The organism is Streptomyces sp. NPDC040405, assembly GCF_055595765.1.
On the sequence record NZ_JBVIVI010000016.1, the window covers coordinates 1 to 115,343 of the forward strand.

Here is a 115,343-nt window from a genome sequence, read left to right on the forward strand (position 1 = left end):
GGGTATCAACATATCTGGCGTTGACTTTTAGCACGCTGTTGAGTTCTCAAGGAACGGACGCTTCCTTTGAAACCGTATCACCGGTCTCTCCGGGCGCTTCCCTTCGGTGTTTCACACGCTATCAGACCCTTTTCCGCTTTCCGAATCCGCATCTTTCACATGGCATGCAAAAGCGAGTCCGAGATTTGGATCAAGTGACTGAAGGTGCCGCCCTCACCTGGACGAGGCCGCAGCTGACTGCGATGCTTCATCCGGATGGGCAGGAGTACGACAGTACAGCGCCCCATGTGGCCATGGCAAATCGATTCGGGGCCCCGTGGGGGGTCTCCAGCCTGCGCCGCTTGTGCGGAATCCCAAGTTCCTATGACTTACGCTTCTGGGCAGTGCGCTGATCCGGGACAGGCGGTGACGGCGCGAGATGGATCTTCACCCGGGAGGCTTCCCATGACCACCGTGACGTCTCCGCTCGCCGGGCGCGCGATCGGACTGACAGCGGTTCCCGATCCTGTGTTCTCGGGCGCGATGGTCGGTCCGGGTACGGCGATCGACCCGGTGCTCGAGACCTGTGTGGCAGTGGCCCCGGTCGACGGCATCGTCGTCTCGTTGCACCCGCACGCGTTCGTGGTCGTGGACGAGGAAGGGCACGGGGTGCTCACCCACCTGGGGATCGACACCGTGCAGCTGAACGGTGACGGCTTCGAGGTACTCATCAATAAGGGGGACACCGTCAAGCGCGGCGACGCGATCGTGCGCTGGGACCCCGCGGTGGCCGTGGCCGCCGGAAAGTCGCCGATCTGTCCGATCGTGGCCCTGGAGGCCACCGCCGACTCCCTCTCCACGGTCCGGGAGGACGGCGAGATGAAGCCGGGCGACGCACTCTTCAACTGGACGTGACCCCGACGTCGTCCGGAACCGGTCCGGGCGACGTCGACGGCGAGTACGACATCCACCACGGCGGAGTTCCGCCGAATCAACCGGGGACAGGTGACATGGAGACAACGCTGCGAGGCGTCGGCGTGAGCCACGGGGTGGCCATCGGCGAGGTGCGCCACATGGGCACGGCGGTGCTGGAGCCGCCCGCGAAGCAGATTCCGGCCGACGAGGCGCCGCGTGAGCAGGGGCGGGCGCGCCAGGCGGTGGAGGCCGTGTCGGCGGACCTGATCGCGCGCGGCAATCTCGCGGGCGGCGAGGCCCAGGCCGTACTCGAGGCACAGGCCATGATGGCGCAGGACCCGGAGCTGATCGCCGACGTGGAGCGGCGTATCGCGGTGGGCAGCACCGCCGAGCGCGCGGTGTACGACGCCTTCGCCGCGTACCGGGCGCTGCTGGCCGGGGCCGGTGAGTACCTGGCCGGGCGGGTGGCCGACCTCGATGACGTACGGAACCGGATCGTGGCGCGGCTGCTGGGTGTGCCGATGCCGGGCGTGCCCGACAGCGACGAGCCGTATGTGCTGATCGCCCGCGATCTCGCCCCGGCCGACACGGCGCTCCTCGACCCGACCCTGGTGCTCGGCTTCGTGACCGAGGAGGGCGGGCCGACGAGCCACAGCGCGATTCTGGCGCGCGCCCTGGGCGTCCCGGCCGTGGTCGCGCTGCCCGGTGCCGGGGAGCTGATCGAGGGCACCATGATCGCCGTGGACGGCAGCACGGGCGAGATCTTCGTGTCGCCGAGCGAGGACAAGCGCGCGGAGCTGACCCGGGCCGCCGAGGAGCGGCGGGCGGCGCTGGCCGCCTCGTCCGGTCCGGGCGCGACCTCCGACGGGCACAAGGTGCCGCTGCTGGCGAACGTCGGCGGTCCGGCGGACGTACCGGCGGCCGTCGAGGCGGGCGCCGAGGGCGTGGGGCTGTTCCGGACGGAGTTCCTCTTCCTCGACGACAGCACGAAGGCGCCGTCGGAGGAGAAGCAGGCCGAGGCCTACCGGCAGGTGCTGGAGGCGTTCCCCGAGGGCCGGGTGGTGGTACGGGTCCTGGACGCGGGCGCGGACAAGCCGCTGGACTTCCTCACCCCGTCCGATGAGCCCAACCCGGCGCTGGGCGTACGCGGGCTGCGCACGCTGCTGGACCACCCCGACGTATTGCGGACGCAATTGACGGCGCTGGCCAAGGCCGTGGAGGGGCTGCCGGTCTACCTCGAGGTCATGGCTCCGATGGTGGCCGACCGGCTGGACGCCAAGGCGTTCGCGGATGCGTGCCGGGAGGCCGGGCTGCAGGCCAAGTTCGGCGCGATGGTCGAGATTCCGTCGGCCGCGCTGCGGGCCCGCTCGATCCTTCAGGAAGTCGAGTTCCTGTCGCTGGGCACCAACGACCTGGCCCAGTACACCTTCGCCGCGGACCGGCAGGTGGGTGCGGTGTCGCGGCTGCAGGACCCGTGGCAGCCCGCGCTGCTCGACCTGGTCGCGGCGTCGGCCGAGGCCGCGCAGGCCGAGGGCAAGAGCTGCGGGGTGTGCGGCGAGGCCGCGTCCGACCCGCTGCTGGCGTGTGTGCTGACCGGTCTGGGCGTCACCAGCCTCTCCATGGGTGCCGCGTCGATTCCGTATGTCCGCGCCACGCTGGCCAAGCACACGCTCGCCCAGTGCGAGCGGGCCGCTTCGGCGGCGCGCGCGGCGGACACCGCCGAGGATGCCCGCCGGGCCGCGCAGGCGGTGCTGTCCGGCGAGTGAGCCGATGAGCTGAAGCAGGGCCGAAGGGGCCCGTCCCGCCGCGGTGACCGCGGGGGGACGGGCCCTTCGCCGTGGTCACCCCTTCTGCCGTCTCACTCCTCCTCGGGCCGGGGCAGCGGGAGGCCCGCCCGGTACTCGACGCCGTGCTCCGGCGGGATGGGCTCTCCGGTCCGCGCGTCGGTGCAGTACGCGGTGAAGACCTCGGCCTCGCTCAGCGGACGCGGCCAGCCGTCGCGCAGCGCCCAGCCGCGGACCGTGTCCGGTGCTCCGGGCAGGCTCGTCCGCAGGACGATGCCGCCGGGGCTTTTGGTGGCGATGCCGCAGGCCAGCACGGTGCGGAAGACGAGCGCCCCGGGCTCGGCGAGCCGCGGCGGCCGGCCTTCCCGCGCGGTGGCGTGGACCACGGCGGCCAGCGGGGTGCCGTCCACCGGGACGCTGCACACCAGGTGGTGCAGGCCCGGCCCCACCGCGTCGAGCACCGCGAACAGCGCGGCCGCGGCGCGGTCGAACGCCGCGCGGCCGGTGCCGTCCCCGCAGCCGTCGCCACCGCGGCAGCCGCCCGCCCGGGCGAGCACCGCCGCGGCGTACTCCCAGGTGGCGTGCTCCTCGGCCGCGGTGATCAGGCGCGGCAGCAGCTGGTCGAGGGGCTGGCCCTCGTAGACGACGGTGGCGCCCGTGGACGCCACCTCCGCCGTGAAGCGGCTGCGGCTGGTGGGGGTGTCCGGGTCGAGCCGGGTGTGCGCGCAGTACTCCTGGTACGCGACCGGGTCGAAGAGGGCGACGGTGGTGTGCACGCCCTGTGACGAGAGCGCCCGCAGCAGCGCCTCCATCCGCCGCAGGTACGAGGCGTGGTCGCCGAAGCCGAACGATGCGTACCGCCGCATGGCGGCGAAGTCCTCCTCGGCCGCCAGCAGCGCCACCACGCTGGGGACTTCCCTGCGTAAGGCCCGGATCGCGGTGGGCTTCCCGCAGTGCGTGCCGCCCTTGTCGGTATGCGCCATGACTCCCCCTCAGCGCAGACGTTCGATACTCACTCACCGTAACCGGGGGCACTGACAACGCCCGTCGGACGCGTCGTCGGGGCGTCAGCCGCGGAGCCGGTCGAGGCGGAACGGTGTGAGGGCGGCGGGGCGGCGGCCGGTGACGACGTACGAGGCGAGTTCGCTGCCGGTGACCGGCCCGAGCGTCACGCCCAGCATGCCGTGGCCGGTGGCGGTGAAGGCGTTCCCGGGGCCGGGCACGCGGTCGATGACCGGCAGTCCGTCGGGCAGGAACGGCCGCCCGCCGACCCAGGGGTCGCGGATCAGCGCCACCAGGTCGTCCGGATCGTCGAACCACTGCCCGAGGTAGTGGCGGCTGGCCCGGGCGACGGCGACGATCCTGCGCCAGTCGAGCCGGTTGTTGTTGCCGCTCAGCTCCATCGTGCCCGCGATGCGGGTGGTGCCGCCGATCGGGGAGGCCACCGCCCGGTGCTCGCCGAAGTACAGCGTGTGCGTCGGCGCGGGGTCGAGGTCCACGGAGAAGCTGTAGCCCTTGCCCGCCTGGAGCGGCAGGTGGTGTCCCAGCTCGCGCAGCAGGTCAGCGGAGCGCACTCCGGCCGCGATGACGACGGCCGAGCACGGGATCTCGCCGGTGTCGGTGACCACCGCGGTGACCCGGTCCCCGGCCGGTCCGCGCCGGAAGCCGGTCGCCGCCACGTTCTCGTGGACCTTCACCCCCGTTGCCGCCAGCCGTTCTTCGAGGGCCGCGGCGAAGGCCACCGGGTCCAGGACGCCTTCGCCGGGTACGAGGTAGGCGGCCTGGACCCCCGGCGCCAGCGAGGGGTCCAGGGCCATCGCCTCGGGGCCGGTGCTGACGTCGTCCGGGAGCGGGTAGCGGCCGTCCGCCATCTGCCGCTGGAGCTGGAGGTGGTGCCGTGCCTCGCCCGGCGACAGAAACGCGTGCACCATGCCCGGACGGCTCAGGGTGGTCTCGACTCCCGCCTCGCGCAGCCCGTCGAACAGGGCGAAGGTGTGGCGGTTCAGCTCGGCGATCGCCGCGTAGCCGCGCCGGAACGCCGCGGGAGTGCTGCTGCGCCAGAAGCGCCACAGCCACCGTACGAACGCGGGGTCCGGCAGCGGGCGCAGATAGAGCGGGGAGTCCGGCCGCCCGAGGGAGCGCGCCGCGTACCGCAGGACGCCCGGGGCGGGGACGGGGGTGGAGTGGCTGAGGCAGACCCATCCCGCGTTGCCGCGGGAGACGCCGGAGCCCACCCCGCGCCGTTCCACGATCTCGACCGGCAGCCCGCGCTCGGCCAGGTAGTACGCGGTGCACAGGCCGACCACCCCGCCGCCGACGACCACCACGGGGCCACTGCCGTGCAGTGTGTCCATGACGTGTCCCCTAGGCCGCGGACTCGTAGGTGGTCAGGAACGCCCGGGTGCGCGCCTGTCGGGGCCGTCCGAGCACCTCGGCGGGCGGGCCCGCCTCGATGATCCGGCCGCCGTCGACGAAGGCGACCCAGTCGGACACCTCGCGGGCGAAGGGCAGTTCGTGGGTGACGAGCATCATCGTCATCCCCTCCTCGGCCAGTTCGCGCATGACCCGCAGCACTTCGCGCGTGGCCTCCGGGTCGAGGGACGAGGTGGGCTCGTCGAAGAGCAGCACCTCGGGCTTGAGCGCGAGCGCTCGCGCGATGGCGACCCGCTGCTGCTCACCGCCGGACATCTGGTCGGGGTGGGCGAGGCCGCGGTGGGCGAGGCCGACCCGGCGCAGCAGCACGACGGCCCGCTCCAGGGCCTGCTGTTCCGGGACGCCCGCCTTGACCTGCGCCAGCATGACGTTCTCGACGGCGGTCAGGTGCGGGAAGAGGTGGAACCGCTGGAAGACCATGCCGACCGTGCGGCGCAGCCGGGCGAGGTCGCGGCAGACCGTCCGCCCGTCGCTGTGCACCACCTCGCCCGCCACCTCGATGGTGCCGCTGTCCGGCCGCTCCAGCAGGTTGACGCAGCGCAGCAGCGTCGTCTTCCCGCCGCCGCTCTGCCCGATGACGCTGACGATCCGTCCGCGGGGTACGTCGAGTGAGACGTCGTCGAGGACGCGGCGCCCGTCGAAGGACTTGCCGAGGCTGTTGATCCGTACGACGGCGTCGGTGCGCCGGGGGGCGGTGGCGGCCGCGGTGACGGGCTCGGTCATGCCGTCGCCTCCTTCGGGTTCGGTGGGTCGGCCAGGGCGGGCGCCTCGGCGAGCAGGGCGCGGGCGGTCCGCAGTCGGCGCCGCCGCCGCGGGGTCAGCGGCTTTCCGGCCCGGATGGCGCGCTCCAGCGCGAGCAGCAGCTGGGACAGGGGATAGCAGAGGGCGAAGTACACGGCCGAGATGACGAGGTAGACCTCCAGCGCCCGGAAGGTGGAGGAGGTGATGAGCCGTGCCTCGGACATCAGCTCGGCGGCGGAGATCGTGACCAGCAGGGAGGTGCCCTTGAGCAGGTCGACCAGCATGGTGTTGGTGCCGGGCAGCGCCAGGCGTAGCGCCTGGGGGAAGATCACGTGCCCGAAGACGCTCAGCCGGCCCAGCCCGAGCGCCTCGCCCGCCTCCGTCTGGCCGTCGTGGATCCCGCTGATCGCCGCGCGGAAGATCTCGGACAGATAGGCGGAGTAGAAGACGATGAGGCTCAAGGCTCCGGCGGTGAAGACGTCGAGCCGGATGTCGACGGACCCCAGGCCGAAGTAAGTCAGGAAGATGATGGCGAGCAGGGGGATGTTCTTGAACAGCTCCGTGTACACGGCGGCGAGCGCGCGCAGCGGCCATGCGCGGCTGAGCCGCAGCAGCGCCACGATCAGGCCGAGGAGGGCCGCGCCCGCGAAGCTCACGGCGGTGTACGACAGGGTCTTCAGCAGGGCGTCCAGCAGATCGGAGCGGTAGTCGGACCAGGGGACCTGGAACAGGCCGGCGGCGGTCGTCACGGCGGTGGTCTCCTCACTGCCCGGCGGAGTCGATGGAGGGGGCGTTCCAGTCGGCGGGCCGGTCGACTCCGCGCCGTGCGGGGGCGACGTCGGAGGCGGGCTTCAGGAACTGCGCCGGGTCGCCGCCCCACTTCTTGATCAGCTTCGTCAGCTCGCCGTTCTTGTACATGGCGTCGATCTGGGCGGAGATGGCCTTCTCCAGCTTGGTGGCCTTCTTGGGGAGGTAGAAGCCGGTCTGGTACGGGCGGAAGTACTCGTAGGCGGGCTTGGCTTTGACCTGGGCGGCGGTCGGCGGCGTCAGGTATTCGGTCTTGATCTGCTCGGACCGCTCCTTTTCGGCGGCGATGATGATGAGCGGGTCGAGGAAGCCGACGTCGATGCGGCCCGCGGCGAGGTCGTCGAAGACGCCGTTGGCGTCGGGGTAGGCGCGCAGGGTCGCGCCGGGGACCGCCTTGATGGACTTGACCCAGACATAGCCCTCGACGGTGCCGAGGCGCAGCCCCTTCAGGTCGTCGACGGTCTTGTACGTCTTGCCCGAGCCGACCGCCATCGCCGGGGGCGAGTAGTAGGGCGGATCCGTGAACAGCCCCTGCTTCTGGCGGTCCTTGGTCCAGGCGACGCCGCCGATCGTGATGTCCATCCGCCGGGACTGGACTCCGGCGAGCATGCCCGCGAAGTCCGTCGTCTCGGGCTGGACGGTGAGGCCGAGCTTCTTGGCGGCGTAACCGAGGATGTCGCCGTCGAGGCCGACGATCTTTCCGTCCTTGACGGTGGTGTAGGGCGCGTAGGGCTGGACCGCCACTTTCAGGACACCGGGGTCGATCGTCCCGAGCGCCGCCGTCTTGGCGGAGACCTTCTTGGGGGCCGCGGCGTCACTGTCCGATCCGCAGGCGGTCAGGGCGAGGAGCGGCATGACGGACAGGGCTGTGAGGAGGATGCGTACACGGGTCATCGCCGTTCGGCCTTCCGTGTCAGGGCTGGGCAGGGCCCGCCGTTCACCGCGTCTTCCGCCGCGGCGGCGGTGTGAATTGCCCCATACGCTACGAGTGCACCGAGCTTCGGTCACTGGTTGCTTCGTACGAATATATGGCCAGAAACGTTCGCCTCGCTGTATGGTGCGTCCCACTTCGCGCCGCCTCCCGCGCCGCTTCCCGCGCACCTCTCGACGGGGGTCCACGCATGCTCAGCCCGTCACTCGCCCAGGAGATCGCCGGGGACACCTCGGCGGTCATCGGATTCAACGTCCTCATCACCGACAGTGAGGGCACTGTCATCGGCAGCGGCGACCGCAGCCGCATCGGCACCTTCCACGAGGCGTCCGTCGAGGTGTTGCGCACCCAGGAGCCCGCCACCCACACCACCGCGCAGGCCCAGTCGCTGCGGGGCGTGCGCCCCGGTGTCACGCTTCCGCTGGTCCGGGACGGACACGCGGTCGGCACGGTCGGGATCACCGGCACGCCCGCCCAGGTGGGCCGCTTCGGGCTGCTGGTGAAGCGGCAGACGGAGATCCTGATGCGGGAGTCCGTGCTGCTGCGCTCGCGGGTGCTGAGGGAGCGGGTGCTGGAGGATCTGATCGTCGACGTCGCCTCGTACGACGCGCAGGTGGTCGAGCCCGACTTCATCGTCTTCCGCGCCGCGGAGCTGGGCTTCGACCTCCGCCTCGCACGGGTCGCCATCGCGATGGAGGTGACGGTGCCGGACGCGGAGCGCAAGGGTGGCGGACGCGGCCACGGGACCGGATACGCCCGTGCGCACCGGACCCGGGACACCGCGCTGGTCCGCCCGGAGCTGCTGCGCACGGTCCGCGAGGCGTTCCCCGATCCGCAGGACATCGTCGCGAGCGCCGCCCCCGGGTGGATCGGGGTGCTGCACCGGGTGCGCGGCGAAGCCCTCGACCCCGCGGTGGCGGCCGTCTGCGAGCGGCTGACGGAGGCCGCCGACGCGCGGTACGGCCTGGTACTGCGCGCCGGGATCGGCGAACCGGCCTCCTCCGTGGGCGGGCTGCACGACTCGTACCAGGACGCGTGCGACGCGCTACGGCTCGGCGCCCGCGTCGCCGCCGACGCCCCCGTCCACCGCATCGGCGATCTGCGCGGCCATCAGCTGCTGGCCGCCGTCGGGCAGCACACCCGGACCCGGCTCATCGCCCTGACCACCGTGGACCTGCGCGCGCAGGCGGACTGGCCGGTACTGCGGGAGACGGTGGTGGCGTGGTGCGAGAACGGCTTCAACCTGGTGCGGGCGTCGGCGGCGCTGCACATCCACCGCAACACTCTCGTCTACCGCATCAACAAGATCGAGCAGATCAGCGGCCGCTCACTGCGCGACCGTGGCGCCCTCTCCCTCTATCTGGCCTGCCTGGCCGACCAGTTGGACACGGCGCACGACTAGTCGGGCGAGACGCCCTTCGTCCGGGCCAGGCGCTCGTAGTACCGCAGCAGATCGATGTCGTCCACCGACCCCGGGTTGACCGCCTTGTCCAGGGACGTGCCCTGGAGGAGGCGCTTGACCGGGACTTCGATGCGCTTGCCGGTGAGGGTGTGCGGGACGCCCGGGACCTCGATGACCTCGTCGGGGACGTGGCGCGGGGAGAGCTCCGCGCGGATGGTGCTCTTGATGCGGGCGAGCAGGTCGTCGTCGAGGGTGGCGCCCGGCGCGAGGTGGACGAAGAGCGGCATCCAGTAGCCGCCGTCGGGCTGCTCGACGCCGATGACGAGGGATTCGCGGATCTCGGGGAGGCGTTCGACCGCCTCGTAGATGTCGGCGGAACCCATCCGTACGCCCTGCCGGTTGAGCGTGGAGTCGGAGCGGCCGTGGATGACGACGGTGCCGCGCGAGGTGAGGGTGATCCAGTCGCCGTGGCGCCAGACGCCGGGGAACATGTCGAAGTAGCTGTCGCGGTAGCGGCTGCCGTCGGGGTCGTTCCAGAAGCGGACCGGCATGGACGGCATGGGGCGGGCGACGATCAGCTCGCCGACCTCGTCGGTCACCGGCCTGCCCTGCGGGTCCCACGCCTGGAGGTCGGTGCCGAGGCCGGGAGCCTGCAGCTCGCCGATGTGGACGGGGAGGGTCGGCACGGCGCCCGCGAAGCAGCTGCACACATCGGTGCCGCCGCTGACGGAGGCGATCCACATGTCCTCGGCCACCTCGTCGTGGATCCAGCGGAAGCCGTCCGGCGGCAGCGGCGAACCGGTGGTGGCGACGCACTTCACCCGGGACAGGTCGAAGTCGCGCCCCGGGTGGACACCGGCCTTGCGGCAGGCCATGACGTACGCGGCGGAGGTGCCGTACAGCGTGGTGCCGGTGCGCTCGGCGACGCGCCACTGGGCGGCGGTGTCCGGGTGGCCGGGGCTGCCGTCGTACAGCACCACGGTGGCGCCGGACAGCAGCCCGGACACCAGGAAGTTCCACATCATCCAGCCGGTGGAGGTGTACCAGAAGAAGCGGTCCCCGGGGCCGAGGTCGCAGTGCAGGCCCAGCTGCTTGAGGTGTTCCAGCAGGATGCCGCCCTGGGACTGCACGATCGCCTTGGGCAGCCCGGTGGTGCCGGAGGAGTAGAGCACCCACAGGGGGTGGTCGAAGGGCACCTGCTCGAAGACCGGGGCCGTCTCCTCGCGGACGATGCCGTCCCAGTCGAGCGCCCCCTCGGGGGCGGGGGTGCCCAGCAGCGGGATGTGGACGACGGCGCGCACGGTGGGCAGTTCGCGGCGCAGCTCGGCGACGGTCTCGGTGCGGTCGTGGGTCTTGCCGCCGTACACATAGCCGTCGACGGTGAACAGGACCACCGGCTCGACCTGCTGGAAGCGGTCCAGGACGCCGCGCGCGCCGAAGTCGGGGGCGCAGGAGGTCCACACCCCGCCGACGGCGGCGGTGGCGAGGAAGGCGATGGCGGCCTGCGGGATGTTGGGGAGGTAGCCGCTGACCCGGTCGCCGGGGCGGATGCCGAGCCGGCGCAGCTCGGCGGCGACCGCGCCGACCCGGGCGCGCAGCTCGGCCCAGGTGACGGGGCTCGGCTCATGGGTCTCGTCGACGTGCAGCAGCGCGGGCTCGTCGGCGCGGGCGGGGTCCTCACCGGCGCGCAGCGCGTGCTCGGCGTAGTTGAGGGTGGCGCCGGGGAACCAGCGGGCGCCGGGCATCGCGGGGTCGGCAAGCACGGTGTCGTACGGGGTGCCGAAGCGCACCTCGAACCACTCGGCGATCGCCTGCCAGAAGGTCTCCAGCTCCTCCACCGACCAGCGGTGCAGCGCGGCGTAGCTCGCGGCCGGGTCCCCGGGGAGGGCGGCGGGCGCGCCGTGCCGCTCGGCCGCCCAGGCGTGGAAGCGGGTCAGCTGGGCGCGGGCGATCCGGTCCGCGCCGGGCTGCCACAGGGGGCCGGGCAGGTGGTCGGGGTGGGCTGCGGTGTTCATCTGTGTCGGCTCCCGGGAAGTCCGCTTCGGTCCGCTGCGTCTGGGTCCGTGCAGGACGATGCCATGTGATCGACTTCGGCACCAGAGGCGCCACGACACATCCGCGGTGGGTGGCATGTGGGACGACCACGGGTGAACGGCAGTTGAACTATGGTCGCGTCGTGCCTCGTCAATGGCACAGTGATCAGTATGAATGCGCGTGACCTGGTGCGGTCGGTGAAGGTGGTCGGTACGGCGCGGGGGCTGCGCTCCCTGCGTTCGGCGTGGCGGCGCCGCCGTCTCGACGCGACCGGGCTGCCGCGGCGGGGCGCGGAGCTGGCTCGGGTGCCGGGTGTGGTGGAGGGCGCGGATCCGCAGCCGGGCGGTGGCGTGGTGCGGTTCGCGCGGTCCTCGCTGCGGGTGCGGGTGGCGGCGGGCGGGGCGGTGTTCTGCGGCTGGGACGGGGCCGGGCCGGAGCCGTCGTACGCGCTGGACGGCGCCTGCCCGGAGGCGGACGACCGGGCCCAGCTGGAGCCGGACACGGACGGCGGCTGGCGGGTGGTGTCGGAGCGGGTCACGGTCGCGGTGTCGCGCATGGGCTCGGTGGAGGTGCGCACCCCGGGCGGGGTGGTGCTGCGGCGGGATCTGCCGCCGCGCTGGTGGGAACCGGCCGAGGCGGTGATCGACCGCGGCGGCGAGGACGGGTCCGCGGGGGTCGCGGGCGCGCGCTGGCACCAGCGGTCGGAGGTGGCGGCGGACGCGCGGTTCTTCGGGCTCGGCGGACGGGCGGGCGGGCCGCGCTTGCGGGACGGCTCGTACCGGCTGTGGAACACCGACCCCGGCGGCGGCTTCGGGCCGGGCGACGATCCGCTGTATCTGACCATGCCGGTGCAGCTGGTGGTGGCCGACGCGGGCACCCATCTGGTGTTCCACGACAACTCGTGGGACGGCACGGTCACTCTGCGGGAGGGCGAGGAGGGCGCGGGCTCGGGGCACGACCGGCCGGGCGGCGTCCGGATGCGCATGGAGGGCGGGCCGCTGCGCTACTGGGTGTTCGTCGGCACCCCGGCCCGGGTGCTGCACGGCTGGGCGGCGCTGACCGGCTCCCCCGCGGTGCCGCCGGGCTGGGCGCTGGGCCACCACCACGCGCGCCGGGGGTTCGGCGACGCGAACGAGGTGCGGCGGGTGGTGGCGGGCTACCGGGAGCGGAACCTGCCGCTGTCCGCGCTGCATCTGGACATCGACCACCTGGCCGGGCACCGGACCTTCACGGTGGACGCGGCGCGCTTCCCCGATCTGCCCGGGCTCGCCGCCGAGCTGCGCGGGGACGGGGTGCGGCTGGTGTCGATCGTGGACCCCGCGGTGAAGGCGGAGCCGGGCAACGCGGTGTACGACAGCGGGGTGGCGGCGGAGGGGTTCGTGACCGACGCCCGCGGCCGGGAGGTGCGCGGGGTGGTGTGGGCGGGCGAGTCGGCGTTCCCGGACTTCACCGATCCGCGGGTGCGCAAGTGGTGGGGCGGGCTGTACGCGGAGCGGCTGGAGCAGGGCTTCTCCGGGGTGTGGCACGACAGATGCGAGCCGGTGTCGTTCGCCCCCTTCGGCGAGCCCACGCTGCCGCGCTCGGCCCGGCACGCGCTGGAGGGCCGGGGCGGCGACCACCGGGAGGCGCACAACGTGTACGGGCTGGCCATGGCCCGGGCCGGGTACGAGGGGCTGGGCGAGCTGCGCCCCGACGAGCGGCCGTTCCTGTTCTCCCGCTCCGGCTGGGCGGGGCTCCAGCGGTACGGGGGCAGCTGGTCCGGGGATGTGACGACGGGCTGGCCGGGGCTGCGCGCCTCGCTGGCGCTGGTGCTCGGGCTCGGCCTCTCGGGGGTTCCGTACTCCGGCCCGGACATCGGCGGCTTCACCGGCTCCCCGTCGCCGGAGCTGTATCTGCGCTGGTTCCAGCTGGGCGCGTATCTGCCGCTGTTCCGTACGCATTCGGCGATCACGGCCGGGCGGCGGGAGCCGTGGGAGTTCGGGGCCGGGGTGCTGACGCACGCGGCGGAGGTCCTGCGCGAGCGGCAGCGGCTGCTGCCGTACTTCATGACGCTGGCGCGGCTGGCGGAGCGTACCGGCGCGCCCTATGTGCGGCCCGTGTGGTGGCGGCAGCCCAAGGACCGCGCCTTGCGCGACTGCGAGGACGCCTTCCTGCTGGGCGACGCGCTGCTGGTGGCGCCGGTGCTGGAGGAGGGCGCGGTGCGGCGGGCGGTGCGGCTGCCGCGCGGCCGCTGGTACGACACGGCGACCGGCCGCGCCTACGAGGGCCCCGGGCAGGTGGTGGTCGACGCCCCGCTGTCCCGGATCCCGGTGCTGGCCCGGGCGGGCGCGGTGATACCCGTCGCGTCGCCGGACGGCGGCGTGGAGCTGGAGGTGTGGCCGCCGTGCGAGGGGCGCAAGGGCGGCGGGTCGCTGACGGTGGACGCGGGCGACGGCTGGGACACGGCGGAGCTGGTGCGGTTCGTCTCCCGGCTGCGCGGGGACGAGGTGCGGGTCGAGCGGGAGGGCGGGGTCGAGGCGGGGTATCCGGTGCGGGTGCGGGGTGGTTCGCGGTCCGGCGCGACGGGGTAGTTGGGTGTTCATGCCAAGACTCACCGCCGCGCTGCGCGCGCTCGCCCTGCCCGTCGCCGCCCTGATGGCCCTCGCCTCGCCCACTCCGGCGCAGGCGAAGGCCGAACCCAAGGCGCCCAAGGAGTTCGTGGCGCTGAGCGACGTGGATCCGACGATCCGCCAGGAGATCCGGTACTTCACCCCGCACAACTTCACCGGCGGCCCCGTCGACGGCTATCGCAGGCCGCTGTGTCTGCTGACCCGCCCGGCGGCCAGGGCGCTGCACCGGGCGCAGCGCCAGCTGCTGCGCCGGGGCTACACCCTGAAGGTGTACGACTGCTACCGGCCGCAGCGCGCGGTGGACACCTTCGTCGACTGGGCGAAGGACCTCGGCGACGAGCGTATGAAGCGGGAGTTCTATCCGGACGTCGACAAGTCCCGGCTGTTCGAGGACGGTTATATCGCCGAGAAGTCGGGGCACAGCCGGGGCAGCACGATGGACCTGACGATCGTCAGGCTGCCCGCGCTGCCGACCCGTCCGTACCTCCCCGGCGAGAAGCTGGTGCCGTGCTACGCGCCGAAGAAGGAGCGGTTCCCCGACAACTCGGTGGACATGGGCACCGGTTACGACTGCTTCGACACGCTCTCGCACACCCTCGACCCGCGGATCAAGGGCACGCAGCGGGCGAACCGGCTGCTGCTCAAGGGCGCGATGGAGGCCCAGGGCTTCGTGAATCTGGCCGAGGAGTGGTGGCACTACACCTTCCAGCCGGAGCCGTTCCCGGACACCTACTTCGACTTCCCGGTCTCGCGCGGGTCGCTGACCAGGCACTGACCGGGACCGCGGGTCTCACAGCCGCCCGCCCGCGGTGTCCGAGGACAGCCGCTGCGCGATGGCCACGGGCACCACGGACAGGGCGACGAGAGCCGCGGCGACGACGTTGACGACGGGGGCCTGGTGCGGCCGGGCCAGGTTCTCGTAGATCCAGATGGGCAGGGTGCGGGTGCCGGGACCGGCGGTGAAGGTCGTCACCACGATCTCGTCGAAGGAGAGCGCGAAGGCGAGCAGCGCGCCCGCGAAGAGCGCCGAGCGCAGGGCCGGGAAGGTGACGTGGCGGAACGTCTGCCAGGGGCGCGCCCCGAGGTCCGCGGACGCCTCGGCCATCGAGGGGGCGGTACGGCGCAGCCGGGCCGCCACGTTGTTGAAGACGACCACGACGCAGAAGGTGGCGTGCCCGACGACCACCGTGAACAGGCCGAAGCCGATGCCGAGCGGGCCCAGGACGGTACGGAACGCGGCGTTGAGGGCGATGCCGCTGACGATGCCGGGCAGCGCGATCGGCAGCACCAGCAGGAAGGACACGGTCCGTCGGCCGAAGAAGCGGTGCCGGTGGACGGCGTACGCGGCCATGGTGCCCAGGGCCAGGGCGATCCCGGTGGCGGCGAGCCCGGCCTTGAGCGAGGTGAGCAGGGCGTCGCGGGCGCCGGGGTTGTGCAGGGCGGCGCGCCACCACTCCCCCGTGAGGCCGCTGGGCGGCCAGCCGAAGGAGCGGTCGGCGTTGAAGGAGTTGAGCAGGACGAGCAGCAGGGGTGCGTAGACGAGGGCGAGTCCGGCGGCGGTGACGCAGCCGAGGACGATCCGGGCGGTGCGCGACAGCCTCATTCCGGCGCCTCCTGGAGCGAGCTAGAGCGAGTCGAGGGCGCCTGCGCGGCGTACGGCGGCCAGGTAGCAGACGATGAGGACGACGGGGACGGCGGAGAGCGCGGCGGCCATCGGCAGGTCGAGGGTGACCTGGGAGGCGATGGCGTTGCCGAGGAGCTGGGTCTTGCCGCCGACGATCTGCACGGCGATGTAGTCGCCGAGGCTGAGCGAGAAGGTGAAGACGGATCCGGCGAGCAGGGCGGGGCGCACGGCGGGCAGGACGACCGAGCGCAGGGTGCGCCAGGTGCCCGCGCCGAGGTCGGCGGAGGCTTCCAGGGTGCGTTCGGGGAGCCGGTCCAGGGCCGCGTACACCGGGAGGATCATGTACGGGAGCCAGAGGTAGGCGAGCACCAGGACGACGGCGGTGGTGCCGTAGCCGGGCCCGCGCAGCCCGAGCGGGGCGAGCACGGAGTTGACCACCCCGTCCTCGCCGAGCATCACCCGCCAGGCGTACGCCTTGACCAGGTAGCTCGCCCACAGCGGGGTGAGCACGGCCACCAGCAGCGGCCGCCGCCACCGCGGGCCCGCGACGCGCGCCATGCAGAAGGCCATGGGCAGGGCGAGGAGGGCGTCGAGGACGGTGACGGCGGCGGCAATGGTCAGGGTGCGCAGCGCGATGGTGCGGTAGACGGGGGTGGTCAGCAGCTCGTGGAGGTTGTCGGTGTTCCAAGTGCGGACGACGTCGGAGGTGAAGGAGTCGGTGGTCCAGAAGGCGGAGAGGAGGAGGACGGCGAGCGAGCCGAGGTAGGCCAGGGTCAGCCACAGCAGGGGCGGTCCGAGGAGCGCGGCCAGGCGCAGCCGCGCTCCCCCGGGTCCGTTGTGGCGCATCAGCGCGTCCCCCAGGGGGTGTCCGCAAAGTCGCGTTGGATCAGCCCGCGGCGTCTGGTGCGTGCGATCGCAAGGCGGAGGGTCGTCCTCGTAGTGGGCCTGCTCGGACGCGCCCGACAACGCAGCGAGCGTGCGTGCCAGGCGTCGCGGGCCCGACGGGACTTTGCGGACACCCCCTAGCCCTTGACCTCGGTCCAGGCGCGGGTCCATTGGGCGTAGTCAGTGCAGGTGGTGTTCTCGCGGCCGTCGAGGCACTGTTTCAGGGGCGTGGTCCAGAAGTGGACGCGCTGGAAGTACTTCTCGTCGTCGGCGTGGAAGATGGCGCAGTGGTTCGGGTCGGCGGTCTCGACGCACGCCTCGCGGTTGGCGGGGGCCTCGCCGAAGTACTCGGCGACCTGGGCGTTGACCTTCGGCGAGACGATCCAGTCGAGCCACTTGTAGGCGCAGTTGGGGTGTTCGGCCTTCGCGGAGACCATCCAGGTGTCGGACCAGCCGGTGGCGCCCTCCTTGGGGAGCACGGCCTTGACGGGCGCCTTCTCGGCCCGGGTGAGGTTCGCGATGACCTGCCAGGTGGTGCCGATGACGCTGTCGCCGCCCTTGAAGGCGGTGATCTCCTTCTGGTAGTCGCTCCAGTACTCGCCGACCGCCCGGTGCTGCTTCTTGAGCAGGGTGACGGCGGCGTCGAGCTGCTTCTTGTCGAGCGCGTACGGGTTCTTGATGCCGAGCGACGGCTTGGCGTGCATGAGGTAGAGCGCGGCGTCGGCGATGTAGATGGGCGAGTCGTACGCCGTGACATGGCCGTTGTGCGTGGCGGCGTCGTCGAAGACGGCGCGCCAGGAGTCGGGGGCGGGCTTGACCTTGTCGGTGCGGTACATGAGGAGGTTGGCACCGCGGCCGTGCGGGATGCCGTACATCCGGCCGTCCTTGGAGTTGAACGGCTGCTGTTTGAGGGCCGGGAAGATGTCCTTGTAGTTCGGCACCAGCTTGGTGTTGACGGGGGCGGCGTCGCCGGAGGCGATGAGGCGCAGGGTGGCGTCGCCGGAGGCGGAGACCGTGTCGTACTGGCCGGTCTTCATGAGGGACACCATCTCGTCGGAGGTGCCCGCGGTCTTGGTGTTGACCTGGCAGCCGGTCTTCTTCTCGAAGGGGTGCACCCAGTCGGCGTCGGGGTCGTTCGAGCCGTCCTCGGCGTAGCCCGCCCAGGCGATGATGTTGACCTTGCCCTCGCCCTTGCCGAGCTTGTCGGGGGCGTGGGCGGCCTTGCCGTCGTCGTCGGATCCGCAGCCAGCGGCGGTCAGCAGCAGCGCGCACACGGCCGCCGCGGACCTCCACGCGGATGTCGTCCGTTTCCGCATCCGGTCCTCCTCGTCCCATTTGGCGCTCGAGGCCCCGTCAGTATCCGCGCGGCTCAGGGGACGGCGCCAGGGTGCCTCCGGCGACGGACGGGTCGACCGGGGGTCGACCGGGGGTCAACCGGGCACCGGGAAGGCGTCCTTCTCGTCCCAGACCAGCCTGATCTCGGCCTCGGGGCGGGCGGCGGGCGGGAGTTCGGAGAAACTCTGCCGGTGCACGGTGAGCCGGTCGCCGTGCGGAAGCGCGACGGTGAAGCGGGTGTGCGCCCCAGCGTGCACGATGTCGGCCACGCGCCCCGTGACCGTGCGCTCGCCGTCGAGGGCTGCGTCGGCGGGGTCGGCGAGCCGGATGCGCTCGGGCCGGATGCTGTACGCGCCGGGGCGGCCGATGACCCGGACCGCGGCCTCGCCGCGCAGCAGGTTGGTGGTGCCGACGAAGCCCGCGACGAAGGCGGTGGCGGGGCGTTCGTACACCTCCACGGGCGGCCCGGTCTGTTCGATCCGGCCGTCGGCGACGACGGCCACGCGGTCGCTCATGGTCAGCGCCTCCTCCTGGTCGTGGGTGACCAGGAGGAAGGTGATGCCGGTGGTGCGCTGGAGTTCCTTCAGCTCGGTCTGCATCTCCCGGCGGAGCGTCAGGTCGAGGGCGCCGAGCGGTTCGTCGAGGAGCAGCACGGCGGGCCGGTCGACGAGGGCCCGGGCGAGGGCGACGCGCTGGCGCTGGCCGCCGGAGAGCGCGTCGGGACGGCGGGACGCGAAGCCGTCGAGGCGGACGGTGGCGAGGGCCTCGCGGGCGCGGGCGGCGCGCTCCGGCTTGCGGACGCCTCGTACGGTGAGCGCGTACGCCACGTTCTGCTCGACGGTCATGTGCGGGAAGAGCGCGTAGTCCTGGAAGACGGTGTGCACGTCGCGGCGGTGCGGGGGCAGCGCGGTGACATCGCGCCCGGCGAGTTCGATACGGCCGCCGGTGGGCCGTTCGAACCCGGCGATCAGGCGCAGCAGGGTGGTCTTGCCGGAGCCGGAGGGGCCGAGGAGCGAGAAGAACTCACCCGCCCGGAGGGCGAGATCGACGGCGTCCAGCGCCCGGACAATGCCGCCGCCGAACTCCTTGGTGCCGAACTCCTTGGTGACCGCCGTGCAGCGGACCGCCTCTTCCGTCTCCGCCACACCTGGCTCCCCTCGCCGGTCACTGGCATCGGTCTCGCACGTGGGTTACCCGTCGGGCGGCCCCTGTGCAACACTTCTGACGTTCCGTCAGTTATCGGCTTGTCCATCGGGGAGAGACCGTGGCATCTGCGCGTACGCCCGTGGTCGCCGGATGGTTCACCTCCGGCGACGGGGAGTTCCGGCTGCTGGGCACCCGCTGCCGGGGCTGTGGCACGGTGCACTTCCCGCGCGAGGACGCCTTCTGCCGGGCGCCCGGGTGCGCCGGTGAGGAGCTGGACGAGGTGCCGCTGTCGCGGCGCGGCCGGGTGTGGTCGTACACCGACGGCCGCTACCGCCCGCCCGCCCCGTACCCGTCCGATCCCGCGCGCGACTGGGAGCCGTACACGCTGATCGCCGTGGAGCTGGCCGCCGAGCGGATGGTGGTGCTCGGACAGGGCGCGCCCGGGGTGACGGTGGCGGATCTGGCCGTCGGGATGGCGGTCGAGGTGGTGCCGGGGGTTCTGGCCGGGGAGGGCGGGCAGAGCTGGACGACCTGGCACTGGCGGCCCGTCCCCGAGGAGGGCGGGTCATGACCGGCGAAGTGGCGGTGGTCGGCGCCGGGATGCACCCGTGGGGCAAATGGGGCCGGAGCTTCGTGGAGTACGGGACGAAGGCGGCGCGGGCGGCGCTCGCGGACGCCGGGCTCGACTGGCCGGACATCGAATCGGTGGTCGGTGCGAACACCGTGCGCTGCGGCTATCCGGGCCAGGTGGCGGGGGCGACCTTCGCCCGGGCACTGGGCTGGCAGGGGGCGCGCGTCACCAGCGTGTACGCCGCCTGCGCGTCCGGCGCGCGGGCCATCGACACCGCCCGCGCCCAGATCCTGTCCGGAATGGCGGAGACCGTGCTCGTGGTGGGCGCGGACGCGGCGCCCAAGGGGTTCTTCGCGCCGTCCGGCGGCGACCGGCCCGACGACCCGGACTGGCTGCGCTTCCGGGTGCTGGGTGCCACCAACCCGGCGTACTTCGCGCTGTGGGCGCGCCGCCGGATGGCGGTGTACGGGGACACGCCCGAGGACTTCGCGGCGGTCAAGGTGAAGAACGCGGCCGCGGGGGCGGCCAACCCTCACGCCCGCTACCGCTCCCCCGTGACCGCCGAGGAGGTGGCCGCGTCGCCGGTGGTGGCCGATCCGCTGCGGCTGCTGGACATCTGCGCGACCTCGGACGGGGCCGCGGCGCTCGTGCTGAGCAGCGTGGACTTCGCGCGGCGGCACGGGGTGGCGGAGCCGGTCCGGATCCGGGCCGTCTCGTCCGTATCACCCCGTCATCCGCGGACCGCGCTCGATCTGCCGGACATCGCCACCGACTCCGCCGCCGGGCCGGGTCCGGTGCCGGATCCGTTCCGTCCGTCGATCGCGCGGGCGGCGTACGAGGAGGCGGGGATCGGGCCGGAGGACCTGTCGCTCGCCGAGGTGTACGACCTGTCCACGGCACTGGAGCTGGAGTGGTACGAGGACCTGGGGCTGTGCGGCGCCGGGGAGGGCGCGAAGCTGCTCCGGGAGGGCGCGACGGCGCTCGGCGGCCGGATCCCGGTCAACCCGAGCGGTGGTCTCGCCTCCTTCGGGGAGGCGGTTCCGGCGCAGGCCATCGCCCAGGTGTGCGAGCTGGCCCAGCAGTTGCGGGGGCGGGCAGGCGCCCGCCAGGTGGCGGGGGCGCGGGTGGGGATCACCGCGAACCAGGGCCTGTTCGGCCATGGTTCGTCGGTGATCGCGGTCCGCTGACGGCCGCCCCCGCCGGCCTGCCGGGTCAGCCGGTGGCGGCGGTGGCGAGCAGGGCGTGCTCCACCACCGATATCAGCACATGCTTGACGGACTCGCGCTCGCGCGCGTCGCACATCACCACCGGGGTGCCGGGGTCGAGGTCCAGCGCCTCGCGCACCGACTGTTCCGGGTAGCTGTCGGCGCCCTCGAAGCAGTTGACGGCCACCGTGAAGGCGATGTCACGCCGCTCGAAGTAGTCAACGGCGGCGAAGCAGTCCTCCAGCCGACGGGTGTCGGCCAGCACCACCGCGCCCAGCGCGCCGGTCGCCAGCTCGTCCCACAGGAACCAGAAACGGTCCTGTCCCGGGGTGCCGAAGAGATACAGCACCAGGTCCTCGCGGAGCGTGATGCGCCCGAAGTCCATCGCGACGGTGGTGGTCTTCTTGCCCTCCACCCCCGCGATGTTGTCGACCGGTCGGCCCGCCTCGGTGAGGAGTTCCTCCGTGCGCAGCGGCTTGATCTCGCTGACTGCGCCCACCAGCGTCGTCTTTCCCGCACCGAACCCGCCCGCCACCAAAATCTTGAGCGTCACGGGTTCGATGATGTGGGGGCGGCCCGGGTCAGAGTGCCCGTAGACCATTGATCACCTCGCGCAGAATCCTCTCGTCCGGCAGTTCCGCCGGAGGTACGGGCCGGGACACTCGGACGAGTGCCGCGTGGAGCAGGTCACCGATGAGTACGCGGACCACGCCGACCGGAAGGTCCAGCTCGGCCGCCAGCTCGGCGACGGACTGTGGGGTGTCGCGGCTGAGTTCGACGATGTCGATGTGCTCAGGTGACAACGTCTGGTCGGCAACGGTCCCCGGTCTCATACGGTCGGCGACGACGACGGCGATCAGGTCGAGCTTGTCCTCGGCGGCGCTGCGCGTGCGGCCCCGCGTCATGGCATAGGGCCGGACCACCGGTCCGGCCGCGTCGTCGAACCAGCGGTCGTCGGTCGCACCGTCTCCGGTCATCTCCCCCCGCCTCCGTCACCCACCGGATCGCGGAACGGAGCCCAGATGCGCGCCCACCCGCTTGACCAGCAGCGTCATCTCATAGGCTACCTGTCCGACGTCCGAGTCGGCATCGGCGAGCACGGCGAGGCAGCTGCCGTCGCCCGCGGAGGTGACGAACAGGAAGGCGTCGTCGAGTTCGACGACGGTCTGCCGGACACGGCCGACGTCGAAGTGGCGGCCGACCCCCTTGGCAAGGCTGTGGAATCCCGAGGCCACGGCCGCCAGATGCTCGCCGTCCTCCCGGGACAGATCGCGTGAACCGCCCTTGGGCAGTCCGTCGCCGGAGAGCACCAGCGCCTTGCGGATGCTGCCGACCCGGCCGACGAGTTCGTCGAGCAGCCAGTTCAACTCGCCCGACGGTGCCGATCCGTTGCGTGCTGCGGCGTTCGATGCGGTCATCGCCCGTCCCCCTCATCTCTCGTTCCTGGTGCCGTGTCCGACCCGCCGGGACCGGTGGCCGTCTGCCGCCGACCGCGCTGCCATCCCCGTTGCAGCGAGGCCATGGTGGCCCTCGCCTGTTCGGCGTCGCGTTCGGGATCGGTGTCGGCTGCGTACGGTTCCGTCTCCCCCGGTGGTTCGGGGTCGTTCTTCAACTGCGGGGCGAGGTTCGCCTGCCGTACCCGCTTGGGGAGCCCGGAGGCGGCGCCGCCCGGCGGCGCCGGGGCCGGCGCCTGGTCCTGGCGCCGGTCCTCGCCGTCGTTCTCGTGGTTCAGGGCCTGGTGCGCTCCCTCGTCCGGGCGCTGCTCCCGGCGCTCGGCCCAGGAGGGCCGGGTGTGCCGTCCGGCCGCGCCGCCGTCGACCGGGTGGCCGTGGTCGGAGACCAGGACCGGCGGCACGCGGCGGGGCAGTGGTGCGGGGCCGCCGTCGCGGGCGCCGGACCGGCTGTCGGGCACCTGCTGGTGCTGTTCGGCGGCGGGCGCGCTCACCACGGACGGGGACGGGCCGCCGGGCCTGCGCTGCTTCGGCAGGGCGGCGCCGCGCTCGCGCCGCTCGTGACGGCCGGTGCCGGCGTCCTCGCCCGGGCCGTCCCCGCCCGCGCCGTCCGCGCCGGGGCCGGATTCGGTGAGCAGGGCGGCCGGGATCAGCACGACGGCGGTGGTGCCGCCGTACGCGGAGGGCTGGAGCGAGACCCGTACGCCCTGCCGCTGGGCGAGCCGGCTGACCACGAACAGGCCGAGCCGGTCGGTGTCGGACAGCTCGAACTCGGGGGTCTCGGCGAGCCGGAGGTTGGCCTCCGTGAGGGCGTCGGACGTCATGCCGAGCCCCCGGTCGTGGATCTCCAGCGTGAAGCCCTTGGCGACTCGCTCCCCGTGCACCTGGACGGCGGTGTGCGGCGGGGAGAAGACGGTGGCGTTCTCCAGGAGTTCGGCGATGAGGTGGGTGAGGTCGCCGACGGCGGGGCCGCTCACCGCGATCCTGGGCAGCCTGCGGATCTCGATCCGCTCGTAGTCCTCGACCTCGGCGACGGCGCCGCGCACGACGTCCATCAGCTGGATGGGTTTGCGCCACTGCCGGGAGGGGGCCGCGCCGGAGAGGATGACCAGGCCCTCGGCATGCCGCCGCATGCGGGTGGTCATGTGGTCCAGCCGGAAGAGGTCGGCGAGTTCGTCGGTGTCCTCGGTACGCCGCTCCATCGCGTCCAGCAGGGTCAGCTGGCGGTGCAGCAGCACCTGGCTGCGGCGGGCGAGGTTGACGAAGACGTCGGAGACGCCCTGGCGCAGTTCGGCCTGTTTGACGGCGGCCTCGACGGCGGCCCGCTGGAGGGTGTTGAGGGCCTGGCCCACCTGGCCCATCTCGTCGGGGCCGTGCCGCAGACGGGGCGCCTCCCGCTCGACGTCGACCTGCTCGCCCGCGCCGAGGCGGCGCATCACGCTGGGCAGCCGGACGCTGGACGCCTCCTGGGCGTCGCTGCGCAGCCGGGACAGGTCGCGGACCAGGCCGCGACCGATCCGGACGGAGACGAAGACCGAGACGACGAACGCGAGAAGGCCGAGGATCGCGGCGGCGCCCGCCTTGTACAGGACGCTGTTGGCCACCGGGTCGATGCGCTTCTGGAGGCGGTCGGTGGCCTCGTCGCCCAGCCGGTCGTAGTCGTCGAGGACGGGCCCGGCCGCGTTCTCCCAGTGCTCCCGGTCCAGCGCGGCGATCGCCTGGCGCGGCTCCATGGTGGCCAGGACCTTGCCCTCGGCGATGCGCAGCGCCGCGGGGGCGGCGTTGGTGCGCCGGTAGTCGGCGAAGACCTTCTGCTCGGAGGCGGGCAGGATCGGCAGGTTGGTGTTGTAGAGCAGGGTGCGCTCGGCGATGAGGTCGGACATCGACTTGAGGTCGTTCAGCGTCAGCTTCCGGGCCGTCAGCGCGGAGACGTACAGGGCGTCCTCCCGGGACAGGGCCTCCCGGGCGCGGATCATGGCGACCAGCGCGCGGCCCTGCTTGTCCAGGTCGGTGTCGGGTACGGCGTGCAGCGAACTGCGGAAGGCGTAACAGAGGTCGACGAGTTTGTTGTAATACTCAAAGGCAGCGGTCCGCGAGGTACCGTTGTCCTCGACCTTCCGGCGCAGACCGTCGAGACCTTCGGATGCCTTGAGGACGTCGTCGAGCAGGCCCTCGGACTCGCTGTTCATCCGGTCGTGCACGGTGCTGTCCGACTCGGCGTCGCGCAACTGCCGGATGGCCTCGTCCGTTTTGCGCTGCTGGGTGTGGAGCAGCGGCAGCGCGTCGGACTGGCGCGGGTCCGCGAGCAGGATCAGGGTCTGCCTGCGCTCCCGCTGGACGGCATGCACGGCGTCCTCGGCGGGCTGGCCCGCCTTGTCGATGATGGCGGAGGCATCGAGGAGTTGCAGTGCCTCCCGACCGGTGATCACTGTCGCGAAGGCCCAGATCGCCGTCAGCGAGACAAGCGGCACCAGCAACAGCGCCACGATCTTCCTGCGGATGGACTTCCCGCGAAAGCGCATGGCCTCCCCAACGTCGTCCCCGAGGGCCGGGGCGGTGACTGATGTTCTGCGACAACGAGCGGCGTGAGCCTACTACTGAGGCTTGGTCATCCCGAAGGCTTGTCCGAGGCTTACGGGAACTCTCCACATTCGATGATCACCAGTTGTCGGATGATTATCGGACTTAAACCCCGTGACAGCGCACACCGACGGTCGGTCACCGTGCGCGCAGGGCTGGACACCGTTGGCCGGTTTTCCCCTCCCCACGGGAACCACCGATCGCTGCCATTCGTGATCCAACAAGGCACACTAGGGGTGCATACGACCCAAGTCCCGCCATGTGTGACCGACCGGACCGGGGCAGCGCCGAAAGGGGTGGGAACGTCATGGACGCCATGGACAAGGATCGCGACATCCCGGCACAAGATGCCCGGCAGCTCTGGGCCGAGGAGCCCGCCCGCAGGCGGCGGCTGCCCGATCCGGTGCGTACGTCGGCGGTGCGGGCGGTCATCATCGTGGCCGTGACGCTGGTGCTGGCGATGGTGGCGGTGCTGTGCACGTTCGCCGGTTCGTGGTTCGCCTTCCCCGCCGTGCTCACCGCGGTGGCGAGCACGGTGGTGGCGACCTGGGGGGTGCTGGACGTCTGGGTGACCCGCCAGGTGTGGAACCAGCGTTACGGGGTGGTGTCCCGGCCCAGCAGCAGCGCGCGGGAGATGCGCCGGCAGCGTCGGCGCGCCCGTAAGGAGGCGGTCAGCGCGCGGCGGCGAGGCGGGGAGCGCGGGCGAGCTCGCGGCGCAGCCGCGTGAAGGGCTTGGGGCGGTTGACGGCAAGGACGGCGGTGGGGATCTCCTCGCGTTCGTAGACGGCGAGGAAGCCGCCGGGGGCCTCCTCGGGGTCGCCCTCGGCGATCCGGACGGTGTCGCCCGGCTCGCGCCGCCCGGCGAACTGGATGCGCCCGCCGTACTGGTCGGACCAGAAGTAGGGCAGCGCCTCGAAGGGCTGGACCGTGGCCCCGGCGAGCAGGTTGCGGGCGGCGACGGCGCCCTGTTCCGCGGCGCTGGTCCAGTGCTCGGCCCGTACGGTGCGTCCCGTCCCCGGCAGGGCCAGGCGGGCCACGTCGCCGACGGCGACGACGCCCGGCAGCGCGGTGGCGCAGCCCTCGTCGCACAGCACCCCGTCGTCCAGGGCCAGCCCGGAGTCTTCCAGCCATCCGGTGACCGGGCGCACCCCGACTCCGACGACCACCACATCGGCGGGCAGCACCCGGCCGTCGGCGAGTTCGACGCCGGTGACGCGATCGGTGCCGCGCAGGGCGGCGACGCCCGTGCCGCACAGCAGGGTCACGCCGTGCGCGGCGTGCAGAGCGGCGCACGCCTGCGCCATGCGCTCCCCCAGTTGGGGGACGAGCGGCAGCGGCGCGGCCTCCACCACGGTGACATCGAGACCGAGGGCGGCGCAGGAGGAGGCGACCTCGGCGCCGATGAATCCGGCCCCGATGACGACCACCCGGGCCGCCCCCGCCCGCAGCTCGGCGCGGAGGCGGCGGGCGTCGTCGAGGGTGCGCAGGGTGTGCACCCCCGGCGGGGCGGCGGCGCGCAGCGTCCGGGGCGCGGCCCCGGTGGCGATGACGACGCCGTCGGTGCGCAGGGTGCGGCCGTCGGCCAGTCCGACCGCGCCCGCCGCGGGGTCCAGCCGGTCGGCCCGGACGCCGAGCATCCACTCGGCGTCGAGTTCGGCCTCGTCCTCGGGGTCGGTGAGGGCGAGCGCGCCGAGCCCGCCGTCCGGCTCGCCCTCGCCGGTCAGAAAGGCCTTGGAGAGCGGTGGGCGGTCGTACGGGCGGTGGCGCTCCTCGCCGACGATCACCAGCCGCCCGTCGTAGCCCTGGTCCCGCAGGCCCCGCGCCGCGTGCAGTCCCGCGAGCGAGGCCCCGACGACGGTGACCGTCCGCATCACGCGACGGCTTCTTCCTGGACAGCGGGCACCAAGGGGTGGACATAGAGCATTCCGTCCACCACCGTGACCGCATGCGTCCGTACCGGTTTGCGGGCGGGCAGACAGGTGGGCATGCCGGAGCGCAGGTCGAACAGGGCGGCGTGCAGCGGGCATTCGACGTAGCAGCCTTCGAGCCAGCCTTCGGAGAGGGAGGCGTCCTGGTGGCTGCAGGTGTCGTCGATGGCGTAGAACGCGCCCTCGGAGTGGAACACCGCGATGGCCGCGTGGCTGTCGCCGGCCTCGATGCGAACCGACTCGCCTTCCGGCAGATCTTCGATACGGCAGACGGGAATCATTGGCCCCCCTCACATTGATCGGTACCATGCGTTGTTGATGGCGCATCGAAATGCGCGATGCGCAACAGAATCCAGATGAGGAGGGCAGCCGTCAAGAGTTGCCCGTCGAGAGGCCCCACTCGGAGCCGCCGGATGGTGAGATCAGACCCATGACGAACACGACCGAGGACCGGGCCGAGGACAAGCGGGGGGCCTCCGGGGCAGTGCAATCGGTGGACAGGGCAGTCAGCGTCCTGGAGATCCTCGCCAAACTCGGCGAGGCCGGGGTGACCGAGATCGCCGATGCACTGGGAGTCCACAAGTCGACCGCCTTCCGGCTGCTGGGTGTGCTGGAGAACCGCGGCCTGGTCGACCAGGAGCGCGAGCGCGGGAAGTACTACCTGGGCGCCGGGGTGCTCAGACTGGCCGGGGCGGCCGCCATCCGGCTCGACATCTCGCAGGAGGGCGCTCCGGTGTGCCGGGCGCTGGCCGACGAGACCGGCGAGACGGCCAACATCGCGGTGCTCGACGGCGACGCGGCGGTCAACATCATGCAGGCCCGCGGGGCCGCCGCGGTGACGGCCTACAACTGGCTGGGGCGGCGCACCGCGCTGCACGCCACGGCCAGCGGCAAGATGCTGCTGGCCCACCTGACCGGCGAGCGCCGGGAGCGGCTGGTGACGCGCAAGCTGCCGCGGTTCACCGAGCACACGATCACCACCTCGGCGGAGCTGCGGCAACAGCTGGAGACCGCCACCGAGCGCGGTTTCGCCTACTCGTGCGAGGAACTGGAGATCGGGCTGAATGCCGTCGCCGCCCCGGTGCACGGCCACGACGGCGCGGTGATCGGGGCGATCGGCGTCTCGGGGCCGGTGTACCGGATGGCCCAGAGCCAGTTGCTGGATCTCGCCGAGCACGCCATGAAGACCGCCGAGGAGCTGTCCCGCCGCATGGGATTCCCCGGCTGACCAGCCACGACCCACCACCCATCACCCACCCGAAGGGGCCGGATCCGATCCGGCCCCTTCGTCGTGCGCGGGACGGGAACCCGCGGTCAGCGCAGCTTTACGGACGGTTTGCGCGCACCTCTTGACGCACCGAGGACACGGCTTTCAGGATGTCCCTCATCGCGCAACACGCCGCGTCATACGCAACTGGGGGGTAACCAGCGGCCGTTGAACCGGCTGGCTTCCCCACCTCTTTCAAGTGCCTCATGCCAGCTCCCACGCACCGGTCCCTGCCAGCGCAGGAGAACAGAGGAGTGAGCCATGCCGCAAGAAGTCCGCGCCGTCGCCGCGCTGAAAAAGGGCGCACCCGTGGAGGTGCTGCCGGTCCTCGTGCCCGATCCCGGACCCGGCGAGGTGCTGGTGGGGGTTCAGGCGTGTGGGGTGTGCCACACCGATCTGCACTACCGGGACGGCGTGATCGGCGACGAGTACCCGTATCTGCTCGGGCATGAGGCGGCCGGAATCGTCGAGGCCGTGGGCCCGGGAGTCACGGGGCTGGCCCCCGGCGACTATGTGGTGCTGGCCTGGCGCGCGCCCTGCGGCGGCTGCCGCTCGTGCCGCCGCGGCCGCCCCTGGTACTGCTTCGAGAGCCGCAATGCCGCCCAGCCCATGACCCTTACCGACGGCACCGCGCTGACCCCGGCGCTCGGCATCGGTGCGTTCGCCGAGAAGACGCTGGTCGCGGCGGGGCAGGCGGTGAAGATCGACCCGTCCGCCCGGCCCGAGGCGGCGGGGCTGATCGGCTGCGGGGTGATGGCCGGGTACGGCGCGGCCGTGCACACCGGCGGGGTGTCCAACGGCGACACCGTCGCGGTGATCGGCTGCGGCGGGGTCGGCAACGCGGCCATCGCCGCGTCCGCGCTGGCCGGGGCGCGCCGGGTGATCGCCGTGGACATCGACGACGCCAAGCTGGACGCGGCCACCCGCTTCGGCGCCACCGACACCGTCAACTCCCGGGGTACGGACCCGGTCGAGGCGGTCCGCGAGCTGACCGGGGGGCTGGGCGCCGACATCGTCATCGACGCGGTGGGCCGTCCCGAGACCTACCGCCAGGGCTTCTATATGCGCGATCTGGCCGGAACGCTGGTGCAGGTCGGGGTGCCGGACCCGGAGATGCGGATCGACCTGCCGCTGATCGACGTGTTCGGGCGGGGCGGCGCGCTCAAGGCGTCCTGGTACGGCGACTGTCTGCCCAGCCGGGACTTCCCGGTCCTGGTCGACCTCCACCTCAGCCGCAAGCTCGATCTGGACGCGTTCGTCAGCGAGACGATCACGCTGGACGAGGTCGAGCCCGCGTTCGCCAAGATGCAGCGCGGCGAGGTGCTGCGCTCGGTGGTCGTGCTGTGATGGCCGGGGAGCGGCACCAGCGCGTCGTCATCGTCGGCGCCGGGATCGTCGGCTGCTCGCTCGCCGACGAGCTGACCGCCCGCGGCTGGACCGGGGTCACGGTCCTGGAGCAGGGCCCGCTGCACGCCCCCGGCGGCTCGACCTCGCACGCGCCCGGGCTGGTGTTCCGGACCAGCCCCTCCAAGACCCTCACCGAGTTCGCCGTCTACACGGTGGAGAAGTTCTCCGCGCTGGAGGCCGACGGGCTGCCCTGCTTCAACCCGGTCGGCGGTCTGGAGATCGCCACCAGCGAGGAGCGCTGGGCCGATCTGCACCGCAAGGCGGGGCTCGCCGCGTCCTGGGGCATCAGGGGCGAACTGCTCACCCCGGCCCGGTGCGCCGAGCTGTGGCCGCTGCTCGACCCGGAGAAGGTCCTCGGCGGCTTCCACACCCCGGACGACGGGCTGGCCCGCGCGCTGCTCGCCTGCCGCGCCCAGACGGAGCGGGCCACCGCGCGCGGCGCCCGCTTCCTGGACCGGCACACCGTCACCGGGATCGAGCAGGAGGGCGGCCGGGTCACCGGGGTCGTCACCGACCGGGGCACCTTCCCCGCCGACATCGTCGTCTCGGCGGCCGGGTTCTGGGGTCCGCTGATCGGTGCGATGGCGGGCGTCCGCGTACCCCTGCTGCCGCTCGCCCACCAGTACGCGAAGACGGCGCCGCTGCCCGAGCTGGCCGGGGTGAACGACCCGCGGACCGAGGCGAGCGGCCCGCTGCTGCGCTTCCAGGACCGCGATCTGTACTTCCGCGAGCACACCGACCGCATCGGCATCGGCAGTTACGCGCACCGCCCGATGCCGGTCGACCCGGCCGCGGTGCCCGCGTTCGACGACGCGCCGGTGATGCCGTCCTCGCTGCCGTTCACCGAGGAGGACTTCGCGCCCAGCTGGGAGGAGAGCGTGGGCCTCATCCCGGCGCTCGGCGGCAGCCGCGTCGAGGAGGGGTTCAACGGGGTCTTCTCCTTCACCCCCGACGGGATGCCGGTCGTCGGCGAGTCCCGTGAGGTGCGCGGCTTCTGGCTGGCCGAGGCGGTGTGGGTGACCCACTCCGCGGGCGTCGCCAGGGCCGTCGCCGAGTGGATGACCGGCGGACGGCCGTCCCTCGACGTCCACGAATGCGATCCGTACCGCTTCGAGGACGCCCAGACCTCCCCCGCCTACATCGCCGAGCGCGGCGCGCAGAGCTTCACCGAGGTCTACGACGTCATCCATCCGCTCCAGCCCGTGGAGCGGCCGCGCCCACTGCGGGTCAGCCCCTTCCACGCACGCCAGCGGGAGCTGGGGGCGTACTTCCTGGAGGGCGCGGGATGGGAACGGCCGCACTGGTACGAGGCCAACGCCCCGCTCGCCGAGGGGCTCGAACTGCCCGCGCGGGACGCCTGGTCGGCCCGCTACTGGTCGCCGATCGCCGCCGCCGAGGCCAGGGCGACCCGGGAGCGGGTCGCGCTGTACGACATGACCCCGCTCAAGCGGCTGGAGGTCACCGGCCCCGGCTCCCTGGACTTCCTGCAGCGCATGACCACCAATCAGCTCGCGAAGAAGCCGGGCGCGGTCACCTACACCCTGCTGCTGGACGAGGCCGGGGGCGTACGCAGCGATCTGACCGTCGCCCGGCTCGGCGAGCAGCACTGGCAGGTGGGCGCGAACAGCGGCCTCGACCTGGACTGGCTGCTGCGCCACGCGCCCGACGACGTGCACATCGCCGACATCACGCCCGGCACCTGCTGCGTCGGGGTGTGGGGACCGCTCGCCCGGGAGCTGGTCCAGCCACTGACCCCGGACGACTTCTCGCACCGGGCGTTCGGCTACTTCAAGGCCAGGCGGACGTATCTCGGCCATGTGCCGGTGACCGCGATGCGGCTGAGCTACGTCGGCGAGCTGGGCTGGGAGCTGTACACCACCGCCGACCTGGGCCTGCGGCTGTGGGACACGCTGTGGGAGGCCGGGCAGCGGCACGGGGTGATCGCCGCCGGCCGCTCCGCCTTCAACAGCCTGCGGCTGGAGAAGGGCTACCGGGCCTGGGGCCATGACATGACCACCGAGCACGATCCGTACGAGGCGGGCGTCGGCTTCGCCGTCCGGATGAACAAGGGCGACTTCCTGGGGCGCGCGGCCCTGGAGGGCCGCGGCGAGGAGACGGCGCGGCGCAGGCTGGCCTGTCTCACCCTGGACGACCCGGCCGCGGTTGTCATGGGCAAGGAGCCGGTGTACGCCGTCGGCGAGGCCGGGCTCCCCGCGGGCTATGTGACCAGCGCCGCGTACGGCTACACCATCGGCCGCAGCGTCGCCTACGCCTGGCTGCCCGCCGAGGTGGCCGTCCCCGGAACCGCCGTCCACATCGAGTACTTCGGCGAGAAAATCCCCGCGACCGTCGCCACCGAACCCCTCTTCGACCCGGGTATGGAACGCATCCGCCGCTGATCCCCACAGTCGTACGCGCAACGAACTCGTCGACCCCGGCCGTGCCGACCGCCGCCGCGTCCTTTTACGGAGAACCCCATGACCGTGGCTCCCGAATCCCCCGCCGCCACGTCCCCCAGCCTGATCACCACTCTCCCCGGCCCCTGGTACACCTCCCCTTCGGTCTTCCGGCAGGAGCAGGAGCACCTGTTCGAGGCGATGTGGTTCTGCGCGGTGCGCAGCGCCGATCTGGACCGGCCGGGCGCGTTCCGCACCGTGCAGGTGGGCCGGGAGAGCGTGCTGATCACCCGCAACCGCGCCGGTGAGCTGCGCGCGTTCCTCAACATCTGCCGCCATCGCGGCGCCCGGCTGTGCACCGAGGAGTCGGGCACGGTGCGGCGCTCGCTCCAGTGCCCGTACCACGCCTGGACGTACGACCTGGACGGGCGGCTCACCGCCGCCCCGAATCTCCAGCGGATGCCCGATGTGGACCGCACCGAGCGCGGGCTGGTGCCGGTGCGGCTGCGCGAGTGGCTGGGCTACGCCTGGGTGTGCCTGGCCGATGAGCCGCCGTCGTTCGAGGAGACCGTCGTCGGGGCGGTCGCCGAGCGGCTCGGCGACACCGAGGCCGTGGAGCGGTACGGCGTGGCGGGGCTGTCCCTCGGCCGCCGGATCGAGTACGACATCCGGGCCAACTGGAAACTGATCATCGAGAACTTCATGGAGTGCTACCACTGCGCCACGATCCATCCCGAACTCACCGAGGTGCTGCCGGAGTTCGCCGACGGCCTGGCGGCGCAGTACTTCGTGGGGCACGGCGCCGAGTTCGCCGAGGAGGCCCAGGGGTTCACGGTGGACGGCAGCGAGGGCTTCGACCGGTTCAGCGGCATCGCCGAGGAGCAGGACCGCCGCTACTACGCGATCACCGTGCGACCGCAGGTCTTCGTCAACCTGGTCCCCGACCATGTGATCGTCCACCGGATGTTCCCGCTCGCCGCCGACCGCACGCTGGTCACCTGCGACTGGCTGTACGCGCCGGAGGTGGTGGCCTCGGAGCGGGACCTGTCGAAGTCGGTCGAGCTGTTCCACCGGGTCAACACCCAGGACTTCGACGCCTGTGAGCGCACCCAGCCCGCCATGGCCTCGCGCGCCTACCGCCGCGGCGGGGTGCTCGTGCCCAGCGAACACCACATCGGCGCGTTCCACCGATGGGTGACCGACCATGTCCCGCCCCCGGAAACGGAGGAATGCCCATGAGTGATCTCTTCATAGGTGGCCGGTGGACCGAGGCGATCGACGAAATCACCCGGGAGATCCGGTGCCCGGCCGACGGCTCGCTGGTGGCGGTCGTGGACGAGGGCGGCGGCAAGGACGCGGCCGAGGCGGTGGCCGCCGCCCGGCAGGCGTTCGACCACGGCCCGTGGCCGCGCACCCCGGTCGCCGACCGCGCCGATCTGCTGCTGCGGGTGGCCGGTCTGCTGGCCCGCGACAAGGCGGAGCTGGCCCGCGCGGAATCACTGGACACCGGGAAGCGGCTGGTGGAGAGCGAGCGGGACGTCGACGACGTGGTCGCGTGCTTCCGCTACTACGGGCAGCTGGTGCGCGCCGAGGCGGACCGGATCGTGGACACCGGCACCGAGGACGCCGTCAGCCGTGTCGTCCACGAGCCGGTCGGGGTCTGCGCGCTGATCACCCCGTGGAACTATCCCCTGCTGCAGTCCGCGTGGAAGGTGGCGCCCGCGCTCGCCGCGGGCAACACCTTCGTCCTCAAACCCAGCGAGCTGACCCCGTCCACGGCCATCGCGCTGATGCGGCTGCTGGACGAGGCGGGGCTCCCTGAGGGGGTGGCCAATCTGGTGCTGGGGCCGGGCGCCTGGGTGGGCGCCCCGCTCACCGACAGCCCCGATGTGGATCTGGTGTCGTTCACCGGGGGTCTGCGGACCGGGCGCCGCGTCATGGCCGCGGCCTCCGGCACGGTCAAGCGGACCTTTCTGGAACTGGGCGGCAAGAACCCCAACATCGTGTTCACGGACGCGGACTTCGAAACGGCCGTCGACTACGCGCTCGTCGCCGTCTTCCATCACTCCGGGCAGGTCTGCTCGGCCGGTGCCCGGCTGCTGGTGCAGGACCCGGTGCACGACGCGTTCGTGGAGGAGGTGGTGCGCCGCACCCGGGGGATACGGCTGGGCGGGCCGTTCGACGAGCGGGCCCAGACCGGTCCGCTGATCTCGGCCGCGCACCGGGCCAAGGTCGAGGCGTACGTGGCCACCGGGCTCGCGGAGGGCGCCCGGCTGCGCTGCGGCGGCGCCCGGCCGAAGGATCCGGCGCTGGCGGACGGCTTCTACTATCTGCCGACGGTCCTCGACTCGTGCCGCAGCGGGATGTCGGTCCTGGCGGACGAGTCCTTCGGTCCGGTGCTCACCGTGGAGCGTTTCTCCGATGAGGACGAGGCGGTGCGGCTGGCCAACGACACGGTGTACGGGCTCGCGGGGGCGGTGTGGTCCGGCGACGAGGAGCGGGCGCGGCGGGTCGCCTCCCGGCTGCGGCTGGGCACCGTATGGATCAACGACTACCACCATCCGTCGCTGCCGCAGGCGGAGTGGGGCGGGTTCAAGCAGTCCGGGACGGGGCGGGAACTGGGGCCGAGCGGGCTCGCCGAGTATCGCCAGGCGAAGCACATCTGGCGCAACACCCGCCCCAGGCCGCAGGGTTGGTTCGGCTGACCCGCGCTGGGCGGGCTCGCCCGACATTGGAGTCACCGTGTCCGCTGCACAGGATGACGCCGAACTCACCGAGTTCGGCTACCGCCCCGAGCTGAAGAGAACCCTCGGCAGCTTCCATACCTTCGCCGCCGGGATCAGCTACATCTCCATCCTCACCGGCACCTTCCAGCTCTTCTACTTCGGCTTCGCCCAGGGCGGACCCGCCTACTGGTGGTCCTGGCCCATGGTCTTCGCCGGACAGCTCATGGTGGCGCTGTGCTTCGCCGAGCTGGCCGCCCGCCATCCGGTCGCCGGATCCGTCTACAACTGGTCGAAGCGGCTGGGCAACGCGCATGTGGGCTGGCTGGCCGGGTGGATGATGCTGGTCGCCTCCATCGTGTCGCTGGCCGCCGTCGCCCTCGCCTATCAGCTCACGCTGCCGCAGATATCCTCGGCGTTCCAGTTCGTCGGGGACGGCTCCGGTACGTACGACACGGCGACCAACGCGGTGCTGCTGGCCGCGGTGCTCATCCTCTTCACCACGCTGGTCAACGCCTTCGGGGTCAAGCTGATGGCCCGGATCAACACGGCCGGGGTCTTCCTCGAACTCGTCGCCACGGTCGTGCTCATCGTCCTGCTCGCCGTCCATGTGGTGCGCGGTCCGGGCGTCGTCACGGACACCGCGCACACCGGTTCCGGGCAGAACCTCGGCTATCTGGGCGCGTTCCTCACCGCCTCGCTGGCGTCCGCGTACGTCATGTACGGCTTCGACACGGCGGCGTCCCTCGGCGAGGAGTCCCTCGACCCCTCGCGCAACGCGCCCCGGGCGATCCTGCGCGCCCTCATCGCCTCTTTCGTGCTGGGCGGGCTGATCCTGCTGCTGGCGCTGATGAGCGTCGGCAGCCTGACCGGCAAGGGGCTGTCCACGGACGGTCTGCAGTACGTGGTGCTGGACGTGCTCGGGCCGACGGGCGGCAAGGCGATGCTGTGGTGCGTACTGATCGCGGTGACGGTGTGCGCGCTGGCGGTGCACACGGCGGCCGTGCGGCTGGCGTTCGCGATGTCCCGGGACAACAATCTGCCCGCCGCGTCGCTGATGGCCCGGGTGAGCCCGCGCTTCCAGACCCCGGTGCTGCCCGCGGTGATCGTCGGCCTGCTCGCCCTGGCCGTGCTGGCCGTCAACATCCGTCAGCCGCAGATCTTCTCGGTGGTGACGAGCATCGGGATCATCATGATCTACGTGGCGTATCTGCTGGTCACCCTGCCGATGCTGGTGGCCAGGGTGCGGGGCCGGTGGACTCCGGCGGGTGAGGGGCGGTTCTCGCTCGGGCGGTTCGGGCTGCCGGTCAATGTGCTCGCGGTGCTGTGGGGCGCGGGCATGACCCTCAATCTCGCCTGGCCGCGCGACGCGGTCTACAACGCGGCTCCCCCGCACCACTGGTATCTGCGCTGGGGCGCGTTCCTCTTCGTGGGGACGGTCGCGCTCGGCGGCTTCGCCTACTACTGGTTCGTCCAGCGCCACCGTACGGGCGTGCTGGCCGAGCACGCGGCGGTGGGTGGCGCGGACGCCGACAGCGGCGCCTCGGCGGCCGCCAAGGTCTGAACGAGCCTCTGAGCGCTCCGCCGTTCGGGTGATGCGGTGTGCGCGGCGTTGCCTTGCGCCTCACCGGAATGGGTTACTGAGTCCGTCAGTTTCCGGCGGGCCGCCCATCCTTTCCGGAGGAGTGGAAGGCGCGCCGTCATGCTGATTCCGCATCGCCCGGATGGGCTCATCGTCCTCACCGACCGCCACGGCAACCGTGTCGCGGTCATCGACCCGGCCTCCCGCACCGTCGTCCATCTGGCCGGGAGGACCGCCCCGCTCCTCGCATCGGGCCTCTCCGGCCGTCTGACGGTCCCCACGGGTGTGCTCTCGGCCGTGTCCTTCGGCGAGTTCGACCTGGTCAACCCGTTCTCGGGAGTCTTCCCCGACCAGGGCCCCTACTCCGGCGGCACCGTGGTGACCCTCATCGGCCACCACTTCACCGGTGCCACGGACGTGCGCTTCGGTCCCCGCCCGGCGGCGAGCTTCACCGTCCTCGACGACGCCACCATCATGGCCGTGGCCCCCGCCGGAAACGGGGCGGTTCCCGTCACCGTCACCACGCCCGGGGGCACCGCCCGCATCGGCTACTTCTTCTATCTCCGCTGGCCCACCCTGCAAGGCATCGTGCCCGCCGCCGGTCCGATCGGCGGGGGCAACATCGTCGACATCAACGGCGACGACCTCTACACCGCGCTGCTGGTGAACTTCGGCAGCGCCACCGCACACCCCACCACCGTCTCCGACGAGCAGCTCCTCGTGGCCGCTCCCCCGGCCGCGGGGCCGGGGACCGTCCCGGTCTACGTCACCACGACCGGCGGGGTCAGCAACCGGCTGCTCTACACCTATGTGTCCGTGCCCACGGTCACCGGTCTCTCCCCCGGGACCGGCACGATCGCGGGCGGCACCACCGTCCTGGTGACCGGCACGGCGCTCACCCGCACCACCGCCGTCACGGTCGGCGGCGTCCCCGCGGCGTCCTTCCGCGCGTTCTCCGACACCCTGCTCGTCGTGGTGACGCCGCCGGGCACGGCCGGGCCCGCCGACCTCACGGTCACCACGCCCGGGGGCAGCGTGACGGTCCCGGGGGCCTTCGGTTACCAGGCGCCCACGGAGACGACGGTCACCTCGGCGCCCGACCCCTCCGTGGTCGGCGAAGAGGTCACCTTCACCGCCACCGTGGTGGGGGACCCGCCCACGGTGGGCACCCCGACCGGCACGGTCACCTTCGACTTCGGCGACGGCACCCCGGTGGTGGTGGCCCAGCTGGAGAACGGCACCGCCACGGTGACCCACGCCTACGCCGACCCGTCGGTCACCCCGTACGCCGTCACCGCGTCGTACGGCGGCGACACCCTCTTCATGCCCTCCGGCGGGACGGACACCCAGACCGTGGGCCAGGCGGCGACCACCACGGCGGTGACCGCCTCGCCCGACCCGTCCCAGCCCGGGCAGCCGGTCACCATCGTCGCCCAGGTCGCGCCCGTGGCGCCGGGGGCCGGTACGCCGACCGGCACGGTGACGTTCGACTTCGGCGACGGCATTCCCCCGGTGACCCTGCCGCTGTCGAGCGGCACCGCGAGCGTGGCCCACACGTACACGGACGTCGTGGGAAGCCCGTACACGGTCACCGCCACGTACAGCGGCGACACCGACTTCACCGGGTCCGTCGGCACCGACACCCAGACCGTCGAGCAGGCCGCGACCACCACCTCCGTGGACCTCACGCCGAACCCGTCGGTCGTCGGGCAGCAGACGACCGCCACGGCGACGGTCTCGGTCGTGCAGCCCGGCGCGGGCAGCCCGACCGGCACCGTCACCTTCGACTTCGGCGACGGGTCCGCGACCGTCACGGTCCCCCTCACCGGCGGCACCGCCGCCGCCACGCACACGTACACCGGCGCCGCGGGCAGCCCGTACCCGGTCACCGCGGCCTACAGCGGGGACGCGAACTTCGCGTCCTCCTCGGAGACGGACAGCCAGTCGGTGGGCCAAGCCCCGACGACGACCGCCGTGGTCTCCGCGCCCGACCCGTCCACGGTGGGCCAGGAGGTCACCCTCACCGCCACCGTCGCCGCCGTGCCGCCCGGCGCAGGCACCCCCACCGGCACCGTCACCTTCGACTTCGGCGACGGGTCCGCGACCACCACGGTCCCGCTCACCGGCGGCACGGCGGACACCACGCACACGTACACCGCCGCCGACGACTACCCCGTCACGGTCACCTACCACGGCGATGCCTCCTACATCACGTCTGTCGGCACCGACACCCAGACCGTCCAGCCCGCCGACACCACCACCTCCGTCACCACCGCGCCCGACCCGTCCACGGTGGGCCAGGAGGTCACCTTCACCGCCACCGTCGCCGCCGTGCCGCCCGGCGCGGGCACCCCCACCGGCACCGTCACCTTCGACTTCGGCGACACCACCCCGCCCGTCACCGCGCCGCTCACCGGGGGCAGCGCGAGCACCACCCACGCCTACTCGGACGCCGACGGCTACACCGTCACCGCGACCTACAACGACGATGCCTCCTACACCGCGTCCTCCGGCACCGACACCCAGACCGTCACCTCCGCCGACACCACCACCTCCGTCACCGCCACGCCCGACCCCACCACCGTGGGGCAGTCGACGACGCTGGTGGCGCAGGTGGTTCCCGTGGCCCCGGCGGCCGGTGCGGCGACGGGCACCGTGACGTTCGCGTTCAGCGACGGCAGCCCGGACATCACGGCTCCCGTCGTGGGCGGTACGGCGATGACCCACCACACCAGCCCGGGCGTGGCGGAGAGCCCGCTCACCATCACCGCCACCTACAACGGGGACGGGAACTTCAACCCCTCGACCGGCACCGGCTCCGGCACGATCGTCCCGGCCGTGTCGGCGACGACGGTGACGTCCTCACCGTCGCCCTCGGTGACCGGCCAGACCGTCACGTTCACGGCGACCGTCGACGCGGTGCCGCCCGCCGCGGGCACCCCCACCGGCACGGTCACCTTCGACTTCGGCGACGGCACCGCGACCGTCACCCAGCCGCTGTCCGGCGGCACCGCCGGCGTCGACCACGCCTACGTCCACGCGTCGCTGACCCCGTACCCGGTCACCGCCACCTACAGCGGCGACACAGACTTCCTGGCGTCCACCGGCACCGCCATCCAGAGCGTCGAGCAGGCCACGACCACGACCACGGTCACCGCCGTGCCCGAGCCGTCCGTGACCGGCGCGACGGTGACGGTCACCGTGACTCCGGAGGCGTCCGCGTCCGGCGTGCCGACCGGGTCGGCCACCATCGACTTCGGCGACGGCACCCCGGTCGTCACCGTCCAGCTCGTGGGGGGCACGGCGACGGTCACCCACGCCTACACCAGCGCGGCAGGCAGCCCGTACACCATCACCGCCGCGTACAGCGGCGACGCGGACTTCGCGCCCTCCGAGGACACCATCAGCCACACGGTCGCCCCGGCCTCGACCGTCACCCGGGTGACGCCGTCGGCGAATCCGTCGGCGGTGGGCCAGACCGTGACGATGTTCGCGCGGGTGTCGCCGGTCGCCCCCGGCGCGGGTGACCCGACCGGCACGGTCACGTTCGACTTCGGCGACGGGTCCGCGACCGTCACCGCGCCGGTCTCCGGCGGCCGGGCCCAGGCCACGCACGCCTACACCAGTACGGCGGGCAGCCCGTACACGGTCACCGCCACCTACGGCGGTGACGGCGACTTCACCACCTCCACCGGGACCACCGCCCAGGAAGTCGACGCGAGCGTCTCGACCACGGCGACGACGGTGACCTCCACACCGGACCCGTCGGTCGTGGGCGAGGCGGTCACGCTCTCCGCGACCGTCGTGGCCGTCCCGCCCGCCTCGGGCACCCCGACCGGCACGGTGACGTTCAGGTTCGGGGACGGCACCGCCACCGCCACCGTTCCGCTCACGGGCGGCTCGGCATCGGTCGGCCACACCTATACGGCCGCCAGCGCCGGTTACCCGATCACCGCGATCTACAACGGCGACGCCAACTTCGCGGGCTCCGCCGGAATCGACACCCAGACGGTCACCCTGGCCCCGTCGGCGACGACGGTCAGCACTGGCCCGGACCCCTCCATGACGGGGGAACCGGTCACCGTCACCACGACCGTCGCCCCGGCGCCGGGCGGCACCGGCACCCCGACCGGCACCGTCACCCTCGACTTCGGCGACGGCACCGACCCGATCCAGGCGCCCCTCGCCGGGGGAGTCGCGACCGCCGTCCACGCCTACCTCCACACCGCGGGCAGCCCGTACACCCTGATCGCGACCTACAACGGGGACGGGAGCTTCAGCGGCTCCACCGACACCGACACCCAGACCGTGAACCCGGCGGACACCACCACCACGGTCTCCTCGTCGCCGGACCCCTCCACCGTCGGCCAGCCGGTGACCGTCTCGGCCGCGGTATCGACCGCTCTCCCGGCGACGGGCACTCCCATCGGCACCGTCACCTTCGACTTCGGCGACGGCACCCCGACCGTCACCGTCGACACCGTGGGCGGTCTGGCGACGGTCACGCACGCGTACAACGGCACGAGCGGCAGCCCGTACCCGATCTCGGCCGCGTTCAGCGGTGACGCCGACTTCACCGCGTCCGACGCCACGGACGCCCAGACCGTGCTCCCCAGCGGCACCACCATGACGCTGACCGGCTCGCCGGACCCCTCGGTGGTGGGCGAGCCGGTGACCGTGAACGCCACGGTCACGGCGGTGGCACCCGGCGCCGGAACCCCGACCGGCACCGTGACCGTCGACTTCGGCGACGGCACCACGCCGACCGCGGTGCCCCTGGCCGGTGGCGCCGTCGTCGTCACACACACCTACACCAGCGCCGTCGGCAGTCCCTTCTCGATCGTCGCCGCCTACAACGGCAGCGACGACTTCACCACTTCGGTGGACACCGAGTCCCAGACGATCACGCAGGCCACGACGGTCACCACCGTGGCCTCCGCGCCGAACCCGTCCGTCTCCGGCCAGACGGTCACGTTCACCGCGACCATGACCCCGCAGGCGCCGGGCAGCGGCACCCCGACGGGCACGGTGACCTTCGACTTCGGCGACGGCACGACCCCGGCCGTGGTGCCCGTCGTCGCCGGGGTGGCGACCACCGGCCACGCCTACGCCGGTACGTCGGGCAGTCCGTACCCCGTCACGGTCACCTACGGCGGCGATGTCAACTTCACCGGTTCCACCGGCAGCACCACCCAGACCGTCGCCCAGTCCCCGTCCGCGACGGCCCTGATCACCGATCCGGACCCCTCCGTGGTGGGCGAGCCGGTGGACGTCGTCGCCACCGTCTCGGCGGCGGCACCCGGCGCCGGAACCCCCACCGGCACCGTCACCCTCGACTTCGGCGACGGCACGGCGCCGGTCACGGTGCCCCTCACGGACGGCGAGGCGACGACCACCCACGTCTGGACCGACACCGAGGGAGTCCCCTTCACCCTCACGGTCGGCTACGGCGGTGATGCCTCCTTCGCCGCGTCCGCCGGGGCGGACACCCACTACGTCAACCCGGCGTCGACCAACACCGCGGTGGCCACCTCGCCCGATCCCTCGGTGGTGGGCCAGCCGGTGACCGTCACCGCCACGGTGGTGCCAGTCGCGCCGGGCGCCGGGAGCCCGGCGGGCACGATCACCTTCGACTTCGGCGACGGCACCCCCACAGTCGACGCCCCCGTGACGGGCGGCGCCGCCACCGTCACCCATGTGTGGGAGAGCACCGCGGGAAGCCCGTACACCGTCACCGGCACCTACAACGGCGAAGTGGACTTCACCGGCTCCACGGGAACGAACCCGCAGACCGTGGGCCGGGCGGCGACCACCACCACTCTCGACGTGGTGCCGGAGCCGTCGGTGACGGGCCAGTCGGTGACGTTCATCGCCCGCGTGGCGCCGGACGCCCCGGGGGACGGGTCACCGACCGGGACGGTGACGTTCGACTTCGGCGACGGCACCCCCACGGTCGATGTCCCCGTGACGGACGGCACGGCGACGACCGCGCACGCCTATACGAGCGCGGCGGGCGGGCCCGTGACGGCCAGCGCGACCTACGGCGGCGATGCCGACTTCATCGGCTCCGTGGACACCGAGTCCCACACCGTGCAGCCCGCCTCGGCGGCGACGGTGGTCAGCTCCTCGCCCGACCCCTCGGTAGTCGGCCAGCCGGTCACGATCACCACCACCGTCACGGCCGCGGCACCCGGCGCCGGAACCCCCACCGGCACCGTCACCCTCGACTTCGGCGACGGCACCCCCACCGTCACCGCGCCTTTGGCGGGCGGCACCGCGACCGCCGTGCACACCTGGACCGGCACCTCGGGCAGCCCGTACACCATCATCGCCGACTACAGCGGGGACGACGGATTCACCGCCTCCACCGGCACCGACATCCAGACCGTCGACCCGGCCGCGACCACCACCGCCGTGACCACCTCACCCGACCCCTCGGTGTCGGGCCAGCCGGTCACCGTCACCGCCACCGTCACGGCCGCGGCACCCGGCGCCGGAACCCCCACCGGCACCGTCACCCTCGACTTCGGCGACGGCACCCCCACCGTCAACGCCCCCGTTTCGGGCGGCATCGCCACCGTCACCCACGCCTGGACCGGTACGTCGGGCAGCCCCTACACCGTCACCGCCGACTACAGCGGGGACCTGGACTTCACCGCCTCCACCGGCACCGACACCCAGACCGTCGACCCGGCCGCGACCACCATGACCCTGGGGTCCTCCCCGGACCCGTCGGTGGCCGGGCAAGTGGTCACCTTCACCGCCCGGGTCTCGGCCGCGGCTCCGGGCGCGGGCTCCCCCACCGGGACCGTGGCCTTCGCCTTCGGCGACGGCAGCCCCACGGTCACGGCGCCGGTGTCCGGCGGCGTGGCGACCACCACCCACGCCTACGCGGACAGCTCCGGCAGCCCGTACACGGCCACGGCCGACTACAGCGGGGACGCCGACTTCGCCCCCACCACCGCCGCCGACACCCACACGGTGTCGGCCGGGGCCGCCACCACCACGACCACGGCCCTCTCCTCCCCGGACCCCTCGGTGACCGGTCAGGCGGTGACCTTCACCGCCACCGTCGCGCCGACCCCGCCCGGCGCCGGAGTGCCCACCGGCACCGTCACGTTCAACTTCGGCGACGGCACGGCGCCGCTCACCGCACCGCTCTCCGGCGGCGTGGCGACCGCCACCCACCCGTACGCGAGCGCGGCGGGCAGCCCCTACACCGTCACCGCCGACTACAGCGGGGACATCAACTTCAGCACCTCGTCGGGCGCCGACACCCAGACGGTCAACCCGGCGTCGACCACCACGACGGTGACCTCCGCCCCGGACCCGTCGGTGGTCGGCCAGCCGGTGAACTTCACCGCGACCGTGACACCGGCCGCGCCGGGCGCCGGGGTGCCCGGCGGGACCGTGACGTTCGACTTCGGCGACGGCACCCCGGTCGCGTCGGCACCGGTCTCCGGTGGCGTGGCCCGGATCAGCCACACGTACGCCACTGCCGGGGGCCCGTACCCGGTGGCGGCGAGCTACGGCGGGGACACCAGCTTCGCGTCGTCCAGCGGCAGCGACACCCAGACCGTCGCCCCGTCCTCGACCACCACCGCCGTCACCTCCTCGCCCGACCCCACGGTGGTCGGCCAGCCCACCACCATCACCGCCGCGGTGGCCTCCGCCGCGCCCGGGGCCGGAACCCCGACCGGCACCGTGACCTTCGCCTTCGGCGACGGCACCCCCACCGTCACCGCCCCCGTCAGCAACGGGCAGGCGACGGTCACCCACGCCTACGGCGGGGCCTCGGGCAGCCCATTCACCATCACGGGCACCTACAACGGGGACGCCAACTACACGACGTCCAGCGGCACCGACACCCAGACCGTCAACAAAGCCTCCACCACCACCGCCGTGGCCACCTCGCCCGACCCCTCGGTGACCGGCCAGTCGGTGACGATCACGGCGACGGTGGCCTCCGTCGCGCCGGGGGCGGGAGCCCCGACCGGGACCGTCACCTTCACCTTCGGCGACGGCACGGCCGCCGCCACCGCCCCCCTGTCCGGCGGCGTCGCGAGCGTCAGCCACGCCTACGCCACCACCTCCGGCACCCCGTACCCCGTCACCGCCACCTACAACGGGGACGCCAACTTCACGGCATCGAGCGGCACCGACACCCAGACCGTCAACAAAGCCTCCACCACCACCGCCGTGACCACCTCACCCGACCCCTCGGTGGTCGGGCAGTCGGCGACCTTCACCGCCACCGTCACGGCGACGGCGCCCGGGGCCGGGACCCCGACCGGCACCGTCACCTTCTCCTTCGGCGACGGCACGGGTTCGGCCTCCGGCACGCTGTCCGGCGGGGTCGCCACCGTCACCCATGTGTTCAGCGGTACGTCCGGCAGCCCGTATCCCATCACCGCCACCTACAACGGCGACGCCAACTTCACGGCATCGAGCGGCACCGACACCCAGACCGTCAACAAGGCCGCCACCGCCACCGCCGTGGCCACCTCACCCGACCCCTCGGTGGTCGGGCAGTCGGCGACGATCACCGCCACGGTCTCCCCGGTGGGTCCGGGGGCGGGGACCGCGACGGGGACCGTCACCTTCACCTTCGGCGACGGCACGACCGCCGCCACCGCCCCCCTCTCCGGCGGCATCGCCACCGTCAGCCACGCCTACGCCACCGTGACCGGCAGCCCGTACACGGTCACGGCCACCTACAACGGCGACACCAACTTCACCACCTCCAGCGGCACCGACACCCACACCGTCAACAAGGCCGCCACCACCACCGCCGTGAGCTCCGCACCCGACCCCTCGGCGGCCGGGCAGTCGGTGACCCTCACGGCGACGGTGGCCTCGGTCGCGCCGGGGGCGGGAGCCCCGACCGGGACCGTCACCTTCACCTTCGGCGACGGCACGACCGCCGCCACCGCCACCCTCTCCGGCGGCATCGCCACCGTCACCCACACCTACACGACCAGGACCGGCAGCCCGTTCTCCATCACGGCCACCTACAACGGCGACACCAACTACGCCACCTCCAGCGGCACCGACACCCAGACGGTCAACAAGACCGCGACCACCACGACGGTGACGTCGATCACCGGCACCTCGGTGGTCGGTCAGGCGGTGACGATCAGGGCCGTCGTGTCGTCCGCGTCCGGCGTCCCGGGCGGTACGGTCACTTTCTCCTTCGGCGACGGCACCAGCACCAGCACCGTGGCCCTCGTCCTGGGCCTCGCCTTCGTCACCCACACCTACACGACGACCACCGGCAGCCCGTTCACGGTCACGGCCACGTACGACGGCAACGACAGTTTCGCGACGTCCAGCGGCACCACCACTCAGACCGTCAACAAGGCGCCCACGGCGACCGCCGTGGTCGCCTCCCCGAACCCGGCGAGGGTGAATGATCCGGTGACGGTCACCGCGACCGTGTCCACCGTGCTCCCCGGCACGGGCACGCCCACCGGCACCGTCACCCTCTCCGTCCCCGGACGCACCCCGCAGACCGTGCCGCTGGTGAACGGCACGGCCAGCGGAACGTTCAACCCCATGCCCAAGGGCATCTACACCGTCACCGCCAACTACAACGGCAGCGTCGGCTATGCGGCGTCCACCGGGACCACCACCTTGACGGTGACCAACTAGTAGCCCGTCGCGTAGCAGCCCACCGCGTTCACGCGCCGTCCGCCGGTCCCCCGGCGGGCGCGCCCGTGTCCCCTTCCGGGCGCTTGTACATCCTCGTCGCCGTGATCTGGCCGTGCACCTGCTCCCCCTCCGGGTCCTGCGCCGGCAGGCCCGGCCGCAGATGCTCCTCGACGCTGATGTACTTGAGCCCGGCCCGCAGGTCCGCGTCGTTCCGCAGCCGGATCACGAGCGGGAACTCGGCCAGCGCCGTCGTGTCGAACAGGCCCGTCGTGTACAGCAGCTGGACGCCCAGCGCGTCCGCGACCGCCCGCTGCAGCTCCAGCAGATACGTCGCGTTGGCGCGGCCGATCGGGTTGTCGAGGAAGAGCGTGCCCGCGTGGCGGTGCTTGTCGCGGCCCCGGTCGTTGCTGCGCAGCGCGGCCATCGTGCAGTACAGGGCGATGGCGGCGGTCAGCAGCTGGCCACCGGAGAAGACATCGCCCATCTGTCCCACCGGCACCCGCTCCGCACGCAGCACCGCGTCCGGCTTGAGGATCTCCACGGACACCCCGCGCGGCTGGAGCGCCGCCGAGACACCGCGCAGCAGCAGGGACATGCCGTCCCGGCGCAGGTCGGAGTTCTTCTTCACCGCCGAGCGGGTCGCCTCGTCGATGACCTCGCCCAGCCGCTCGGTCAGCGTCGCCTGGTCCGGGTCGTCGAAGCGGATCCGCAGGAACTCCTGCCCCGACCATTCGCCCAGCCCCTCCGGAAGCCGGGAGAGCCGCTGCGCCGAGCGGAGCGTGGCCAGGCAGGACTCGACCAGGCCGCGCAGCCGGTCCACGATGGAGCCGCGGTTGCGCTCCAGCTGCTCCAGCTCGTCGGTCAGCACCCGCAGCCGGGGCGCGAACGCGTCGGCCCAGGCCGCGGCGTGCTCGGGCAGCGCGGCCGCGGGCAGTTCGCGGATCTGCTGGCGGGCGGGGGTGCGGACCTGCTCGTAGCGGGTGGAGTTGGCGTGCCGTACGAGGACGTCGCTCGCCTCCCGGACCGAGGACTCGGCGCCCGACAGATCGGCCGCGCAGCCGCGCAGCGAGCGGCGGGCCTCGGTGGCCGCCTGCCGGGCCTCGTCCAGGCCGCCCGCGTACGGGTCGGGGCGCTCGCCGTCGTCCTCGGCGCCGTGGCCGTCGCGGAGCAGGTCCCGCAGCAGGGCGGCGGTCTCATCGAAGCCGCCCGCCGCGTCCTCCGCGGAGCGGTGGGAGCGCAGCAGGTCGGCGTGGGCGGTGCGGGCGGTGTCCAGCGCGTCCGTCCGGGCGGCCAGTTCGGAGTTGGCCGTGCGCAGCAGCTCCTTCGCCTGCTCCGCGTCGGCCGGAACCGTCTCCTCCGGCAGCGCGGTGTGGGCGTCGCCGTCGGCGGGCGCCAGCCGCTCGGCCTCGCCGCGCAACCGGCCGAGCTGTTCGCTCGCCGCCGACGCGCGGGTCTCCAGCATCTGGACCAGCGATTCGGCGCGGGCCGCCGCGGCCTGCCGGGACGGGCCGTCCGCGCCGTCGGTGCCCTCCAGCAGCTGGGCGGCCCGGGTGCGGACCTTGTTGGTGAGCCGGTCGAGGGTGGCGAGCGCCGCGCTCTCGTCGCTCTCCGCGCGGGCCTGTTCGGCTCGCAGGTCGGCGCCGACGCCGACCTTCTCGTACACCTGGGAGGCCGCCCGGTACGCCTCCCGGAGCGCGGGCAGCGACGCGGTCGGCGGCTCGGTGTCCTCGCCCAGGTCGTCGGGCGCCCCCGCGATCTCCGCCCGCTCGGCGCGCAGGGCGCGCGCGGTGCGGTGCGCGTCGTCGGCCGCGCGCTGGGCCGCGCGCCGGTCCTCGTCGGCGGCGCGCGCCCGGTCCACGCAGGCGGCGGCCTGCTCCTCGGCCTCGGCCGCCTCCTCGGCCAGTTCGCGCAGCCGGGTCTGCCAGTTGGCCCGCTCGCGCAGCCGGTACGCCAGCCCCGCCAGCGCGTCCGCCACCCGGCGGGCCCGCTGCGCGGCCTCCTGCCGCTCGTCCCGCACCCGGGCCGCCTCGGTGGCCGCCTCGTCCGCCTCGGCCCGGGCCGTGCGCGCCTCCGCCAGCTCCTGCTGCGCCGCCTCGGCCGCCTCCGCGGCGCCTTCGCCCGCGGCCGCCAGCTCGGCGAGCCGCCCGGCCGGGCAGCCGCCGCGCCACGACGACAGCCGGGCCGCCAGCGAACGGTCCCCGGACAGCCGGGCGGCCAGCGACCGGATCTCCTCGTCCCGCGCGGTGGCCCGGTCCCGCAGCCCCCGCCGCTCGTCGTCCGCGGCGCGCTCGTCGTGCATGGCCGGGTTCGGCGGTACGAGGAACACCCCGCTCTCCTCGCCCGCGTCGGGCGCGGGCGTCGGCGCGAGCAGCGCGGCGGCCGTCCCGACCGCGACGGCCGAACGCGGCAGCAGCGACGCCTGCCCCAGCACCGCGCGGGCCCGGGCGTGGGTGTCGGGGTCGGTGATGACGACGCCGTCCACCAGCTCGGGGCGGGCCGCGAGCACGGCGGCGTGGTCGACGGGGTCGACGGCCTGGGCCAGGTAGCGCCAGCCGGGCAGGGCGGGGATGCCGTGCTCGCCCAGGTACTCGACGGCGGCCAGCACGTCGGGGCTGGGCGGCAGCAGCCCGCCGTCGCCGAGCGCCGCGAGGATGCGCGAGTCGTCGGCGGCGGCGGTCCGCAGGTCGAACAGCTGCCGCTCGGCGGAGGCCACGCTCTCCTCCAGCAGCTCCCGCAACGCGTCCGCGTTCCGGTCCAGCTCCTCGGCGGTCAACGGCCCGTCGGCAACGGCCCGCTGCCGCGGCGCGAAGCCGCCGCCGTCACGCGGATCGTCGCCCCGGCCCCCGTCGCCGGGGACGTGGGCCGGGTCGTCCTCGCCGACCTCGGGGTCCCAGCAGTCCTGCCCGTCGTCGGACGGGGCGTCGGGCGTGCCGTCGGCGGGCTGCCGCTGCCCGGAATCCGGCGCCTGCTCGGCCCCGGGCGCGACGTCACCGTCCCCGGTCCCGTCCGCAGCGGGCTGCTCGGGCACGGCCGCCGTACCGCCGTCCGCGTCGGCGGAGCCCCGGCCGCCCTCGCCGTCGTCGCCGATCCGCGCCGACACCTGCCCCGGGGGCGTCGAATCGGCCGCGTACACACCCGCGGCGGCTGCGCGGTGCTCGTCCGCGCCCTCGGTGGCCGACGTACGGCCGGTGCGGGCACCGAGGCCGTCCGCCACGGCCTCACCGCTACCGGAGGCGGCGCGCGGGGCGCCGTCCTCGCCCGCCGCGGGCGAACCCGAGCGCTCATCCCCGGCGCGGGCCGCGCCCTGGCCCGCCGGAGCCGTCTCGGCGGCAAGCGCACCGTCCCCGCCCGCCGCGGCGCTCGCAGCGGCCGAACCGGCAACCGCCGCAATGGCACCAGCCGCCATTCCACCGCGCTCGTCCGCGCCCTCGGTGGCCGACGTGCGGCCGGTGCGGGCACCGAGGCCGTCCGCCACGGCGTCACCGCTACCGGAGGCGGCGCGCGGGGCGCCGTCCTCGCCCGCCGCGGGCGAACCCGAGCGCTCATCCCCGGCGCGGGCCGCGCCCTGGCCCGCCGAAGTGGTCCCGGCGGCATGCGCACCATCCCCGCCAGCCGCGGCGTTCGCGGCGGCCGTTCCGCCGCGCTCGGCGGGGGCCGGGGGCTCGACGCGGGCCGTTACCCGGGCCGGGCGGGGGGAGTCCGCCGCGTGGGTGCCGCCGGAGGGGTCCGGGCGCTCCTCTTCGTCGGCTCGTGGGCCGCGGGTGCCGCGGGGTTCGTCGGGGGCGTAGGCGTGGTCGGCGTCGGGCCGCGCCTCGCAGTCGGGGTCCGCCGCGCACTCGTCGGGCGTACGGGTCGCCGGGTCCGCGCGGAAGGCGGCGGGGAGCTGGGACAGGCCCAGCATGTCGTCCGCGTCCGGGTCGTCGTCCACCCGGACCGTGATCCAGCCCGTGCGGGACGGCTCGGCCGCCGAGGGGCGGGCGGGGCGGCGGGCGGCGGGGATCGCGGGGGCGGGGTGGGGGAGGCCCAGCAGCTCGATGAGGCGCGGCTCCGCGCCCAGCGCTTCGGCGGCGCGCCGCTCCGCGTCGTACGCCGACTCCGCGGCCCGCGCCGCGTCGGCCGCGCGGGCGGCGGCCAGTTCGGTGCGGGCCTGTTCGGCGGCGGCCGCCTTCGCGTGGTCGGCGGTGCGACCGGCCGTCTCGCGGGCGGCCTCCCAGGCCGCGGCGGTCGTCTTCTCGGCGTCGCTGGCGGCGAGCGCGGCCCGGGCCGGGTCGGCGTCGGGGGCGGAGTCGTCGAGCCATCCGGCGCGCACGGCCTCGGCGGTCTCCTGCTCGACCTCGGCGAGCCGCTGCCGCAGATGCTCGGCGTCGCTGCGGGCGCGCTGCGCGGCGGTGGCGGCGGCGGTGGCGTCGCGGTGGGCGGCCTCGCCGGTCTCCTGGAGGGCGGCGGAGCGCTCCTCCTCCTCGCCCGCGTGCCGTTCGCCGTCCGACGCCGCCGCGTGGAGGGCGCGTACGAGGTCGGCGGCGGCCTTGGCGCGGGCGGCGAGCGCGGGGGCCGCGTCCCGCTCGGCCTCACGGATGGCGGCGGCCACGCGCGCGGAGCGGTCGGCGGCGGCGCGGTGGCGGAGCACCGTCTCGGCGGCCTGCCAGGCGGAGTGCAGGGTGCGGGCGTCGTTGAGCTCGCGGCGCTGGGCGGCGGCGCCCTTCTCGGCGGCGGCGAGGGCCAGCGAGGCGTGGCGGTAGGCGAGTTCGGCGGCCACCAGGCCGCTGCGCCCGCGCGCGGTGTCCGCCTCGGTGACGGCGTGCGCGGCGCCTGCGACCTGTTGAGCGAGTTCGGCGGCGCGGCCCCGCTCCTCGGCGCCGCGCGCGGAGAGCCGCCGGGCGAGCGTACGGGTGCGGCGCTCGGCGCCCGCGTGCACCCCGCGCGCCTGCTCGCGGCGCTCGGCGGCGTCGGCGATGCGCTGGAGCAGGTCCAGCGAACCGGCCGTGAAGTCGCGCTCGGCGGTCAGCTCGGCGCGGCGGCCGAGCTTGTGCGCGAAGCCGTGGACGAGGTCGGCGAGCCCGTCGGTGTCGCGGGTGTCGGTGACGGCCCGCAGCAGCAGATCGGTGAAGTCGGAGTCGTTCTTGACGGCGAAGAGCCCGGCCGCCTCGCCCTCGTCGGCGTTCATCTCGCGCTGGTAGCGGAAGAGTTCGGGGTCGAGGCCGAGTTCGCCGAGGTGTTCGTTCCAGCGCTCGTGGATTTCCACCCAGGCGACGTCCAGATGCGGATACGCCTTGCCCGCCTCGGTGAGGGCGTCCCGGAACCCCTTCATGGTGCGGCGACGGCCGCGGGCGGTGGAGGCGCCCTCCCCGGCGGGGCGGACCGCCGCGGCCGCGGCGACCGGCAGCGAGTCGAGGCTGAGCCCGGGGCCGGGGCGGAAGGAGTACCACGCCTCGGCGAACTTCCGCGGGTCGTTGGAGACCTGGCGGCCGCGCCACTCGCTGACCTTGCCGACGACGACCGACTCGCCGGTGACCGTGTGCTGCCACTCCAGGGCCACATGCCCGCAGTCGTCGGCGAGCAGGAACTTGCGCAGCACGCCGGAGCTGGCGCCGCCGAGGGTGTTCCGGTGGCCGGGCAGCATGACCGAGAAGATCAGCTTCAGGAGGACGGACTTGCCGCCGCCGTTCTCCAGGAAGAGCACCCCGGCGGGGGCCGGGCGGCGCGGCGGGCCGACCGGCTCGTCCTCGAAGAACTCCGCTTGCGCAGGCGCGGGGCTGGGCACCGGCTCGCCGACTCCGCGCAGGTCCAGCACGGTGTCGGCATAGCGCGCACCGGCGGGCCCGATGGAGTAGAGGCGGATCCGGGACAGCTCGTACATGGCGGCGGACTCTCGTTTGTCTGAGGGGGCGGGGTCTGAAGGGGGCGGGCGGTCGGGGGAAGGGTCAGGAGTGGAAGGGCAGACCGGCGTCGGCGACGAGATCGAGGGCGTCGCCCTCCCGCGGCGGCAACAGCGTCGCGCTGCCGTCGCCGACCGGCACGACGCCGAGCGACAGCAGCTCGGACATGGCGGCACCGGCCGCCATGTCGCGCACCTGCAGCTGGTAGCGGGCGGTGGTGCGGTACGTGCCGCCGGACTCGTCCCCGGTGCGCTGGAGGAAGCCGGAGTCGACGAGGAAGGCGACGGCCTTGCCGATGATGCCGGTCGTCGAACCGGCCAGTCGGCGCGCGTCCTTGGTCGCACCGGTGGCGCTGCGGCGCGCGTACACCCGCCAGGCGGCCTCCAGGCCGGGCGCGTCGGTGGCCGGGTCGGTGTTCTCGCCCTGCTCCTCGGCCCGCTCCTCCAGACGGGCACACGCCTGCCGTACGAAGGCGTCGACGCCGTTGACGGTGATCCGGCCGATGTACCCGTCGTCGGCCAGGTCCTCGGGGCGCGGGAAGGCCATGGCGGCGACCGCGAGATGGGCGAGCCCGTGCAGGAAGCGGTCGGCGGAGTCGCTGGCGGCGCGGCGGGCGTAGTCGCCCATGCGGACCGCGAAGACGGACTCCTCGTCGGCGGTCACGGCCATCCCGGCGCGGGTGGACACCTCCAGCACGATCAGGCCGAGCCCGGCGGCGACGGCGTCGGCGAGGCGGGCGAAGGCCGGTACGTCGCGATAGCGGCGCAGCAGCTCGGCGTACTCGACGTCCCGGGCGGGCAGCAGCTTGGGCTGCAGCCCGAAGGACACCAGCCGCGCCGCGTCGGCCGCGTCGGCGGGCGTGACCCCGCCCGCCGGTCCGCTGGGCGCGGCGGTCGGCTCGGGCTGTGCCGCGTCGTCGGCGGCGTCGTACTCGGTCACGGGTGAAGCTCCTTGCGCGGGGCGTGCTCACGGTGTGCGAATCCGGCGCGGTACGGGGCCGCCGTACGGCGGGGGCCGGGCCCGGTGGGGGCCATGTCCCGGTCGGGGGTCATCACGCCACCTCCGTCCGGTCTGCCGCCATGCCCGCGGCGTCCAGGAGGGCGGTGCCCACTATGAGGTCGGCGCCGCCGAATTCGACGTCGGTCAGCTCGGTGCCGTCGTCCACGGCGAACAGCAGCCGCTGTTCGCCCTGGCGGTAGGCGGTGCCGACCGGAGGGCTGGCCGCGTGGACGGCCAGGAGGGCGATCAGGTAGGGCAGGTCGGGGTCGCGGCGGCGGGCTTCGGCGAGGAGGCCGGAGAGGCGGCGCGGGGCGTCGGCGGGGAGGTCGAGCAGCTCCATGGCGACCGCGAGCTGCTCCTCGCTGAAGCGGCTGTCGTCGGGGGTCGCGATGAGGTCCGGCTCGGGCATCTCCGCGCCGAGGTGTTCCCGCTCGACGGGCGGGGTGAGGAGCATGTCGACCAGATCGCCCACGCGGACGGAGGTGGGCGTCCGCAGTCCGGTGCCGCGGGCGAAGAACGCGTCGGTGACCCGGGCCGACTGTTCGACGGGGAGCGGCAGGACCGGGGCGAGGAGCTGTCCGTACAGGTCGAGTCCGGCACGCCCGGCGGGCGGGGCGAACGCCTGGCGGTCCTGCTCGGCGCGGAACAGCGGCCCGGCCTCCAGCAGCCGGGACTGGAGCTGGGTGTGGCGCCGGATGCAGTCCTTGACGATGTCGACCAGTTCGGCGGCGCGCCGCTTGTGCTCGGCGCCCTCGGCCTCGTCGCGCGCCTTGCGGATGTTGGTCAGGATCGCGTTCTCGTGGCGGTAGCGGTCGGCGACGTGGTCCAGCGCCTCGGTGATCATCTCGGGGACGGTGCGCAGCCAGTCGACCGCGCGGACGTTGCGCCGGGTCGCGTCCAGCGTGCGGCGCAGCGTCTCCGAATACTGGACGGTGCGGTACCGGGCCTGCTCGGCGGCGAGTTGGGCGTCGGCGAGGCGGCCCCGGCTGATGAGGACCTCCAGCTTGACCTCGGCGGCGATCTGGGCGCTGGTGACGTCTGTGTCGAGCGCGCCGACCAGCACGTTGACCGCTTCGTCGGTGGTGCGCAGATAGACGCTGCCGCCGGGGCCCGGCACCTCCTCGATCAGCTTGAAGTCGTAGTCGCGCCGGACGTACGCGCCGTCGGCGCCGAACGTGCCGTACACCGCGCGGAAGCCGCGGTCCACGCTGCCGACGTTGATCAGGTTTTCCAGCACCCAGCGGGCGACCCGCTCGTGCTCGGCGGCGGGCCGCTCCGGGGCCTGGGCGGCGATGCGGGGCAGCAGCCTGGCCACTATCTGTTCGTGGTCGGCGCCGGTGTCGAAGTCCATGTTGAGCGTGACCAGGTCGATGGCGGCGAGGGCGACCTCGGCCATCGCGTACACCCCGTACTCGCCCGCGAGGTTGGCCTTGCGGGTGTCGAGGTCGTGGAGCGGCGCGGTGCACGCGAGCGCGCGCAGCCGCCGGGCCAGGCCCTCGTCGGCGGCCGGGCCGGGCGCCGGGCGGGCTGTCCCGTCATGGCCGTTGAGCTGGGGTGCGGTGGCGGCCCCGGGGGGTGGAGATGTCACGTCGCACAGATTAGGCGGTCGCACCGACAACGCACGAAACGGCACGGAGATCCCGCTATGTCGGGGCGCGTCGCGCCCGTACACCGGCGCGTCTCCCGTGCCTCACCGACCGGTCAGTCTACGGCTTCGCGCGCGTTCCCCCGTCCGCCCAGGGGCCGTCGGGGGCGAGGCGGGGGAAGGTCAGCCGATCCGCTGGGCGTACGCCTCGGAGAGCTGAGCCAGCGAATCCTCCAGATAGGCGGCGAGCAACCGCTCGGCGCCCGGCGCGTCACCGTCCTCCAGCGCCCGCAGCATCTGCCGGTTGCGGTCGAGGTAGGGCTCGTGGAAGCGCCGGGGGTCGTCCATCGTGTGGAAGACGAGGCGGAGTTCGGCCAGCACGCCCCGCATGAGTTCGTCGGTGCGCGGGCTGCCCGCCAGCGCGACGATCCCCTGGTGGAAACGGATGTTGGCGGTGCCCAGATCCCGCCAGGCGGCGTCGCGGTCGGCCCGGTCGCCGGCCGCCACGGCCTGGCGCAGCCCGTCGAGCGGGTAGGGCGGCTCGCCGAGTCCGCGCAGGGCGGCGCATTCGACGAGCTGCCGTACCCGGTAGATGTCCACGACGTCATCGACCGTGAGCACGCGGACGAAGACCCCGCGGTTGAGTTCGTGGACGAGCAGGCGTTCGTGCGTGAGCAGCCGGAACGCCTCGCGCAGGGTGTTGCGGGAGATGCCGAGCGCGCCGCCGATGCTGTCCTCCGACAGCCGTGAGCCGGGCAGGATGAACCCGTCCGTGATGCGGTTGCGCAGGATGTCGGCCACCCGCTCGGCGGTGCTGGTGCGCCCCAGCAGGGCACGGTCGTCCGCCAGCCCGGCGAAGGCCGCCTGACCAGCTCCGCTCTTCCCCACGTGCCCTCTTCTCTTCTCGCCCCTTGCCCTCTGCCTGCGGCCAGTCAACCGCAGAAACAGGAACGAAACAACATGGGTATTGCCGGATCGTTCAACGATCCTCTACGTTGACCGGCAAGCCCGACCACCCCCCGCTCACCTTCACCCCCGGGGCGACATTCACGCCTCTGCCACACATCCCTCTCTGCGAGGTGGCCATGAGCACATCCCCGACAACTCCGTCAAACCTTCCGAACGAGGCGACTCCGGCATCCCGCCCCACCGTCCAGGGCGCCGAGGACAACGGCGCCTTCGCCTGGCACCGTGACCTCGGCCCAGGTGGCCGCCGGGCCTTCAACGGCGCCTTCGGCGGCTACGCCCTGGACTCGTACGACTTCTTCGCCCTGCCGCTGAGCATGGTCGCCATCGCGGCGTACTACGGGCTCAGCAGCGACCAGACCGGGCTGCTCACCACGGTCACGCTCGTGGTCTCCGCCGTGGGCGGCGCGCTCGCCGGGATCCTGGCCGACCGGATCGGCCGGGTGAAGGCGCTGATGATCACGGTGATCACGTACGCGGTCTTCACCGTGGCCTGCGGGTTCGCGCCCAACTACGAAACGCTGCTGGTGCTGCGCGCCTTCCAGGGGCTCGGGTTCGGCGGTGAGTGGGCGGTCGGCGCGATCCTCGTGGCCGAGTACGCCTCCGCCAGGCACCGCGGCCGCACCCTCGCCTTCATCCAGAGCTCCTGGGCGGTGGGCTGGGCGCTCGCCGTGATCGTCTACACCCTCGTCTTCCAATTCGTCGACCAGGACCTCGCCTGGCGCGTGATGTTCTGGACCGGCGCCCTGCCCGCCCTGCTCGTGTTCTACATCCGCAGGAACGTCACCGACGCCCCCGAGGCCGCCGAGCAACGGGCCAACAGCACCAGGCGCGGCTCGTTCGCCGAGATCTTCCGCCCGGGGATGCTCAAGACCACGGTCTTCGCCTCGCTGCTCGCCACCGGGGTCCAGGGCGGCTACTACACGCTCGCCACCTGGGTCCCGACGTTCCTCAAGGAGGAGCGGGGCCTCACGGTCGTCGGCACCGGCGGTTATCTGACGTCGCTGATCTCGGGCGCCTTCACCGGCTACCTCACCGGCGGCTACCTCACCGACCGGCTGGGCCGTAAGAAGACCATCGCGCTCTTCGCCTTCCTCTCCGCCGGCTGCATCCTCGTCTACACCCACATCCCGAGCGGCGCGAACGGCCTGCTGCTGGTCCTCGGCTTCCCGCTGGGCTTCTGTATGTCGGCCATCTTCAGCGGCTTCGGCTCGTTCCTCAGCGAGCTCTACCCGACGGCCGTCCGCGGCACGGGGCAGGGCTTCACCTACAACACCGGCCGCGCCGTGGGCGCGTTCTTCCCGACCCTCGTCGGATTCCTCGCCGGTAGCTGGGGCGTCGGTGGCGCGCTGGTGTTCGGCGCCGTGGGCTACGGCATCGCCGTCCTCGCCCTCCTGGGCCTGCCGGAGACCCGCGGCCGTGAGCTGCTGTGACGGCGGACGGTTCAGCGAAAGGGAGCGAAAGGGAGAACGACATGAGCGTCACCACACCTCCCGCGGAGCCCGCCCGCGCGCGTGAGATGTTCCGGTCCGGTCTCTCCTCGCCGACGGCCGGCTGGGCCCCGGGCTACGCGCAGGTCAACCTCATCGCCGTGCCGGCCGACTGGGCGGAGGACGTACGGCTCTTCTGCCGCCGCAATCCGGCGCCCTGTCCGGTCCTCGACGAGACCGGGCCCGGCTCCGTCACCACCCGGCTGGCCACCGGCGCCGACCTGCGCACCGACTTCCCCGGCTACCGCGTCTGGGAACACGGCGAACTCGTCGCCGAACCGGCCGAGGTGACCGCCCACTGGCGGGACGACCTGGTCGCCTTCCTCATCGGCTGCAGCTTCACCTTCGAGACGGCGCTCGCCGCCGCGGGCGTGCCGCTGCGCCACATCGAGCAGGGCCGCAACGTCCCCATGTACGTGACCGACCGCCAGTGCCGTCCGGCCGGGCGGCTCTCGGGCCCGATGGTGGTCTCCATGCGGCCGATACCCTCCGCCCTGGTCCCCACCGCGCGCCGGGTGAGCGGGGCGATGCCCGCCGTGCACGGCGCCCCCGTCCACGAGGGCGACCCGGCCCTGCTCGGCATCCGCGACCTCTCCCGGCCCGACTTCGGCGACTCGGTAGAGTTCCGGACGGGCGACATTCCGGTGTTCTGGGCCTGCGGAGTGACCCCGCAGGCGGCCGTCATGGCCTCCCGCCCACCCTTCGCGATCACCCACTCCCCGGGGCGGATGCTCGTGACGGACGTACGGGACGACGAGTACCGCGTACCACGCGTCAGGAATCCCCACCCGAACCACCGACCTCCGGAGGAGCGATGACCGACGCACCGTGCGGCGCGCCGATCGACCTCAACGCCGACCTCGGCGAGGGCTTCGGCCACTGGCGGCTCACCGACGACGAGGCGCTGCTGTCCGTTGTCACCAGCGCCAACGTCGCCTGCGGCTTCCACGCCGGTGACCCGTCCACGATGCGGCGGGTGTGCGACCTGGCCGCGGAGCGCGGGGTCCGCGTCGGCGCCCAGGTCTCGTACCGGGACCTGGCGGGCTTCGGGCGGCGCGCCATGGACGTACCGGCGCGCGAGCTGGCCGACGAGATCGCCTACCAGATCGGCGCGTTGGACGTTTTCGCCCGCTCGGCGGGCATCCGCGTCCGTTACGTCAAACCGCACGGGGCGCTCTACAACCGCTGCGTGCACGACGCGGAGCAGGCCGCGGCCGTCGTCGAGGGCGTGCGCCTGGCGGGCGGGGAAGCGGCGCTGCCCGTCCTCGGCCTGCCCGGCTCACGGCTGCACGAGGCGGCCCGCGCGGCCGGGCTGCCGGTCGTCGCCGAGGCCTTCGCCGACCGCGCGTACACGGCCGAGGGGACGCTCGTACCGCGCCGCGAACCCGGCGCCGTCGTCACCGACCCCGGCGCCGTCGTGAAGCGCTCCCTGATGATCGCCCGCGACGCGGCCGTGACCTCGACCGACGGGCAGCGGGTGGAGGTCACCGCGCGCTCGCTGTGCCTGCACGGCGACACCCCGGGCGCCGTCGGCCTCGCCCAGCGGGTACGGAACGAACTCGAGACCTCGGGCGTACGGGTGGTGGCGTTCACATGACCGGTGGTGCCACGACGGAACGGGCGGCGGACACGGGCGGCGAGGCCGGGGCCCCACCGCCCGGCCCGCGCATCCTGCCCGTCGGCGAGCACGGGCTGCTCGTCGAACTCGACAGTGCCGAGGCGGCCCAGGCGCTGCACGCCGAGGTCCTGCGTCGCGCGGCGGCCCGCGAACTGCCCGCCGTACGCGAGATCGTGCCCGCCGCGCGCACCGTGCTCCTCGACGGTCTCGACGACCCCGCCCGGCTCGCCGCCGAGCTGCCCGGCTGGCGGATCCCGCCGCTCGCCCGGGACCGGGTCGGGACCGTCGAGATCCCGGTCCGCTACGACGGCCCCGACCTCGCCGAGGTCGCGGAGGTCTGGGGCGTCACGGCCGCCGAGGCGGTGGCGATCCACTCCGGCACCGAATTCCGGGTCGCCTTCTGCGGGTTCGCCCCCGGCTTCGGGTATCTGACCGGCCTGCCCGACCGCTACCAGATGCCTCGCCGCGCCACCCCACGGACCAGGGTCCCGGTCGGATCCGTCGCCCTCGCGGGCGCGTACACCGGCGTGTACCCGCGCGCCTCCCCCGGGGGCTGGCAACTCATCGGCACCACGGACGCGGTGCTGTGGGACACCGCGCGCGATCCGGCGGCGCTGCTCACTCCCGGCGCCCGCGTCCGCTTCGTCGTGGCAGGGCCGGAAGGGAGCGGACAGTGAGCGACAGCGCCTTCGCGGTCGTACGGGCGGGCGCGCTCACCACCGTCCAGGACCTGGGGCGCGCGGGCCACGCCCACCTGGGCGTGCCCCGCTCCGGAGCCCTCGACGAGCCCGCGCACCGGCTGGCCAACCGCCTCGTCGGCAACCCGGAGGACGCCGCGGCCCTGGAGACCACGCTGACCGGGTGCGCCGTACGGCTCCGCCGGGCGGCGACGGTCGCGGTCACCGGCGCCCCCTGCCCGGTCACCGTCGACGGCCGCACCGCCGCGTGGGGCGCGCCTGTGCGGCTCCCGGCGGGCACCGTGCTGGACGTCGGCGCCGCCACCCACGGGGTGCGCTCGTACGTGGCGTTCGGGGGCGGGGTCGACGCCGAGCCGGTGCTCGGCAGCCGCGCCACCGACGTGCTCTCCGGGCTCGGACCGGCCCCGCTCGCCGACGGTGCGGTGCTGCGGCTCGGCGTCCCGTACGGGCCGGCCCCGGCGGTGGACTGGGTCCCGTACGCGGGCATCGTGTCCGAGCTGGTGCTTCCGGTGGTGCTCGGCCCGCGCGACGACTGGTTCACCGCCGCCGGGCTGCGCACCCTGGCCACCGGCCGCTTCCGGGTCGCGGCCGCCAGCAACCGGATCGGGCTGCGCACCGAGGGGCCCGCGCTGGAACGCGCCGGGGAGGGCGAGCTGCCCAGCGAGGGCATGGTGCTCGGCGCCCTTCAGGTGCCGCCCGACGGCCGTCCGGTGCTCTTCCTCGCCGACCATCCGACGACCGGCGGCTATCCCGTGGTGGGTGTCGTCCCGGAGCCGTACCTGGCCGCCGCGGCACAGGCCGCGCCCGGCACCCCGGTCCGCTTCACGGCGCCGCGCCGCCCGGGTCAGCCGTCCCGGGTGCGCACCGGGCGGCGGTGACTGGTGTCGCACCAGGGGTAGCGGCCGCTGCGCCCGCAGGCGCACACCGCCACCATCACCCGGTCGGAGCGGACCGTGCTGCCGTCCGCCAGGACGATCTCCACCGGGCCCTCGACCAGCAGCGGGCCCTCGGGGTCGAGGAGGACGCGCCGCGCCGGGGCCCGGCCCGGGCCGCACACATCGGGCATCAGTGGCTCGCCGGGCCCCCGGGATTCACCGGGCCCCCGGGGCTCATCGGGTGCAGCTGCTGCACTCGGTCGTACGGATGGCACGGATCACCACCAGCTCCTCCTTGTCGTCGCCCGGGCCGATCAGCCCCCGGGAGGCCAGCCAGGTGCTGCGCCGCAGCAGCACGCGCCCGAACGGGACGACGCGGCGCGCGGTCACATCCACGTGCAGCCCCTGCTCGGCCAGCCGCTCCAGCGTCGGGCCGACGCCGCTCAGCGCGGACTGGACGAGCAGCAGCACTCCCCGTGGCCGCAGCAGCCCCGGCATCCGGGCGCACAGGCGGTCCAGCACCGCCCGGCCGTCCGGCCCCGCGTTCCAGGCGCGGCCGCCTCCGGCGCGCCCGAAGGGGCCGCCGCCGCGCGAGGGCACGTAGGGCGGGTTGGCCAGAACGACGTCGAAGCGCCGGCCGGCGGCCACGGACCCCAGGTCACCGAGGCGCACCCGGACCGGCTCGCCGCTGCGCCGGGTGTTCAGCCAGGCCGCCAGCACCGCGCGCGCCGAGACGTCGACGGCCTCGACCTCCGCGGCCCCGCAGCGCGCGGCGAGCAGCGCCAGCGCGCCGGTGCCCGTGCCGATGTCCAGCACCTGGGCGCCCGGCATGGCGGGCTCACGGCACACCGCCTCGGCCAGCAGCGCGGTGTCGTCCTGCGGTGCGTACACCCCGGGAGGCGCAATCAGTCGCATCCGTCCCAGGTACCTCCTCCGCACCGGACCAAACCGCCCCGCTCCGGTCCGGTGGTCCGGGGCGGATGCGTCGGCCGGGCGATCGGGGGCACTCGGCGGGCCCGGAAAGGAGCGGAGGAGCGGTCGATGACGAGTCTTCCCACCGGCGACCGGCCCGGTCCTCCCGGTGCGATGCCCGGCGCGCCTCCCGGTGCGACACCCCGTGCGTCGCCCGGCGCGCCCCCGCTGCCGGAGGCCCGCGGTCCGCTGTCCGCGGCGGTCCGTATCGCGCTGCTCCACGCCCCGCCGCCGAAAGATCTTCCGTCGGTCGGGACCGCCGACCCGTTCGGCGAGGACCTCTCGCTCGCGCTGTACCTCGCGTACGAACTCCACTACCGCGGCTTCGCGGGCGTCGACGAGACCTGGGAGTGGCAGCCGGAGCTGCTGCGGCTGCGGGCCACGCTGGAGGACCGGTTCCTGGCCGCGCTGCGCGAGGCCGTGCCCGGGGGCGCGGATGTGGCCGGGGAGCTGGACGCGCTGCTGGTCGAACCGCCGGCCGCGCCCGGCGTCGGCGACCACCTCAGGAGCCGGGGCACCTGGGGGCAGCTGCGCGAATATCTGGTGCACCGCTCGCTGTACCAGCTGAAGGAGGCCGATCCGCAGGCATGGCTGATCCCCCGGCTGACCGGACAGGCCAAGGCGTCGCTGGTGGCGGTGGAGTTCGACGAGTTCGGGGCGGGCCACGGCGACCGGGTGCACGCCCGGCTGTTCGCCGAGGCGATGGCGGGGGCGGGTCTCGACCCCGGCTACGGCCGCTACCTGGACCGGGCGCCCGCCGAGACGCTCGCCACCGTCAACCTCATGTCGCTGCTCGGGCTGCACCGCTCACTGCGCGGCGCGACGGCCGGGCACTTCGCCGCCCTGGAGATCACCTCGTCGCCCGGGGCCCGGCGGCTGGCCCGGGCGCTGGAGCGGCTGGGCGCCGAGCCCCGGTGCGTACGGTTCTTCACCGAGCACATCGAGGCCGACGCGGTGCACGAGCAGGTGATGCGCCGGGACGTCATCGGCGGCTTCCTCGCCCAGGAGCCGGAGCAGGCCCCGGCCGTCGTCTTCGGGATCCAGGCCACCGGCTACCTGGACGCGCGCTGGTCGGACCGGCTGCTCGGGGCGTGGGCCGCCGACCGCACCTCCCTGCGCCTGCCGCTGTGCGACGGCTGACCGCCGTGCGGCGGGGCGCCCGGCGCGGGTGCGCCGCTCGCCTGGCGCCGGGCCCGCCGCCGCAGCACCCGGCGCTCCTCCTCGTCCGTGCCGCCCCACACGCCGTGGGTCACCCCGGTGTCCAGCGCGTAGGTGAGGCACTGGTGGGTCACCGGGCAGCGGTGGCAGACCTCCTTGGCCAGGGCCTGCTGCGCCTGGGCCGCGGGGCCGGCCGCCCCCACCGGGAAGAACAGCTCGGGGTCCTCGTCCACGCATGCCGCGCTCTCCCACCACTCCATGACTGCCCCTTCTGTGATGCTTCGTGGTGATTTCCCGCCCTCGCCCCTGCGGGGTGCCGTGTCCAGTGAGTGGTCATGGAGACACGGAGCCGACCTCGCGCACGAGGCTTGGCGGGCTTGATAGAACTCGGGTTTCCGGTGTCGGCAACCGCAAACGGTATTCATCGCGCCAATGCGGTGGCACGCCCTGAGCGGCCCGTCGCTCAGTCCGGCGCCGGGCCGTACCCGCCGCCGCCCGGGGTGTGCACGACGAGGACGTCGTCCACGCCGACGTCGGCCGTGTCGCAGCCGTCCAGCCGCTCCACCGAACCGTCGGCGCGCTCGATCAGATTGGCGCCGAGCGCGCCCGGCGCGCCGCCCGCCATGCCGTACGGAGCGACCCGGCGGTGGCCGGTGAGCAGGGCCACCGTCATCGGCTCCAGGAAGCGGATGCGGCGGGTGACGCCATGGCCGCCGCGCCACCGGCCGCGGCCGCCGCTGTCCCGCCGTACCGCGAAGCTCTCGACCCGGACCGGGTAGCGCCACTCCAGCACTTCGGGGTCGGTGAGCCGGGAGTTGGTCATATGGGTCTGCACGGCGTCGGCCCCGTCGAAGCCGTCGCCCGCGCCCGAGCCGCTGGCCACGGTCTCGTAATACTGGACGCGGTCGTTGCCGAAGGTGACGTTGTTCATCGTGCCGGACCCCTCGGCCTGCACGCCGAGCGCCGCGTAGAGGGCGCCGGTGACGGCCTGGGAGGTCTCGACGTTTCCGGCGACCGTGGCGGCCGGGTACGCCGGGGCCAGCATCGAGCCCTCGGGGATGCGGACCTCCAGGGGCTTCAGGCAGCCGCTGTTGAGCGGGATGTCCTCGGCGACCAGGGTGCGGAAGACGTACAGCACGGCCGCCATCACCACCGAGCTGGGCGCGTTGGCGTTGCCCGGCTGCTGGGGCGACGTACCGGCGAAGTCCAGAACGGCGCCGCGGGCCGCGCGGTCGACGGTGACGGCGACGCGGACGACGGCCCCGCTGTCGGTCTCGTAAGCGCAACAGCCGTCCCGGAGGGCGCCGACGATACGGCGTACGGATTCCTCGGCGTTGTCCTGCACGTGGCCCATATAGGCGTGTACGACGTCCCGGCCGAACTGGGCGATCATCCGGCGCAGCTCCTGGATGCCCTTCTCGTTGGCGGCGATCTGGGCGCGCAGGTCGGCGAGGTTGGCGTCCGGGGCGCGGGAGGGGTACGGCCCGGAGGTCAGCAGCTCGCGGGTCTCGCGCTCGCGCAGCGCGCCGTCCCGTACCAGCAGCCAGTTGTCGAAGAGCACGCCCTCCTCTTCGATGGTGCGGCTGAAGGCGGGCATGGAGCCGGGGGTGATGCCGCCGATCTCGGCGTGATGGCCGCGGGAGGCGACCAGGAACAGCAGGCGCTCCCCCGCCTCGTCGAAGACCGGGGTGACGACCGTGACGTCCGGGAGGTGGGTGCCGCCGTGGTACGGGTCGTTGATGGCGTAGACGTCCCCCGGCCGCATGGCGTCCCCGTTGCGCCGCAGCACCTCCTTGATGGACTCGCCCATCGAGCCGAGGTGCACCGGGATGTGGGGGGCGTTGGCGATCAGGTTGCCGTCGGCGTCGAACAGGGCGCAGGAGAAGTCCAGCCGCTCCTTGATGTTGACGGAGTGGGCGGTGTTCTCCAGGCGCAGGCCCATCTGTTCGGCGATGGCCATGAAGAGGCTGTTGAAGACCTCCAGCATCACCGGGTCCACCTCGGTGCCGACGGCCGTCCTGCGCGGCCGGGGCCGGACCCGGGTGAGCAGCAGATGGCCGCGCTCGCCCAGGGCCGCCTGCCAGCCGGGGTCGACCACGGTGGTCGCGTCGTCCTCGGCGACGACCGCCGGGCCGGTGAGGGTGTCCCCGGGGCGCATCCCGGCCCGTTCGTACAGGCCGGTGCGCTGCCACTCCCCTGCCGTGAACATCTCCACGGTCGCCACCGGCGCCAGGGCGCCCTCCCGGGGCGGCTGTTCCACGGCGTGACCGCCCGCCGGGCCCGCCGCGCCGACCGCCTCCACCGACACCGCCTCCATGACGAGCGGCTTGTCCATGGTGAAGGCGTAGCGCGTGCGGTGCGCCCGTACGAAGTCGGCGGTCATCGCGGGGACGGAGTCCAGCGGCACGGGGAGCGCGGCGTCGGTGCCCGCGTACCGCAGATGGACCCGGGCCGTGGTGTGCACGCTCTCCCCGGGAACGCCGTCGGCGAGCAGGTCCTCGCGGGTCCGGCCGGACAGCCGCGCGCACAGGTCGCGCACCTGCGGCAGCGACTCCTCGCTCAGCTCCGTCTCCACGGCCTGCTCGCGCATCGCGGTGGCGTCGGCCACCCCGATGCCGTACGCCGACAGCACCCCGGCCAGCGGCGGCACGATCACCGTGCCAATGCCGAGGGCGTCCGCGACCGCGCACGCGTGCTGGCCGCCCGCGCCGCCGAAGCTGGTGAGCGCGTAGCGGGTGACGTCGTGGCCGCGCTGCACGGAGATCTTCTTGACCGCGTTGGCCATGTTCAGCACCGCGATGTCCAGGAAGCCCGCCGCGGCCTCCTCCGGGCCGCGCCGGTCGCCGGTCGCCTCCGCGATCTCGTCGGCGAGGCGGGCGAAGCGCTCCCGTACGGTGTCCGCGTCCAGCCGCTGGTCGGCGTGCGGGCCGAAGACCGCCGGGAAGTGGGCGGGCTGGATCCGGCCCAGCATCACATTGGCGTCGGTCACGGTCAGCGGGCCGCCGCGCCGGTAGCAGGCGGGGCCGGGGACGGCACCGGCCGAGTCCGGGCCCACCCGGTAGCGGCGGCCGTCGAAGTGGAGCACCGAGCCGCCGCCCGCGGCGACGGTGTGGATGTTCATCATGGGCGCGCGCATCCGCACGCCCGCGACCTCGGTCCCGAAGACCCGCTCGAACTCGCCCGCGTAGTGCGACACATCGGTCGAGGTGCCGCCCATGTCGAAGCCGATGACGTCGGCGTGGCCCGCCTCGGCCGAGGAGCGCACCATGCCCACCACGCCGCCCGCGGGCCCCGACAGCACCGCGTCCTTGCCCCGGAAGTGCGCGGCCTCCCGCAGCCCGCCGTTGGACTGCATGAACATCAGCCGGATGCCGCGCAGCTCGGCGGCCACGTCCTCGACGTAGCGGCGCAGGATCGGCGACAGATACGCGTCGACCACGGTGGTGTCGCCGCGCGACACCAGCTTCATCAGCGGACTCACCTCATGCGAGCAGCTCACCTGCGTAAAGCCGATATCGCGGGCCGCCTCGCCCACCGCGCGCTCGTGCGCGGCGTGCCGGTAGCCGTGCGTCAGGACGACCGCGGCGCTGCGGAAGCCGTCGCGGTGGGCGGCGCGCAGCTCCTCCGTGGCGGCGGCGAGGTCGAGGGGGCGTACGACGGCGCCGTGCGCGTCCACCCGCTCGGGCACCTCGATCACCCGGTCGTACAGCGCCTCCGGCAGCACGATCCGGCGGTCGAACAGCCGCGGCCGGTTCTGGTACGCGATGCGCAGCGCGTCCCGGAAACCGGCCGTGACGACGAGCACCGTGGGCTCGCCCGTGCGCTCCAGCAGGGCGTTGGTCGCGACGGTGGTGCCCATCTTGACGACGGCGATCCGGTCGGCCGGGACCGGCTCGTCCGGATCGAGGCCGAGTGTCTGGCGGATCCCGGCGACGGCCGCGTCCCTGGTGCGCTCGGGGTGGTGGGACAGGAGCTTGCGGGTGACCAGGCGGCCGTCCGGGCGCTTCCCGACGACGTCCGTGAAGGTACCGCCACGGTCGATCCAGAATTCCCAGCGACCCGTCATCCCGCCATTGTCGCAGCGTGCGGGGGTGCTTGGGCTTCCAGCCGCGGCAACGAGGCGACCGCGGCCAGCGCCGCCCGCCGTTCGTGGCCGTCGAGCAGATGCCCGGTCCCGCGCACCCGGTGCCGGACCTCCTGCGCCGCCAGCGCGAGGAGTCCGGGCAGCAGATCGGTGCAGCGGTCCACGACCCAGCGCGTGCCCCGGGTCGCCATCCACCAGGCGCTGGCGGCACGCGAGGGCGTCGGTCCGTCGAGCGCCGTGGACGGCGGCTCGCCCATGGCGATGCCGCGGGCCGTGAGCGCGGTGTGGAACTCCCGCGCCAGCAGCCGGTGGCCCAGCTCGCTCGGATGCAGCCGGTCCACGCTCCACGCCGCGCGGTCCATGACCCAGCCGTGCTCGGTCAGCTCCACGTGCACCGCGCCGTACCGCCCGGACAGCGCGTGCACCACCGCGTTGACGGCCCGCATACGCCGCCCCAGCGGCCGGGCGAGCGCATCCGGCAGCCCCAGCATCCGGCCCGGGTCGGGCAGGCACGCGGTGAGCACCACCGTCCCGTCGGCGCGCAGCGCGCCGATCGTCGCGTCCAGGGCCTCGGCGACGCGGCGGATGTCGAACGTGTCGCGCAGGGTGTCGTTCATGCCGACCACGACGGACGCCAGCTGCGGACGGGCCCGGCGGGCGGCGGCCAGCTGCGCACCGGCCACGTCGGCGGCGAGCGCGCCGCTGCGGGAGACGTTGACGAAGTCCACGGTCTCCCCGGGCGGCCCCGCCGCACCCGCCAGCAGCGCCGCCCACCCCCGCCACCCGCCCCCGGCCACGGGATCCCCGAGCCCTTCGGTGAGCGAGTCGCCGAGCGCGACGAAACGGGTGGTGGGCACCTCGGGCGCGGGGTCGGCAGGGAAACCCCCGTCGGCCCCCGCCGCCCGGGATCCCCGGCCCGCGGGGTTGGCGGCCGGGCGCCTGACGGCCTCGGCGCGGCGAGTCTCCGGAACCATCGCCGCGCCCACCGGGCCACCGGACGCGACAGGAACGGCCCGACGGACCGTCGGGGCCACCGGTGCGGGCAGCACCACGCCCAAGGCCGGGGCACGGGACGCGGGATCCGCGCACGCATCGCCCCCGGCATCACCACCGACGGGCACCCGACCGTCGGTCCCCGTGCGACGGGGCTCCGGAGCCACCGGCCTACCCACAGGGCCATCGGACACGACGGGAACGGCCCGATGGGCATCCGTGGCACCCGGGGCGCGGTCGCCCCCGGCACCACCATCGGCAGCCCCCGCACGGCGAACCTCGGCCCGGCGGGTGTCCAGGTCACCCGGTGCGGGCAGCACCGCGCTCAGCGCCGGGGCGTGACCACCAGCAGTCGTTCCCCCGGCAGCCCCCGCGCGGCCGGTCTCCGGAGCCAGCGGCACGGCAGCAGTGGCCGGTGCGGGCGGCGCCGTGTCGAGGGGCGGGAGGGTTACCGCATCGCCGGCGGGCACCGGCGCTGCGGGCGCCGGGGGGTCGGCCGGTGCCGTCGGGCCCGCGGCCGTCGCGTGGTGGCCGTCCCCGACCGGGGCGGGCCGCGCCCCGCGTCGGGTGGTCGTCGAACCGGCGGGCAGCACGCGCGGGGGCGGTGCCGCTTGGTCCGGCGTCACAGCGCTTCCCGCTGCCGCCAACGGGTCGGCGGGCTGGGCGGCCGCGGCCGCCCCGGAGCCCGGCGACGACGCGGGCGGACCGGCGACGGCGCCGCCGTGAACTCGGGCGCCCGGGACCGGCGTGCCACCGGCCGTGGGCGCCGACGCGTTGGCCCGGGCCGCGGAGTGAGGCCGACGGGCCGGGCGAGCGCGGGGTGCGCTCACCGCGCACCGCCGACCGCCGTGCGGGCCGGGGTGTGGCCGTCGGGCTGGAGGCGGGGCGCTTCGTGGGCGGCCAGGAAGGCGTCGACCGCCGCGGGCCAGCCGTAGCGCTCGGCGCGGGCCCGGGCCGTGGCGCGGCGTACGGACTCGGGGCGGGCCAGGACCTCGGCGACGGCGTCCGCGAACGCCGCGCCGTTGTCGGCCGCCGTCGCACCCGCCGGGCCGACGATGTCGGGAAGCGCGGACAGGGCGCTGACGACCACGGGGGAGCCGCACGCCAGTGCCTCCAGCGCGGCCAGCCCGAAGGTCTCCGCCGGGCCCGGGGCGAGGACGACGTCCGCGCTCGCCTGGAGCGCGGCCAGCCGGGCCCGGTCGCCGACATGGCCGAGGAAGGCCGCCGGGAGTCCCTCCGCGTGGGCGCGGGCCTCCAGCCGGGCGCGCATCGGCCCGTCGCCCGCGACGACGAGCGCCGCCGGGACGCCGCGGCGCCGCAGCTCGGCGAGGGCGTCGAGCGCGCGGCCCGGCCGCTTCTCGGGCGACAGGCGGGAGCACATGGCGAGCAGGACGGAGGCGCCGCCCCGGTGGTGCTCGTGCAGTGCGCCGTCGTAGTGGGACGGGTGGAAGTGTCCGAGGTCGACGCCCAGGGGGGCGCGTACGACATTGCGCGCGCCGATACGGACGAACTCGCGCTCCGCCCACTCCGTGGTGCAGACGACCCGTGCGTAGGCCCGCGCGGTACGGCGGTTCAGCCGGTCCGCCGCGCCCCGGGCGGCGCCCTCGGGCACGCCCCAGGTGCGCAGCACGGCGTCGGCGCTCTCGTGGGAGACCATCACGGCGGGCACGCGGGCGCGCCGCGCCCACTCCCCGGTCCAGCGCAGGGTGGTGCGGTCGGATACCTCCAGCCGGTCGGGCGCGAGCCCGTCGAGCAGCCGGGCGAGCCGCCGCCGGTCGGTCAGCACCCGGTAGCCGCCGGTGCCGGGCACGGAGTGGCCGGGGAGGGTGATCACCCGGCCCTGGCGGGTGTGCTCGTCCGCGTCGCGCTCCCCCGGCACGATCAGGATGGACTCGTGTCCGGCCGCCTGATAGCCCGCGCCCAGCTCGCGCAGCGCGGTGCGCAGGCCGCCGGAGGAGGGGGTGACGAAGTTGGCGAGCCGGACGAGGCGCAGCGGCCGGTCGGTGTTCCCCATTCCGTTCCCGCTCATGCCGCCACCGCCGTACGGGCCATGAGCACCTCGGCGTAATGGTCGATCAGCTGGTCGACGATCGCCTCCCAGGTGCGGCCCTCGACCGCCTCCCGGCCCGCCTGCCCCAGCGAGGCGCGCATCCGGGGGTGGGCGGCGAGGAGGGATACGGCGTCGCGTATCTCGTCCGCGTCGCCGGGCGGCACCAGCAGCCCGGTGCGGCCGTGGTCGACGAGGTCGAGCGGGCCGCCCGCGGCGGGCGCGACCACCGGCACGCCGCTGGCCTGCGCCTCCTGCACGGTCTGGCAGAAGGTCTCCTGCGGGCCGGTGTGCGCGAAGACGTCGAGCGAGGCGAAGATGCGGGCCAGATCGGTGCCGGTCCGGCGGCCGAGGAAGCGGGCGCCGGGCATGGCGGCGCGCAGCGCGGGCTCGCTCGGCCCGTCCCCGACGATGACCACGCGAACGCCGGGCAGCGAACACAGCGGGGTCAGCAGCTCGACGTTCTTCTCGGGCGCCAGGCGGCCGATGTAGCCGACGATCAGCTCACCGCCGGGGGCCAGGGAGCGGCGCAGCTCCGCGTCGCGGCGCGAGGGGTGGAACCGCTCGGTGTCGACGCCGCGCGGCCACAGCGCGATCCGCGGCACCCCGTGCTCGTCGAGGTCGCGGGCGGCGGCGGTGGAGGGGGCGAGGGTGCGGTCGGCGGCGGTGTGCACGGCCCGTATCCGGCGCCAGGCGGCGTTCTCGCCCGCGCCGAGGTACGTACGGGCGTAGCCGCCCAGGTCGGTCTGGTAGACGGCGACGGCGGGGATCCGCAGCCGCAGCGCGGCCGTCATCCCGCGCGCGCCGAGCACGAAGGGGCTGGCCAGGTGGACGAGATCGCTGCGGTGCGAGGTGATCGCGGTGGCGAGGCGGCGGCTGGGCAGCGCGACCCGCACCTGCGGGTAGCCGGGCAGGGGCAGGGAGGGGATCCGGACAACGGGAAAGGGGTGCGTTCCGTCGACGTCCCCGGCCCCGGCTCCGTCGGGCGGCCCGTCGTGCGGACCCGCGGGGGCGATGACGAGCGGTTGGTGACCGCGCCGGTGGAGATGCTGGGCGGTCTGGAGCGTGCAATGAGCGACGCCGTTGATGTCGGGCGGGAAGGATTCGGTCACGATGGCGACTCGCATAACCGTGTTGTCGGCGTACGAAGGGTGGCCCCGGCATCGTGCACCTTGCGAGCCGTGAAACGTCCCGTGAGCGTTGGCCCCCGCGCCCTCGGAAGCCGGGCGAGTGCCGGACGAACCACCCGAAATCAGGCACCGACCCGGGGGTTTACGGACGGCCACATGGCGTAAACCCATCGCCCGCCGCCCCGGTCCACGCGAGACGCCCCGGCCCCCGGGCGACGCCTCGCGGCCCCCGCGGGGTCAGACCTCGGCGGCGTCCGGGCCGATGCGGCTGCGGACCGCCGTCTGGACTTCCGCCTCCTCGGCCGGGTCGGCGGCCAGCCTGCGGAGCTGTTCCACGACGCGGGCGTCCGCGGTGGCGGCGTGGTGGGCGGCGAGTTCGCGGGTGGTCTCCTCGCAGTCCCAGAGGCATTCGACCGCGAAGCCCGCGGCGAACGAGGGGTCGGTGGCGGCCAGGGCGCGGGCGGCCCGGCCGCGGAGGTGGGAGGAGGCGGTTTCGCGGTAGATGTGGCGCAGGACGGGCGCGGCGCAGGTGATCGCGAGGCGCCCGGCGCCGTCCACGAGCGTCCACAGGGCCTGGCCGTGCGGGCCCTCGGCCCGCACCGTGCGGCGGAGGGCGGCGAGGACGAGGCCCGTGTCGTACTGTCCGCCACGGCTGGCGAGCATCGCGGCCGCCGCGGCGCCGAGCGCGTCGGGGCGGTGGGCCCAGATCCGGGCGCGGTCCAGGGCGGCGATGCTGCGCATGCGTTCGAAGGCGGAGAGGGCGGCCCGGGAGACCGGCTCCGAGGCGTCCGGCTCGGTCACCGCGGCCTCGATCAGGTCCAGCACCTCGGGGTCGCCGGTGTCCGCGAGGTGCCGCAGGGCGGTCGCGCGGGCCGCGTCCGGCGCGCTCGCGGCGGCGGCCAGCAGCTCGGGCCGGTCCTCCGGACCGGCGACGGCGGCGAGGCAGCGGGCGGCGGCGTCGGGGCGCCGGGTACCGGGGCGCAGGTCGTGCTCCTGCTGGGCCCAGGCCAGGACGTCGTGGACGCTCCAGCCGGGACGCGGCCCGGAGGGGCGCAGCTGGCGCTGCCAGCGGTCGAACGCGCCCTGCTCCTGCGCGGCGCGCACCCGCGGGCCGTACGCCGGGTCGTCGGCCCACAGCCGCCAGGGGCGCGGCTCGTAGGCGCCGCGCGCGGCGGCGGCCAGTTCGGCGGCGCCGTCGGGGGTCTCGGGGAAGCGGTCGAGGACGGCGGGGGCGAGGGCGCGCAGCCCGGCGTCGTCGTCGCGCAGGGCCAGCTCGTCGAGGGCCCATTCCCAGTTGCTCCCGGCGGCGGCGTACCGGCGCAGCAGCCGCAGTGCGTCGAGCCGGTCGTAGGCGGCGAGGTGGCCGAGGACGGCGAGGGCGAGCCCGGTGCGCTCCTCGTCGGTGTTCACCAGGTCGTCGGGGTGGAAGAGGTGCTGTTCGATTTCGTCGAGGTCCGCGTCGAGGTCCAGGCAGAGCCGGGCGTAATAGAGGGAGCGGTTCTCGACCTGCCAGTCGCGGCGGGGGTCGTGCAGCACGCAGTGGTGCAGTGCCGCGAGCGCCTCGGCCCGCGGCGCGGCGAGGGCATGCAGGGTACCGTCGCCGCGGCCTCGCTGAAGGAGGCCGAGCAAGGTGCCGCTGGGCGCTATGTCTGGATCGAACATGAGGTCAGCATCCGGTGCGGGGGGTTCGCTGGCAACGGGATTTCCATCGACCGGCATTCTTGCCGGTGTCCTGGCGCCATATGCCGGATGAACACCTGGACTGAGGGAATCCCAAGCGCCGCAGCCTACCCGGAATCACATGCTCCACGGAGCCGTGTCCGACTTGCCCCACGAAGGCCATTGACATATGCCAGAAGCACCACCGGATCGGGTATTGCCAAACGACTTACGTGACGTCGCAGCCTGTGCAAGAGTCGTTACCGGTCCTTTCCCCACCAGACCCGGCAGCGCCGCGCCGTACCGGCCCGTATCGGAGAACACATGCCGTCCCCCCGCTTCGCGGACCATTCCGCCACGCCGTCGCCCCAGCGCGGCACGGTCGATGCGCTCATCACGCAGACCCGGCGGCTCCGCGGCGGTATCGCCGCCGTGCGGCGCGACACCACGGCGGACCTGAGCGGCACGGCGAACGAGACCCAGCTGCGCTGGCAGCGCGCCCTGTGCGATCTCGCCGTCCACCATCTGGACGACCTCGGTCAGCATCTGGACCAGCTGCGCGAGGGGCTGCCGTCCGAGAAGCCCGGGGAAGCGGATGCGGCGGCTCCGGAGCAGAAGCCTCCGGACCAGGACACGCGGCACCAGGGCGCCCCCCGGCAGGGCGGACCGCAGCAGGGCCCCGGGACCGGCTCGCTGCTCAACCGCGTCGGCAGCGCCGAGTGGAATCTTCTCTCCGACGAGGTGACCTGGTCCGACGAGCTGTGCCAGATCTTCGGCCGCAGCCGCGACGAGGGCGGGCTGTCGCTGGACGAGCTGCCCTCCTGGGTCGTCCCCGACGATCAGCCGGTGCTGACCGCGATGGTCACGGACTGCCTGGTGGACGGCAAGCCGATCGACGGCGAGTTCCGGGTCGTCCGTACGGACGACACCGTTCGTACGGTGCACATGGCGGGCGAGCCCGTCCTCGACACCGACGGCAGCACCGCCTCCATGTGGGCCGTGCTCCGCGATGTGAGCGCGCTGCGCCGCAGCGAGCGGGCGGTGCGCGAGTCCCGCGACTCGCTCCAGCGCCAGCGGCAGCTCGCCCGTACCGAGCGCAGGCTGGCGGTCGAGCTGCACGAGGCCGTCCTGCCGCCGTGGCGCGGCTCCGCACCCCTCGCGCACGGCCGGGGGCCCGCGGGCGCCGCCCTCGATGTCGCCTCCCACTACTTCCCCGCCGCGCACAGCGCGCTGATCGGCGGCGACTGGTACGACGCGCTCGAACTCCCCGACGGCGGGACCCTGCTCAGCGTCGGCGACCTCACCGGACACGGCGTCGCCGCGACCTCCGGCATGGCCATGGTGCTGGGCGCGGTGCGCGGCATGGCGGTGGCCGGGATCGAGCCGGGCCCGCTGATGGCGCGGCTCAACCAGCTGCTCGACGTCTCCTCCCAGCCCGCCCTGGGCAGCGCCGTCTGCGGGCGGTACGACCCGGCCGACCGCACCCTGGTGTGGTCGCAGGCCGGGCACCCCGCCCCGCTGCTGTTCCGCGACGGGGCGGGGCGCGCCCTGCGGCCCCCGGCCGGGGTGCTGCTCGGCGGCACGACGGGCGCCACGTACGCCCAGACCGAAGAGCGGCTGGAGCCGGGCGATCTGCTCCTGCTGCACGCCGGTGGGCTCGCCGAGGACCCCACGGTGACGGCCGAGCGGCTGCTCGGGCTCGCGCCACGGTTCGCCGCCGCCCGCGGCACACAGGAGTGCGTACGGGTGGTGGCCGAGGAGTTCGACGACGAGCGGCGCGAGGGCGACGCCTGCGTACTGCTCGCGAGGATCGGCTGAGTGACCGGTCGACCGGCCTGGTCGCCGTAAAGGGTTGATGCGCCGTAACTGGTGGAGTACGAGGGGCCGCCGCTAGACGGCCGTGCTCTTCGCCGCCCCGCTCGCTCCCTTCGCCCCGCCTCCTGCCCCCTTCTGATGGCCCAGCCCCTTCGGCAGGGCCTGCTGGATCTCCGCCCGCAGCTCCCGGGCCGCGGCGGACGAGGCATAGGGCGCGGTGAGCCGGTACATCTCCCGCAGCCGGTCCCAGGTGCGGTGCGAGGAGTTCTGCTCGATCGTGGCCAGCGCCCGGCGGGCTGCGGCCGCTCCCTGCTCCGGGTCGCCGCCGATGAAGGCGGCCGAGGCGATGGAGATGTGGTCGAAGATCTGCGACCGCTGCCGACCGCCCTCCCGCAGGCGCAGCGCGTCCTTGGCGTGCCGCTCCGAGACGGCCGCGACGCCCGGTTCGTGCTCGGCCAGGGTGCGGTAGACCAGCCCCTGCATCCCGTGCATGTCGGCCTCGTTGAACAGCTGCATCCAGCTCGGCGCGGGCCCCCGGTCCTGGTCGGAGACGAACAGCTCCTCCGCCTCCCCCAGGGTGCGGCGCACGGCCTGGCCGTTGCCCTTCGCGGCGTGCGCCCAGGCCTCGATGGTGCGGAACATGGCGCGGGTGCGGGGCAGCGCCCGGTCGCCCGCGCCGGACGAGGCCAGCTTCATCAGATCGAGGGCGTCGTCCGGGCGGCCGATGTGCACCATCTGCCGGGCGGCCCGGGACAGCGCCTCGCTCGCCCGCGGCCGGTCGCCGCCCTCCCGGGCCGCGTGCGCGGCGATGACGAAGTACTTCTGGGCGGTGGGCTCCAGGCCCACGTCGTGGGACATCCACCCGGCCAGCACGGCCAGGTTGGCCGCGACACCCCACAGTCTGCGCTGGAGCTCCTCGGGATGGCGATAGGCGAGCATCCCGCCCACCTCGTTGAGCTGGCCCACCACGGCCTTGCGCTGGAGCCCGCCGCCGCGGGCCGCGTCCCAGGCGCGGAAGACCTCGACCGACGTCTCCAGCGCGTCGATCTCCTGGGAGCCCACGGGGGCGGCCTCATAGCGGTCGAAGCCCACGGGCTCGGCGGAGAGGGGGTTGTCGGAACGGGGCGCGTCGGTGGCGAGGGTGGGGTCGGAGAGCAGCCATTCGCTCATGGCACCGGTGATGGCGGATCCTGCGGCGAGCGCGGCGCCCGCACCCACCAAGCCGCGTCGGTTGAACATAAGGTCCATTCCCGTGAATTCGGTGAGGACCGCGGCCGTGGACTCGGGCGGCCAGAGCAGTCCGTCGGCGGACTGCCCCTTTCCCGCGCGCCCACCACGTCCGAACCCGAGGTCCTCGATGGTCACGACTCGACCGAGGCGCTCGGTGAAAAGGACGGCCAGCACCTTGGGCACCGGATCGCGCGGCGTCTCGCCGGTATCGATCCAACGCCGCACCCGCGAGGTGTCGGTCGCCAGCTGCGGGTGGCCCATGGCCGCCGCGCGCCGGTTCACGAGCCTCGCGAGCTCTCCCTTGGACCAGCCGGCGAGGCCGAACAGGTCCGCAAGACGGGTGTTGGGTTCCCTCGTCACGTCAAGCCCCCAGGATCCTCGGCTGACTTGACAGTAACGGGCCCGTCACGAGCGGTGCGACTATTCGCCAGGGTTCGCCAGGGTCCGCCAGATGGTGTGCCACCCGCGCACGGGTGTGATGTAGGAGTGCGCTACCCGGCCCGGTGGCGGTTGGAAAATGCCAGCTGAAAAATGCCAGTTGGAAAATGCCAGCCGCATTCCCCAGGGTGCGGCCCCGCCCCCGGGGCCGGGAGCGTACGTACATCGTCGGCACACGAAGGGATCTGTCTCGCCCATGTACGCAGCGTCGTCCTCCGTGTCCGCCCCGCCTCGGCCGTACCGGCGGCAGCTGCCCGGCAATGGGCCGTACCTCGATCCCGCTCCCGGCGGCCGCGCGCGGCGCGCCGCCGCCCTCGGCTCCGTGCCGCCCAGCGGGAAGCTCGACGTGTCCGGTCCCCAGGGTGCCCAGCTGCGCACCGCCATCGCCTCGGTCCATCGCATCTGCCCGGAGTTCAACCCCGTCCAGGTGCTCCGGCGCAGCGGGCGGTCCGTCCTCCTGCTCGGTTCGACGGGCCGCACCACGGCGGTCGCCAAGTGTCTGCTGGACCACTCCCCCGCGTGGGCCGAGCGGTTCCGTCGCGAGATAGCGATGTACCGGACGTTCGTCCGGCAGCGGCCTCCCGTACGGGTGCCGCGGCTGATCGCCGCCGACCCCGACAACTGCGCGCTGGTCATCGAGCGGACGCCCGGACGGGTCGCGGCCGCGCAGCGCCATCCCGCCGAGGCACCGCCGCGCGCCGATGTGCGCGCCGCGCTCGGCGCCATCTGCCGCATCAACCAGTGGCGGCCGCCGGGGGACCTCTTCGACGCCCCGGTCGACTACGCCGCCCGGCTGTCCCGCTACCACGACCTGGGGCTGCTGACCGACCGGGACATGGGCGACGTACGGAAGCTGCTGCGCGGCGTCTCGCACTCGGCGGGGCGGCAGCTGCCCGCCCAGTTCTGCCACGGCGACGCCCTGTTGAACAACGTGCTGCTGTCCCCCTCGGGCGCGGTGCTCATCGACTGGGACCACGCGGGCTGGTATCTGCCCGGCTACGACCTGGCGACGCTGTGGGCGGTGCTGGGGGATGCCCCGGTGGCCCGGCGTCAGATCAGCCAGCTCGCCCAGGCGGCGGGGCCGGCGGCGCGGGACGCCTTCCTGGTGAACCTGATGCTCGTCCTCACCCGGGAGATCCGCCGGTACGAGACCGCGGTGCAGCGCACCATGCACGATCCGGCGCCGGTGGTGCCGGGCGTGATGGCCGCCGGTGAGGAGCAGCGGCTGCTGCTGCGGCGGCTGCACGACGACTGCGGCCTGGCCCGGCGCGCCGTGCGTGCGGCGGTGGGCACGCGCTGACGTGCGAACCCTTCTTTGCGCGACGATGATTGACGGATCGCCTGGCAGCGGATAGCTGTAGGCCGTGCCTTCTGCCTCCTGGGAGGCGAGGCACGGCTACGGTTCGGCTCAGCCCACCTCGAGGAGGCTGCAATGCCAGGATCCGCACAGGACAGCACCCACGACGCCCACAGAGCCGCGGACGACGCCGATACGGACGCGGGCAGACCGGTCCCCGGCACCAGCCGGAGGACGGCGCTGCGCACCGCGGGCGCCGCCGCGTCCGCCGCCTTTCTGCTCCCGATCGTCTCCGCGGCCCCCGCCGCCCGGGCCGATCAGCCCTCGGGCGGCACACCGTCGCCGGAGGGCGCCGGGACGCTGCAACGGGCCTTCGCGGCGGCGGCGAAGGAGCACCGGGTGCCGCTGAGCGTGCTGCTGGGCGTGGCGTATCTGGAGTCGCGCTGGGACGGCCATCGCGGCGCGCCCAGCGTCACCGGCGGCTACGGCCCCATGCATCTCACAGACGCCTTCACCGCCCTCTCCTCGGCCCCGCACCACAGCCAGGGCACCGAGGATGCCCGCGGCGACCAGGCACGGCCCCTGCGGGTGCCGGAAGCCTCGGTGTCCGAGCCCCGGCAACTGCCCGCGCGGCTGCGCACGCTGGACCGGGCCGCGGAGCTGACGGGGCTGTCCGCCGCCGCGCTGCGCGGCGACGCGGCGGCCAATGTGCGCGGTGGCGCCGCGCTGCTGGCCGCCGAGCAGAAGAGGCTGGGGCTGCCGCCGAGCGAGAACCCGGCGGAGTGGTACGCGGCGGTGGCGGCCTACTCCGGCGCCGACAGCGCCGCGGCGGCCGCCGTGTTCGCCGACGACGTCTACGACGTGATCCGCGGCGGCGCGGCGCGCACCACGGGCGACGGTGAGCGGGTCGCGCTCACGGCCGTCCCCGGGGCCGTTCCGGACCGGCGGCAGCTGCGGTCGCTCGGCCTGCCGGACCGCAAGCGGGATCCGCATGTCGAGGCCCCCGGCAATGTGTCGTGCGAGTGGATCCCCGCCCCCTACGAGCAGTTCGGGGACAACGACTACGGCAACCACGACCTGGGCAACCGCCCCGAATCCCAGTCGATCGACTACATCGTCATCCATGACACCGAGGGCTCCTGGGACACCACCATCAAGCTGGTCCAGGACCCGACGTACGTCTCCTGGCAGTACACGCTGCGCTCCTCCGACGGGCATATCGCCCAGCATGTGCCGCTCAAGGACGTCGCCTGGCACGCGGGCAACTGGTACGTCAACGCCAAGTCCATCGGGCTGGAGCACGAGGGCTTTCTGACCGCGCCCGACGCCTGGTACACGGAGGCGATGTACCGCTCGTCGGCCCGGCTGGTGAGGTGGCTGGCGCGGCGGTACGACATCCCACTGGACCGTCAGCACATCCTGGGCCACGACAATGTGCCCGGCACGACCACCGCCACCATCAGGGGTATGCACACCGACCCGGGCCCGTACTGGGACTGGGCGCACTACTTCACCCTCCTCGGCGCGCCGTTCCACCGCACCGCGGGCGCCTCCGGGGGGCTGGTCACCATCCGCCCGGACTACGAGGCGAACGAGCCGGTGTACACCGACTGCGAGCAGGCCGGGCAGGTGTGCGCCCCGCACGGCTCGTCCGCGGTGCGGCTGCACACGGCGCCGAGCGACGACGCCCCGCTGGTCAAGGACATCGGGCTGCGCCCCGACGGCGCCGGCTCGACCACCGGCGTCAACGACACCGGCGCCCGCGCCACCACCGGCCAGCGGTTCGCGGTAGCCGGGCGGCAGGGCGACTGGACGGCCATCTGGTATCTCGGCCAGCAGGCGTGGTTCCACAACCCGCGGCGGCGGCCGACGGCCGTGTCCGGCAAGGGTCTCGTGGTCACGCCGAAGCCGGGCCTGGCGGAGGTTCCGGTGTACGGACGCGCCTATCCGGAGAAGGAGGCGTACCCGGAGGGCGTACCGGTGCAGGCGGTTTCGCCCCTGCCGTACAAGCTGCTCGCCGGGCAGCGGTACGCGCTGGGGCTGAAGACCCGAGGCGAGTATCTGTGGGCGACCACGTTCGATCAGGCCGGGCACAAGGTGGTGCGCGGTCAGGACGTCTACTACCAGATCCAGTTCGGGCACCGGGTGGCGTTCGTCCCGGCCGCGGATGTGCGGGTGCGGCGCTCGGGACGGTGAGTCAGTCGCGCGCCTCGAAGCGATAGGTGTGGCCGCCGCGGGCCGCGAGTGTGACCGTACGGGCGTCTTCGCGTACGGCCGTCTCGCGGCCCGTCGCGTCGTCGTGGAGGGTGTACGGGAGCGCGAAGAGGTCGCCGCGTATCCGGACCGGCCCGTCGTGTCCCGCCGTGACGGTGAGGGTACGGGCGCGCCCCGCGCGCCAGGTGATGTCGACCGTGAGGTCGCCGTAGGCGCGCAGCCCGCGCACCGAGCCGTCCGGCCAGCGGCGCGGCAGGGCGGGCAGGACGTCCAGCACCGCGCGGTGGCTCTGCAGCAGCATCTGGGCGATCCCGGCGGCGGCGCCGAAGTTGCCGTCGATCTGGAACGGCGGATGGGTGTCCCACAGATTGGGGAGGGTGGAATCCGTCAGCTGTCCGGCGAGCAGCCGATGGGCGCGGTCGCCGTCGCGCAGCCGGGCCCAGAAGTTGACCTTCCATGCCCTGCTCCAGCCGGTGCCGCCGTCGCCGCGCGCGTCGAGGGAGACCGCGGCGGCCCCGGCCCAGGGGCCCGCCGGGGCGATCTGCCGTCCGGGGTGCAGGGCGAAGAGGTGGGAGGCGTGCCGGTGGGTGTCGGCGGGGTCGTCCACGTCGGCCTTCCACTCCTGGAGCTGGCCCCAGGAGCCAATGCGCAGCCCCGGGTCGAGGGCGTCGAGGGCGCGCCGCAGACCGGTCCGGAAGGCGGGGTCGTCGCCGACGACGTGGGCGGCCTCCAGCGTGGCGGTGAGCAGGTCGTGGACGATCTGCTGGGACATGGCGGGGCCCGCGGTGAAGTCGCCGTGCTCGGGCGAGTAGCCGGGCGAGACGACGAGCGTGCCGTCCCGGGGGTCCGGGCGCAGGGTGTCCAGCCAGAACGCGGCGGCCTCCCGCATCGCCGGGTACGCGGTGTCCCGCAGGAAGCCGGTGTCGAGGGTGAAGCGGTAGTGCTCGTAGAGGTGGTGGACCAGCCAGGCGGCCGCCTCGGGGAACCAGAAGGCGGTGGGCCAGTCGTGGACGCCGGTGAAGCCGTACGGATTGGTCTCGTTGTGCACGACCCAGCCGCGGGCGCCGAACATCTCGCGGGCCGTGATCCGGCCGGGGGCGCGCAGGGCGGTGATGAAGCGGTGCAGCGGCTCGGCGGTCTCCGCGAGGTGCAGGGCGTGGGCGGGCCAGTAGGCCATCTGGAGATTGATGTTGGTGTGGTAGTCGGCCGACCAGGCGGGCTGGACGCTGTCGTTCCAGACGCCCTGGAGGTTGGCGGGGAGCGGGGCGCCGGGGCGCGAGGAGGCGATGAGGAGGTAGCGGCCGTACGCGAAGTACAGCTCCTCCAGGGCCCGGTCGGCCGGGTCGTCGCCGCCGGTGTACGCGGCGAGTTGACGGTCGGTGGGCAGGCCCGGCGGGGTCCGGCCGCCGAGGTCCAGCGTCGTACGGTCGAACAGGGCGCGGTGGTCGCGGACATGGCGGCTCAGCAGGGTGAGATAGCCGCGGCTCGCGGCGGCGTCCACGGTCAAGGTGACGGCTCGGTGCGGGTCCTCGCCGCGGTAGTGGGGATGGACGTCGGCGTAGTCGGTTCCGGCGGCGAGGACGAACCAGGCGCTGTCGGCTCCGGTGACGGTGAGCGTGCCGTCCGCCCCGGCCGTCACGGTGCCGCCGTCGCACTCCACCCGTACCTGGGCCTCGAAGCGCAGCCCGTTGTCCGCCAGCGCGCCGCGGATCGTCAGCCTCCCGTCGTGGGCGGTGACATGGTGGTCGCCGGGGCGGGGTGAGGTGTGGCGCAGGGTGAAGCCGACCTTCCACGGGGCGGCGCTCAGCCGTCCGACGATCACCCGATCGGGGTACGAGACGAAGAACTCGCGCTGGTGCCGCCCGCCTTGGGCGGTGTACTCCACGAGGGCCACGCCCTGGCTGATCTCCAAGCGGCGCCGATAGCTGTCCAGGGCCTCGGGCACGCCGGGGATATCCAGCCACAGATCGCCGAAGGTCTGGTAGGCGCCGTAGCGGGAGCGTGGCTGTCCGAGCCGGGCCGCCACGTCCTCGGGGGCGGCCGCGCCGTGCTCGTCGATCAGCCGCTGGACGGCGGCGAGGGCGCCCGGGCGCGGCGCGCGCCAGTTGCCGTGGTCGTACGGTTCGCCGGGGGCGGGGCCCCCGGTCCATAACGACTTCTCGTTGAACTGGATCCGCTCCCGGGCCACACCGCCGAAGACCATGGCGCCGAGCGTGCCGTTGCCGATGGGCAGCGCTTCGCGCTCCCAGTCCGTCGCGGGGGTGTCGTACCAGAGCGGCCGGTGGGCCATCCGACGCGTCCCGTCAGCCCTGCTGGAACATCTCCGCGGGCAGCGGCTTGAGCAGCCGGTAGAGGTCGTCGGTGATCGGCCGGTCCCAGCTGGCGATGGTGACGAGGACGCCGTCGCTGCGGTCGAACTGGGCGCAGGAGATCCGGCCTTCGGACAGCTTGATCCGGCGCACGATGAGGAGGTTGTCCTCGTGCATGACCGGGGTGTCCTCGCTGTCCACGACCTGGACCTGCTCCTCGTTGCCGAGGGCGGCCAGCAGCTGCGTCACCTCGAACGGAGCCTGTCCCTCGGCCACCTCGCGGGCCGGGGAGCCCTCGGGCAGATTCCCGATGATCATCGCCGGGCCGCGTCCGCCGAACAGGTCGTAGCGCAGGAAGACGCCCTGGCAGGTGCCGTCCGGTGCGGGCAGCAGCCCCGCACCGAGATCGCCGGGCCAGTCCCCCGGATCCATGGCCAGGACATCGAAGTCCGGCCCGGTGGGCGTGGCGGCGCTGCGGCGGCGGAGGAAGGACATGCGGACATGGTACGTGGCCCGCCGCCGTTCCCCTGCTCGGGAGCACCGTCTTCCCGCGCCCCGAAACCCCCTGCCCCCGCCGCCGTGGGCCCGGTCGGCGGGGCGCCGCGGACTCCGGTCTCCGGACGCCCCCGGACCCGGCCACCGGCCAGCCGCCGGGCACACTCGGCGAGCGCCGGGGAATCGGCCACCGGACAGGCGTCCCGCTCAGTTCGCCGGGGCGCCCCCGGACTCGGTCACGCGGCAGCACCGGGCTCGGTCGGCGGGTGCCACGGATCGGTCGACGGGCGCCGCGGACTCGGGTCTCCGGGCTCCCGGACCCGGCCACCGGCCAGCCGCCGGGCACACTCGGCGAGCGCCGGGGAATCGGCCACCGGACAGGCGTCCCGCTCAGTTCGCCGGGGCGCCCCGGACTCGGTCACGCGGCAGCACCGGGCTCGGTCGGCGAGCGCCACGGGCTCGGGTCTCCGCGCGCCCCCGGACTCCGTCACCGGGCGGCTCCGGGCACGGTCGGCGGGTGCCACGCGATCGGTCACCAGGCGGCCGTCAGGCTCAGCCGCCCGGCAGCGCTGGGGCTCAGTCGGGCGGGAGCGGGCGGGGTGGGTGGCTGGGGCGGGGGGTGCCCAGGAGCCTGGCCAGGCCGCCCCGGTCGGTGCCCACCTTGCGGTAGACGTCGGACAGCAGCCGGGCCACCTCGCGCTCCGCGAGGCCCATCTCCTCGCCGATCCGGTCGTCCGGCCAGCCCTCGGCGGCCCGCTCGGCGACAGCCTGCTCCTGCGAGGTGAGCGGGCTGGTGTGATCGACCCGCAGCTGCATCGGGCGCAGCCCGGCGGCGGACAGCTCGTCGCGGGCCCGGGAGGCCAGGGTGTCCGCCCCGCACTGGACCGCGCCCTCCAGCCCGCGGTAGAGCCGGTCCCCGGCCTCCTGGGGCAGGCCGACGCGGCGCAGTGCGGCGCCGTGGTCGACCAGCGCCACGGCCAGGTCGTACGCGGACGGCGAGCGCTCCAGATGGCTGACGGACTCGGCCAGCAGCTTGATCCGCTCCGATCCCTGGGCCACGGCGGCGGCACTGTGCAGCGCCCGGCCGATGGCGGAGTGGGTGCCGAACTGGCGGGCGCGGCGCACCGCGTCGTCGGCGACCTCGGCGGCCTGGCGGGGGTCGGTCAGCGCGAGGGCCTGGGCCATGTGGAGCTGCCAGGGGCACCAGACGGGGTTGCGCATGCCGCGGCCGTCCATCCGGCGGCCGACGTCGGCGAGCTGCTGCCGGGCCTCGCCGTGCAGGTTGGAGGCCAGGAGCAGTTCGCCGCGGACGGTGGGGACGTCGGGGCAGAGCACGGCCTGCGGGAGGATCTCGCCTCCGTGGCCCGCCGCGAACTCCTGCGCCTCCTGGATCCGGCCGCGGCTTATCAGCGTCTCGATGAGGGTGCCGACGGCGGTCCAGTGGGCGGGGGTCGAGGAGCCCACGAGGTCGGCGATGCGCATGCCCTCGCGGGCCAGCTCCTCCGCCTCGACGAGCGCTCCGCGGCGCAGCCGGGCGTATCCGAGGAGGGTGATGCCGAACGCCAAGTGGGAGCCGCGCCAGCCCTTGCGCTCGCATTCCGCTATGCCGGTGTTGAACAGCGCCTCGGCGCGTCCGGGCTGGTCGCAGTGGAGGAAGATCAGGGCGACCAGGATCGGGACCTCGAAGCCCCAGTCGTCGTCGGTCCAGCTCAGACCGTCGCCCAGGGCCTCTTCCGCGTACGTCAGGGCGGTGGCCGCCGGTTCTCCGCGCGTCATCGCGTCCCAGGCGCGCAGGCCCAGCAGATAGCGCTCGGCCATGCCGCGGCCGGTGAGGTGGTCGGCGAGCCGGGCGAGGCGCCGGGAGCGGGCGGGGGACTCCTTCTCGTCGGCCCGGAACATGTTCCACATGAACTGTTCGGCCTGCATCCGCAGCCGGGTGCGGGCGCTGGTGGCACGGGGCACCTCGGCCGCGACGATCTGGGCGGCCTCCTCCATGCGGCCGCTGTGGCCGTACGCCTGGGCGAGCCGGTAGGTGATCGCCTCGCGCAGGTCGGAGCCGAGGCCCGGCTCCTCCAGGGCGGCCCGCAGATGGTTGACGGTGACGGAGGGCTCGGTGAGCTGGGCGGAGCAGCCCAGCTCGTACAGGACGGCGGCGCGCTCCTCCGGAGCGGGCGGTTCGCGCAGGGCGCGGGCGAGGCAGCGGCGCCCGGCGTCGGGAGCGCCGGCCCGCAGATACTCCCGGGCCGCCTCCCTGAGGTGGCGCACCACCCAGGAGTCGCCCTCGGGGTACATCTCCAGCAGATGGCGCCCGGCGGCCGCGGAGCCCAGGCCCGCGGCGAGCACCACGGAGGCGGCCTGGCCGTGCATGGCCACGCGCAGGGCGCCGGGGATCGCCTGGTAGACGGCGGTGGCGATGAGCGGGTGGAGGAATTCCAGCGGCTGGGCGCCGCGGGCGCCGTGCCGCGGCGGGGCGAGGATGCGGGCGTCCGCGAGCCGTGCCACCTGCTCCGTGGTCTCGGTCTCGCTGAGCCCGGCGACGTTGGCCGTCAGCGACGGGGTTGCCTCGATACCGAGGACGGCGACGGCCCAGGCGAGGCGGACGGCGGCGGTGCCGAGCCGGGTCAGCCGGTCGCCGAGACCGCTGTCCTTCGCGGCGGCGACCAGCTCGCGCAGGGCGCTGAGGTTCACCGTCTGCGGCTTCAGATCTCGGTCGCGGACCTTGGCGGTCAGCTCCACGACCTCGAAGGGGTTGCCGCCGGTGACTGCCCAGCACTCGCGGCAGAACGCCTCGTCGGCCTCCTCGCCGAGGACGTCCCGCACGATTCTGCCGACCCCGGCCGGGGTGAGCGGGGCGATCACATGCGGGCGCGAGCCCTGGCGCTCGGTGAGGCTGCGGACCGCGGCGGAGTCGGCGGTCAGGTCCTCCGGGCGGTAGCCGACGGCGAGCAGCAGCGGCAGATCCATGGCGCGGGCGGCGAACCGGATGAGCCAGTCCAGGGATTCGGGGTCGGCCCAGTGGACGTCGTCCAGGATCATCACGACCGGGGCGTTCTCCACCGCGAACCGGGTGACCAGCCAGTCCAGGCCGTCGCGCACGCCCTGCGGATCGGGCGAGCCGCCGCTCGCGGAGACCACGAGGCCCACCGCGGGCGCGACGATGTCGTACCAGCTGCCCAGGATTCTGCGGTGCTCCTCCTCGCCGGTCGTCGCGAGCACGGGCTGGAAGAGCTGCCGTACGACATGGAACGCGGCGCCCTGCTCGTGCTCGCCGCCGCGCGCCGACATCACGGTGCAGCCGCGGCGGGCGGCCCGCCGGCGCATCTCGCCGAGCAGCGCGGTCTTGCCGACGCCGCCCGGTCCGGCGAAGGCGATCACCCCGCCGGTGCGCGTGCCGGACGGGTCACCGGGGTCGGATCCGCACAGGTCGGTCAACGCGAGGTCGATCGCCGCGAGTTCCGCCTCCCGCTCCAGCAGTGCCCGACGTGTCCGGTCCTGCCGGTCCATCATGTCCGCCACGTTCGTTCCCCTTCGGCACGTAACGCCGAGCGTAGCCTGTCTGGCACGCTCCGTAGTCCGGATTGCGGGTATTTCCTTCTGGCATTGCCAATGGCACACGCCAATTCAACTCGCGCTCTATCGATGGCACGTTCACCACGCGAGGATGACCGGATTCATCGGGTCGGCCTGTCGCCGTGGGGGCTTGTGGTAGGGGCGGCACGGCCTTCCCCAGAACCCGAAGGGGGGCGATACCGCCATGAACGCGACGTACACGACTGATTCGCGGCCGCACGCCCGGCACGCGGCACTGCTGAGCCGGGCGGCCCTGCTCGACTTTCCGGCCTCGGCCGACCCCAGCCCCGGAACCGGGGCGGCCAGAGTGCACACCATCCAATGGCTGTCGCGGTACGGCGTGTTCCGGGCCGGTGGCGCGGTCGCCGAGTACGACGCGCTCCGATTCGACCTGCTGACCGGGCTGTTCTACCCCCGGACGACCGGTGCGGAGCTGGACGTGGGCAACGATCTCGTCGGCTGGTACTTCGTCTTCGACGATCAGTTCGACGGTGAACTCGGGTGCCATCCGGAGGCGGTGGCGCGGATGGTGCAGGACGTCATACGGGTCACCGAGGAGCCGGACGACGCACCGGGGCAGGGCGGCGGGCCGCTGCTGGAGAGCTTCCGCGACCTGTGGCGGCGCATCCACGCCGGCAGGCCGCCCGTATGGCGGGAACGTTTCCGCCACCACTGGCTGGAGTATCTGCACTCCTATCACCGCGAGGCGCTCGACCGCAGCGGCACGCAGGGGCCCCCGCTCTCGGTGGACGCCGTGCTCGCGCTGCGCCGCCACTCGATCGGCGTGCAGCCGTGTCTGGACCTGGGCGAGCGCTTCGGCGGCTACGCCCTGCCCGCCGCGCTGCACGGCGGCCATCCGCTGGCCCGGATGCGGGAGGCCACGGACGACGTGGTCGTCTTCACCAACGACATCGCCTCCCTGGACAAGGAGCTGGCCGCCGGGGACGTCCACAACACCGTCATCGTCCGCCACCAGCGCCATGGCGGCACCCTGGAGGACGCGGTCGAGCACATCGCGGGCCTCGCCAACGCGCGCTACCGCTGGTTCGAGCAGACCGCGGACCGGCTGCCACGGCTGCTCGGCGAGGCGGGCGCGGACGCGCGACTGCGCCGGGACGTGGAGACCTACGTGGACGGAATGCGCCATGTGATGTGCGGCAACCTGGGCTGGTCCCTGCGGACGGCCCGCTACGACGAGCGGGGCACAGCGGCGGTCAGCGACGGCCGCCAACGACCGTGGGCCGGACTCAGCGCCCCCGGTTCCGACTGACCGAACACGCTACGCACGAACGGCCCGCCGCGGCGGGCCGTTCGTATTTCACGCGCTTGTGCGGCCGCGGCTCAGGTCAGGTCGAACTCGCCCTCGCGGGCGCCCAGGACGAAGGCGCGCCATTCGGCCGGGGTGAAGATCAGGGCCGGGCCTTCGGGACGGCGGCCGTGGCGCATCGCGATGAAGCCCTCGACGAAGGCGATCTCGACATCGCCCACCCCCTGGCTGCTCGACTGCCACTGGGCGCCCGTGAGGTCGAGGTCGGGCTTCTCACCGTTTCCCCTGAGCGGCTGTGCGGTCGTGGTGGTGTCTGCCACGTGTCGGCTCCTCCCGGATCGTCGTCCCGGCCCCACCCTAGCGAGCGCGGCCGGTGGCGGACAGGCCACGAAAGGAGGATGTGATCTGCCCGGCGGGACCCGGGCTCACCCGGTGGGAGGGGCCGCCCCGACCACCCACATGGCGAAGAACTGCGAGCCGCCGCCGTAGGCGTGGCCGAGTGCCGTGCGCGCCCCCTCGACCTGGTGCTCGCCCGCCAGGCCGCGGACCTGGAGGGCCGCTTCGGCGAAGCGGAGCATGCCGGAGGCGCCGATGGGGTTGGTGGACAGCACCCCGCCCGAGGGGTTGACGGGGAGGTCGCCGCCGATCTCCGTCACCCCGGACTCGGTGAGCTTCCAGCCCTCGCCCTCCGCCGCGAAGCCCAGGTTCTCCAGCCACATCGGCTCGTACCAGCTGAAGGGGACGTACATCTCGATCGCGTCGATCTCCCGGCGCGGGTCGGTGATCCCGGCCTGCCGGTAGACGTCGGCGGCGCAGTCGCGTCCGGCCCGCGGCGAGACGCAGTCCTTGCCCGCGAAGAGGGTCGGCTCGCTGCGCATCGCGCCGCCGTGCATCCAGGCGGGCGGCCGGGGGGCGCGGGCGGCGCCGGTGCGGTCGGTGAGCACCATGGCGCACGCGCCGTCGGAGGAGGGGCAGGTCTCGGAGTAGCGGATGGGGTCCCACAGCATCGGCGAGGACTGCACCTTCTCCAGCGTCAGATCCTGTTCGTGGAGATGGGCGTAGGGGTTGCACAGGGCGTTGCGGCGGTCCTTGTAGGCGACGAGCGCACCGATGGCCGGGGGCGCGCCGGTGCGCCGCATGTAGGCGCGGACGTGGGGCGCGAAGAATCCCCCGGCCCCGGCCAGCAGCGGCTGCTGGAAGGGGACGGGCAGCGAGAGCCCCCACATGGCGTTGGACTCGGACTGCTTCTCGAAGGCCAGGGTGAGCACGGTGCCGTGGACGCGGGCGGCGATCAGGTTGGCGGCGACGAGCGCGGTGGAGCCGCCGACCGATCCCGCGGTGTGCACGCGCAGCATGGGCTTGCCGACCGCGCCGAGCGCGTCGGCGAGGTACAGCTCGGGCATCATGACGCCCTCGAAGAAGTCGGGCGCCTTGCCGATGACCACGGCATCGATGTCCGCCCAGGTCAGCTCGGCGTCGTCGAGGGCCCGTACGGCGGCCTCCCGGACCAGCCCGGCGAGGGAGACGTCGCGCCGGGCGGCGGTGTGCTTGGTCTGGCCGATTCCTACGACGGCCACCGGTTCCTTGCTCACTGGACGGCTCATCGGGCTTCCCCTTCCAGGACGGCGACCAGGTTCTGCTGGAGGCAGGGACCGGAGGTGGCGTGGGCCAGCGCCCGGTCACCGGCGCCGCGGTGGATGGCGGCCGCGGCCTCGCCGAGCCGGATGAGCCCGGCGGCCATCATGGGGTGGGCGGCCGGTGCCCCGCCGGACGGGTTGATGCGTACGCCGTCGTCCAGTTCCAGTTCGCGGCGCAGGATGACCTCCTGCGAGGTGAACGGGGCGTGGAGTTCGGCGAGGTCGACGGGCGCCTCGAAGGCCCCGGCGCGGGTCGCCGCGAGCCGGGTCGACGGGGAGCGGGTGAGGTCCCGTACGCCCAGGCCGTGCGGTTCGATGCGGTGGTCCATGCCGCGGATCCAGGCGGGGCGGGCGCACAGCCGCCGCGCGGTGTCCCCGGCGGCGAGGATCACGGCGGCCGCGCCGTCGCCGATGGGCGGGCAGTCGTGGCGGCGCAGCGGCCGCACCAGGTACGGGGCGTCGAGGAGGGCGCCGGGCGGGGCGGAGCGGGTCACCTGGGCGTGCAGGTTGTCCGCGGCGGCGTTCCGGCCGCGCGCGGCGATCTCGGCGAGGGCGCGTTCGTCGGTGTCACCGGCGTCGAGGAGCGCCTGGGCCTGGAGGGCAGCCAGGGAGACCGAGTCGGGCCACAGGGGGGCGACGTAGTACGGGTCGAGCTGGCGGGTGAGGACCTCGGGCAGATCTCCGGGCGAGGACTTGCCGTAGGAGTAGACGAGCGCGGTGTCCGCCTCGCCGGTCAGCAGCTTGACCCACGCCTCGTAGAGCGCCCAGGCGCCGTCCATCTCGACGTGGGACTCGGCGATGGGCGGCCAGGCGCCGACCCCGTCCAGTGCCATGGTGAAGGAGAAGGCGCGGCCCGCGAGGTAGTCGGAGGAGCCGGAGCAGGTGAAGTCGATCTCCCCGGCCCGTAAGTCCACGGCGTCGAGCACCTGGTGGAGGACGGGCATCAGCATCTCGACCTCGGAGACCTCCGCGCTGGTGCGCCGGGTTCCGCTCTGCCCGAAGGCGACGATGGCGACGTCTCGCATCTACAACAGCTCCTTGTAGGTGTCGTAGTCGGCGTCGGGTTCGCCGGTGGGCCGGTAGTGGTCGGGGTAGCGGCCGCCCTCGGTCCATACGGGCGTCACCCGCAGCCCCATCCGCACCTGGTCGTACGGGATGCCGCCGATGCGGCCGTGCAGGGCGAGGTCGGCACCGTCGAGGGCGATGTGCGCGTAGACGTACGGCACTTCGATGTCGAGGTTGCGGGCCTTGATGTTGACGATGCAGAAGGTGGTGACGGTGCCGTGCGGTCCGACCTCGACCTGTTCCTCGGTGGCGATGCCGCAGGTGGGGCAGGCGCCGCGGGGCGGCACGTACACCTTGCGGCAGGACGGGCAGCGCTCGCCGACGGTCTTCTGCCCGGCGAGGGCGGCGAGATAGCGGGACTGGGCGCGGCCGGGCGCGTAGGTGTAGTCGAGGCGGGCGGGGGCGACGATGCCGGTGACGGGGTCGGCGAACACCCCGTCGTGGGGGCCGGGTTCATGGGTGGCGTCGCCGTCGTACGGTTCGAAGCAGGCGATGTCGGTGATGGCGCCCGCGCGCTCCTCGGCCCAGCGGACCCGTACCCGCATGCCGGTGCGCACGGCGTCCGGCCCGGGCGCGTCGAGGGCGTGCAGCAGGGCGGTGTCGGCGCCGTCGAGCCGTATCAGCGCCCAGGCGAAGGGGGTGGACAGGGGCTGGCCGCGGCGCGGGGCCGGGTTCCACGCCCAGGTGGTGACGGTGCCGGTGGGGGCGACCTGGACGAGGTCGCGCAGCTCGTCGGCGGTGGCCGGGTCGTATTCGACGGGCGGGACGAGCACCCGGCCGTCGGAGGTCCGTACGCCCAGCACGGTGCGCTCGCGCAGACCCGTGAGGAAGGCGCTCTGGACGGGGCCGAGGGAGCGGGTGAAGGGGAACTCGACGACCAGAGGGGCCTGCAGCACCTCGGGGGCGGGAGCCGGTGTCATGGGGGCGTCTCCTTCTGCGGCCGGGCGGGGTGGGGGCGATGGCGGGTCAGGCCCGGCGGTAGTCCGGCGGGCGCTTCTCCGCGAAGGCCCTCGCGCCCTCTTTGGCATCGGCGGTGTCGAAAATCGGCCAGCCGCGTTCGAGTTCGGACGCGAGGCCATCGGTTTCGGTCAGCTCGGCGGTCTCGTAGACGGATGCCTTGACCGCCTCGACGGCGAGCGGGCCGTTGGCGTTGATGAGTTCGGCGATCTCCAGGGCCTTCGCCAGCGCGGTGCCGTCTTCCACGACCTGGCCGATCAGCCCGATCCGCTCGGCCTCCTCGGCGGCGTAGGGGCGGCCGGTGAGCAGCATTTCCAGGGCGTGGGTGCGCGGCACCTGGCGGGCGAGCCGCACCGTGGAGCCGCCGATGGGGAAGAGCCCGCGCCGGACCTCGTACAGCCCGAAGGTGGCGCCGCGGCCCGCCACCCGGATGTCGGTGCCCTGCAGGATCTCGGTGCCGCCCGCGACGCAGTGGCCCTCGACGGCGGCGATCACCGGTTTGCGCGGCCGGTGGTGGCGGAGCATGGCCTTCCAGTGGAGGTCGGGGTCGGCTTTCAGCCGCTCCCGGTAGTGCTCTCCCTCCATCCGGCCGCCGCCCGCGAGCGCCTTGAGGTCCATTCCGGCGCAGAAGACACCACCGGCGCCGGTGAGCACGACGGACCGGACGGTGTCGTCCTCGTCGGCCGCGATCCAGCCGTCGTACAGCCCGACCAGCATGGGTAACGAGAGCGCGTTCTTGGCCTCTGGCCGGTTGAGCGTGAGCACCAGTGTGGCGCCTCTGCGCTCGACGATGAGGTGTTCGGTCCCCTCGGACACAGCGGTCCTCCCGTCTCAGACCTAGAACAGGTTGCAGGAGTGGCGGACCGACTTCAAGAGAAATCTGATGACCAGTCAGATTTCTTGGCCACGGCCCTTCCCACCTCTCCCCCGCGGTGCTGTCATGAGCGCCGAGCCCGCCCGATGCCAGGTCAGGAGGAGCCGTGGAGTACAACCTTGCCGACCTGTTCGAGTCGATCGTGGACACCGTGCCCGACAGAGAAGCGCTGGTGTACGCCGACCACCCGGGCACCGGTGCCGAGCGGCGGCTGAGCTACGCCCGGCTCGACGCCGCCGCCAACCGGCTCGCCCACCACCTGCGGGACAGCGGGGTCGCGCCGGGCGAGCATGTGGGGCTCCACCTCTGCAACGGCGTCGAGTATCTGCAGACCGTGCTCGCCTGCCTGAAGATCCGGGCCGTGCCGGTGAACGTCAACTACCGCTATGTGGAAGACGAGCTGGTCTATCTCTACCGCGACGCCGATCTGACCGCTCTGGTCTACGACGCCGAGTTCGGCGACCGGGTGGCCGCGGCGCTCCCGCGTACGGACGCCCTGCGCCATCTCGTCCAGGTCGGCACCGGGGAGGGGGCGCCCGGTGCCGTCCCGTTCGCCGAGGCCGAGGCGTCGGGATCGGACGGGCGCGGCTTCGCGCCGCGCTCCCCGGACGACCGCTTCATCATCTACACCGGCGGCACCACCGGCATGCCCAAGGGCGTGGTGTGGCGGCAGGAGGACCTGTTCTTCTCCGGGCTCGGCGGCGGCGCGCCGACCGGCGTCCCGGTCGGCCGCCCCGAGGAGCTGGCCGAGCGGGTGGCGGCCTCCGGCGACGGCCTGGTCTTCTTCCCCACCGCGCCGCTGATGCACGGCACCTCGACCCTCACGGCCTTCATCGGCCTCAACTTCGGCCAGAAGGTGGTCCTCCACCGGAAGTTCGTGCCCGAAGAGGTGCTGAGGACGGTCGAGAAGGAGAAGGTCAGCACGGTGTCCCTGGTCGGCGACGCGATGATGCGGCCCCTGGTGGACGCCCTCACCGGCCCGCTGAAGGACATCGACCTCTCCCCGCTGCTCAGCGTCAGCAGCTCGGGGGCGATCCTCTCGGACACGGTGCGCGCCCAGTTCGCCGCCCTCTCGCCGCACACCCTGCTGCTCAACAACTTCGGCTCCTCGGAGTCCGGGTTCAACGGCACCGCCACCGAGGACTCCGGCCCCGAGCGGGGCTTCCGGGTGCGCGTCAACGACCGTACGGCCGTCGTCGACCCGGCGACCCACCGGCCCGTCGCGCCCGGCGAACCGGGCCGGATCGCCCAGCGCGGCCATGTGCCGCTCGGCTACTACAACGACCCGAAGAAGTCCGCGGAGACCTTCTTCGAGGCGGACGGCGAGCGCTGGGTGCTCCTCGGCGACATGGGGACGGTGGACGAGGGCGGCGTGATCACTGTCCTCGGCCGGGGCTCCCAGTGCATCAACACCGGTGGCGAGAAGGTGTACCCGGAGGAGGTCGAACAGGCCCTGAAGGCCCATCCGGACGTGTACGACGCACTGGTGGCGGGCGTCCCTGACGCGCGCTGGGGCAACCGGGTCGCGGCCGTCGTCCAGCCCCGGGAGGGGGCCGGGACGCTGACGGCCGACGCGGTGCGGGACCACTGCCGCACCCGGCTGGCCGGGTACAAGATTCCCCGTACGGTCGTCTTCACCGACCACATCCAGCGCTCCCCCAGCGGCAAGGCGGACTACCGCTGGGCCCGCGCGGTCGCGGCCGGGGACAGCGCCTAGGGCACGTCGCACACCGACGGCAGCGCGCGGGTCAGCGCCACCGCGTGCAGCCCGTCCAGCCGCTTCTCGTGGCCGGTGGCCAGGGCCCCGGCGAGCAGCCGTCCCGGGCACGAGGGGGCGGTACGGGCGTCCTCGGTGTCCGCGATGGCCCGGACCAGTTCACCGTTGATCCGGTTGATCTCCAGCCGGACCTTGGCGAGGTCGGGGCGCTCGGTGGGCGCCGAGGACGGGTCGGCCTGCCACCGCCGGTACAGGCCGCGCTGGACGACCTTGCTCGCCTCGATCTGGTCGCGGAAGATCTTCGAGGTCGCCACGGGGTCGCCGCCGACCTCCCGGGCCTGCTCCGCGACCGCGTCCAGCACCTGCTTCTCCCGGGCCGGGTCGTCGATCGGGCTGTCGGTGCCCCACTTGGCGGCGGCGACCTGGTCCGCGACCAGCAGCCGGTCGGCGGACAGCCCGGCCAGCGGCCGCAGTTGGCCGTGCGACGGCGACGCGGGGGCTGCCACGGCTCCCCCGGCTCCGGCGGCCAGTACGGCGGTGGCCGTGGCGGCGATGAGGACAGGGCGCAGGACATCGGTCGGTCGCACGGCGGGACCCCTTCTCTCGGCGGCGCGGGCGCTGATCGCCCACCGGGAGCGTACGGCCCGGAGGGCTCTGGCACGATGTGGGCTCGTTCACGGTCATCGACCGCATCGCGCAACGGGGAGCGCCACCACATGCCGCAGTCACCGCATCCGCCTTCGCTGCTGGAGAGCGCCCCGCGGCGCCGGGTGTTCGCGCCCGGGTGGCTGCCGCCGCTCGTCGCCCCGGCCGCCGCCGGGGTCGCGTACGCCCTCGCCGACGACCCGCTGCTGCGGGTGCTGGTCCCCTTCGCGGTGGCGCTCGGCGCGTACGCCCTGGGCGCGGCCGTGGCGCGGCTGTCGCCGCGCGCCCGGTGGCGGGTGACGGGGCTGGGGCTGCACCGGCTGCGCGGCACGCGCAATGTGGCGACGCATCTGTCCACGTCCGCGCAGCCGCTCGTCCTCACCGTGCCCGATCTGGCCGTGCGGATGCCGATGGACTACGGGGCGTCCGCCATCGGCACCCTGAGCGCCACCGGCGCCACGGGCCTGCGGATGTCGCCGTTCCCGTTCCATCTCGCCTTCCGCCGGGCCGGTCTGCCGCTGCGGCTGGCCGACGGGAAGGGCTCGGTGCCGGGTCTCGCGGCGCACTGGGAGGCGGGGTTCGCCCGGCGCGAGGCGGCCCTGCTCGCCGCCGCGGCCGAGGGTCCGCCGCCCGCCCCGGCGACGGACACCGTGGAGCTGGTGCGGCCCGGACGCGAGGAGCGGCGGCGGCAGTTCACCGGCCGTCTGGTGCCGCTGCTGATGGGGCTGGTCGCGCTCGGCGTGGCCGCCGTGCCGTCGGACGGGGCGGTCCCGGGGCGGGTGGCGGTCATCAACGCGCTCGCCGTGCTGGTGCTCGTGTGGACGGCGGGCTCGTCCTGGCGCGTCCTGCGGAACCCCGGGGTGCGGTGGAGCGTCGGCCCGCGCGGGATCACGGCGTACGACCCGTGGTTCGGCACCACCGAGCTGCCCGCCGACCGGATCGCCGCGATCGTCCCGCAGTGGGGCACCGAGGAGACGCCCACCGGCACCACGCGGAACTCGGTGGTGCTCCAGTTCTACGGGCACGATCTGTCGCTGCTCGGCACCGCCCATGCCGGGCGGATTCCGCCCGTCGAGCTGCTGGCGGTGGTGCGTTCGTGCGGCTACCGCGTCATCGAGGACGAGAACGCACCGGACGGCGGCGGCCCCCGCGCCGTCGGCCATCCGCCCGCCCCGCGGGCCCCGCGGTACGACGCGTACGCCTCGACCGCCCACGCCTCCCTGGCGACGGGCGCGGCACACCCGGGCGCGGCACACCCCGCCCCGGCCGCGCCGCAGGCCCCGCTCCCGCCGCCGGTCCCCGCCGGGGGCGGCCCGGTGATCGTGCCCCTGCCCGCCGCCACCCGCCTCTGGTACTACCTCGGCGGGGTGACCGCCGGGGCGGTGCTGGCCGGGGTCCTCGGCTTCAAGCTGCGTCACCTGGTGGGCGGCGGAATGTCCTGGCTGGCCTGGGGGCTGCCGGTGGGCATGGCGGTCGGGGCGCTGGCCGGGTGGGTGCACGATCTGCGCCGCCCCGGTGTCGTCCTCGGCCCGGACGGCATCCGGCTCGCGGGGCGCGGCGGCAAGGGCGGTACGCGGTGGAGCCACGCCCGCGCGGCGATCGGCGGCATCGCCGTGGAGGCGTACGACAACGGGGAGCGGGCGCTGTACGTATGGTCGCCGTCGGGCCAGGTCATCCGTAAGGAGAGCACGGACGTGCCCGGCGTCCGGGAGCTGCGGCACGGCTGTGAGCGCGCCGGACTGCCCTGGGGGCGACCGGACTTCGCCCGCTGGAGCCCGCCGCCCCTTTGAGGTCACCCTTCCAGGAACGCCCCCAGCGCGTCGAGGAACTCCTCGGGGCGGTTCTGGTGGACGCAGTGGCCCGCGTCGATGGTGACCAGGCGGCAGTCGGGTATGCGCTCCGCCATATCGGCCAGCAGCTCCTGCGGGATGTGGCTGGCCGGGCCGCCGCCTATCACCAGGGTGGGCGCGGTGATCGCCGAAAGCCCCTCGGTCCAGCGGGGGTCGGGGGCGTTGCGCGCCTGGGTGAACTGCGTCTTCACCGCCCAGTCGAAGGCCAGCCGCCCGGCCGGGCGCGGCGGCACCTCCAGCGGCGGGTCCTGGGGCAGCAGCGGCGGGGCGTCCTCGATCACCAGCCGCTCCGTCAGATGCGGGAAGCGCTGGGCGACGAGGTAGGCGACGATGCCGCCGTAGGAGTGCCCGATGAGCGTGACGCGCTCCAGCCCGACCGCCGCGAGGAACCCGGCGACCTCGTCCCGCAGCAGCTCCAGGGCGTACTCCCCCGGCCAGTCGCTGGATCCGTGGCCGCGCAGGTCCAGCGCGTACACCCGGCGGCCCGGGGCGAGGCGGCGCGCGATGGCGAGCCAGTCGACGCCGTCCTCGCCGAGGCCGTGCAGCAGCAGGACGGGCGGGTCGCCCGCGGCGCCCCACACCCGGTACGTCAGCTCGACCCCGTCCACCTCGACACTGTCAAGTGTGTGCATACGGCCGAGGATAAGGCCGGAACGGCTGACGTCACCCCCGTCACACGGGTCGCTCATGCCCGTCCCAGTAGGGCTCCCGGAGTCGCCGCTTGTAGAGCTTGCCGTTGGGGTCGCGGGGCATCTCCGCGATGAAGTCGACGGACTTGGGTCGCTTGTAGCCCGCGAGCCGCTCCGTGCAGTGGTCGAGGATGGCGGCCGCCAGCTCCGGTCCTGGGGTGTGGCCCGCGGCGGGTTCCACGACCGCCTTGACCTGCTCGCCCCAGTCGTCGTGCGGGATGCCGAAGGCGGCGGCGTCGGCGACGGCGGGGTGGGTGAGCAGCGCGGACTCGATCTCGGCCGGGTAGATGTTGACCCCGCCCGAGATGATCATGTCGATCTTGCGGTCGCGGAGGTAGAGATAGCCGTCGTCGTCGAGGAGGCCGAGGTCGCCGACGGTGAAGTAGTCCCCGATGCGGTTCTTGCGGGTCTTGCCCGCGTCCTTGTGGTAGCTGAAGCCGCCGGTGCTCATCTTCATGTAGACGGTGCCGAGTTCACCGGGCGGCAGCTGCTGTCCGTCGTCGTCGAAGATGGCGAGTTCGCTGATGGGCCAGGGCTTGCCGACCGTTCCCGGCTTCTTCAGCCAGTCCTCGGCGGTGGCGAAGGCGCCGCCGCCCTCGCTCGCCGCGTAGTACTCCTCGACGCAGCGGCCCCACCAGTCGATCATGGCGCGTTTGACGTGGTCCGGGCAGGGCGCGGCGCCGTGGATGGCGTGGCGCATCGAGGAGACGTCGTAGGACGCCCGTAACTCCTCGGGGAGGGCGAGCAGCCGGTGGAACTGGGTGGGCACCATGTGGGTGTGGGTGCAGCGGTGGGCGTCGATGAGCCGCAGCATCTCCTGGGGCGTCCACTTGTCCATGAGCACCAGGGGGTGGCCGATGTGCAGGGACGAGGACGCGAACTGCAGGACGGCCGTGTGGTAGAGCGGTGAGCACACCAGGTGGATGTGGTCGGGCTCCTCGGCGCGGGGCCGGATGCCGAAGAAGCGCAGGAAGCCGCCGAGATGGCTTTCCTCGGGGAGCTTTCCGGTCAGCGGGCGCCGGATGCCGCGCGGGCGTCCCGTCGTACCGGAGGTGTAGTTCATGACCCAGCCCAGTTCGCGGTCGGCGGGCGGGTCCGCCGACTGTCCCCGGAGGAGTTCGGCGTACGGGCGGAAGCCCTCAACGTCGCCGACCGCGTAGCGGTGGGTGGCGGGCAGCCCGGCCTCGTCGGCGGCCAGGGTGGCCTGGGCGCCGAAGCGTTCGTGGGCGATCAGCACCTTGGCGCCGGAGTCGGAGACGATCCAGGCGATCTCGGGGCCGACCAGGTGGTGGTTGACGGGCACGAGGTAGAACCCGGCCTGGGTGGCGGCGAGCGCGGCGGTGAAGAACTCGACCCCGTTGGGGAGGACGACGGCGAAGGCGTCGCCGCGCCGGAGCCCGGCGGCGCGCAGCCCGCCGACGAGCTGGTTGCAGGCGGCGTGCAGCCGGGCGGCGGTCCACTCCTCGCCGTCGGGCGCGACGAGGACGACGCGGTCGGGTTCGTGTCCGGCCTGGGCCCAGAAGCCGACGGGGATGGCCGTGGGGGCCGGGTCGCTGGTCGTGGCGGTCATCGGTGGTCTCCCTGGAGCCGTCCGGCGATGCGGTTGACGCGGTCGATGGCTCGTTCGAAGCCCCTGGTCAGGTCGTCGAAGACGGCCTGCACGCTGCGGGTGGAGTTCATCCGGCCGACGATCTGCCCGACCGGCGTGCCGAGCAGCGGCTCGACCTCGTACTTCTGGATGCGCGAGACGGCCTCGGCGACCAGCAGCCCCTGGAGCGGCATCGGCAGCGTCCCCGGCCCCTGCGGGTCGTCCCAGGCGTCCGTCCACACGGTGCGCAGCTGGCGGGCGGGCTTGCCGGTGAGGGCGCGGGAGCGCACGGTGTCGCCGGATCCGGCGGCGAGGAGCTTGGCGGTGAGCGCGGCCGAATGCAGCTCGGCCTCCTCGGTGGTGAGCCAGACCGAGCCGAGCCACACCCCCTGGGCGCCGAGCGCGAGCCCGGCGGCGATCTGTTCGCCGCTGCCGATGCCGCCCGCGGCGAGCACGGGCAGCGGGTCGACGGCCTCGACGACCTCGGGGGTGAGCACCATGGAGGCGATCTCGCCGGTGTGGCCGCCCGCCTCGTAGCCCTGGGCCACGACGACGTCCAGGCCCGCGTCCTTGTGGTGGCGGGCGTGGCGGGCGCTGCCCGCCAGCGCGGCGACGAGGATGCCGTGGTCGTGGGCGCGGGCGACGACGTCGGCGGGCGGCGAGCCGAGCGCGTTGGCCAGCAGCTTGACGGGGTAGTCGAACGCGACGTCGAGCTGGCTGCGGGCGACCTGCTCCAGCCAGCCGGTGATCCGCCAGCCGGACGCCTCGCCCTCGGCCAGTTCGGGCACCCCGTGCTTGGCCAGCGTCTCCTGGACGAACGCGCGGTGCTCCTGGGGGATCATCGCCTCGATGTCGGCCTCGCTCACCCCCTCGACCTTCTTCGCGGGCATCACGACGTCGAGGCCGTACGGTTTGCCGTCGGTGTGCTCCTGCATCCAGTCCAGGTCGCGCGCGAGGTCCTCGCCCGCGGCGTAGCGGACCGCGCCGAGCACGCCGAACCCGCCCGCGCGGGTGATCGCCGCGGCCACGGCGGGGAACGGCGTGAAGCCGAAGATGGCGTGCTCGACACCCAGCCTTGTGCTCAGCTCCGTCTCCATGCGGGGCAGGATGCCGCAGGGGGGCGGGGAGCGGAAGAGTTTTTCTGACGTCCCGTCAGATTTTTTGGGGCTGCTCCGGGCTGCTCCGGGCTACTCCCCCAGCACCGCCATCGCCGCGTTGTGGCCGGGGATCCCGCTGACCCCGCCGCCGCGCACCGCGCCCGCGCCGCACAGCAGCACGTTGGCGTGGCGCGTCTCCACGCCCCAGCGGCCGGTGCCCTCCCGGGCGTACGGGAAGGCCAGCTCGCGGTGGAAGATGTTCCCGCCCGGCAGGCGCAGTTCGCGGTCCAGGTCCAGCGGGCTCTTCGCCTCGACGCACGGCCTGCCGTCGGCGTCGTACGCGAGGCAGTCGGCGATCGGCTCGGCGAGATGGGCGTCGAGCTGGGCGAGGGTGTCCCTCAGCAGGGTCTCGCGGGCCCCCTCGGGGTCCTCGGTGAACAGCCGGGCGGGAGTGTGCAGCCCGAACAGGGTCAGGGTCTGGTAGCCCCGCGCGGCCAGGTCCGGGCCGAGGATCGACGGGTCGGTCAGCGAGTGGCAGTAGATCTCCGACGGCGGCCGCCGCGGCAGCTCCCCCGCGGCGGCCTGCCGGTACGCCGTCTCCAAGTCGCCGTAGCCCTCGGCGATGTGGAACGTCCCGGCGAACGCCTCGCGCGGGTCCGCCTCGGGGTCCCGCAGCGCGGGCAGCCGCCGCAGCAGCATGTTCACCTTCAGCTGCGCGCCCTCGGCGGGCGGGGCGGGCGGCTCCTCGCCGAGCAGCCGCGCCAGCTCGCGCGGGGCGGCCCCGACCAGCACATGGCGGGCGCCCACGACGTGCTCACCGTCCCGGTCCTCGTAACGCACCTCGGCCGACGTCCCGTCGGTGGCGATCCCCGTCACCTCGCAGCCGGTCGCGATCCGCGCCCCCGCCAGCTGGGCGGCCTGCGCGAGCGCGTCGGTGAACGCGCCCATGCCGCCGACGGGTACGTCCCAGTCGCCGGTGCCGCCGCCGATGACGTGGTAGAGGAAGCAGCGGTTCTGCGCCAGCGAGGGGTCATGGGCGGACGCGAAGGTGCCGATCAGCGCGTCGGTGAGCACCACGCCCCGCACCAGGTCGTCCTCGAACGCGGCCTCGACCGCCTCCCCCAGCGGCCGCTCGAACAGCGCCTCCCACGCCGCGTCGTCCCCGATCCGGGCCCGCAGCTCCGCCCGGTCGGGCAGCGGCTCGGTCAGCGTCGGGAACACCCGCCCGGCGACCCGCCCGGTCATCCCGTAGAACCGCTCCCAGGCCGCGTACTCCCGCTCCCCGCCGGTCAGCCGCGCGAACGCCTCCCGCGTCCGGGCCCCGGCGCCGGTCTCCACCAGCAGCCCGGTCGGCCGCCCGCCCCGGACGGTGGGGGTGTAGGAGGAGACGGACCGCTTGCGGACCGCGAACCGCAGGCCCAGGTCGTCGACGATGCGCCGGGGCAACAGGCTGACCAGGTACGAATAGCGCGAGAGCCGGGCGTCCACCCCGGCAAAGGGCCGCGTGGACACGGCCGCGCCGCCGGTGTGGCCGAGCCGCTCCAGCACCCGCACGCTGCGTCCCGCCCGGCCCAGATAGGCGGCGGCGACCAGGGCGTTGTGGCCGCCGCCGACGATGACGACGTCGTAGGCGGCGCTGGCATCGGTGGCATCGGTGGCATCGCTGTGAGGCATGCCCTCTGGATTAGCACGCGGTGATCGCCGCGGCTACCCGGCCCGGTCCGGTACGGCCGCCTCCGGTAGGGCCGCGGCGCGGAGGAGGGTGCGGGGCGAGGGACGGGTACCCGGGCCCAGCCTCTCCACCGCCCGCAGGATGTGCTTCGGCGGCAGCTGCCAGCGCACCGTGGCCGGGATGCGCCGCAGCACCCGGCCCGTCGCCCGCAGCCGGCGGGTGACGGTGGCGGGGTCGGGTGCGGGGCGTCCGTACAGCGCGTGGGCGTATGGCGGCAGGGAGGCGTAGGCCAGTGCGGCGAAGCACCCCCAGATCATGTCGCGCGCCGGGACAAGCAGGGCCTGGACCGGGGGCCTGCGCAGAAAGGCGTCGACCTCGCGGGCCCCGGGGGTGGCGGCGAGTTCGGGGCGTACGGCCGCGAAGTACGCGCGCAGCTCCGCCGTATCGGCCGGGACACCGGCCGGGTCGAGCCCGACCAGTCGGGCGGATTCCCGGTTCTCGGCCACATAGCCGTCCGCCTGGGCGTCGGTGAGGGGGTAGCCGGAGCGGCGTACGACGTGGAGGTACGAGGCGACCTCGGCGCAGTGCACCCACAGCAGCAGGGCGGGCTCGTCCACGGCGTGCCGGGCGCCGCTGCCGGGATCGGTCACCGAGAGCCTGCGGTGAATGCCCCGCACCCGCGCACCGGCCCGCTCCGCGGCCTCGGTGGTGCCGTAGGTGATGGTCGCGACGAACCGCGCGGTGCGCAGCAGGCGGCCCCAGGCGTCCTGGCGGAAGTCGGAGTTCTGGATGACGCCGCCCACCGCGAGCGGATGCAGGGCCTGAAGGTAGAGCGCGCGGACCCCGGCGATCCACATCATCGGGTCGCCATGCATCTGCCATGTCACGGACTCCGGGCCGTACAGCCCCGGGTCCGGTATGCCCTGCCCCTGTCCGGCCGCCGCCATGGCCAACCACCTCCTGCGGTCAGGCTAGAGCCGGGGCGCCCGACGCTCACCCGCAGGCTCACGCCGCCGCCCAGCCGGTCCCCGCGTACTACCCGGCCGCGTCCCCTGCTCGGCGAGGGTCCTTCCCGTACCGCGCAAGGAGTTCGCCTCCGCACGCCCCAGCCACGTTCCGGAGGCCCCCACCCACGCCTCCCTGCTCGCCCAGCGCGCCACGCAGTCCCGCGAGGACTCCGAGATTTCCGAGGAGACGGTGGAGTGAACGCGAACCCTGTTGAGCCGCTGCACCTCACGGTCGTCCTCCCTGGCGGAAGCCGTCGAGGCGGTCACCTCGGCGGACGGGCTGATCGCCGTCACCCCGGTCTTCTCGGCCTCGTACAGCGGGCTCTTCGAGTCGTTCTTCGACGTCATCGACAATGACACCCTCACCGCTAAGGCCCTACTGGCCGCGGCCACCGGCGGGACAGCACGGCACTCACTCGCACTGGAACACGCGCTGCGCCAACGCACAGGGGCTGCCACCCGGGCGACCGACGACACCGCCCTCGTACCATTCGAACAACAGCTGGACGTACTACGACCCGCGTGACGCCCAAGCCACGCCGCTACGTTCGAGAAAGACCATGAGCTCAGCCGCACCGCCCTCCGCTAACGCATGTACTCCGTGCGCGACCGAGCGTGCTTGCTGGAAGCCGTAGCCCGTCTGGTGACCGAGGTCTGCGTCGAGCACGTCAACATGAACGCGGTCGCGCGTGCCGCCTCGGCGGGCATCGAGATGACGCTCCGTCACCTCTGAGAAACTGACGATGATCTTGATGCCAAACTATGCCTCTTTTGTGCCGACTATAAATCTTCGTCACACGGTGTCGCAGCGGGTCAGCGGCGCACCCGCGGCATTCCCAGGCCGATCCAGGAGATGATCTCCCGCTGGATTTCGTTGTTGCCGCCGCCGAAGGTGAAGACGACGCTGCTGCGGTAGCCGCGCTCCAGTTCGCCGTGGAGGACCGCGCCCGCCGAGCCCTCCTTGAGGGGGCCCGCGGCGCCGACGATCTCCATGAGCCAGGCGTAGGCGTCGCGGCGCGCCTCGGAGCCGTAGACCTTGACGGCGGAGGCGTCGTGCGGGGTGAGGGTGTCGCGCTGGAGGGCGTCCACCATCTGCCAGTTGAGCAGCTTCATGGCGTCCAGCCGGGCGTGGGTGCGGGCCAGCCGGGCGCGTACCCAGGCCAGGTCGATGACCCGGCGGCCGTCCGGGAGCTTGGTGTCGGCGGCCCACTGCCGGACGCCGCGCAGGGCGCGGATGGCCATGGTGCCGTGGGCGGCGAGGGTGACGCGTTCGTAGTTGAGCTGGGTGGTGATCATCCGCCAGCCCTCGTTCTCGGCGCCGACGCGGCGGGTGGCCGGGACGCGGATGTTCTCGTAGTAGCTGGCGGTGGTGTCGTGGGAGGCGAGGGTGGTGATGACGGTGCAGGAGTAGCCGGGGTCGGTGGTCGGTACGAGCAGGATGCTGATGCCCTTGTGGGGCGGGGCGTCGGGGTCGGTGCGGACGGCGAGCCAGACCCAGTCGGCGGTGTCCCCGTTGGTGGTCCAGGTCTTCTGGCCGTTGACCACGTAGTCGTCGCCGTCGCGTACGGCGCGGGTCTTCAGGGCGGCGAGGTCGGTTCCGGCGTCGGGCTCGCTGTAGCCGATCGCGAAGTCGATCTCGCCGGAGAGGACGCGCGGCAGGAAGTACCGCTTCTGCTCGCCGGTGCCGTAGCGCATGAGCGTGGGTCCGACCGTATTGAGCGCCATCAGCGGCAGCGGTACGCCCGCCTGGGCGGCCTCGTCGAAGAAGATGAACTGTTCGACCGGGCCCAGCCCCCGCCCGCCGTACTCCTTGGGCCAGCCCACGCCCAGCCAGCCGTCGGTGCCGAGGCGGCGGATGGTCTCGCGGTAGAACCGCTTCTGCCCGGCGGGGTCGGCGTAGCGGGCGTACGCGTCGTCGGGGACCAGCTCGGCGAAGTAGGTGCGCAGCTCGGCTCGTAACTGCCGCTGCTCAGGGGTGTATTCGAGGTCCACGGCCCCTCCTGGAGTCTCGCGTGCGCCACGACGGCGGTCGGGGAGCGTCCTGGGATCGAGGGGCACGGTAGAACGCGTTCCAAAAATTCGGAAGGGCCGTGGAGCGGCGAGGGCGGCGCTCAGCCCGACTCGTCCACCCGGGGCGGGCTGTCGTCCGTGCCGCGCCGTACGACCTGTACCGGCGCGCCCGGGCGCCAGGTCCGCAGGACCAGGTCGGCCCCCTCGACCTCGGTGTGCACGACCTCGGTCACCTCGGCGCGGAAGAGGTGGAAGGGCTCGGGCGGATGGACCTCGGCGGCGAAGCGGGCGAGCGACTCCGGGTCGGTCACCTCGACGGCCCGGCCGCTGACCCGGACATCGCCACCGGGGGTGCCGGTGTCGGGGCCGGGGTTGGCCTGGATCGAGAAGCGCTGGTCGCGGCGCAGGTCGAGGGCCTTGCGGGAGTCGGGCATCATGCCGAGCCACAGTTCCCCGAAGCGGAAGTTGACCTCCAGCGGCGTCAGCCGCGGGGAGCCGTCCTGGCGCACCGTGGCCAGGACATGGGTGCGGTAGCGCGCGAAGCGCTCCTGCGCGGCCGTGGCGAAGCCGGGCTCCGTCGCCTGGAATCCGGCCCAGCTGGTGATCGGATGCGTCGTCATGGCACCCATGCTCGCGGGATTATCCGACGTCTTCTGTCCGGTTTTCTGGGAAGACTGAAGAGACTCCCCCGCGCCGCGCGAGGCCACTTGGCGCGCCTGATGCGGCGGCAGATAGGCGTTCCACGACGTCCCGGGCAGCGGAAACCCGATCCAGGCGCGGGCGTACGACGGCGGCCGGGCGCCGTGGTCGCGCCGGACGAGCAGCGCGGTGGGCTCGTGTCCGGCCCGCCGCAGCAGCCCGGACACGGAGGTGGAGCGGTTGTTGCCGCTGGTCTGGGCGGAGCCGCAGCCCGCGTGGTACGCGACGGGCAGGGCCCGGTCACCGGCCACCAGGCACGGCGGCCGCAGCCCCAGCCGCTTCAGCCCGTCGGCGGCGGTGCGGTAGCGCCCGGTGGTCTTCTCGGACACCGTCGAGGTGTGGGTGAGGACGGCGAGCTGGCTGCCCAGGTGGAGCAGGACGACGATCCCGAGCGCGGTGGCCATGTGGCGGGGCGAGCGCGCGTCGCGTACGGCGCGGAAGCCGAGCGTGGCGATGGGCAGGGCGAGTAACGCGTAGGAGGGCATCAGGAAGCGCGGCGCGGAGTAGTCGATAAGCAGCAGATAGGGGACGGCGAGGGCGGCCGCGCAGACGATGGGCAGCACGATGACCGGCACACCGGGTTCCTGGAGTGCGTACGGCCGTCCGAGCCCGACGCGCACCCGGGTCCGCCGTGCGTGACGGTCCCGCAGCACGAGGGCGACGGCGGCGAGGGTCAGCAGCGGCAGCGAGAGCCACCACAGGGTCAGCTCCGGATGGCGCAGCGGCACCTCGCACGGGCGGCACAGCTGCGGCCCGTTGAGACTGCGCAGCGCGGCGCCCACGGCGAAGTGGAGGCCCATGCCGCCCTCGACCTCGCTGGAGACGTCGAGCCGCCCGCCGATGCCGCCGAAGCGGTCGTACGCCTCGCCGATCCACTGCGCGGCGCCGAGCAGGAGCCCGCCGACGAGCGGGGGCAGGGCGGGCCGCCAGGTCCGCAGCCGGAGGGCGACGGCCAGCAGCGGAAGGGCCAGCCAGCCGCCGTCGGGGGTGCGGACGAGCGTGACCCCGGCGACGAGGGCGGCGAGCCACCAGCGGGCGTTGCGTTCGGTGGGCAGGCGCAGGAACCAGCCAACGGCGGCCACCGCGCCGAGCGCGACCCAGAGGTTGGGCATCACGGCGGGACCGCTGATCGTGGTGATCCACAGCCCGGCGAAGAGCAGCGCGGCGAGCGCCACGGGGCCGCGGGGCAGCAACCTGTTCCAGACGCGGAAGGCGGCGTAGAGCGCGCCCGCGGAAAGCACCGCGAGGAGGACCCGGAGCACCGTGATGGAGGACGTGGCGGCCACCACCGGGGAGACCAGCATGCTGATGCCGCGGGAGCGCGGCGCGCTGAAGTACGCGGCCGGGGTGCGCGGGTCCACCTGGGAGACGTACACGGACTCGTCCCAGCCCAGCGCGTGTCCGACGTGCGGGACGACCACGGCGAGCTGGACCGCCGCATAGCCGGCGGCCACCACCGCGAGCCACGGCGCGCGGCGCCGACGGCGCGGCGGCTGGGGTGGATGCGGGCGCGGGCGCGCGGCGGCGGCCGCCGGTGCGGCAGTGTTCTCCATGCGCGCACCATATGATGTCTATGTACCTTTTTCGGCTTATTAGGCTGTTCGGCTCAGTGCCCCAGGGGTGCCATGACCGCGCCGGATCCGTACGCTGTTGCAGCGGTGCACAGCTCCCATCCGGTGGAGGACGAACGCTCCCATGAAGATGCTCATCAATGTGGCCGAAACCGTGGTCGCCGACGCACTGCGCGGACTGGCCGCCTCCCATCCCGAACTGACAGTGGATGTCGAGAACCGGGTGATCGTCCGGCGGGACGCGCCAGTGCCCGACAAGGTGGCCCTGCTCTCCGGCGGCGGCTCCGGCCACGAGCCGTTGCACGGCGGGTTCGTCGGGCCCGGCATGCTCGACGCGGCCTGCCCCGGCGAGGTCTTCACCTCCCCCGTGCCCGACCAGATGGTGCGCGCGGCGGCCGCCGTGGACAGCGGCAAGGGCGTGCTGTTCATCGTCAAGAACTACACCGGCGACGTGCTCAACTTCGACATGGCGGCCGAGCTGGCCGAGGACGAGGGCATCCAGGTCGCCAAGGTGCTCGTCGACGACGATGTGGCGGTGGCCGACAGCACTTTCACCGCGGGGCGGCGCGGCACCGGCGCGACGCTGTTCGTGGAGAAGATCGCGGGCGCGGCGGCCGAGGAGGGCGCGCCGCTGGAGCGGGTGGAGGCGATCGCCCGCCGGGTCAACGCGTCCTCGCGCAGCTTCGGCGTGGCGCTGGCCCCCTGCACGACGCCCGCCAAGGGCGGCCCCACCTTCGATCTGCCCGCCGGGGAGCTGGAGTTGGGCGTGGGCATCCACGGCGAGCCGGGGCGCGAGCGGCGGGCCATGATGACCTCGCGCGAGATCGCCGACTACGCGGTGGACGCGGTGCTGGAGGACCTGCGCCCCGACAGTCCGGTGCTCGTCCTCGTCAACGGAATGGGGGCGACCCCGCAGCTGGAGCTGTACGGCTTCGCCGCCGAGGTGCACCGGGTGCTCGGCGAGCGCCGGGTGGCGGTGGCACGTACGCTCGTCGGCAACTACGTCACATCACTCGACATGGCGGGCGCCTCGGTCACTCTGTGCCAGGTCGACGAGGACCTGCTGCGGCTGTGGGACGCGCCTGTACGGACCGCCGGGCTGCGCTGGGGCTGCTGACCCGGACCACCTCACCGCTCATCCCGATACGTACGCTGTCGCCGTCGGTTACCGTCATGAGGAGGCGTCTGTGTCCAGCAGTGAATCCGCAGTCGAACACGCGCTCGACACCTCTTTCTTCCAACGCTGGCTCACCGCCGCGGCCGAGGCCGTGCACCGCGAGGCGCCCCGGCTCACCGAGCTGGACTCCGCCATCGGCGATGCCGACCACGGCATCAACATGCAGCGCGGTTTCACGGCCGTGACGGACGCGCTGGAGAAGGAGCCGCCGGGGTCGCCCGGTGCCGCGCTCATCCTGGCCGGGCGCCAGCTGATCTCGAAGGTGGGCGGCGCCTCCGGGCCGCTGTACGGGACGCTGCTGCGGCGCGCGGGCAAGGCGCTGGGGGACGCGGCGGAGGTCACGCCCCAGCAGCTGGCGGACGCGCTGCGGGCCGGGGTGGACGCGGTGGCCCAGCTCGGTGGCGCCGCGCCCGGCGACAAGACCATGCTGGACGCGCTGCTCCCCGCGGTGGAGGCGCTGGGCGGCGACACCGCGTCGTTCACCGCGGCGGGCGAGGCCGCCGACAAGGGCGCGCTGGCCACCGTACCGATGCTCGCGCGCAAGGGCCGGGCCAGCTACCTGGGCGAACGCAGCGTCGGCCACCAGGACCCCGGCGCCACCTCGTCCGCGCTCATCGTCACGGCGCTGGCGGAGGCCGTCCGATGACCGATGACAGTGTCACCGGAGGCAGCGACGAGAAGCTGGTCGGCGTCGTGGTCGTGTCGCACAGCGGGGAGGTCGCCGAGTCGGTCGCCCGGCTGGCCACCGCGCTGGCCGGTGGCGGCACCGCGCCCGTGCGCGCCGCGGGCGGCACCCCGGACGGCGGATTCGGCACCAGCGAGGAGCTGATACGCGACGCGGCGTACGCGGTCGACCAGGGCGCGGGGGTGGCCATACTGGTCGACCTCGGCAGCGCCGTACTGACCGTCAAGGCGCTGCTGGCCGAGGAGGACGAGCTGCCGGAGGGCTCCCGGCTGGTGGACGCGCCGCTGGTGGAGGGCGCGGTGGCGGCCGTGGTCACCGCCTCCACGGGCGCGGACGTGGACACGGTCGCCGGAGCGGCCGCGGAGGCGTACGACTACCGCAAGGTCTGAGCGGACGCGGACGGGCCCGGGGCGGCGAAAGCCCCCGGGCCCGTTCGCATGGGTGCGGCGCCCGCAGCGGACGGCCGAAGTGTGTAGCCCCCGTACATATCCGAGCTGACATGCGCATTTCTACGGTGTGGCACACGAACCCGTCCCCGCACCCGCTCGGAAGTGGTAACCATGGCTCCTCCGACCAGCCCCGGATCGCTGCGCCGCATCGTCGCGGCGAGCCTCATCGGCACCACCATCGAGTGGTACGACTTCTTCCTCTACGGGTCGGCCGCCGCGCTCGTGTTCAACAAGCTCTTCTTCCCCGGCTCCGACCCGCTCGTCGGCACCCTGCTGTCGTTCCTGACGTACGCCGTCGGCTTCGCCGCCCGGCCCATCGGCGCCCTGGTGTTCGGGCACTACGGCGACCGGCTCGGCCGTAAGAAGCTGCTGATCCTGAGCCTGCTGCTGATGGGCGGGGCGACCTGTGCGATCGGCCTGCTGCCGACGCACGCCACCGTCGGCTCGGCCGCGCCCGTACTGCTCACCGCGCTGCGGCTGGTGCAGGGCTTCGCGCTCGGCGGCGAATGGGGCGGCGCGGTGCTGCTGGTGTCCGAGCACGGGGACGCGCGGCGGCGCGGATTCTGGGCGTCCTGGCCGCAGACCGGCGCCCCCGCCGGGCAGTTGCTGGCCACCGGGGTGCTGTCCGCGCTGACCGGGCTGCTCTCCGAGTCGGCCTTCGAGTCCTGGGGGTGGCGGGTGCCGTTCCTGCTCTCCGGTGTGCTGGTGCTGGTCGGCTTGTGGATTCGTCTTTCTGTCGATGAATCACCGGTCTTCAAGGCCGCGCTGGCCCAGGCCGAGGCGCGAAAGAGCGCGGATGTGGCGGAGAAGATGCCGCTGGTGGCCGTGATGCGCCATCACTGGCGGGACGTCCTGGTCGCGATGGGCGCCCGGATGGCGGAGAACATCAGCTACTACGTGCTCACGGCCTTCGTCCTCGTCTACGCCACCTCCGACCATGTGGGCCTCGGCAAGCAGACCGCGCTGAACGCCGTACTCATCGCCTCCGCCGTGCACTTCGCGACCATCCCGGCCTGGGGCGCGCTCTCGGACCGCGTCGGCCGCCGTCCGGTCTATCTGCTGGGCGCCGTGGGCGTCGGCGCGTGGGCGTTCCCCTTCTTCGCGCTCATCGACACCGAGGACTTCGGGGCGCTGGTCCTCGCGGTCACGGTCGGGCTGGTCTTCCACGGTGCGATGTACGCGCCCCAGGCGGCCTTCTTCTCGGAGATGTTCGCGACGCGGATGCGGTACTCGGGCGCCTCGATCGGCGCCCAGTTCTCCTCGGTCGCGGCCGGGGCGCCCGCCCCGCTGATCGCCACCGCGCTGCTCGCCGACTACGACAGCTCCGGCCCGATCTCCCTGTACGTCATCGCGGCGGCGCTGCTCACGGTGGTGGCGGTCGGCGCGGCGAAGGAGACCCGCGACCGCGACCTGGCCGCCATCCGGCCGGGCGCCGAGGACGAGCCGCGGGCGGCTTCGGAGGCGTCCCGTTCGGCCTCGGCCTAGGGGGATGTCTTGTCGCCGATCGGCCCGATCGGATCGGGCCCGATCGGCAAGGGCTCAGCGCTCCACGGCCCCCGTCAGCCGGTGCAGCCGCAGCGCCAGCTGTATTTCCAGCGACCGCGCGGGCGACTGCCAGTCGTCACCGAGCAGCCGCCCCACCCGCTCCAGCCGCTGCGCCACCGTGTTCACATGCACATGCAGCGCGTCCTTGGTGCGCGCCGGGCTCATCCCGCTGGCGAAGTACGCGTCGAGCGTGCGGACCAGCCCGGTGCCGCGCCGCGCGTCGTACTCCACGACCGCGCCGATGGTGCGCGTGACGAAGTCCCGCACCCGGGTGCCGTCCGGGGCGCCGTCCCGCGTACCGGCCAGCAGCAGGCCGAGGAAGCCGAAGTCCTCGGCGGCGGCCCCCTCACCGGCCCGGCCCAGCACCCGCAGGGCGGCCAGACAGCGCCGCGCCTCGGCGTACGACGCGGCGACCTCGGCGGGGCGGGCGGCGGGCGCGGCCACGGGCGCCGAGGCGCCGACCGTGACGGGCGCGTGCACGGCGGTGCCCAGCTGCCGGGCGGTACGGCGGGCGAGGGCGTCGGCGCTGTCGCCCTCGGCGAGCGGCAGCAACAGCACCGTGCCACCGTCGCGCGCCGCGGCCAGCCCCTGCCGGGTGGCGGCCAGATGGGACGCGGCGGACCACAGGCGCTGCCGGTCCGCGGCGTCCTCGGCGGCGCCGGAGCCCGGCGCGACGGCGGGGTCGGCCGCGGGCTCGGGGCCCGCCGCGGCGCGCGGCGCGTCGATGCCCGCGGCGAGGACGACATGGGGCGCGTCCAGATCCGCCCGCAGCCGCGCGGCACGCTCCCGCAGCAGCCGCGGCTCCCGGTCGGGCGCGTCGAGCAGATCGTCCAGCAGCTCGCCGCGCACCCGCTGTTCGGCCTCGCCCGCCGAGCGGCGGGCGAGTTGCAGCAGCGAGGTGACCATGGCGGCGCGCTCCAGGGTGCGCTGGTCCACGGGGTCGAGCCGGGGGTGGCCGTGCAGGACGAGCGCGCCGAGGAGTTCGCCGCCCGCGGAGACGGCCGCGATCCAGTCCTCGCCGTGGCGTACCGCGTGGCCGTCGGCCCGCGACCGGTCGAGGGCGCCCGCGGGCGCCCGGTCCGCCTCCAGGAACTCCACCGACCCGCTCAGCACCTCGGCCACGGCGGCGGCGACGTCCTGCACCCCGCCACCACGCAGCACGAGTTCGGTGAGCCGGTCGTGGACCTCCGAGGCGCGCTCGATGACGCCGCTGCGGTCCCGGATGATCTCGTTGGCGGCCTCCAGTTCGGCCAGCGCCGTCCGCGTCTCGGCGAGCAGATTGGCCGTGTCGATCGCGACGGCCGCGTGCGCGGCGAAGGAGGCGAGCAGGGCGATCTGTTCGCGTTCGAAGACGCGGACGCGGCGGTCGGCCGCGAACAGCACCCCGATGACGCCGCTGCCGAGCTGCAGCGGCACGCCGAGGATGGCGACCAGGCCCTCGTCGCTGACGCCCGCGTCGATGGTGCGGGTGTGCTGGAACCGGGGGTCGTCGAAGTAGCTGTCGGTCACATAGGGGCGCGCGGTCTGCGCGACGAGCCCGCCCAGCCCCTCTCCCATGCCGAGCCGCAGTTGCTGGAAGCGCGCCGAGACCGAACCGTCGGTGACCCTCATATAGGTGTCCCCGGCGGTCGGGTCGTTGAGCGTCAGATACGCGACCTCGGTCCCCAGGAGCGAGCGGGCGCGCTGCACGATGGCCTGGAGGACCGCGTCCAGATCGCGCAGCCCGGCGAGGTCGTGGGCGGTCTCGAAGAGCGCGGACAGCTCGGCCTCGCGGCGCCTGCGGCCCTCCAGTTCGCCGCGTACCCGCAGGGCGAGCAGCTTGGCGCGCTCCAGGGCGGCCAGCCGCTCCGCCGGTGCCTTCTCGGCGCGCGCCCGCAGACCGGGGCGCTCGTACGCCTCGGCGGGCGCGCCGCGCGCGAGCAGTTCCAGGTACGGGGTCTCCGGCTGATCGTCGGCGGGGCCGGGCGTACTCCCGCCGGAGGTCCCGACGGCCGTCGGGCGGCCCGCGCGGCGGCCGGGCAGAGCGCTGTCCGGCCGGTCGTTCAGCGGTCCGTTCGGTGGGCCATTCGGTGGGCCGTTCGGTGGGCCGTTCAGTGGGCCGTCCATCCGCCGTCCATGGTGAGCGAGGCGCCGGTGATGAACGAGGCGTGCGGACCGCACAGATACGCCACGGCCTCCGCCACCTCCTCCGGCTCGACGAGCCGCTTGACCGCCGAATCGGCGAGCAGCACCTCGGAGACGACGCGCTCCGGGGAGATGCCGTGCGCCGCCGCCTGGTCGGCGATCTGACGCTCGACCAGTGGGGTGCGCACATAGCCGGGGTTGACGCAGTTGGACGTCACCCCGTGGGGCGCGCCCTCCAGGGCGGCGACCTTGGAAAGCCCCTCCAGCCCGTGTTTGGCGGCCACATACGCGGACTTGTACGCGGAGGCGCGCAGCCCGTGCACGGAGGAGATGTTCACGATCCGCCCCCAGCCCTGCCCGTACATCCCCGGCAGCGCGCCGCGCACCAGCCGGAACGGGGCCTCCAGCATCACCGTGAGCACCCGGGAGAAGACCTCCGGCGGAAAGTGCTCGATCGGCCGGACCAGCTGGAGCCCCGCGTTGTTGACCAGGATGTCGGCGCCCTCCGCGGCCCGCTCGGCCGCGTCGAGGTCGGTCAGGTCCAGGGCGTACGCCTCGACGGTGCCGGGCGGGCGGGCCGTCCGCTCGGCGGAGGCGACCAGGTCGGCCAGGCCCTCGGCGTCCAGGTCGACCGCCCGTACCCGCGCCCCGGCGGCCGCCAGGCGCAGGCTGCACGCCCGCCCGATGCCCCCGGCGGCGCCGGTGACGACTGCGGTACGGCCGGAGAGACCGGCGTCGGCGGGCCGGGGTGCGGAGCCCGGAGTGTGGCCGGGCACGGGGGACGCGCTCATGACGGGCACACTAGGCGGCGGCCGCGCCCGGACCGATGGGGGCCCGGCACACTCTTCACTCCCCCGGGATGGGTTCGAACCACGTCGGCTCCTCGCCGAGCGCCTGCTTGATCCGGGTGAGCGAGAAGTCCTGCAGCTCCGGCAGCGCGTCGAGCGGGAACCAGCCCACGTCCAGCGACTCGTCGTCGTTCACCCGCGCCTCGCCGCCCACCGCGCGGCAGCGGAAGCAGACGTCCATGAACTGGCACTGGTCGTCATTGGGGTACGTCACCGGCGCCAGGGTCCGTACGAGCACGATGCGCTCCGGTACGCACCGCACCGCGGTCTCCTCGTGCACCTCGCGCACCACCGCCGTGGCGGGCTGCTCGCCCGGTTCGGGGATGCCGCAGATGATCGCCCAGCGGCCGTTGTCGGCGCGACGGCCCAGCAGCACTCTGCCCTCGTCGTCGAAGACGACGGCGCTCACGCCCGGCAGGTAGAGAAGTTCATGGCCGATGGAGGCCCGCAGGCCGCGGATGAAGTCGGGGGTCGCCATGCGCCGAGCGTATCCGCCGGGCCCGCCCGTACGCCCATGGTCTGCGCCGGGCGCCCGTTCTGTGCGCTCGGTGCACGTTTCACCACTGACACATCGTTTCTGCGCAACATATACACATAACTCGCCGCTGGCGCTACCGTTCCTGGTGCATGGCTCGCGACGCGACTTCCGGTCGCCGCGCGATGCCCGTCACGACGGGGGGTCGACGGGATGACGTCATCTGCGCTGGAACCGGTCGTAAGGAATCACGACCGGGACCACGACACCGATCACTACAGCCAGGCCCTGGGCACTCTGCCCGACATCGCGGGCGTGGCGATCCTCGCTTCCTGCGCCCTCTGGGCGCTCGTCTGCGCCATGGGGCGCACCGCGCGCCCCGAGGGGGTGCTGCTCGCCGTATTGGCCGTGGCCGCCGGGTACGCCTGCGGCCGCATCGCCGGGTCGCTCCTGCCGGTCGCCTGCGCGGCCGCCGCCGGGGTCGCGGGGCTCGGCCTGGCCGTGGCCACCCGCCCCGGCCCGAGCGGCCACCAGGGGCTGGACGCGGCCCAGCTGACCCTGGCCACCGGCGCGGCCTGCTGCGCCGCGTGGGCCGCCCGGCGCACCGCGCTCCGGCTGGCGCTGTGGCTGCTGGCCCTGACGATCACGCTCACCGCCGTGGTGAGCGGCCCACCGGCGGGCTGGGCCGCGAGCGGCGCGGTCCTGCTGTGCTCCCTGGCCGCCGCCCGGCTACGACGGCGGCTCGCCGCCCTGGCCGCACTCGCGCTCGTCGCCGCGGTCGCCGTCGGCGGATGCTGGGCGGTCGCGGCGGGCGCGGTGCCGGGTGGGCTGCCGCCGTCGCTACGGTCCCACCTCACCGAACACCGGATCCGCATGTGGCAGGACGCGGCCCACCTCGCCGGGGCGAACCCGGTACGCGGCGCCGGGCCCGACCTCTTCGCCGAGCTGAGCCCGGCGGCCGTGCAGACACCCGAACCGGAGACCGCACCGCACTCCGCCCCACTCCAGCAGGCCGCCGGACAGGGCCTGCCGGGGGTCGCGCTCCTGGGCGCGGCCTTCGCCTGGATGCTGTACGCCCTGTGGCGCTCACCCCGCTCCACACCGGTCGTCCTCACCGCGGCGGCCGCGCTGACGGCCCTGGCCGTCGAGGCGTCCCTGGGCAACGCGCTCAGCTTCCCGCAGGTGACGGCCGGAGCGGGCCTCCTGGCAGGCCTGGCAACGGCCCGCCACCTGGAAAACCCACCCCCGACCCCCTCGCACGTGCCCCGCCCCGTCCCCTGACACCCCGCCCCGCCCCGAACGCCGCGAACCCGTCCGGGCCGGGTCCGCACCACACCGCACGACGCCCCGCCGGGCCGGAACCGCCGGGGCCGGGCCCGGCTCACCCCACGGTGGCCCGCTGGCACCCAGCGGATCGGCCCGCCCGGCCCCGGTCACCGACCCGACGCACGACCACGGCACGCAGCCCGGCCCTCGGGCCGACAGGACGGCGCCCGGCCGCACCGCCCAGCCGGGGGCAGACCCCGAGCGCGGCACCAGCAAGGGCAGGCCCGGCTCACTCCGCGGTGGCCCGCGGCACCCGGGCGGATCGGCCCAGCCCGGCCCGTACCGAGCGGCGGCATCGGCGGGGCCCGGCCACGGCGAATGGGCGCGGCACGCGACCGACCCACCGCAGGGCCGGGGGCCGGGGTGTCCCCGGATCGGGAAGGGGCGGGGCGGGGAGAGGACCCCTACACCTGGGACGTCCTCGTCGCGATGAGCCGGAGGCGGTCGCGGATGACTCGGACCGCCGCCTCCGCGTCGTCCACCGTCACCGTGAAGATACGGCCGTCGCCCAGCCGCAGCACCAGACCCTCACCGCGCCGTACGACCACCGCGGTGCCCTTGTCGGGGCGCCACCGGTAGCCCCAGCCGCCCCACTGGCAGGGGGTGACGCGGGTGACGACATCGGCGTGGACCACGTCGCTGAGGGGGATGCGGCGGCGGGGCAGCCCCATGTGGCCGCAGCGGACCTCCAGGCACTCCTCGTCGACGCGCACCGCCACATGGACGAAGGCGAGGGTGCCGAAGAGCATCAGGAGTCCGGCGGCGAGGCAGCCGATGACCGACATCAGGAGCGGGGCGAGTCCGGTGGTCCAGGGGGAGGCGACGGCGAGGTCGATGCCGAGCGCCACGCAGGCGGCGCCGACGGTCGCCAGCACCCACTGCACACGGTTATGGGCATGGCCGGTCCAGACCGCGGGCGTGCCCTGGCCCGGGGTCTGCTTGCCGTGGTGGTCCGAGTCCTCGGCGTGGGGCCTCATGACTGGCAGGGTACTCACGTTCCGCTACCACGGCAGCCGACGGCGGCGTTTTGCCCGGTGGGAGCCGTAAGGGGTCAGCCGCGCGCCGGGGCGGCGGGGGCCAGCAGAGCGCCCTCGGCGTAGGCGAGCGCGCCTTCCGGCAACGTGGCCTCGCGGCCGCTGAGGATGACCGTGAGCGTGCCACGGGCGGTCGCGGCCGCGTCGGTCCGCGGCAGGGAGGGTTCGGCGCCGATCCGCCGCAGCGCCTGCGCGGCGACGGCCCCGGCGGACCCGTGGAGGGCGATGGGCGGCGCGCCGGCGGGCTGGACGGCGGCCCGGATGCGTTCGGCGACCAGCTCGTAGTGGGTGCAGCCGAGGACGACGGCCCGGACGTCGTCCGGGGTACGGGCCGCCGCGGCGGCCACCGCGGCGTCGATCGCCGCGTCGTCGACGTGCTGGACGGCGTCGGCGAGACCGGGGCAGGCCACGGCCGTCACGTCGACGCCGTC

At 73.8% G+C, this 115,343-nt stretch carries 82 protein-coding genes and 1 pseudogene (1 of these 83 running past the window's edge); 33 read left to right on the plus strand and 50 right to left on the minus strand.

Annotated elements, in window-relative coordinates; all coding sequences use genetic code 11:
* The first annotated feature begins 444 nt into the window (after positions 1 to 444).
* Positions 445 to 894: a PTS sugar transporter subunit IIA gene (locus ACZ59A_RS39325; RefSeq protein ID WP_470969161.1), complete on the plus strand. Its 450-nt coding sequence runs from the start codon at positions 445 to 447 to the stop codon at positions 892 to 894.
* Positions 895 to 989: 95 nt separating this feature from the next.
* Positions 990 to 2,660, plus strand: coding sequence for a phosphoenolpyruvate--protein phosphotransferase (ptsP, locus tag ACZ59A_RS39330; protein ID WP_468055938.1), 1,671 nt, complete (start codon positions 990 to 992; stop codon positions 2,658 to 2,660).
* Between the two features lie 92 nt (positions 2,661 to 2,752).
* Here the strand turns inward: ptsP and ACZ59A_RS39335 are convergent, their stop codons facing one another.
* The 5 genes from ACZ59A_RS39335 to ACZ59A_RS39355 all read right to left on the minus strand — a co-directional run bounded on the left by ACZ59A_RS39335 (position 2,753) and on the right by ACZ59A_RS39355 (position 7,553).
* On the minus strand, positions 2,753 to 3,661 hold the full coding sequence (locus ACZ59A_RS39335; RefSeq protein WP_470969164.1) for a hypothetical protein: 909 nt from the start codon (positions 3,659 to 3,661) through the stop codon (positions 2,753 to 2,755).
* 84 nt (positions 3,662 to 3,745) lie between these two features.
* The gene (locus ACZ59A_RS39340) at positions 3,746 to 5,032 is read right to left on the minus strand and encodes an NAD(P)/FAD-dependent oxidoreductase (protein ID WP_470969166.1); all 1,287 of its coding nucleotides are present in this window, start codon (positions 5,030 to 5,032) and stop codon (positions 3,746 to 3,748) included.
* Between the two features lie 10 nt (positions 5,033 to 5,042).
* Positions 5,043 to 5,834, minus strand: coding sequence for an amino acid ABC transporter ATP-binding protein (locus ACZ59A_RS39345; RefSeq protein WP_468055942.1), 792 nt, complete (start codon positions 5,832 to 5,834; stop codon positions 5,043 to 5,045).
* Positions 5,831 to 6,601 (minus strand): amino acid ABC transporter permease, encoded by a 771-nt coding sequence (locus ACZ59A_RS39350; protein ID WP_470969169.1) that lies wholly within the window; start codon positions 6,599 to 6,601, stop codon positions 5,831 to 5,833. The genes ACZ59A_RS39345 and ACZ59A_RS39350 overlap by 4 nt, the downstream gene beginning before the upstream one ends.
* Before the next feature lie 13 nt (positions 6,602 to 6,614).
* A complete protein-coding gene (locus tag ACZ59A_RS39355; RefSeq protein ID WP_470969171.1) occupies positions 6,615 to 7,553 on the minus strand; it encodes a substrate-binding periplasmic protein in 939 nt (312 codons plus the stop codon).
* 227 nt (positions 7,554 to 7,780) lie between these two features.
* Between ACZ59A_RS39355 and ACZ59A_RS39360 the strand changes: the two genes are divergently transcribed.
* Entirely contained in the window at positions 7,781 to 8,992 is a 1,212-nt protein-coding gene (locus tag ACZ59A_RS39360; protein ID WP_470969174.1) for a CdaR family transcriptional regulator, read from the plus strand.
* Here ACZ59A_RS39360 and ACZ59A_RS39365 read toward each other — a convergent pair.
* Positions 8,989 to 11,007, minus strand: a complete 2,019-nt coding sequence (locus ACZ59A_RS39365; protein WP_470969176.1) for an acetoacetate--CoA ligase — start codon at positions 11,005 to 11,007, stop codon at positions 8,989 to 8,991. The genes ACZ59A_RS39360 and ACZ59A_RS39365 overlap by 4 nt on opposite strands.
* A 189-nt stretch (positions 11,008 to 11,196) precedes the next feature.
* Here ACZ59A_RS39365 and ACZ59A_RS39370 point away from each other — a divergent pair, with 189 nt between their 5' ends.
* Together ACZ59A_RS39370 and ACZ59A_RS39375 are read left to right on the plus strand one after the other, a co-directional pair.
* A complete protein-coding gene (locus ACZ59A_RS39370) occupies positions 11,197 to 13,596 on the plus strand; it encodes a glycoside hydrolase family 31 protein (RefSeq protein WP_470969178.1) in 2,400 nt (799 codons plus the stop codon).
* Positions 13,597 to 13,606: 10 nt separating this feature from the next.
* On the plus strand, positions 13,607 to 14,410 hold the full coding sequence (locus ACZ59A_RS39375) for a M15 family metallopeptidase (RefSeq protein WP_470969180.1): 804 nt from the start codon (positions 13,607 to 13,609) through the stop codon (positions 14,408 to 14,410).
* 15 nt (positions 14,411 to 14,425) lie between these two features.
* Here the strand turns inward: ACZ59A_RS39375 and ACZ59A_RS39380 are convergent, their stop codons facing one another.
* From ACZ59A_RS39380 to ACZ59A_RS39395, 4 genes are all read right to left on the minus strand, one after another.
* Entirely contained in the window at positions 14,426 to 15,238 is an 813-nt protein-coding gene (locus tag ACZ59A_RS39380) for an ABC transporter permease (RefSeq protein WP_470969183.1), read from the minus strand.
* A 21-nt stretch (positions 15,239 to 15,259) separates the two neighbouring features.
* Entirely contained in the window at positions 15,260 to 16,105 is an 846-nt protein-coding gene (locus ACZ59A_RS39385; protein WP_470969185.1) for an ABC transporter permease, read from the minus strand.
* 176 nt (positions 16,106 to 16,281) lie between these two features.
* Positions 16,282 to 17,460, minus strand: coding sequence for an ABC transporter substrate-binding protein (locus ACZ59A_RS39390; protein ID WP_470969187.1), 1,179 nt, complete (start codon positions 17,458 to 17,460; stop codon positions 16,282 to 16,284).
* Positions 17,461 to 17,574: 114 nt separating this feature from the next.
* Positions 17,575 to 18,624, minus strand: coding sequence for an ABC transporter ATP-binding protein (locus ACZ59A_RS39395; protein WP_470969190.1), 1,050 nt, complete (start codon positions 18,622 to 18,624; stop codon positions 17,575 to 17,577).
* Between the two features lie 119 nt (positions 18,625 to 18,743).
* Between ACZ59A_RS39395 and ACZ59A_RS39400 the strand changes: the two genes are divergently transcribed.
* Positions 18,744 to 19,196, plus strand: a complete 453-nt coding sequence (locus tag ACZ59A_RS39400; protein WP_470969192.1) for a Zn-ribbon domain-containing OB-fold protein — start codon at positions 18,744 to 18,746, stop codon at positions 19,194 to 19,196.
* Entirely contained in the window at positions 19,193 to 20,383 is a 1,191-nt protein-coding gene (locus ACZ59A_RS39405) for a lipid-transfer protein (protein ID WP_470969194.1), read from the plus strand. Before ACZ59A_RS39400 ends, ACZ59A_RS39405 begins: the two co-directional genes overlap by 4 nt.
* Positions 20,384 to 20,408: 25 nt before the next feature.
* Here ACZ59A_RS39405 and ACZ59A_RS39410 read toward each other — a convergent pair whose 3' ends face one another.
* From ACZ59A_RS39410 to ACZ59A_RS39425, 4 genes are read right to left on the minus strand one after another with little or no spacing between them, the layout of a single operon-like run.
* Positions 20,409 to 21,002 carry a GTP-binding protein gene (locus ACZ59A_RS39410; protein ID WP_470969197.1) on the minus strand — a complete coding sequence of 198 codons (594 nt, stop codon included), beginning with the start codon at positions 21,000 to 21,002 and terminating at the stop codon, positions 20,409 to 20,411.
* Positions 20,983 to 21,378 carry a DUF742 domain-containing protein gene (locus ACZ59A_RS39415; protein WP_470969199.1) on the minus strand — a complete coding sequence of 132 codons (396 nt, stop codon included), beginning with the start codon at positions 21,376 to 21,378 and terminating at the stop codon, positions 20,983 to 20,985. The genes ACZ59A_RS39410 and ACZ59A_RS39415 overlap by 20 nt, the downstream gene beginning before the upstream one ends.
* A 15-nt stretch (positions 21,379 to 21,393) precedes the next feature.
* Positions 21,394 to 21,819, minus strand: coding sequence for a roadblock/LC7 domain-containing protein (locus ACZ59A_RS39420; RefSeq protein ID WP_470969202.1), 426 nt, complete (start codon positions 21,817 to 21,819; stop codon positions 21,394 to 21,396).
* Positions 21,816 to 24,374, minus strand: a complete 2,559-nt coding sequence (locus ACZ59A_RS39425; protein WP_470969204.1) for a sensor histidine kinase — start codon at positions 24,372 to 24,374, stop codon at positions 21,816 to 21,818. The genes ACZ59A_RS39420 and ACZ59A_RS39425 overlap by 4 nt, the downstream gene beginning before the upstream one ends.
* 317 nt (positions 24,375 to 24,691) lie before the next feature.
* Between ACZ59A_RS39425 and ACZ59A_RS39430 the strand changes: the two genes are divergently transcribed.
* Positions 24,692 to 25,159, plus strand: a complete 468-nt coding sequence (locus ACZ59A_RS39430; protein ID WP_470969206.1) for a hypothetical protein — start codon at positions 24,692 to 24,694, stop codon at positions 25,157 to 25,159.
* Here the strand turns inward: ACZ59A_RS39430 and ACZ59A_RS39435 are convergent.
* Together ACZ59A_RS39435 and ACZ59A_RS39440 are read right to left on the minus strand one after the other, a co-directional pair.
* Positions 25,104 to 26,303: an NAD(P)/FAD-dependent oxidoreductase gene (locus ACZ59A_RS39435; protein WP_470969208.1), complete on the minus strand. Its 1,200-nt coding sequence runs from the start codon at positions 26,301 to 26,303 to the stop codon at positions 25,104 to 25,106. The genes ACZ59A_RS39430 and ACZ59A_RS39435 overlap by 56 nt on opposite strands.
* Positions 26,303 to 26,641 (minus strand): bifunctional 3-phenylpropionate/cinnamic acid dioxygenase ferredoxin subunit, encoded by a 339-nt coding sequence (locus ACZ59A_RS39440; RefSeq protein WP_468055964.1) that lies wholly within the window; start codon positions 26,639 to 26,641, stop codon positions 26,303 to 26,305. Before ACZ59A_RS39440 ends, ACZ59A_RS39435 begins: the two co-directional genes overlap by 1 nt.
* 149 nt (positions 26,642 to 26,790) lie before the next feature.
* On the opposite strand from ACZ59A_RS39440, the gene ACZ59A_RS39445 reads away from it, so the two are divergent.
* From ACZ59A_RS39445 to ACZ59A_RS39475, 7 genes are all read left to right on the plus strand, one after another.
* Complete coding sequence (locus ACZ59A_RS39445) at positions 26,791 to 27,588, plus strand: IclR family transcriptional regulator (RefSeq protein WP_470969210.1); 798 nt, start codon at positions 26,791 to 26,793, stop codon at positions 27,586 to 27,588.
* 300 nt (positions 27,589 to 27,888) lie between these two features.
* Positions 27,889 to 28,974 (plus strand): S-(hydroxymethyl)mycothiol dehydrogenase, encoded by a 1,086-nt coding sequence (locus tag ACZ59A_RS39450; protein ID WP_470969212.1) that lies wholly within the window; start codon positions 27,889 to 27,891, stop codon positions 28,972 to 28,974.
* Positions 28,974 to 31,433 carry a GcvT family protein gene (locus ACZ59A_RS39455; protein ID WP_470969215.1) on the plus strand — a complete coding sequence of 820 codons (2,460 nt, stop codon included), beginning with the start codon at positions 28,974 to 28,976 and terminating at the stop codon, positions 31,431 to 31,433. The genes ACZ59A_RS39450 and ACZ59A_RS39455 overlap by 1 nt, the downstream gene beginning before the upstream one ends.
* A gap of 78 nt (positions 31,434 to 31,511) precedes the next feature.
* Complete coding sequence (locus ACZ59A_RS39460) at positions 31,512 to 32,669, plus strand: aromatic ring-hydroxylating oxygenase subunit alpha (RefSeq protein WP_470969217.1); 1,158 nt, start codon at positions 31,512 to 31,514, stop codon at positions 32,667 to 32,669.
* Positions 32,666 to 34,135, plus strand: a complete 1,470-nt coding sequence (locus tag ACZ59A_RS39465; RefSeq protein ID WP_470969220.1) for an aldehyde dehydrogenase family protein — start codon at positions 32,666 to 32,668, stop codon at positions 34,133 to 34,135. Before ACZ59A_RS39460 ends, ACZ59A_RS39465 begins: the two co-directional genes overlap by 4 nt.
* 37 nt (positions 34,136 to 34,172) lie before the next feature.
* Complete coding sequence (locus ACZ59A_RS39470; RefSeq protein ID WP_470969222.1) at positions 34,173 to 35,717, plus strand: APC family permease; 1,545 nt, start codon at positions 34,173 to 34,175, stop codon at positions 35,715 to 35,717.
* 138 nt (positions 35,718 to 35,855) lie between these two features.
* Positions 35,856 to 45,386 (plus strand): Ig-like domain repeat protein, encoded by a 9,531-nt coding sequence (locus tag ACZ59A_RS39475; RefSeq protein ID WP_470969224.1) that lies wholly within the window; start codon positions 35,856 to 35,858, stop codon positions 45,384 to 45,386.
* A 28-nt stretch (positions 45,387 to 45,414) separates the two neighbouring features.
* On the opposite strand, the gene ACZ59A_RS39480 is transcribed toward ACZ59A_RS39475, so the two are convergent.
* The 4 genes from ACZ59A_RS39480 to ACZ59A_RS39495 all read right to left on the minus strand — a co-directional run bounded on the left by ACZ59A_RS39480 (position 45,415) and on the right by ACZ59A_RS39495 (position 54,734).
* On the minus strand, positions 45,415 to 51,243 hold the full coding sequence (locus tag ACZ59A_RS39480; RefSeq protein ID WP_470969227.1) for a hypothetical protein: 5,829 nt from the start codon (positions 51,241 to 51,243) through the stop codon (positions 45,415 to 45,417).
* A 64-nt stretch (positions 51,244 to 51,307) separates the two neighbouring features.
* Entirely contained in the window at positions 51,308 to 52,201 is an 894-nt protein-coding gene (locus ACZ59A_RS39485) for a hypothetical protein (protein WP_468056027.1), read from the minus strand.
* A 112-nt stretch (positions 52,202 to 52,313) separates the two neighbouring features.
* Positions 52,314 to 53,849 (minus strand): hypothetical protein, encoded by a 1,536-nt coding sequence (locus tag ACZ59A_RS39490; protein WP_470969229.1) that lies wholly within the window; start codon positions 53,847 to 53,849, stop codon positions 52,314 to 52,316.
* Between the two features lie 180 nt (positions 53,850 to 54,029).
* Positions 54,030 to 54,734: a GntR family transcriptional regulator gene (locus tag ACZ59A_RS39495; RefSeq protein ID WP_470969232.1), complete on the minus strand. Its 705-nt coding sequence runs from the start codon at positions 54,732 to 54,734 to the stop codon at positions 54,030 to 54,032.
* A 197-nt stretch (positions 54,735 to 54,931) separates the two neighbouring features.
* Between ACZ59A_RS39495 and ACZ59A_RS39500 the strand changes: the two genes are divergently transcribed.
* From ACZ59A_RS39500 to ACZ59A_RS39520, 5 genes are read left to right on the plus strand one after another with little or no spacing between them, the layout of a single operon-like run.
* Positions 54,932 to 56,245, plus strand: coding sequence for an MFS transporter (locus ACZ59A_RS39500; RefSeq protein ID WP_470969234.1), 1,314 nt, complete (start codon positions 54,932 to 54,934; stop codon positions 56,243 to 56,245).
* 41 nt (positions 56,246 to 56,286) lie between these two features.
* The gene (locus ACZ59A_RS39505; RefSeq protein WP_470969237.1) at positions 56,287 to 57,120 is read left to right on the plus strand and encodes a putative hydro-lyase; all 834 of its coding nucleotides are present in this window, start codon (positions 56,287 to 56,289) and stop codon (positions 57,118 to 57,120) included.
* Entirely contained in the window at positions 57,117 to 57,899 is a 783-nt protein-coding gene (locus tag ACZ59A_RS39510; protein ID WP_470969239.1) for a LamB/YcsF family protein, read from the plus strand. Before ACZ59A_RS39505 ends, ACZ59A_RS39510 begins: the two co-directional genes overlap by 4 nt.
* On the plus strand, positions 57,896 to 58,597 hold the full coding sequence (locus ACZ59A_RS39515) for a 5-oxoprolinase subunit B family protein (protein ID WP_470969242.1): 702 nt from the start codon (positions 57,896 to 57,898) through the stop codon (positions 58,595 to 58,597). The genes ACZ59A_RS39510 and ACZ59A_RS39515 overlap by 4 nt, the downstream gene beginning before the upstream one ends.
* Positions 58,594 to 59,496 (plus strand): 5-oxoprolinase subunit C family protein, encoded by a 903-nt coding sequence (locus ACZ59A_RS39520; protein WP_470969244.1) that lies wholly within the window; start codon positions 58,594 to 58,596, stop codon positions 59,494 to 59,496. Before ACZ59A_RS39515 ends, ACZ59A_RS39520 begins: the two co-directional genes overlap by 4 nt.
* Here ACZ59A_RS39520 and ACZ59A_RS39525 read toward each other — a convergent pair.
* Positions 59,463 to 59,684: a CDGSH iron-sulfur domain-containing protein gene (locus ACZ59A_RS39525; RefSeq protein WP_470969247.1), complete on the minus strand. Its 222-nt coding sequence runs from the start codon at positions 59,682 to 59,684 to the stop codon at positions 59,463 to 59,465. The genes ACZ59A_RS39520 and ACZ59A_RS39525 overlap by 34 nt on opposite strands.
* 43 nt (positions 59,685 to 59,727) lie before the next feature.
* On the minus strand, positions 59,728 to 60,408 hold the full coding sequence (locus tag ACZ59A_RS39530; RefSeq protein WP_470969249.1) for a HemK2/MTQ2 family protein methyltransferase: 681 nt from the start codon (positions 60,406 to 60,408) through the stop codon (positions 59,728 to 59,730).
* 171 nt (positions 60,409 to 60,579) lie between these two features.
* On the opposite strand from ACZ59A_RS39530, the gene ACZ59A_RS39535 reads away from it, so the two are divergent.
* Positions 60,580 to 61,605 carry an iron-containing redox enzyme family protein gene (locus ACZ59A_RS39535; protein WP_470969475.1) on the plus strand — a complete coding sequence of 342 codons (1,026 nt, stop codon included), beginning with the start codon at positions 60,580 to 60,582 and terminating at the stop codon, positions 61,603 to 61,605.
* On the opposite strand, the gene ACZ59A_RS39540 is transcribed toward ACZ59A_RS39535, so the two are convergent.
* The 6 genes from ACZ59A_RS39540 to ACZ59A_RS39565 all read right to left on the minus strand — a co-directional run bounded on the left by ACZ59A_RS39540 (position 61,518) and on the right by ACZ59A_RS39565 (position 71,539).
* Entirely contained in the window at positions 61,518 to 61,883 is a 366-nt protein-coding gene (locus ACZ59A_RS39540) for a WhiB family transcriptional regulator (protein ID WP_470969252.1), read from the minus strand. The two genes, ACZ59A_RS39535 and ACZ59A_RS39540, sit on opposite strands and share 88 nt — an antisense overlap.
* Before the next feature lie 203 nt (positions 61,884 to 62,086).
* Positions 62,087 to 65,689, minus strand: coding sequence for a hydantoinase B/oxoprolinase family protein (locus tag ACZ59A_RS39545; RefSeq protein ID WP_470969254.1), 3,603 nt, complete (start codon positions 65,687 to 65,689; stop codon positions 62,087 to 62,089).
* On the minus strand, positions 65,686 to 66,564 hold the full coding sequence (locus ACZ59A_RS39550) for an SGNH/GDSL hydrolase family protein (protein WP_470969477.1): 879 nt from the start codon (positions 66,562 to 66,564) through the stop codon (positions 65,686 to 65,688). The genes ACZ59A_RS39545 and ACZ59A_RS39550 overlap by 4 nt, the downstream gene beginning before the upstream one ends.
* Before the next feature lie 962 nt (positions 66,565 to 67,526).
* Entirely contained in the window at positions 67,527 to 68,729 is a 1,203-nt protein-coding gene (locus ACZ59A_RS39555; RefSeq protein ID WP_470969256.1) for a glycosyltransferase, read from the minus strand.
* Positions 68,726 to 69,874 carry a glycosyltransferase family 4 protein gene (locus ACZ59A_RS39560; RefSeq protein ID WP_470969259.1) on the minus strand — a complete coding sequence of 383 codons (1,149 nt, stop codon included), beginning with the start codon at positions 69,872 to 69,874 and terminating at the stop codon, positions 68,726 to 68,728. The genes ACZ59A_RS39555 and ACZ59A_RS39560 overlap by 4 nt, the downstream gene beginning before the upstream one ends.
* A 240-nt stretch (positions 69,875 to 70,114) precedes the next feature.
* Positions 70,115 to 71,539, minus strand: coding sequence for a HEAT repeat domain-containing protein (locus ACZ59A_RS39565; RefSeq protein WP_470969261.1), 1,425 nt, complete (start codon positions 71,537 to 71,539; stop codon positions 70,115 to 70,117).
* Positions 71,540 to 71,860: 321 nt separating this feature from the next.
* On the opposite strand from ACZ59A_RS39565, the gene ACZ59A_RS39570 reads away from it, so the two are divergent.
* The gene (locus ACZ59A_RS39570) at positions 71,861 to 73,354 is read left to right on the plus strand and encodes a PP2C family protein-serine/threonine phosphatase (protein WP_470969264.1); all 1,494 of its coding nucleotides are present in this window, start codon (positions 71,861 to 71,863) and stop codon (positions 73,352 to 73,354) included.
* A 72-nt stretch (positions 73,355 to 73,426) separates the two neighbouring features.
* Here ACZ59A_RS39570 and ACZ59A_RS39575 read toward each other — a convergent pair whose 3' ends face one another.
* Positions 73,427 to 74,941: a DNA-binding protein NsdB gene (locus ACZ59A_RS39575; RefSeq protein ID WP_470969266.1), complete on the minus strand. Its 1,515-nt coding sequence runs from the start codon at positions 74,939 to 74,941 to the stop codon at positions 73,427 to 73,429.
* Between the two features lie 274 nt (positions 74,942 to 75,215).
* Between ACZ59A_RS39575 and ACZ59A_RS39580 the strand changes: the two genes are divergently transcribed.
* Both ACZ59A_RS39580 and ACZ59A_RS39585 read left to right on the plus strand, forming a co-directional pair.
* Positions 75,216 to 76,319, plus strand: coding sequence for an aminoglycoside phosphotransferase family protein (locus ACZ59A_RS39580; protein WP_470969268.1), 1,104 nt, complete (start codon positions 75,216 to 75,218; stop codon positions 76,317 to 76,319).
* Between the two features lie 132 nt (positions 76,320 to 76,451).
* Positions 76,452 to 78,512 (plus strand): N-acetylmuramoyl-L-alanine amidase, encoded by a 2,061-nt coding sequence (locus ACZ59A_RS39585; RefSeq protein WP_470969271.1) that lies wholly within the window; start codon positions 76,452 to 76,454, stop codon positions 78,510 to 78,512.
* 1 nt (position 78,513) lies between these two features.
* On the opposite strand, the gene ACZ59A_RS39590 is transcribed toward ACZ59A_RS39585, so the two are convergent.
* From ACZ59A_RS39590 to ACZ59A_RS39600, 3 genes are all read right to left on the minus strand, one after another.
* Complete coding sequence (locus ACZ59A_RS39590) at positions 78,514 to 80,820, minus strand: glycoside hydrolase family 95 protein (protein WP_470969273.1); 2,307 nt, start codon at positions 80,818 to 80,820, stop codon at positions 78,514 to 78,516.
* A gap of 13 nt (positions 80,821 to 80,833) precedes the next feature.
* Entirely contained in the window at positions 80,834 to 81,334 is a 501-nt protein-coding gene (locus ACZ59A_RS39595) for a hypothetical protein (RefSeq protein ID WP_470969276.1), read from the minus strand.
* A gap of 576 nt (positions 81,335 to 81,910) precedes the next feature.
* On the minus strand, positions 81,911 to 84,841 hold the full coding sequence (locus ACZ59A_RS39600) for an ATP-binding protein (RefSeq protein ID WP_470969479.1): 2,931 nt from the start codon (positions 84,839 to 84,841) through the stop codon (positions 81,911 to 81,913).
* 247 nt (positions 84,842 to 85,088) lie between these two features.
* On the opposite strand from ACZ59A_RS39600, the gene ACZ59A_RS39605 reads away from it, so the two are divergent.
* Positions 85,089 to 86,174 carry an isoafricanol synthase gene (locus tag ACZ59A_RS39605; RefSeq protein WP_470969278.1) on the plus strand — a complete coding sequence of 362 codons (1,086 nt, stop codon included), beginning with the start codon at positions 85,089 to 85,091 and terminating at the stop codon, positions 86,172 to 86,174.
* 71 nt (positions 86,175 to 86,245) lie between these two features.
* On the opposite strand, the gene ACZ59A_RS39610 is transcribed toward ACZ59A_RS39605, so the two are convergent.
* The 5 genes from ACZ59A_RS39610 to ACZ59A_RS39630 form a co-directional block, all read right to left on the minus strand.
* Positions 86,246 to 86,491, minus strand: coding sequence for a DUF397 domain-containing protein (locus ACZ59A_RS39610; RefSeq protein WP_055556519.1), 246 nt, complete (start codon positions 86,489 to 86,491; stop codon positions 86,246 to 86,248).
* A gap of 105 nt (positions 86,492 to 86,596) precedes the next feature.
* Positions 86,597 to 87,763, minus strand: coding sequence for a thiolase domain-containing protein (locus ACZ59A_RS39615; RefSeq protein WP_470969481.1), 1,167 nt, complete (start codon positions 87,761 to 87,763; stop codon positions 86,597 to 86,599).
* An 8-nt stretch (positions 87,764 to 87,771) separates the two neighbouring features.
* Positions 87,772 to 88,833 (minus strand): thiolase domain-containing protein, encoded by a 1,062-nt coding sequence (locus tag ACZ59A_RS39620; protein ID WP_470969281.1) that lies wholly within the window; start codon positions 88,831 to 88,833, stop codon positions 87,772 to 87,774.
* Positions 88,834 to 89,793: a Zn-ribbon domain-containing OB-fold protein gene (locus tag ACZ59A_RS39625; RefSeq protein ID WP_470969284.1), complete on the minus strand. Its 960-nt coding sequence runs from the start codon at positions 89,791 to 89,793 to the stop codon at positions 88,834 to 88,836.
* 46 nt (positions 89,794 to 89,839) lie between these two features.
* Entirely contained in the window at positions 89,840 to 90,646 is an 807-nt protein-coding gene (locus ACZ59A_RS39630) for a crotonase/enoyl-CoA hydratase family protein (protein WP_470969287.1), read from the minus strand.
* A 164-nt stretch (positions 90,647 to 90,810) separates the two neighbouring features.
* Here ACZ59A_RS39630 and ACZ59A_RS39635 point away from each other — a divergent pair, with 164 nt between their 5' ends.
* Positions 90,811 to 92,421 carry an acyl-CoA synthetase gene (locus ACZ59A_RS39635; RefSeq protein ID WP_470969290.1) on the plus strand — a complete coding sequence of 537 codons (1,611 nt, stop codon included), beginning with the start codon at positions 90,811 to 90,813 and terminating at the stop codon, positions 92,419 to 92,421.
* Here the strand turns inward: ACZ59A_RS39635 and ACZ59A_RS39640 are convergent.
* Complete coding sequence (locus tag ACZ59A_RS39640) at positions 92,418 to 93,008, minus strand: chorismate mutase (RefSeq protein ID WP_470969292.1); 591 nt, start codon at positions 93,006 to 93,008, stop codon at positions 92,418 to 92,420. The two genes, ACZ59A_RS39635 and ACZ59A_RS39640, sit on opposite strands and share 4 nt — an antisense overlap.
* Before the next feature lie 129 nt (positions 93,009 to 93,137).
* Between ACZ59A_RS39640 and ACZ59A_RS39645 the strand changes: the two genes are divergently transcribed.
* Positions 93,138 to 94,856 carry a hypothetical protein gene (locus tag ACZ59A_RS39645; RefSeq protein ID WP_470969295.1) on the plus strand — a complete coding sequence of 573 codons (1,719 nt, stop codon included), beginning with the start codon at positions 93,138 to 93,140 and terminating at the stop codon, positions 94,854 to 94,856.
* Between the two features lie 2 nt (positions 94,857 to 94,858).
* Here ACZ59A_RS39645 and ACZ59A_RS39650 read toward each other — a convergent pair whose 3' ends face one another.
* The 5 genes from ACZ59A_RS39650 to ACZ59A_RS39670 form a co-directional block, all read right to left on the minus strand.
* The gene (locus tag ACZ59A_RS39650) at positions 94,859 to 95,548 is read right to left on the minus strand and encodes an alpha/beta fold hydrolase (protein WP_470969297.1); all 690 of its coding nucleotides are present in this window, start codon (positions 95,546 to 95,548) and stop codon (positions 94,859 to 94,861) included.
* Positions 95,549 to 95,588: 40 nt separating this feature from the next.
* Complete coding sequence (locus tag ACZ59A_RS39655; protein WP_470969299.1) at positions 95,589 to 97,175, minus strand: acyl-CoA synthetase; 1,587 nt, start codon at positions 97,173 to 97,175, stop codon at positions 95,589 to 95,591.
* Positions 97,172 to 98,290: a nitronate monooxygenase gene (locus ACZ59A_RS39660; protein ID WP_468053351.1), complete on the minus strand. Its 1,119-nt coding sequence runs from the start codon at positions 98,288 to 98,290 to the stop codon at positions 97,172 to 97,174. The genes ACZ59A_RS39655 and ACZ59A_RS39660 overlap by 4 nt, the downstream gene beginning before the upstream one ends.
* A 90-nt stretch (positions 98,291 to 98,380) precedes the next feature.
* Positions 98,381 to 99,964, minus strand: coding sequence for a phytoene desaturase family protein (locus ACZ59A_RS39665; protein ID WP_470969302.1), 1,584 nt, complete (start codon positions 99,962 to 99,964; stop codon positions 98,381 to 98,383).
* A gap of 33 nt (positions 99,965 to 99,997) precedes the next feature.
* On the minus strand, positions 99,998 to 100,909 hold the full coding sequence (locus ACZ59A_RS39670) for an oxygenase MpaB family protein (protein ID WP_470969304.1): 912 nt from the start codon (positions 100,907 to 100,909) through the stop codon (positions 99,998 to 100,000).
* A gap of 292 nt (positions 100,910 to 101,201) precedes the next feature.
* Here ACZ59A_RS39670 and ACZ59A_RS39675 point away from each other — a divergent pair.
* A pseudogene (locus ACZ59A_RS39675) lies at positions 101,202 to 101,495 on the plus strand (NAD(P)H-dependent oxidoreductase); the annotation flags it as partial.
* Between the two features lie 287 nt (positions 101,496 to 101,782).
* Here ACZ59A_RS39675 and ACZ59A_RS39680 read toward each other — a convergent pair.
* Positions 101,783 to 102,961: an acyl-CoA dehydrogenase family protein gene (locus ACZ59A_RS39680; RefSeq protein WP_470969307.1), complete on the minus strand. Its 1,179-nt coding sequence runs from the start codon at positions 102,959 to 102,961 to the stop codon at positions 101,783 to 101,785.
* 119 nt (positions 102,962 to 103,080) lie between these two features.
* Positions 103,081 to 105,231, minus strand: coding sequence for a pyridoxamine 5'-phosphate oxidase family protein (locus ACZ59A_RS39685; protein ID WP_470969309.1), 2,151 nt, complete (start codon positions 105,229 to 105,231; stop codon positions 103,081 to 103,083).
* 142 nt (positions 105,232 to 105,373) lie between these two features.
* Between ACZ59A_RS39685 and dhaK the strand changes: the two genes are divergently transcribed.
* The 4 genes from dhaK (at position 105,374) to ACZ59A_RS39705 (ending at position 109,045) form a co-directional block, all read left to right on the plus strand.
* Positions 105,374 to 106,366, plus strand: coding sequence for a dihydroxyacetone kinase subunit DhaK (gene dhaK, locus ACZ59A_RS39690; RefSeq protein ID WP_470969312.1), 993 nt, complete (start codon positions 105,374 to 105,376; stop codon positions 106,364 to 106,366).
* 70 nt (positions 106,367 to 106,436) lie between these two features.
* Entirely contained in the window at positions 106,437 to 107,072 is a 636-nt protein-coding gene (gene dhaL, locus ACZ59A_RS39695; RefSeq protein WP_470969315.1) for a dihydroxyacetone kinase subunit DhaL, read from the plus strand.
* Positions 107,069 to 107,500, plus strand: a complete 432-nt coding sequence (locus ACZ59A_RS39700; protein WP_470969317.1) for a PTS-dependent dihydroxyacetone kinase phosphotransferase subunit DhaM — start codon at positions 107,069 to 107,071, stop codon at positions 107,498 to 107,500. Before dhaL ends, ACZ59A_RS39700 begins: the two co-directional genes overlap by 4 nt.
* Before the next feature lie 171 nt (positions 107,501 to 107,671).
* A complete protein-coding gene (locus ACZ59A_RS39705; protein WP_470969320.1) occupies positions 107,672 to 109,045 on the plus strand; it encodes an MFS transporter in 1,374 nt (457 codons plus the stop codon).
* A gap of 54 nt (positions 109,046 to 109,099) precedes the next feature.
* Here ACZ59A_RS39705 and ACZ59A_RS39710 read toward each other — a convergent pair whose 3' ends face one another.
* Genes ACZ59A_RS39710 through ACZ59A_RS39720 form a run of 3 tightly spaced genes read right to left on the minus strand, consistent with a single transcriptional unit; the run spans position 109,100 to position 112,555 of the window.
* Positions 109,100 to 111,211, minus strand: a complete 2,112-nt coding sequence (locus tag ACZ59A_RS39710; protein WP_470969323.1) for a helix-turn-helix domain-containing protein — start codon at positions 111,209 to 111,211, stop codon at positions 109,100 to 109,102.
* Complete coding sequence (locus ACZ59A_RS39715) at positions 111,196 to 112,020, minus strand: 3-hydroxybutyrate dehydrogenase (protein ID WP_470969325.1); 825 nt, start codon at positions 112,018 to 112,020, stop codon at positions 111,196 to 111,198. Before ACZ59A_RS39715 ends, ACZ59A_RS39710 begins: the two co-directional genes overlap by 16 nt.
* A gap of 55 nt (positions 112,021 to 112,075) precedes the next feature.
* Positions 112,076 to 112,555, minus strand: a complete 480-nt coding sequence (locus ACZ59A_RS39720) for an NUDIX hydrolase (protein ID WP_470969328.1) — start codon at positions 112,553 to 112,555, stop codon at positions 112,076 to 112,078.
* Between the two features lie 210 nt (positions 112,556 to 112,765).
* Between ACZ59A_RS39720 and ACZ59A_RS39725 the strand changes: the two genes are divergently transcribed.
* The gene (locus ACZ59A_RS39725) at positions 112,766 to 113,833 is read left to right on the plus strand and encodes an O-antigen ligase family protein (RefSeq protein ID WP_470969330.1); all 1,068 of its coding nucleotides are present in this window, start codon (positions 112,766 to 112,768) and stop codon (positions 113,831 to 113,833) included.
* Positions 113,834 to 114,282: 449 nt separating this feature from the next.
* On the opposite strand, the gene ACZ59A_RS39730 is transcribed toward ACZ59A_RS39725, so the two are convergent.
* Complete coding sequence (locus ACZ59A_RS39730; RefSeq protein ID WP_468053394.1) at positions 114,283 to 114,855, minus strand: hypothetical protein; 573 nt, start codon at positions 114,853 to 114,855, stop codon at positions 114,283 to 114,285.
* Between the two features lie 74 nt (positions 114,856 to 114,929).
* Positions 114,930 to 115,343, minus strand: partial view of a glutamate racemase gene (locus ACZ59A_RS39735; RefSeq protein WP_470969333.1) — the 3' portion only. 390 nt of this gene lie beyond the right edge of the window; the window shows 414 of its 804 coding nt (coding positions 391-804); its start codon lies off the right edge, out of view; it ends in the stop codon at positions 114,930 to 114,932.

Excerpts from the sequence above, each read along its gene's own strand:
- ACZ59A_RS39325 (WP_470969161.1), top strand. The coding sequence starts at position 445 with ATGACCACCGTGACGTCTCCGCTCGCCGGGCGCGCGATCGGACTGACA.
- ptsP (WP_468055938.1), top strand. The coding sequence starts at position 990 with ATGGAGACAACGCTGCGAGGCGTCGGCGTGAGCCACGGGGTGGCCATC.
- ACZ59A_RS39335 (WP_470969164.1), bottom strand. The coding sequence starts at position 3,661 with ATGGCGCATACCGACAAGGGCGGCACGCACTGCGGGAAGCCCACCGCG.
- ACZ59A_RS39340 (WP_470969166.1), bottom strand. The coding sequence starts at position 5,032 with ATGGACACACTGCACGGCAGTGGCCCCGTGGTGGTCGTCGGCGGCGGG.
- ACZ59A_RS39345 (WP_468055942.1), bottom strand. The coding sequence starts at position 5,834 with ATGACCGAGCCCGTCACCGCGGCCGCCACCGCCCCCCGGCGCACCGAC.
- ACZ59A_RS39355 (WP_470969171.1), bottom strand. The coding sequence starts at position 7,553 with ATGACCCGTGTACGCATCCTCCTCACAGCCCTGTCCGTCATGCCGCTC.
- ACZ59A_RS39360 (WP_470969174.1), top strand. The coding sequence starts at position 7,781 with ATGCTCAGCCCGTCACTCGCCCAGGAGATCGCCGGGGACACCTCGGCG.
- ACZ59A_RS39365 (WP_470969176.1), bottom strand. The coding sequence starts at position 11,007 with ATGAACACCGCAGCCCACCCCGACCACCTGCCCGGCCCCCTGTGGCAG.
- ACZ59A_RS39370 (WP_470969178.1), top strand. The coding sequence starts at position 11,197 with ATGAATGCGCGTGACCTGGTGCGGTCGGTGAAGGTGGTCGGTACGGCG.
- ACZ59A_RS39375 (WP_470969180.1), top strand. The coding sequence starts at position 13,607 with ATGCCAAGACTCACCGCCGCGCTGCGCGCGCTCGCCCTGCCCGTCGCC.
- ACZ59A_RS39380 (WP_470969183.1), bottom strand. The coding sequence starts at position 15,238 with ATGAGGCTGTCGCGCACCGCCCGGATCGTCCTCGGCTGCGTCACCGCC.
- ACZ59A_RS39385 (WP_470969185.1), bottom strand. The coding sequence starts at position 16,105 with ATGCGCCACAACGGACCCGGGGGAGCGCGGCTGCGCCTGGCCGCGCTC.
- ACZ59A_RS39390 (WP_470969187.1), bottom strand. The coding sequence starts at position 17,460 with ATGCGGAAACGGACGACATCCGCGTGGAGGTCCGCGGCGGCCGTGTGC.
- ACZ59A_RS39405 (WP_470969194.1), top strand. The coding sequence starts at position 19,193 with ATGACCGGCGAAGTGGCGGTGGTCGGCGCCGGGATGCACCCGTGGGGC.
- ACZ59A_RS39410 (WP_470969197.1), bottom strand. The coding sequence starts at position 21,002 with ATGGTCTACGGGCACTCTGACCCGGGCCGCCCCCACATCATCGAACCC.
- ACZ59A_RS39415 (WP_470969199.1), bottom strand. The coding sequence starts at position 21,378 with ATGACCGGAGACGGTGCGACCGACGACCGCTGGTTCGACGACGCGGCC.
- ACZ59A_RS39420 (WP_470969202.1), bottom strand. The coding sequence starts at position 21,819 with ATGACCGCATCGAACGCCGCAGCACGCAACGGATCGGCACCGTCGGGC.
- ACZ59A_RS39425 (WP_470969204.1), bottom strand. The coding sequence starts at position 24,374 with ATGCGCTTTCGCGGGAAGTCCATCCGCAGGAAGATCGTGGCGCTGTTG.
- ACZ59A_RS39430 (WP_470969206.1), top strand. The coding sequence starts at position 24,692 with ATGTGTGACCGACCGGACCGGGGCAGCGCCGAAAGGGGTGGGAACGTC.
- ACZ59A_RS39435 (WP_470969208.1), bottom strand. The coding sequence starts at position 26,303 with ATGCGGACGGTCACCGTCGTCGGGGCCTCGCTCGCGGGACTGCACGCG.
- ACZ59A_RS39440 (WP_468055964.1), bottom strand. The coding sequence starts at position 26,641 with ATGATTCCCGTCTGCCGTATCGAAGATCTGCCGGAAGGCGAGTCGGTT.
- ACZ59A_RS39445 (WP_470969210.1), top strand. The coding sequence starts at position 26,791 with ATGACGAACACGACCGAGGACCGGGCCGAGGACAAGCGGGGGGCCTCC.
- ACZ59A_RS39450 (WP_470969212.1), top strand. The coding sequence starts at position 27,889 with ATGCCGCAAGAAGTCCGCGCCGTCGCCGCGCTGAAAAAGGGCGCACCC.
- ACZ59A_RS39455 (WP_470969215.1), top strand. The coding sequence starts at position 28,974 with ATGGCCGGGGAGCGGCACCAGCGCGTCGTCATCGTCGGCGCCGGGATC.
- ACZ59A_RS39460 (WP_470969217.1), top strand. The coding sequence starts at position 31,512 with ATGACCGTGGCTCCCGAATCCCCCGCCGCCACGTCCCCCAGCCTGATC.
- ACZ59A_RS39465 (WP_470969220.1), top strand. The coding sequence starts at position 32,666 with ATGAGTGATCTCTTCATAGGTGGCCGGTGGACCGAGGCGATCGACGAA.
- ACZ59A_RS39475 (WP_470969224.1), top strand. The coding sequence starts at position 35,856 with ATGCTGATTCCGCATCGCCCGGATGGGCTCATCGTCCTCACCGACCGC.
- ACZ59A_RS39480 (WP_470969227.1), bottom strand. The coding sequence starts at position 51,243 with ATGTACGAGCTGTCCCGGATCCGCCTCTACTCCATCGGGCCCGCCGGT.
- ACZ59A_RS39500 (WP_470969234.1), top strand. The coding sequence starts at position 54,932 with ATGAGCACATCCCCGACAACTCCGTCAAACCTTCCGAACGAGGCGACT.
- ACZ59A_RS39505 (WP_470969237.1), top strand. The coding sequence starts at position 56,287 with ATGAGCGTCACCACACCTCCCGCGGAGCCCGCCCGCGCGCGTGAGATG.
- ACZ59A_RS39510 (WP_470969239.1), top strand. The coding sequence starts at position 57,117 with ATGACCGACGCACCGTGCGGCGCGCCGATCGACCTCAACGCCGACCTC.
- ACZ59A_RS39515 (WP_470969242.1), top strand. The coding sequence starts at position 57,896 with ATGACCGGTGGTGCCACGACGGAACGGGCGGCGGACACGGGCGGCGAG.
- ACZ59A_RS39525 (WP_470969247.1), bottom strand. The coding sequence starts at position 59,684 with ATGCCCGATGTGTGCGGCCCGGGCCGGGCCCCGGCGCGGCGCGTCCTC.
- ACZ59A_RS39530 (WP_470969249.1), bottom strand. The coding sequence starts at position 60,408 with ATGCGACTGATTGCGCCTCCCGGGGTGTACGCACCGCAGGACGACACC.
- ACZ59A_RS39535 (WP_470969475.1), top strand. The coding sequence starts at position 60,580 with ATGCCCGGCGCGCCTCCCGGTGCGACACCCCGTGCGTCGCCCGGCGCG.
- ACZ59A_RS39540 (WP_470969252.1), bottom strand. The coding sequence starts at position 61,883 with ATGGAGTGGTGGGAGAGCGCGGCATGCGTGGACGAGGACCCCGAGCTG.
- ACZ59A_RS39545 (WP_470969254.1), bottom strand. The coding sequence starts at position 65,689 with ATGACGGGTCGCTGGGAATTCTGGATCGACCGTGGCGGTACCTTCACG.
- ACZ59A_RS39555 (WP_470969256.1), bottom strand. The coding sequence starts at position 68,729 with ATGAGCGGGAACGGAATGGGGAACACCGACCGGCCGCTGCGCCTCGTC.
- ACZ59A_RS39560 (WP_470969259.1), bottom strand. The coding sequence starts at position 69,874 with ATGCGAGTCGCCATCGTGACCGAATCCTTCCCGCCCGACATCAACGGC.
- ACZ59A_RS39565 (WP_470969261.1), bottom strand. The coding sequence starts at position 71,539 with ATGTTCGATCCAGACATAGCGCCCAGCGGCACCTTGCTCGGCCTCCTT.
- ACZ59A_RS39570 (WP_470969264.1), top strand. The coding sequence starts at position 71,861 with ATGCCGTCCCCCCGCTTCGCGGACCATTCCGCCACGCCGTCGCCCCAG.
- ACZ59A_RS39580 (WP_470969268.1), top strand. The coding sequence starts at position 75,216 with ATGTACGCAGCGTCGTCCTCCGTGTCCGCCCCGCCTCGGCCGTACCGG.
- ACZ59A_RS39585 (WP_470969271.1), top strand. The coding sequence starts at position 76,452 with ATGCCAGGATCCGCACAGGACAGCACCCACGACGCCCACAGAGCCGCG.
- ACZ59A_RS39590 (WP_470969273.1), bottom strand. The coding sequence starts at position 80,820 with ATGGCCCACCGGCCGCTCTGGTACGACACCCCCGCGACGGACTGGGAG.
- ACZ59A_RS39595 (WP_470969276.1), bottom strand. The coding sequence starts at position 81,334 with ATGTCCTTCCTCCGCCGCCGCAGCGCCGCCACGCCCACCGGGCCGGAC.
- ACZ59A_RS39600 (WP_470969479.1), bottom strand. The coding sequence starts at position 84,841 with ATGATGGACCGGCAGGACCGGACACGTCGGGCACTGCTGGAGCGGGAG.
- ACZ59A_RS39605 (WP_470969278.1), top strand. The coding sequence starts at position 85,089 with ATGAACGCGACGTACACGACTGATTCGCGGCCGCACGCCCGGCACGCG.
- ACZ59A_RS39620 (WP_470969281.1), bottom strand. The coding sequence starts at position 88,833 with ATGCGAGACGTCGCCATCGTCGCCTTCGGGCAGAGCGGAACCCGGCGC.
- ACZ59A_RS39625 (WP_470969284.1), bottom strand. The coding sequence starts at position 89,793 with ATGACACCGGCTCCCGCCCCCGAGGTGCTGCAGGCCCCTCTGGTCGTC.
- ACZ59A_RS39645 (WP_470969295.1), top strand. The coding sequence starts at position 93,138 with ATGCCGCAGTCACCGCATCCGCCTTCGCTGCTGGAGAGCGCCCCGCGG.
- ACZ59A_RS39650 (WP_470969297.1), bottom strand. The coding sequence starts at position 95,548 with ATGCACACACTTGACAGTGTCGAGGTGGACGGGGTCGAGCTGACGTAC.
- ACZ59A_RS39655 (WP_470969299.1), bottom strand. The coding sequence starts at position 97,175 with ATGACCGCCACGACCAGCGACCCGGCCCCCACGGCCATCCCCGTCGGC.
- ACZ59A_RS39660 (WP_468053351.1), bottom strand. The coding sequence starts at position 98,290 with ATGGAGACGGAGCTGAGCACAAGGCTGGGTGTCGAGCACGCCATCTTC.
- ACZ59A_RS39665 (WP_470969302.1), bottom strand. The coding sequence starts at position 99,964 with ATGCCTCACAGCGATGCCACCGATGCCACCGATGCCAGCGCCGCCTAC.
- ACZ59A_RS39670 (WP_470969304.1), bottom strand. The coding sequence starts at position 100,909 with ATGGCGGCGGCCGGACAGGGGCAGGGCATACCGGACCCGGGGCTGTAC.
- ACZ59A_RS39685 (WP_470969309.1), bottom strand. The coding sequence starts at position 105,231 with ATGGAGAACACTGCCGCACCGGCGGCCGCCGCCGCGCGCCCGCGCCCG.
- dhaK (WP_470969312.1), top strand. The coding sequence starts at position 105,374 with ATGAAGATGCTCATCAATGTGGCCGAAACCGTGGTCGCCGACGCACTG.
- ACZ59A_RS39700 (WP_470969317.1), top strand. The coding sequence starts at position 107,069 with ATGACCGATGACAGTGTCACCGGAGGCAGCGACGAGAAGCTGGTCGGC.
- ACZ59A_RS39705 (WP_470969320.1), top strand. The coding sequence starts at position 107,672 with ATGGCTCCTCCGACCAGCCCCGGATCGCTGCGCCGCATCGTCGCGGCG.
- ACZ59A_RS39710 (WP_470969323.1), bottom strand. The coding sequence starts at position 111,211 with ATGGACGGCCCACTGAACGGCCCACCGAACGGCCCACCGAATGGCCCA.
- ACZ59A_RS39715 (WP_470969325.1), bottom strand. The coding sequence starts at position 112,020 with ATGAGCGCGTCCCCCGTGCCCGGCCACACTCCGGGCTCCGCACCCCGG.
- ACZ59A_RS39720 (WP_470969328.1), bottom strand. The coding sequence starts at position 112,555 with ATGGCGACCCCCGACTTCATCCGCGGCCTGCGGGCCTCCATCGGCCAT.
- ACZ59A_RS39725 (WP_470969330.1), top strand. The coding sequence starts at position 112,766 with ATGACGTCATCTGCGCTGGAACCGGTCGTAAGGAATCACGACCGGGAC.
- ACZ59A_RS39730 (WP_468053394.1), bottom strand. The coding sequence starts at position 114,855 with ATGAGGCCCCACGCCGAGGACTCGGACCACCACGGCAAGCAGACCCCG.